At 67.7% G+C, this 114,589-nt stretch carries 95 protein-coding genes and 1 tRNA gene (2 of these 96 cut by a window edge); 52 read left to right on the top strand and 44 right to left on the bottom strand.

Features of this window, described 5'->3' with window-relative positions; all coding sequences use genetic code 11:
• The 6 genes in view from ACSQ9E_RS01030 to ACSQ9E_RS01005 are tightly spaced (at most 51 nt apart) and all read right to left on the bottom strand, a layout consistent with a single transcriptional unit that may run on beyond the window.
• A protein-coding gene (locus ACSQ9E_RS01030; protein ID WP_436216616.1) for an Hpt domain-containing protein crosses the window boundary here: on the bottom strand, positions 1–6,056 show its 5' portion. 205 nt of this gene lie to the left of the window's left edge; 6,056 of the gene's 6,261 nt are visible here — the first part of the coding sequence; its start codon is at positions 6,054–6,056; the stop codon falls past the left edge of the window.
• Positions 6,057–6,107: 51 nt separating this feature from the next.
• Complete coding sequence (locus ACSQ9E_RS01025; protein ID WP_057201747.1) at positions 6,108–8,393, bottom strand: methyl-accepting chemotaxis protein; 2,286 nt, start codon at positions 8,391–8,393, stop codon at positions 6,108–6,110.
• A gap of 21 nt (positions 8,394–8,414) precedes the next feature.
• On the bottom strand, positions 8,415–8,942 hold the full coding sequence (locus ACSQ9E_RS01020; protein WP_057201746.1) for a chemotaxis protein CheW: 528 nt from the start codon (positions 8,940–8,942) through the stop codon (positions 8,415–8,417).
• 15 nt (positions 8,943–8,957) lie between these two features.
• On the bottom strand, positions 8,958–9,323 hold the full coding sequence (locus tag ACSQ9E_RS01015) for a response regulator (protein ID WP_007853160.1): 366 nt from the start codon (positions 9,321–9,323) through the stop codon (positions 8,958–8,960).
• Entirely contained in the window at positions 9,323–9,721 is a 399-nt protein-coding gene (locus tag ACSQ9E_RS01010; RefSeq protein WP_005796099.1) for a response regulator, read from the bottom strand. The genes ACSQ9E_RS01015 and ACSQ9E_RS01010 overlap by 1 nt, the downstream gene beginning before the upstream one ends.
• A gap of 49 nt (positions 9,722–9,770) precedes the next feature.
• Positions 9,771–9,944: a rubredoxin gene (locus ACSQ9E_RS01005; RefSeq protein ID WP_082604130.1), complete on the bottom strand. Its 174-nt coding sequence runs from the start codon at positions 9,942–9,944 to the stop codon at positions 9,771–9,773.
• Between the two features lie 94 nt (positions 9,945–10,038).
• On the opposite strand from ACSQ9E_RS01005, the gene thiD reads away from it, so the two are divergent.
• Together thiD and hemL are read left to right on the top strand one after the other, a co-directional pair.
• Positions 10,039–10,989 carry a bifunctional hydroxymethylpyrimidine kinase/phosphomethylpyrimidine kinase gene (gene thiD / locus ACSQ9E_RS01000; RefSeq protein ID WP_428003546.1) on the top strand — a complete coding sequence of 317 codons (951 nt, stop codon included), beginning with the start codon at positions 10,039–10,041 and terminating at the stop codon, positions 10,987–10,989.
• A complete protein-coding gene (hemL, locus tag ACSQ9E_RS00995; RefSeq protein WP_436216615.1) occupies positions 10,973–12,283 on the top strand; it encodes a glutamate-1-semialdehyde 2,1-aminomutase in 1,311 nt (436 codons plus the stop codon). The genes thiD and hemL overlap by 17 nt, the downstream gene beginning before the upstream one ends.
• Positions 12,284–12,285: 2 nt before the next feature.
• On the opposite strand, the gene ACSQ9E_RS00990 is transcribed toward hemL, so the two are convergent.
• Positions 12,286–13,071 (bottom strand): IclR family transcriptional regulator domain-containing protein, encoded by a 786-nt coding sequence (locus ACSQ9E_RS00990; RefSeq protein WP_436216614.1) that lies wholly within the window; start codon positions 13,069–13,071, stop codon positions 12,286–12,288.
• A 175-nt stretch (positions 13,072–13,246) separates the two neighbouring features.
• Between ACSQ9E_RS00990 and pobA the strand changes: the two genes are divergently transcribed.
• Positions 13,247–14,458: a 4-hydroxybenzoate 3-monooxygenase gene (gene pobA, locus ACSQ9E_RS00985; protein ID WP_436216613.1), complete on the top strand. Its 1,212-nt coding sequence runs from the start codon at positions 13,247–13,249 to the stop codon at positions 14,456–14,458.
• A gap of 74 nt (positions 14,459–14,532) precedes the next feature.
• Positions 14,533–16,311 (top strand): alkaline phosphatase D family protein, encoded by a 1,779-nt coding sequence (locus ACSQ9E_RS00980; RefSeq protein WP_436216612.1) that lies wholly within the window; start codon positions 14,533–14,535, stop codon positions 16,309–16,311.
• Positions 16,312–16,397: 86 nt separating this feature from the next.
• Here ACSQ9E_RS00980 and purH read toward each other — a convergent pair whose 3' ends face one another.
• From purH to ACSQ9E_RS00960, 4 genes are all read right to left on the bottom strand, one after another.
• Positions 16,398–17,999, bottom strand: a complete 1,602-nt coding sequence (gene purH / locus ACSQ9E_RS00975; RefSeq protein WP_436216611.1) for a bifunctional phosphoribosylaminoimidazolecarboxamide formyltransferase/IMP cyclohydrolase — start codon at positions 17,997–17,999, stop codon at positions 16,398–16,400.
• 99 nt (positions 18,000–18,098) lie between these two features.
• A complete protein-coding gene (locus tag ACSQ9E_RS00970) occupies positions 18,099–18,332 on the bottom strand; it encodes a Fis family transcriptional regulator (RefSeq protein WP_057201739.1) in 234 nt (77 codons plus the stop codon).
• Positions 18,329–19,384, bottom strand: a complete 1,056-nt coding sequence (gene dusB / locus ACSQ9E_RS00965) for a tRNA dihydrouridine synthase DusB (protein ID WP_436216610.1) — start codon at positions 19,382–19,384, stop codon at positions 18,329–18,331. The genes ACSQ9E_RS00970 and dusB overlap by 4 nt, the downstream gene beginning before the upstream one ends.
• Before the next feature lie 153 nt (positions 19,385–19,537).
• Positions 19,538–20,077, bottom strand: coding sequence for a D-Ala-D-Ala dipeptidase (locus tag ACSQ9E_RS00960; RefSeq protein ID WP_436216609.1), 540 nt, complete (start codon positions 20,075–20,077; stop codon positions 19,538–19,540).
• 153 nt (positions 20,078–20,230) lie between these two features.
• On the opposite strand from ACSQ9E_RS00960, the gene ACSQ9E_RS00955 reads away from it, so the two are divergent.
• Positions 20,231–20,701: a YqaA family protein gene (locus ACSQ9E_RS00955; protein WP_436216608.1), complete on the top strand. Its 471-nt coding sequence runs from the start codon at positions 20,231–20,233 to the stop codon at positions 20,699–20,701.
• A 12-nt stretch (positions 20,702–20,713) separates the two neighbouring features.
• Here the strand turns inward: ACSQ9E_RS00955 and ACSQ9E_RS00950 are convergent, their stop codons facing one another.
• The 4 genes from ACSQ9E_RS00950 to ACSQ9E_RS00935 all read right to left on the bottom strand — a co-directional run bounded on the left by ACSQ9E_RS00950 (position 20,714) and on the right by ACSQ9E_RS00935 (position 25,243).
• Positions 20,714–22,000 carry a GGDEF domain-containing protein gene (locus ACSQ9E_RS00950; protein ID WP_436216607.1) on the bottom strand — a complete coding sequence of 429 codons (1,287 nt, stop codon included), beginning with the start codon at positions 21,998–22,000 and terminating at the stop codon, positions 20,714–20,716.
• Positions 22,001–22,174: 174 nt separating this feature from the next.
• A complete protein-coding gene (rarD, locus tag ACSQ9E_RS00945; protein ID WP_436216606.1) occupies positions 22,175–23,068 on the bottom strand; it encodes an EamA family transporter RarD in 894 nt (297 codons plus the stop codon).
• 126 nt (positions 23,069–23,194) lie between these two features.
• A complete protein-coding gene (gene ychF / locus ACSQ9E_RS00940) occupies positions 23,195–24,289 on the bottom strand; it encodes a redox-regulated ATPase YchF (protein ID WP_057201733.1) in 1,095 nt (364 codons plus the stop codon).
• Between the two features lie 84 nt (positions 24,290–24,373).
• Positions 24,374–25,243, bottom strand: coding sequence for an MOSC domain-containing protein (locus tag ACSQ9E_RS00935; protein WP_436216605.1), 870 nt, complete (start codon positions 25,241–25,243; stop codon positions 24,374–24,376).
• Positions 25,244–25,334: 91 nt separating this feature from the next.
• Between ACSQ9E_RS00935 and ACSQ9E_RS00930 the strand changes: the two genes are divergently transcribed.
• The 16 genes from ACSQ9E_RS00930 to ACSQ9E_RS00855 all read left to right on the top strand — a co-directional run bounded on the left by ACSQ9E_RS00930 (position 25,335) and on the right by ACSQ9E_RS00855 (position 44,772).
• Positions 25,335–26,468: an FAD-dependent monooxygenase gene (locus ACSQ9E_RS00930; protein WP_436216604.1), complete on the top strand. Its 1,134-nt coding sequence runs from the start codon at positions 25,335–25,337 to the stop codon at positions 26,466–26,468.
• A 73-nt stretch (positions 26,469–26,541) separates the two neighbouring features.
• A complete protein-coding gene (locus tag ACSQ9E_RS00925) occupies positions 26,542–27,273 on the top strand; it encodes a DsbC family protein (RefSeq protein ID WP_057269025.1) in 732 nt (243 codons plus the stop codon).
• 61 nt (positions 27,274–27,334) lie between these two features.
• Complete coding sequence (locus tag ACSQ9E_RS00920) at positions 27,335–29,122, top strand: M61 family metallopeptidase (RefSeq protein WP_436216603.1); 1,788 nt, start codon at positions 27,335–27,337, stop codon at positions 29,120–29,122.
• Positions 29,123–29,205: 83 nt separating this feature from the next.
• Complete coding sequence (locus ACSQ9E_RS00915; RefSeq protein ID WP_436216602.1) at positions 29,206–29,985, top strand: enoyl-CoA hydratase; 780 nt, start codon at positions 29,206–29,208, stop codon at positions 29,983–29,985.
• Between the two features lie 25 nt (positions 29,986–30,010).
• Positions 30,011–30,087: transfer RNA gene (locus ACSQ9E_RS00910), tRNA-Met, on the top strand.
• Between the two features lie 165 nt (positions 30,088–30,252).
• Entirely contained in the window at positions 30,253–30,705 is a 453-nt protein-coding gene (locus ACSQ9E_RS00905) for a hypothetical protein (protein ID WP_057269028.1), read from the top strand.
• 100 nt (positions 30,706–30,805) lie between these two features.
• Positions 30,806–32,146, top strand: coding sequence for a tRNA (N6-isopentenyl adenosine(37)-C2)-methylthiotransferase MiaB (miaB, locus tag ACSQ9E_RS00900; protein ID WP_436216601.1), 1,341 nt, complete (start codon positions 30,806–30,808; stop codon positions 32,144–32,146).
• Between the two features lie 22 nt (positions 32,147–32,168).
• Positions 32,169–33,629, top strand: coding sequence for a sensor histidine kinase (locus tag ACSQ9E_RS00895; RefSeq protein ID WP_436216600.1), 1,461 nt, complete (start codon positions 32,169–32,171; stop codon positions 33,627–33,629).
• Positions 33,619–34,266, top strand: coding sequence for a hypothetical protein (locus ACSQ9E_RS00890; protein WP_436216599.1), 648 nt, complete (start codon positions 33,619–33,621; stop codon positions 34,264–34,266). The genes ACSQ9E_RS00895 and ACSQ9E_RS00890 overlap by 11 nt, the downstream gene beginning before the upstream one ends.
• A gap of 4 nt (positions 34,267–34,270) precedes the next feature.
• Entirely contained in the window at positions 34,271–35,692 is a 1,422-nt protein-coding gene (locus ACSQ9E_RS00885; protein ID WP_057201724.1) for a sigma 54-interacting transcriptional regulator, read from the top strand.
• A 182-nt stretch (positions 35,693–35,874) separates the two neighbouring features.
• Positions 35,875–37,443 carry a glucan biosynthesis protein G gene (locus ACSQ9E_RS00880; protein ID WP_436216598.1) on the top strand — a complete coding sequence of 523 codons (1,569 nt, stop codon included), beginning with the start codon at positions 35,875–35,877 and terminating at the stop codon, positions 37,441–37,443.
• Complete coding sequence (mdoH, locus tag ACSQ9E_RS00875; RefSeq protein WP_436216597.1) at positions 37,416–39,446, top strand: glucans biosynthesis glucosyltransferase MdoH; 2,031 nt, start codon at positions 37,416–37,418, stop codon at positions 39,444–39,446. The genes ACSQ9E_RS00880 and mdoH overlap by 28 nt, the downstream gene beginning before the upstream one ends.
• 245 nt (positions 39,447–39,691) lie before the next feature.
• Positions 39,692–40,543: a C13 family peptidase gene (locus ACSQ9E_RS00870; RefSeq protein WP_436216596.1), complete on the top strand. Its 852-nt coding sequence runs from the start codon at positions 39,692–39,694 to the stop codon at positions 40,541–40,543.
• Positions 40,544–40,613: 70 nt separating this feature from the next.
• On the top strand, positions 40,614–42,932 hold the full coding sequence (locus ACSQ9E_RS00865) for a hypothetical protein (protein WP_436216595.1): 2,319 nt from the start codon (positions 40,614–40,616) through the stop codon (positions 42,930–42,932).
• Complete coding sequence (locus tag ACSQ9E_RS00860; RefSeq protein WP_436216594.1) at positions 42,917–44,074, top strand: hypothetical protein; 1,158 nt, start codon at positions 42,917–42,919, stop codon at positions 44,072–44,074. The genes ACSQ9E_RS00865 and ACSQ9E_RS00860 overlap by 16 nt, the downstream gene beginning before the upstream one ends.
• The gene (locus ACSQ9E_RS00855; protein ID WP_436216593.1) at positions 44,071–44,772 is read left to right on the top strand and encodes a DUF1266 domain-containing protein; all 702 of its coding nucleotides are present in this window, start codon (positions 44,071–44,073) and stop codon (positions 44,770–44,772) included. Before ACSQ9E_RS00860 ends, ACSQ9E_RS00855 begins: the two co-directional genes overlap by 4 nt.
• Positions 44,773–44,821: 49 nt before the next feature.
• Here ACSQ9E_RS00855 and ffh read toward each other — a convergent pair whose 3' ends face one another.
• Positions 44,822–46,201: a signal recognition particle protein gene (gene ffh / locus ACSQ9E_RS00850; RefSeq protein WP_057201719.1), complete on the bottom strand. Its 1,380-nt coding sequence runs from the start codon at positions 46,199–46,201 to the stop codon at positions 44,822–44,824.
• Positions 46,202–46,289: 88 nt separating this feature from the next.
• Between ffh and ACSQ9E_RS00845 the strand changes: the two genes are divergently transcribed.
• The 8 genes from ACSQ9E_RS00845 (at position 46,290) to ACSQ9E_RS00810 (ending at position 56,718) form a co-directional block, all read left to right on the top strand.
• Positions 46,290–47,087, top strand: a complete 798-nt coding sequence (locus tag ACSQ9E_RS00845; protein WP_057201718.1) for a cytochrome C assembly family protein — start codon at positions 46,290–46,292, stop codon at positions 47,085–47,087.
• Positions 47,084–47,311 carry a PP0621 family protein gene (locus ACSQ9E_RS00840; protein ID WP_436216592.1) on the top strand — a complete coding sequence of 76 codons (228 nt, stop codon included), beginning with the start codon at positions 47,084–47,086 and terminating at the stop codon, positions 47,309–47,311. Before ACSQ9E_RS00845 ends, ACSQ9E_RS00840 begins: the two co-directional genes overlap by 4 nt.
• 7 nt (positions 47,312–47,318) lie before the next feature.
• On the top strand, positions 47,319–49,022 hold the full coding sequence (locus tag ACSQ9E_RS00835; RefSeq protein WP_436216591.1) for an ATP-binding protein: 1,704 nt from the start codon (positions 47,319–47,321) through the stop codon (positions 49,020–49,022).
• A 6-nt stretch (positions 49,023–49,028) separates the two neighbouring features.
• Positions 49,029–50,600 (top strand): sigma-54-dependent transcriptional regulator, encoded by a 1,572-nt coding sequence (locus tag ACSQ9E_RS00830; RefSeq protein WP_428003519.1) that lies wholly within the window; start codon positions 49,029–49,031, stop codon positions 50,598–50,600.
• Entirely contained in the window at positions 50,584–51,207 is a 624-nt protein-coding gene (gene ampD, locus ACSQ9E_RS00825) for a 1,6-anhydro-N-acetylmuramyl-L-alanine amidase AmpD (protein WP_428003518.1), read from the top strand. Before ACSQ9E_RS00830 ends, ampD begins: the two co-directional genes overlap by 17 nt.
• 424 nt (positions 51,208–51,631) lie before the next feature.
• Positions 51,632–54,568 carry a ribonucleoside-diphosphate reductase subunit alpha gene (locus ACSQ9E_RS00820; RefSeq protein WP_436216590.1) on the top strand — a complete coding sequence of 979 codons (2,937 nt, stop codon included), beginning with the start codon at positions 51,632–51,634 and terminating at the stop codon, positions 54,566–54,568.
• Positions 54,569–54,703: 135 nt separating this feature from the next.
• Positions 54,704–55,903, top strand: a complete 1,200-nt coding sequence (locus ACSQ9E_RS00815; RefSeq protein WP_179683476.1) for a ribonucleotide-diphosphate reductase subunit beta — start codon at positions 54,704–54,706, stop codon at positions 55,901–55,903.
• A 182-nt stretch (positions 55,904–56,085) separates the two neighbouring features.
• On the top strand, positions 56,086–56,718 hold the full coding sequence (locus tag ACSQ9E_RS00810) for a histone (protein ID WP_436216589.1): 633 nt from the start codon (positions 56,086–56,088) through the stop codon (positions 56,716–56,718).
• A gap of 138 nt (positions 56,719–56,856) precedes the next feature.
• Here ACSQ9E_RS00810 and ACSQ9E_RS00805 read toward each other — a convergent pair whose 3' ends face one another.
• The 7 genes from ACSQ9E_RS00805 to ACSQ9E_RS00775 form a co-directional block, all read right to left on the bottom strand.
• On the bottom strand, positions 56,857–57,753 hold the full coding sequence (locus ACSQ9E_RS00805; RefSeq protein ID WP_179683474.1) for a carbohydrate kinase family protein: 897 nt from the start codon (positions 57,751–57,753) through the stop codon (positions 56,857–56,859).
• 51 nt (positions 57,754–57,804) lie between these two features.
• The gene (locus ACSQ9E_RS00800; RefSeq protein ID WP_436216588.1) at positions 57,805–59,481 is read right to left on the bottom strand and encodes a DUF3426 domain-containing protein; all 1,677 of its coding nucleotides are present in this window, start codon (positions 59,479–59,481) and stop codon (positions 57,805–57,807) included.
• Between the two features lie 46 nt (positions 59,482–59,527).
• Positions 59,528–60,427 carry a 50S ribosomal protein L11 methyltransferase gene (gene prmA / locus ACSQ9E_RS00795; RefSeq protein ID WP_305742470.1) on the bottom strand — a complete coding sequence of 300 codons (900 nt, stop codon included), beginning with the start codon at positions 60,425–60,427 and terminating at the stop codon, positions 59,528–59,530.
• An 80-nt stretch (positions 60,428–60,507) separates the two neighbouring features.
• The gene (gene accC / locus ACSQ9E_RS00790) at positions 60,508–61,857 is read right to left on the bottom strand and encodes an acetyl-CoA carboxylase biotin carboxylase subunit (RefSeq protein WP_057201710.1); all 1,350 of its coding nucleotides are present in this window, start codon (positions 61,855–61,857) and stop codon (positions 60,508–60,510) included.
• 116 nt (positions 61,858–61,973) lie between these two features.
• Positions 61,974–62,426, bottom strand: a complete 453-nt coding sequence (gene accB / locus ACSQ9E_RS00785) for an acetyl-CoA carboxylase biotin carboxyl carrier protein (RefSeq protein WP_057201709.1) — start codon at positions 62,424–62,426, stop codon at positions 61,974–61,976.
• 147 nt (positions 62,427–62,573) lie between these two features.
• Positions 62,574–63,152, bottom strand: a complete 579-nt coding sequence (locus tag ACSQ9E_RS00780) for a TlpA family protein disulfide reductase (protein ID WP_436216587.1) — start codon at positions 63,150–63,152, stop codon at positions 62,574–62,576.
• A complete protein-coding gene (locus ACSQ9E_RS00775) occupies positions 63,149–63,754 on the bottom strand; it encodes a hypothetical protein (RefSeq protein WP_436216586.1) in 606 nt (201 codons plus the stop codon). The genes ACSQ9E_RS00780 and ACSQ9E_RS00775 overlap by 4 nt, the downstream gene beginning before the upstream one ends.
• A gap of 183 nt (positions 63,755–63,937) precedes the next feature.
• Between ACSQ9E_RS00775 and mpl the strand changes: the two genes are divergently transcribed.
• Positions 63,938–65,359, top strand: coding sequence for a UDP-N-acetylmuramate:L-alanyl-gamma-D-glutamyl-meso-diaminopimelate ligase (gene mpl / locus ACSQ9E_RS00770; RefSeq protein WP_436216585.1), 1,422 nt, complete (start codon positions 63,938–63,940; stop codon positions 65,357–65,359).
• Positions 65,360–65,529: 170 nt separating this feature from the next.
• Here mpl and ACSQ9E_RS00765 read toward each other — a convergent pair whose 3' ends face one another.
• From ACSQ9E_RS00765 to ACSQ9E_RS00735, 7 genes are all read right to left on the bottom strand, one after another.
• Positions 65,530–65,841, bottom strand: coding sequence for a hypothetical protein (locus ACSQ9E_RS00765; protein ID WP_057201705.1), 312 nt, complete (start codon positions 65,839–65,841; stop codon positions 65,530–65,532).
• 99 nt (positions 65,842–65,940) lie between these two features.
• Positions 65,941–67,062: a 3-deoxy-7-phosphoheptulonate synthase gene (locus ACSQ9E_RS00760; RefSeq protein ID WP_057201704.1), complete on the bottom strand. Its 1,122-nt coding sequence runs from the start codon at positions 67,060–67,062 to the stop codon at positions 65,941–65,943.
• Between the two features lie 300 nt (positions 67,063–67,362).
• Positions 67,363–67,899 carry a hypothetical protein gene (locus tag ACSQ9E_RS00755; protein WP_057201703.1) on the bottom strand — a complete coding sequence of 179 codons (537 nt, stop codon included), beginning with the start codon at positions 67,897–67,899 and terminating at the stop codon, positions 67,363–67,365.
• A gap of 146 nt (positions 67,900–68,045) precedes the next feature.
• Positions 68,046–69,530, bottom strand: a complete 1,485-nt coding sequence (gene tldD / locus ACSQ9E_RS00750; RefSeq protein WP_436216584.1) for a metalloprotease TldD — start codon at positions 69,528–69,530, stop codon at positions 68,046–68,048.
• A gap of 76 nt (positions 69,531–69,606) precedes the next feature.
• Positions 69,607–69,942 carry a YegP family protein gene (locus tag ACSQ9E_RS00745; protein ID WP_007854175.1) on the bottom strand — a complete coding sequence of 112 codons (336 nt, stop codon included), beginning with the start codon at positions 69,940–69,942 and terminating at the stop codon, positions 69,607–69,609.
• 101 nt (positions 69,943–70,043) lie between these two features.
• The gene (rodA, locus tag ACSQ9E_RS00740; protein ID WP_057201701.1) at positions 70,044–71,222 is read right to left on the bottom strand and encodes a rod shape-determining protein RodA; all 1,179 of its coding nucleotides are present in this window, start codon (positions 71,220–71,222) and stop codon (positions 70,044–70,046) included.
• A gap of 47 nt (positions 71,223–71,269) precedes the next feature.
• Positions 71,270–73,627, bottom strand: a complete 2,358-nt coding sequence (locus tag ACSQ9E_RS00735) for an HDOD domain-containing protein (protein ID WP_436216583.1) — start codon at positions 73,625–73,627, stop codon at positions 71,270–71,272.
• A 140-nt stretch (positions 73,628–73,767) separates the two neighbouring features.
• Between ACSQ9E_RS00735 and ACSQ9E_RS00730 the strand changes: the two genes are divergently transcribed.
• On the top strand, positions 73,768–74,352 hold the full coding sequence (locus ACSQ9E_RS00730; RefSeq protein WP_428003508.1) for a YqiA/YcfP family alpha/beta fold hydrolase: 585 nt from the start codon (positions 73,768–73,770) through the stop codon (positions 74,350–74,352).
• On the opposite strand, the gene ACSQ9E_RS00725 is transcribed toward ACSQ9E_RS00730, so the two are convergent.
• On the bottom strand, positions 74,335–75,912 hold the full coding sequence (locus ACSQ9E_RS00725; protein WP_436216582.1) for a PglL family O-oligosaccharyltransferase: 1,578 nt from the start codon (positions 75,910–75,912) through the stop codon (positions 74,335–74,337). The genes ACSQ9E_RS00730 and ACSQ9E_RS00725 overlap by 18 nt on opposite strands.
• A gap of 198 nt (positions 75,913–76,110) precedes the next feature.
• On the opposite strand from ACSQ9E_RS00725, the gene ACSQ9E_RS00720 reads away from it, so the two are divergent.
• Genes ACSQ9E_RS00720 through mtgA form a run of 5 tightly spaced genes read left to right on the top strand, consistent with a single transcriptional unit; the run spans position 76,111 to position 81,238 of the window.
• A complete protein-coding gene (locus tag ACSQ9E_RS00720) occupies positions 76,111–76,629 on the top strand; it encodes a pilin (RefSeq protein ID WP_436216581.1) in 519 nt (172 codons plus the stop codon).
• Positions 76,630–76,675: 46 nt separating this feature from the next.
• Complete coding sequence (locus ACSQ9E_RS00715; protein ID WP_057269187.1) at positions 76,676–78,748, top strand: ribonuclease catalytic domain-containing protein; 2,073 nt, start codon at positions 76,676–76,678, stop codon at positions 78,746–78,748.
• The gene (locus tag ACSQ9E_RS00710) at positions 78,745–79,605 is read left to right on the top strand and encodes a TonB family protein (RefSeq protein WP_436216580.1); all 861 of its coding nucleotides are present in this window, start codon (positions 78,745–78,747) and stop codon (positions 79,603–79,605) included. Before ACSQ9E_RS00715 ends, ACSQ9E_RS00710 begins: the two co-directional genes overlap by 4 nt.
• Before the next feature lie 12 nt (positions 79,606–79,617).
• Positions 79,618–80,478 carry a shikimate dehydrogenase gene (gene aroE / locus ACSQ9E_RS00705; protein ID WP_436216579.1) on the top strand — a complete coding sequence of 287 codons (861 nt, stop codon included), beginning with the start codon at positions 79,618–79,620 and terminating at the stop codon, positions 80,476–80,478.
• Between the two features lie 25 nt (positions 80,479–80,503).
• Positions 80,504–81,238 carry a monofunctional biosynthetic peptidoglycan transglycosylase gene (gene mtgA, locus ACSQ9E_RS00700; protein WP_057269045.1) on the top strand — a complete coding sequence of 245 codons (735 nt, stop codon included), beginning with the start codon at positions 80,504–80,506 and terminating at the stop codon, positions 81,236–81,238.
• Between the two features lie 15 nt (positions 81,239–81,253).
• On the opposite strand, the gene ACSQ9E_RS00695 is transcribed toward mtgA, so the two are convergent.
• Positions 81,254–82,669 (bottom strand): cytochrome P450, encoded by a 1,416-nt coding sequence (locus ACSQ9E_RS00695; protein ID WP_436216578.1) that lies wholly within the window; start codon positions 82,667–82,669, stop codon positions 81,254–81,256.
• A 75-nt stretch (positions 82,670–82,744) separates the two neighbouring features.
• Between ACSQ9E_RS00695 and ACSQ9E_RS00690 the strand changes: the two genes are divergently transcribed.
• A complete protein-coding gene (locus ACSQ9E_RS00690; RefSeq protein WP_436216577.1) occupies positions 82,745–83,656 on the top strand; it encodes an AraC family transcriptional regulator in 912 nt (303 codons plus the stop codon).
• Here ACSQ9E_RS00690 and ACSQ9E_RS00685 read toward each other — a convergent pair.
• From ACSQ9E_RS00685 to ACSQ9E_RS00675, 3 genes are all read right to left on the bottom strand, one after another.
• Positions 83,638–84,789, bottom strand: a complete 1,152-nt coding sequence (locus ACSQ9E_RS00685) for an AAA family ATPase (protein WP_436216576.1) — start codon at positions 84,787–84,789, stop codon at positions 83,638–83,640. The two genes, ACSQ9E_RS00690 and ACSQ9E_RS00685, sit on opposite strands and share 19 nt — an antisense overlap.
• Positions 84,790–84,833: 44 nt before the next feature.
• Entirely contained in the window at positions 84,834–85,694 is an 861-nt protein-coding gene (locus ACSQ9E_RS00680; RefSeq protein ID WP_436179756.1) for an RNA ligase family protein, read from the bottom strand.
• 427 nt (positions 85,695–86,121) lie between these two features.
• Positions 86,122–87,123, bottom strand: a complete 1,002-nt coding sequence (locus ACSQ9E_RS00675) for a LacI family DNA-binding transcriptional regulator (protein WP_436216575.1) — start codon at positions 87,121–87,123, stop codon at positions 86,122–86,124.
• A gap of 137 nt (positions 87,124–87,260) precedes the next feature.
• Here ACSQ9E_RS00675 and ACSQ9E_RS00670 point away from each other — a divergent pair, with 137 nt between their 5' ends.
• Genes ACSQ9E_RS00670 through ruvC form a run of 3 tightly spaced genes read left to right on the top strand, consistent with a single transcriptional unit; the run spans position 87,261 to position 89,552 of the window.
• Positions 87,261–88,013 carry a lysophospholipid acyltransferase family protein gene (locus ACSQ9E_RS00670; protein ID WP_436216574.1) on the top strand — a complete coding sequence of 251 codons (753 nt, stop codon included), beginning with the start codon at positions 87,261–87,263 and terminating at the stop codon, positions 88,011–88,013.
• A gap of 1 nt (position 88,014) precedes the next feature.
• Positions 88,015–89,007, top strand: coding sequence for a phosphatidate cytidylyltransferase (locus ACSQ9E_RS00665; protein WP_057269050.1), 993 nt, complete (start codon positions 88,015–88,017; stop codon positions 89,005–89,007).
• The gene (ruvC, locus tag ACSQ9E_RS00660; protein ID WP_057201688.1) at positions 89,004–89,552 is read left to right on the top strand and encodes a crossover junction endodeoxyribonuclease RuvC; all 549 of its coding nucleotides are present in this window, start codon (positions 89,004–89,006) and stop codon (positions 89,550–89,552) included. The genes ACSQ9E_RS00665 and ruvC overlap by 4 nt, the downstream gene beginning before the upstream one ends.
• Before the next feature lie 164 nt (positions 89,553–89,716).
• Here the strand turns inward: ruvC and ACSQ9E_RS00655 are convergent, their stop codons facing one another.
• Entirely contained in the window at positions 89,717–90,202 is a 486-nt protein-coding gene (locus tag ACSQ9E_RS00655; protein ID WP_057201687.1) for a CZB domain-containing protein, read from the bottom strand.
• Between the two features lie 202 nt (positions 90,203–90,404).
• Between ACSQ9E_RS00655 and ACSQ9E_RS00650 the strand changes: the two genes are divergently transcribed.
• The 4 genes from ACSQ9E_RS00650 to ACSQ9E_RS00635 all read left to right on the top strand — a co-directional run bounded on the left by ACSQ9E_RS00650 (position 90,405) and on the right by ACSQ9E_RS00635 (position 94,192).
• Positions 90,405–91,433, top strand: a complete 1,029-nt coding sequence (locus ACSQ9E_RS00650; RefSeq protein ID WP_436216573.1) for an LLM class flavin-dependent oxidoreductase — start codon at positions 90,405–90,407, stop codon at positions 91,431–91,433.
• Positions 91,434–91,550: 117 nt separating this feature from the next.
• A complete protein-coding gene (gene gspF / locus ACSQ9E_RS00645; protein ID WP_436216572.1) occupies positions 91,551–92,783 on the top strand; it encodes a type II secretion system inner membrane protein GspF in 1,233 nt (410 codons plus the stop codon).
• A gap of 11 nt (positions 92,784–92,794) precedes the next feature.
• A complete protein-coding gene (locus tag ACSQ9E_RS00640) occupies positions 92,795–93,712 on the top strand; it encodes a 5'-nucleotidase (protein ID WP_057201685.1) in 918 nt (305 codons plus the stop codon).
• 126 nt (positions 93,713–93,838) lie between these two features.
• Positions 93,839–94,192 (top strand): EF-hand domain-containing protein, encoded by a 354-nt coding sequence (locus ACSQ9E_RS00635; protein WP_436216571.1) that lies wholly within the window; start codon positions 93,839–93,841, stop codon positions 94,190–94,192.
• A 78-nt stretch (positions 94,193–94,270) separates the two neighbouring features.
• Here the strand turns inward: ACSQ9E_RS00635 and ACSQ9E_RS00630 are convergent, their stop codons facing one another.
• The 3 genes from ACSQ9E_RS00630 to ACSQ9E_RS00620 all read right to left on the bottom strand — a co-directional run bounded on the left by ACSQ9E_RS00630 (position 94,271) and on the right by ACSQ9E_RS00620 (position 97,727).
• On the bottom strand, positions 94,271–94,702 hold the full coding sequence (locus tag ACSQ9E_RS00630; RefSeq protein ID WP_057269053.1) for a hypothetical protein: 432 nt from the start codon (positions 94,700–94,702) through the stop codon (positions 94,271–94,273).
• 205 nt (positions 94,703–94,907) lie between these two features.
• A complete protein-coding gene (locus ACSQ9E_RS00625; RefSeq protein WP_057202464.1) occupies positions 94,908–95,402 on the bottom strand; it encodes a DUF1854 domain-containing protein in 495 nt (164 codons plus the stop codon).
• A gap of 36 nt (positions 95,403–95,438) precedes the next feature.
• Positions 95,439–97,727 carry an ABC transporter ATP-binding protein gene (locus ACSQ9E_RS00620; protein WP_057202462.1) on the bottom strand — a complete coding sequence of 763 codons (2,289 nt, stop codon included), beginning with the start codon at positions 97,725–97,727 and terminating at the stop codon, positions 95,439–95,441.
• Positions 97,728–97,959: 232 nt separating this feature from the next.
• Between ACSQ9E_RS00620 and ACSQ9E_RS00615 the strand changes: the two genes are divergently transcribed.
• From ACSQ9E_RS00615 to ACSQ9E_RS00605, 3 genes are all read left to right on the top strand, one after another.
• Positions 97,960–100,167, top strand: coding sequence for a cyanophycin synthetase (locus ACSQ9E_RS00615; protein ID WP_057269054.1), 2,208 nt, complete (start codon positions 97,960–97,962; stop codon positions 100,165–100,167).
• A gap of 70 nt (positions 100,168–100,237) precedes the next feature.
• Positions 100,238–102,817: a cyanophycin synthetase gene (gene cphA, locus ACSQ9E_RS00610; RefSeq protein WP_436216570.1), complete on the top strand. Its 2,580-nt coding sequence runs from the start codon at positions 100,238–100,240 to the stop codon at positions 102,815–102,817.
• Positions 102,817–103,299, top strand: coding sequence for a CreA family protein (locus ACSQ9E_RS00605; protein WP_436220169.1), 483 nt, complete (start codon positions 102,817–102,819; stop codon positions 103,297–103,299). Before cphA ends, ACSQ9E_RS00605 begins: the two co-directional genes overlap by 1 nt.
• A gap of 192 nt (positions 103,300–103,491) precedes the next feature.
• Here the strand turns inward: ACSQ9E_RS00605 and ACSQ9E_RS00600 are convergent, their stop codons facing one another.
• Positions 103,492–104,145, bottom strand: a complete 654-nt coding sequence (locus ACSQ9E_RS00600) for a DsbA family oxidoreductase (RefSeq protein ID WP_436216569.1) — start codon at positions 104,143–104,145, stop codon at positions 103,492–103,494.
• Positions 104,146–104,319: 174 nt separating this feature from the next.
• Between ACSQ9E_RS00600 and ACSQ9E_RS00595 the strand changes: the two genes are divergently transcribed.
• From ACSQ9E_RS00595 to ACSQ9E_RS00585, 3 genes are all read left to right on the top strand, one after another.
• Positions 104,320–105,318, top strand: a complete 999-nt coding sequence (locus tag ACSQ9E_RS00595; RefSeq protein ID WP_436216568.1) for a YcjF family protein — start codon at positions 104,320–104,322, stop codon at positions 105,316–105,318.
• A gap of 73 nt (positions 105,319–105,391) precedes the next feature.
• On the top strand, positions 105,392–106,831 hold the full coding sequence (locus tag ACSQ9E_RS00590; protein WP_436216567.1) for an SPOR domain-containing protein: 1,440 nt from the start codon (positions 105,392–105,394) through the stop codon (positions 106,829–106,831).
• 247 nt (positions 106,832–107,078) lie between these two features.
• Entirely contained in the window at positions 107,079–107,852 is a 774-nt protein-coding gene (locus ACSQ9E_RS00585; RefSeq protein WP_057269057.1) for an SGNH/GDSL hydrolase family protein, read from the top strand.
• Between the two features lie 3 nt (positions 107,853–107,855).
• Here the strand turns inward: ACSQ9E_RS00585 and boxA are convergent, their stop codons facing one another.
• The 4 genes from boxA to ACSQ9E_RS00565 all read right to left on the bottom strand — a co-directional run bounded on the left by boxA (position 107,856) and on the right by ACSQ9E_RS00565 (position 113,493).
• A complete protein-coding gene (gene boxA / locus ACSQ9E_RS00580; protein ID WP_428003489.1) occupies positions 107,856–109,130 on the bottom strand; it encodes a benzoyl-CoA 2,3-epoxidase subunit BoxA in 1,275 nt (424 codons plus the stop codon).
• A gap of 111 nt (positions 109,131–109,241) precedes the next feature.
• Positions 109,242–110,669 (bottom strand): benzoyl-CoA 2,3-epoxidase subunit BoxB, encoded by a 1,428-nt coding sequence (gene boxB, locus ACSQ9E_RS00575; protein ID WP_428003488.1) that lies wholly within the window; start codon positions 110,667–110,669, stop codon positions 109,242–109,244.
• A 30-nt stretch (positions 110,670–110,699) separates the two neighbouring features.
• Positions 110,700–112,373, bottom strand: a complete 1,674-nt coding sequence (boxC, locus tag ACSQ9E_RS00570) for a 2,3-epoxybenzoyl-CoA dihydrolase (RefSeq protein ID WP_428003487.1) — start codon at positions 112,371–112,373, stop codon at positions 110,700–110,702.
• Between the two features lie 181 nt (positions 112,374–112,554).
• Positions 112,555–113,493 (bottom strand): helix-turn-helix transcriptional regulator, encoded by a 939-nt coding sequence (locus tag ACSQ9E_RS00565; protein WP_436216566.1) that lies wholly within the window; start codon positions 113,491–113,493, stop codon positions 112,555–112,557.
• Positions 113,494–113,724: 231 nt separating this feature from the next.
• Here ACSQ9E_RS00565 and ACSQ9E_RS00560 point away from each other — a divergent pair, with 231 nt between their 5' ends.
• Positions 113,725–114,198 carry a 4-hydroxylaminobenzoate lyase gene (locus ACSQ9E_RS00560; protein WP_436220168.1) on the top strand — a complete coding sequence of 158 codons (474 nt, stop codon included), beginning with the start codon at positions 113,725–113,727 and terminating at the stop codon, positions 114,196–114,198.
• 31 nt (positions 114,199–114,229) lie between these two features.
• Positions 114,230–114,589: the start of a 3,4-dehydroadipyl-CoA semialdehyde dehydrogenase gene (locus ACSQ9E_RS00555; protein WP_436216565.1), read on the top strand. 1,191 nt of this gene lie beyond the right edge of the window; only the first 360 of its 1,551 coding nucleotides appear in the window; the start codon lies at positions 114,230–114,232; its stop codon lies off the right edge, out of view.

The following is a 114,589-nucleotide window of genomic DNA, read 5'->3' as shown; positions in this document are numbered from 1 at the left end:
CCGTCCATGCGGGGCATTTCGATGTCCGACAGCACCACCGTGGGGCGCTCGTCCTGCAGGCGTTCCAGCGCTTGCAGGCCGTCTGCGGCCAGGGCCACGCGGTAGCCTTCGCGCTGCAGCAGGCGCTGCGTGACGCGGCGCACGGTGATGGAATCGTCTACCACCAGGATCAGCGGCACCTGGCTGATGCCCGATGGCAGCGGCGCAACGGTAGCACCCTTGGCGTCCACCCGGTCGGTGACCATCGGCAGGTCGGCGCTGGCAGCACGCACCTGGTCGCCGTACACGGTGGACAGCGCCACCGGGTTGTAGATCAGCACCACGGCACCCGAAGCCAGCACGGACATGCCGGCCAGGCCAGGCAGGCGCGACAGCTGCGGCCCGAGGTTCTTCACCACCACTTCCTGGTTGCCCAGCACTTCGTCCACGTGCATGGCGATGCGCTGCGAGGCGCTTCGGAAGACCACCACGGGGCGGGTCTTGCCGACCGATTCATGGCTGCGGGCCGAGGCCTGCAGCAGCGCACCGGCCCAGAAGAAGGGCAGTTGCTCCGTGCCGTCATTGAAGTGGCTGGACTTGTAGGCTTCCTGCAGGTCGGCCACCGAGGTACGGCGCACGATTTCCACCAGGTTGGCAGGCACCCCGATGGACAGATCGCCGGCACGCAGCATCACCACCTGCGTGACCGCCGTGGTCAGGGGCAGGATCATGCGAAAGGCAGCGCCCTTGCCGGTTTCGGTCGTAGTCTCGATGCGGCCGCCCAGGGCGTTGATCTCGGAGCGGACCACGTCCATGCCGATGCCCCGTCCGGCCAGGCCCGTGACTTCGCTCGCGGTACTGAAACCGGGCGTGAAGATCAGGTTGGCGGCGTCGGCATCGCTCAGGTCCAGGCCCGGCTCGATGAGCCCCTGGGAGATGGCCTTTTCGCGGATGCGCGGCAGGTTCAGGCCGGCGCCGTCGTCGCGGAACTCCACCGACACGTCGTTGCCTTCGTGGTGCAGGTCCACCGTTATGGTGCCCGATGCCGGCTTGCCGGCGGCCACGCGGGCTTCGGGGTTCTCGATGCCGTGGGCCACGCAGTTGCGCAGCAAGTGCTCGAAGGCGGGGGTCATGCGGTCCAGCACGCCGCGGTCCATTTCGATGGAGCCGCCGGTGATGTCGAGCTTGATCTGCTTGCCGGTTTCCTTGGACGCCTGGCGCACCACGGCGTACAGGCGCTCGGCAATGCCTTCGAACTCCACCATGCGGGTGCGCAGCAGATCGCGCTGCAGCTCACGCGCCTGGCGGCCCTGGGCGATCAGGTCGTCTTCGGCACCTTCCATGGTGCGCTGCAGGTTGCGCTGCACGGTGGCCACGTCGTTGACGGACTCGGCCATCATGCGGGTCAGCTCCTGCACGCGGGTGAAGCGGTCGAACTCCAGCGGGTCGAAGCCAGCAGCCGAGTCCTTGGACAGCGCCAGGCGCGACTGCATCTGCGATTCGGCCTGCACTTCGATGTCGCGCAGTTGCAGGCGCAGGCGGTCCAGGTTGCCCGACAGGTCGGTCAGTGAGGAACGGAACTGCGACAGGCGCACGTCCAGCCGCGAGCGGCTGATCATCACCTCGCCCGCCTGGTTGACCAGGCGGTCCAGCAGCTGGGCACGCACCCGCACCGACTGGTTCGCAGCGACACGCAGCGGTGCCAGTTGCGACGGACCTGCCAGGCGAGCGGCCGGCGCCACGGTGGCAGCGGCAGGCCGTTGTTCCGGGGTACCGGTTGCAGTTCCCGCAGCGGCGGCGGCGGGCTCTGCAGCCTTGGCAACTGGCGCCTGCGCAGCCACCGGCAGGGTGACGACAGCATCGGCCGGGCCCTGGCTGCCAATGGCGCTCAGGGCGGCGAAGTTGGCCTGCAGGCCGTCGAAGCTGGCTTGCAGCGGCTCGATCTCGGCGCTGGTGACGGTGTCCACATCGAGCTGCTCGATGGCGGACTCCAGGCGGTGGGCCATTTCGCCCAGGCGCATGGCACCGGCCAGGCGCGAGCTGCCCTTGAGCGTGTGCAGGGCGCGCAGCACTTCGCTGCGGGCACCCAGGTTGTCGGGGCGCGAGGCCCATTGGCGCAGGGCGCCACCCAACTGGGGCAGCAGCTCCTGGGCTTCTTCCTCGAAAATCGGGAAGAGGTCGGGGTCGATCACGTCGATGACGTCGATGTCATCGTCAAGGTCGGACGACAGCGCCACCGCACGCGCGATGGCGTCGTCCACCTCCTGGTCGTGGTCGCTGTCGTGCACCACTGGCGACAGCGCGGGTGCCACATGCCCGGTAGGGACGACAGAAAGGGCGGGCGCCACCTCAGCCGCTGCCAGTGCTGCCGCAGCGGAATCCTCAGCCTCGGCCTCGGCATCCCGGACTGGCTCATCGTCGATCTCATCCTCGATCGGGGTCAGGGTGTTGTCGACCTCGGTCTGCAGGATCTGGCGCAGCGCTTCCAGCACTTCCTGGCTGGGCTCCTTGAGGAAGCCGGCGGCGAACTGGTGCAGCAGGCGGCGGATGTCTTCCGCCGCATCCATGAAGACTCGGGCCTGCTCTTCGGAGCCGCGCGTCTGCAGTTGTACGTGCTGCAGCGCATGCTCGAGCACACGTGCCATTTCGGACAGCGCATTGAAGCCCACCGTGGCGGAGCTGCCCGCCAGCGAATGCGCGAGGGCCACGGCCGTGTCCGGCAGGGGTTCGTGCAGCTCCAGCGACCATTCCTGCAGGCAGGTAACCAGGCGGCGCGACCATTCGTCGGCTTCGTTCAAGTAGACGTTGTACAGCGGGATGCCGATGCGCAGCGTCTCGATGACCTTGACGGCCTCGTCGAAGGAAGCCTCTTCGGCCACGGGCGCAGCGACCGGTGCCACGGGGGCAGCGGCGGTTTCTGGCAGCACATCGAGGACGGGCTCCAGCACCGCTTCAACAGGTTCGGCCACCACGGCCGGGGCCTGCAGTTCAGGCTCGGGGACAAACTCCAGAACGGCTTCGGGCTCCGGCACGGCCTCGGGCTGTGCGGGGGCGCCGGCTTCCAGCAACTGGTCGTCGAGCGCGAATTCGAACGGAGTGTCGAACACGGCCTGCACCACCGGCTCGGGCACGGGTGCAGGAGCGGGCTCAGCGGCCACCTCGAAGGCATCGAGCAGCGGTAGATCGAAGTCCACCACGGTGGCGGCGACTGGCTCGACCACAACGGGGGGCTCGATGGCGGCCGGTGCGTCGATGCTGTCGGGCACCTGCGCGACGGCTTCGGCGAACACCGCGAAGTCGATCTCTTCGGTGACCGTGGAGCTGGTGTCGGGCACTTCCTTGGGCGCCTCGAGCGCGATGATCTCGGGCTCGACGGCGTCTTCAGGGACTTCGGTGGAGACGAAGTCGGCGTGGACGATTTCTTCGTCTTCGTGCGGCAAGGCTTCGGGCGCTGGCTCCAGGGCGACGGGGGCAGCGACCAGTTCCGGCACGGGCGCGAAGTCTTCCACCGGATGGGGCACGGTTTCAGGCAGCTCGGCGGGTACTTCGGCCACGGTGTTGTCGGCAGGCACCTCGATCAGGGAGGCGACCTCGGCAGGGCCGCCCGTCAATGGCAGCAAGGTGCCATCGTTGCGCATGGCTTCTGCGGCCTTGCGGAAGGCCTCGGGTTGCCAATGGGTCGGGTTGCCCGAGGCCAGGCTGTCGGCCCAGTCGCCAAAGGCGTGCAGCGTATCGGTGGACAGCTGCAGCAAGGGCGCGTGCATGGGCTTTTGTTCAGCCAGCCAGGCGTTGAGCACCTGCTCCATCGACCAGGCGGCTTCGCCGAAGTCGTTGAGGCCCACCATGCGCGAGCTGCCCTTCAAGGTATGGAAGGCACGGCGCAGCGTGGTCTGCTCGCTCAGTTCACCCGGCTCATTGCGCAGGGTGGCGATGGCTGCCAGGCCTGTGGTGACGACTTCGCGCGCTTCCTCCAGGAAGATTTCGAGCAGTTCGTCTTCGACATCCACCGGGGGGCGCACCACGGGGGCCGGCAAGGCGGCGGCTGGCGCAGGGGCTGGCACGGGCGCTACAGGCGATGCAGGCGCAACACCCAGGTGGCCGAAGCCGATGTCGGGAGCCAGTTGCTCGACCGGCGCCGGGGCGGGCGCGGGCTCGGCAAATTCGCCGGGCAGGGGCGAGAAGTCGGTGGGGGCACTTTCGGGCTCCTCGACCGGGAAGCGCGGCACCACATCGGGCAGCGGAATGGCGGCGCGCTCTTCGAGCTTGGCGGGCGTGACTTCCTGGGTGTCGCTGACGCGGGCGCGCGTGCGGCCCGTGAGGATGCGCAACTCGCCCAGTTCCTCGTCATAGACGAAGAGCTTGCGCGCCATGGCGCGCTGGTAGCTGAGCATGTCGATCAGGAAGCCCAGGGCCCCCATGCTGCTGCCCAGCTTCTCGAAGACGGGCTGGCGCTCTTCCTCGGGAATGTCGTTGATCAGCAGGCGGTCCACGGTGTCGCGCATGCGCACCACGGCCAGCGAGGCCTGGTCCAGGCCAAGCACGGACAGCACGCCGCGCATCTGCGCCATGTGCCCGGGCACCGGGGCCAGCACCGTGGGGTCCTTGGGGTCGCGGAAGAACAGGTCCAGCGATTTTTCCGCCTCGGCCAGGGTGGCGCGCAGTTCGTCCACCACGCTGCCCATGGTCTGGTTGTCGCTGACACGGCGGTACAGCTCTTCCATCCAGCCTTCCAGGGGCTCGGGTTCGGCACCGGCGCCCACGGCTTCGAGCCGCTCGGACAGGCGCGCGGCGCGCACGGCCATCTGGTCTTCGGCCGCATCGAGCTCTTCGAACGCAGCCTGCAGGTACAGCACCGAGGTGGCCACTTCCATGGCCAGCGCAGCCGATGGCGGCTCGCCGGACTTGGTGGTGGCATCCATCACGTGCGTGAGCGCCGTGGCCAGCTTCTCGCTGCCAGGGCTGAGCTTGCGCAGCGAATCGCAGACCAGGCTGAACTGGTCTGCAGCGGGCTTGATCTTGTTGCGGTCACCGCCGGCCAGGGCCGACCAGGTTTCGGTGGCGGCGGCAATGCGCTTTCGGGCCTGGGCCAGCACGGCAGGGTCGAAACGGCCAAAGCGCGCGGTGTCGTAGTCCACCGGCTTGAAGCGGTCCAGGCTGAAGGCATGGCGCACGGTCATCAGCGCTGGGAACCTGGCCTCCGCGCCCGCAGGCACCGTGGTCTGCGAGCAGAAGAACAGCAGGTCCTGCACCAGACGGTCGGCAATGGTGTTGTCGCCCTTGGCCAGGGTGGCGTACTGCATGAGCACGCGGGAAGCCACGCGCTTCACATACACGTCCGCCGGCAGCAGGCCGCCGGCAAAGGCTTCGAAGAAGGCGGCGCAGATCTTCCAGAACGCGCGCGACTGGCGGTCCGACTGGGCCGCAACCAGGCCCAGGCAGGTTTCGTACATGCTGCGGGCGGCCTTGAGGTCGCCCGTCTTGACGATGCGCAGCACCGCCGCGTCCAGGTGTGCCCGCGCCTGCGGGCCATAAGGCAGGGGTTCCGCAGGAATGGTGACTTCCGGCTCGCGGAAACGCCGCTCCACAGGCCACAGGTCTGCGGGGTGCACGCGCTCGGCTCCGGCCAGGGCCTGGGCTTCACGGTACTGGGGGAACAGGGCAACCGGCGAGACGGACTTGCCGGACAGCACGCTTTCCAGGTATTCGATCAGGCCGAAGCTGGCTTTTTCGATGGTGCTGGTGGCCTCATCGGTGCACAGCTCAGGGCGTTGCACGAAGCGCTGGACTGCGGACTCCATGGCCCGCAGCACGAGCGCCGGAGGCCCCATGCCAACCATTTCCAGCGCGCCGCTGGCCTGGTGCAGTTGCTGCCTTGCAATGCGCAAGGCGCCGGCGTCGAGCGCCGCGAGGTCCGACTCGGTCGCTGTTTCCACATCGCGCACAAAGCGGCGCATCGATTTGACCGCGCCCCCCAGGGATTTGCGCAGTTCGTCGAGCACCCAAGCCAAAGGACCCAGGTCCTGCTCTCCCTGGGTCCAGTCTGCGGCCGGTGCATTTTTGACATCAATAGATGGCATGGGTTCGTCCCCGGCTGCAATGAGCCAGCTGGTTGATGACTACGGATCGCCTTAAGCGATCTTGAAACGGGCGACAGACTGGCGCAATTCTTCAGCCATGTGCGAGAGTTCGCGCACCTGCTGGGCCGTCGTGCGGGTACCTTCACCGGTCTGTTCCGTCACGGCAAAAATGTGCTGGATGTTGTCGGCCACTTCGTTGGCCAGAACGGCTTCACGGGAGGTCGAGGACGAGATCTGTTCAATCAGGTCGGCCAAGCGGCGCGACACGCGGTCAATTTCCGTCAGTGCGGTACCGGCGCTGTCGGACAGTCGGGCCCCTTCCACCACACCCTGCGTGGAGCGCTCCATAGCGGCCACGGCATCCTGGGTGTCGGTCTGAATGGCCTTCACCAGGGCCGAAATCTGGCGCGTGGCGTCGGCGGAGCGTTCAGCCAGTCGCTGCACTTCTTCGGCCACCACCGAGAAGCCTCGGCCGGCTTCACCGGCGGATGCGGCCTGGATGGCGGCGTTCAGTGCCAGCACGTTCGTCTGCTCGGTAATGTCGGAAATCAGCTCGGTGATTTCACCGATCTCCTGCGACGATTCGCCCAGGCGCTTGATGCGCTTGGAGGTGTCCTGGATCTGGTCGCGGATGGAGTTCATACCGCCGATGGCGTTCTGCACGGCCTGCAGACCGGAGTCGGCGGCTTGCAGCGATTGGCGGGCCACCGTGGCGGACTCTTGCGCCTGTGTGGACACTTCGTTGATTCGGGTCGCCATGTCCAGAACGGAGCGGCCGGTTTCGCGAATTTCGCGCAGCTGCTCGGTCGAGGCGGCGAGCAGTTCGGTCGAGGTGCTGTCCACCTGGGCCGTCGTCTGTGCCACGCGGGTCGCCGTGTTCTGCACGCTGCCCACCAGCTGGCGCAGTTCTTCCACCGTGTAGTTCACCGAGTCGGCGATGGCGCCCGTGATGTCTTCGGTCACGGTGGCTTCCTGGGTCAGATCGCCTTCAGCGACCGACTGCAGTTCGTTCATCAAACGCAAAATGGCGGCCTGGTTGGCGTCGTTGACGCGCTTGGCTTCCTGCTCCTGGCGCTTGGCGTCCTTTTGCTGCGATTCGGCAGCCGTCTGGCGGCCCCGGCTGTCCAGCAGTTGAACGCGCGAGATGCCGATACCGCACAGCAACACGAACAGGCCGGCAAGGGCCAGGGCACCGATCTGCCCGGCGCCAAGGCCGGTCTGTGCGGACAGCTTGCCCTGCAGGTTTTCCAGTTGGCGGCGCAGCGGTTCGCTGTCGGCAATGATGGCGGACTGTGCTTCACGGGCGGACACCAGGCCCTGCAGGTTGCCCAGAATGGCACTGGCCTGCGTGCGGGTCTGCTCGTACAGCTTCACCAGGCCGTCGAGTTGCTCGCGCGTCTGGCCGTCCTTGGTGGCGGACAGGCGCAGCTCGGGGCTGCCGTCCAGCAGGCCCTGTGCGATTTCCTTGAAGGAGTTCAAGTCCTTGCCCAGCAGGAACACGGCCTCTGGGCTCACGCCTTCCATGGTCTGGAATTCGTTGGCGGACTTGCCGATGCGCTGGGTCAACATCACCAGTTGGCCGGCGGCCGAGATTTCGGCGGCGGGGGCGTTCTGCTGCAGCTTGAGCGAAGACACCGTTTCGGCGATTTCGAGCAGGTCGGACGACTGGCGGTTGATGGTGCGCAGAGCGTCACCCACCTGGGTCAGGATCTTTTGCTGGCCCATCACCACGCCGGCGTTGCGCTCGGCGCGCTCCATCAGGGGCGTCACGGCGTCCAGATCGGGCTTGTAGGGCTCGCCCAGCGATTGCACGCCGAGTTCGTTGTCGCCAGCGGTCAGGGCGCGCACGTTGCGCGCCAGCACGCCCGAGCTTTCCACCACGTCGGGGAAGGCCTGGGGGCTACCAACCAGCGCCTGCGACACCGACTTGGCCAGGCGCTGCGACTGCATCAGGGACTGGCCGGTAGCGGCGAGCTGCTGTGCGGAGCGGTCTGCCTGCTGCAGCACCCAGAAAGCGATCGCACCCAGCACCACCACGCCAACGGCCAGCAAGGCCAGCAGGCGGCGCTGGTGGCCGGCCGCCGTGGAGGTGCCCAGCACCGGCAGGGAGATCAGATCTTCATCACTGTCGGGTTCGGTGAGCTCGGGTGCATAGCCGCCCGGGTCGCCCTGCACGCTGTTCATGGCATCGCTCTGGTACTCGCGCAGCGCCGCTGCTTCGAGCGAACCGGTCCCCAGCACGTCCTGACCGTCATCGGCCGCAGCATGGCCTGCTGCGGCGTCCGGCGCTCCGGGTTTCCGGTTGAACAGTTTTCCAAATTGATTGACGACGGACATGGTGCAGCCTTACAGAAAAACTCAAGCACTGATGCTCAGAAAAGCGGGATGTTGGGACAGGATCTGCAGATTGAGCTCCTGCCAGCGCGCGCCACCTGCATCGATGTAGGTGGTGCCGAAAAATGCGGGAGATTCGGGTGCAGGCGGCTCGGAGGACACAAAGGACTCCGTACCCCGCAGGCCGGCCAGCCGGTCCACCAGCAAGGCGGCATTCACTTCAAGCACGGCATTGAAGGCCAGCAGGCTGGACTCGGACAGCGCCTGCTCGGTGCGCGTGACCGTGGTGCCCAGCATGCCGGCGAGGTCGGCCACACCGACCAGCCCGCCGCGCAGGTTGGCGACACCGAGGAACCAGCTTTGCGTGTACGGCACGGGCTGGACGGTGACCCAAGGAAAAATCTCGCCCGACTGGGCGAGAGGTAGAAGGTAGTACTGCCCTGCTGTCTCGACAGCCAGCCAGGACGATACGGACAAGCCTTCCGTCCTGGCGGCCTGAAGACGGCTGGCCAGTCGGACTTGTAGCTCGCGGAGGGCTTCGCGGTTGGCCATGAACGCGCCGCTGCCTCAGTTCAGCGCGTCAATCTTGGCCTGCAGCTCGGCGGGATCCACCGGCTTGGTGATATAGCCGCGCGCGCCCTGGCGCATACCCCAGACCCGGTCGGTCTCCTGGTTCTTGCTGGTGCACATGATGATGGGCACATCGGCGTACAGCGGATCACGGGTGATCGCACGCGTGAGCTGAAAGCCGTTCTGGCCTGGCATCACCACGTCCATGAGGATCAGGTCGGGCTTGTCTTCGGCCAGGCGACGGAAGGCTTCTTCGGCGTTCTCGGCCGTGCGCACCTGCATGCCTTTTTTCTGCAGCAGGTCGGTCAGAAACATCAACTCGGTCTTCGAATCGTCGACGACCAGAACTTTCTGGATGGGCATTACATCGCTCCTTGTTGGGAATTGCCGAATTGCTGCACGGCCTGCAGCAACTGGTCTTTGGTAAACGGTTTGGTGAGATATTCCTGGCAGCCGACCATGCGCCCGCGCGCCTTGTCGAATACGCCGTCCTTGGAGGACAGCATCACCACCGGGGTATCTGCGAAACGGGCGTTGCGCTTGATGATCGCGCAGGTCTGGTACCCGTCGAGCTTGGGCATGAGAATGTCACAGAAAATCAGCTGAGGCTGGTAATCGTTCACTTTCGCCAAAGCATCAAAGCCGTCGTCAGCCAACAAGACTTCGTGCCCCCCCTGCTTGAGAAAAATCTCGGCGCTTCGGCGGATGGTATTGCTGTCATCCACCACGAGCACTTTGAAAGATGCGCCTGTTGTAGTCAATTGCTAATGCTCCCGATGGAAAAACAAACAGCGCGGCCCGAGCCGCGCATCAAATCTGAACCATCTCGAAATCTTCCTTGCGGGCGCCACACTCAGGACAGGTCCAATTCATGGGCACCTGGTCCCATGGCGTGTTGGGGGCGATGCCGTGCTCGGGCGCACCCTCTGCCTCGTCATAAATCCACCCGCAGATCAAACACATCCAAGTTTTAGAGTCGATCACAGCTTAAAGGGCCTTCACATAGAATGCAACGATTGTATCTAGTCATCTCCCCGGGCTGCAGCTTCCGTGCCACCCCCGATGCCGCCACTGGACCATGACCACATCCGCACTCCCCCCTCCCGACACCGAACACGCCGACGACGAATCCGGTGACGAAGCGAGCCCGGCCTGCGTGCTCGTTTTCAACGCCAGCGACCCCAGCGGCGCGGGCGGCCTGACGGCAGACATCACCACAATCGCATCGGTCGGCGGCCACCCCATCGCGGTGGTCACGGGGGCCTACGCGCGTGATACGGCGCAGATATTCGACCATTTCAGCTTCGACGACGAGGCCGTCTCCGAGCAGGCCCGGGCGGTGCTCGAAGACATGCCCGTGCAGGCCATCAAGGTGGGTTTCGTGGGCAGCCCCGAGAACATCAGCGCCATCGCCGAAATAACCACAGACTATGACGAAGTCCCGGTGATAGCGTACATGCCCAACCTGTCCTGGTGGACGGAAGAGCAGATCGACGAGTACCTGGACGCCTTCCGTGAGCTGTTGTTGCCGCAAACCTCAGTGTTGGTAGGAAACCACAGTACGCTGTGGCGCTGGCTGTTGCCGGACTGGAAGAGCGACCGCAGCCCCACCGCGCGCGACATTGCCCGGGCGGCTTCCGAGATGGGCGTGCCCTACACCCTGGTCACCGGCATCCCCCTGCCCGAGCAGTTCGTCGAGAACGTGCTGGCCTCGCCCCAGACGGTGCTGGGCAGCGGCAAGTTCGAGCTGTTCGACGCCACCTTCTCGGGCGCGGGCGACACCCTGTCGGCCGCACTCACGGCCCTGGTGGCCAGCGGCAACGACCTGGGCGAGGCCACCAGCGAAGCGCTGGGCTACCTGGACCGCTGCCTGGACGCCGGTTTCCGCCCCGGAATGGGGCACATCGTGCCCGACCGCATGTTCTGGGCCCAGCCCGACGACGAGGACGGCGAAGACGACGACGCCCCGATTGACGACACCGCAGCCATCGAAGGCTTTGTGATGCCCCCCCATGACACCAAGCACTGATCTCAACATCCCCCTGTTCGAACGCGCCAAGGCGCTCATCCCCGGCGGCGTGAACTCGCCCGTGCGGGCCTTCAAGGCCGTGGGCGGCACGCCGCGCTTCGTCAAGCGCGCCCAGGGTGCCTACTTCTGGGACGCCAACGACCAGCGCTTCATCGACTACATCGGCTCCTGGGGGCCGATGATCCTGGGCCACGGCCACCCGGCGGTGCTCGAAGCGGTGCAGAAGGCGGCGCTCGAAGGTTTCAGCTTTGGCGCGCCGACCGAGCGCGAGGTGGAGCTGGCCGAGGAGATCATCGGCCTGGTGCCCTCGATGGAGATGATCCGGCTGGTCAGCTCGGGCACCGAGGCGGGCATGAGCGCCATCCGCCTGGCGCGCGGCGCCACGGGCCGCAGCAAGATCATCAAGTTCAATGGCTGCTACCACGGCCATGCCGACGCCCTGCTGGTCAAGGCCGGCTCGGGCCTGGCTACCTTCGGCAACGCCACCAGCGCGGGCGTTCCCCCTGAGGTGGTGCAGCACACCCTGGTGCTGGAATACAACGACATTGCCCAGCTCGAAGAAGCCTTTGCCCTGCACGGCAAGGAACTGGCCTGCCTGATGATCGAGCCGATCGCCGGCAACATGAACTTCGTGCGCGCGAGCGTCCCCTTCATGCAGCGCTGCCGCGAGCTGTGTACCGAGTACGGTGCGCTGCTGGTGCTGGACGAGGTGATGACCGGTTTCCGCGTGGGCCTGACCAGTGCGCAAGGCGTGTATGCCAAGAGCATCCCCGGCTTCAAGCCCGACCTGACCGTGCTGGGCAAGGTGATCGGCGGCGGCATGCCGCTGGCCGCCTTCGGCGGGCCGCGCGCCATCATGGAGCACCTGGCGCCCATCGGCGCCGTGTACCAGGCCGGCACGCTGTCGGGCAACCCGGTGGCCACGGCCTGCGGCCTGGCCACGCTGCGCGAGATCACGAAGCCCGGCTTCTTCGAGGCCCTGTCGGCACGCACCCAATCGCTGGTGGATGGCCTCAAGGCCGCCGCCGCCGCCGAAGGCGTGCCCTTCAGCGCCGACTGCGAGGGCGGCATGTTCGGCTTCTTCCTCTTGCCCACCCTGCCCCAGAGCTACCCCGAGGTGCTCACCACCGACAGCGCGCGCTTCAACCAGCTGTTCCATGGGCTGCTGGACCGCAGTATCTATATAGCACCGGCGCTGTACGAAGCCGGTTTCGTGAGCGCGGCCCACAGCGAAGAAGACATCGCTGCCACGGTGGCCGCTGCGCGCGAGGTCTTCAAGAGCCTCGCAAGCTGAAGCTACAAGAGGCCGCGCAGTTCGCGCGCGGCTTCCTGCAGCAAGGGCAACATCTCCCTCTGCAGGCTGCCCTCGTCCAGTTGCCTGGGCGAGGCCACCACGTTGAGTGCTGCCACGGTCTGCCCCTGCAGGTTGCGCAGCGGCACGGCCAGGGCATGCACGCCCAGCTCGTGCTCTTCCACCGCCAGGCAATAGTCGTCGCGCCGCGCACGCGCGATGGCCTGGCGCAACGGCCCCACCTGCGTGAGCGTATGGGGCGTGAGCCGCTGCAGCGCGGCCCCCTTGAGCCAGGTGGTGAGTGCCGCCGCCGGCAGCGCCGCCAGCAGCACCCGCCCGGTGGACGTGGGGTGGGCCGGCAGCCGCGCCCCCAGGTGCAGGCCGTAGGCCAGCACGCGCGAGGGCGCGCCATACACCCCGCTGCGCGCCACGATCACGACCTCGCTGCCGTCGAGCACCACGGCCGAAAAGGACTGCTGGGTCTGCGCGGCCAGCCGGTTCAGCGTGGGCTGCAGCACGCGCGGCAGCCGGGCCGACGCCAGGTAGCTGCCCGAAAAGCGCAGCACCTTGGGCGCCAGCCAGAAGTAGCTGCCATCGCTTTCCAGGTAGCCCAGGTGCGCCAGCGTGAGCAGGTGCCGGCGCGCCGCCGCCCGCGTGAGCCCTGTGCGCTGCGCCGCCAGCGAGGCATTGAGGCGCTGGCGCTCGGTGTCGAAGCTCTCCAGCACAGCCATGCCCTTGGCCATGCCCTCAATGAAGTCGGCCTTGGCGATGGGGGTGGTGCTGGAGGTCATGGTCGGCAGAAAAGATCGGTACATCAAGGATTGCGCGATGATCGCACAAAGCATCTGTACATCGCACGCAACTGGCCAACCGGCACCCCACGTTGACCGGCGTCAACCTACGCTTGGGCCTTGCCTTCGAGCCGGTGCTCGGGGCCTTCCTTCCCCAGCTTTGCGAGGTTCCCCCATGCGTACCCAGGTTGCCATCATCGGCGCCGGCCCGGCCGGTCTGCTGCTCGGCCAGTTGCTGCACACATCCGGCATCGACGCCGTCATCATCGAGCAGCGCAGCGCCGACTACGTGCTCGGCCGCATCCGCGCCGGCGTGCTCGAACAGGTCACCATGGACCTGCTGGAGAAAGCCGGCGTGAGCGCCCGCGCCCATGCACAGGGCCTGCCGCACGACGGCATCGAGCTCTTGTTCAAGGGCCAGCGCCACCGCATCGACCTGCATGCGCTCAGCGGCGGCAGCCGCGTGACGGTGTACGGCCAGACCGAGGTCACGCACGACCTGATGGATGCGCGCTCCGCTGCGGGCCTGGTCACCGTATATGAAGCCGGCAACGTCCGCGTGCACGACTTCGACGGTGGCAAGCCCCGTGTGACCTATGAGAAGGATGGCCAGGCGCACGAGATCACCTGCGACTTCATCGCCGGCTGCGACGGCTACCACGGCGTGTGCCGCGCCAGCGTGCCCGAGGGCGCGCTCAAGACCTATGAACGCGTCTACCCCTTCGGCTGGCTGGGCGTGCTGGCCGATGTGCCGCCGGTTTCGCACGAGCTGATCTACGCCAACACCGAGCGCGGCTTTGCGCTGTGCAGCATGCGCAGCACCACGCGCAGCCGCTACTACCTGCAGGTGCCCGACACCGACAAGCTGGAGAACTGGAGCATCGACCAGTTCTGGGCCGAACTGGGCAATCGGCTGGACCCCGAGGCGCGCGCGAACCTGGTGACCGGCCCGGCGCTGGAGATGAGCATCGCGCCGCTGCGCAGCTTCGTGGCCGAGCCCATGCGCTTTGGCCGCCTGTTCCTGGCCGGCGACGCGGCCCACATCGTGCCGCCCACGGGTGCCAAGGGCCTGAACCTGGCGGCCAGCGACGTGGGTTACCTGTGGAACGCCTTCGCCGATCATTACGGCGACAAGTCGGATGCCGGCATCGATACCTACTCCGACCGCTGCCTGCGCCGCGTGTGGCGCGCCGAACGCTTCTCGTGGTGGTTCACCTCGCTGATGCACCGTTTTCCGGACACCGGCGAGTTCGGCCAGAAGATGCAGGAGGCCGAGCTCGACTACCTGGTCCACTCGCGCGCCGCATCCACCGCGCTGGCCGAGAACTATGTGGGGCTGCCGATGGATTTCGGGGCGCAGGCAACAACGGCGGCACACGGGCGCTGACAGCGGGGTGGCCGTTCATCGGTCCGTCACACCGCCATGCGAGCCTTGGCGGATACACAACGGACCGCTCCACCATGAACCGCCCTCCCCGCACCCCACGCCCGCTGACCAATCTGCTGCAGGGCAATGCACCCGAGAACGATGCCCCAGCCGATCCCGCCCATGCCAGCCGCCGCAGCTTTGTGCGCCAGTTGGCGCTCGGTGCTGCAGCACTGGGCACCCTGCCCCTGGCGGCCTGCGGCGGCAGCGACGATGCACCGGAGGTGCGCTTTGCGCATGGCGTGGCCAGCGGCGATCCCCTGAGCGACCGCGTCATCCTGTGGACGCGCGTCACGCCGCCCGCCAACCACAGCGCCGACATCCCCGTGCGCTGGGAGGTGGCAAGCGACTCCGCTTTTGCCACCCTGGTGGCCCAGGGCACGGCATCCGCCACGGCGGCCCGCGACTTCACGGTGAAGGTTGATGCCACCGGCCTCAGGCCTGCCACCCCGTACTACTACCGCTTCATGGCCTATGCCGCCACCTCGGCCACGGCGCGCACGCGCACCCTGCCGACCGGCAGCGTGTCCCAGGTGCGCCTGGCCGTGTTCTCCTGCGCCAACTACCCTGCCGGCTACTTCAACGTGTATGCAGAGGCGGCACGCCGCAATGACCTGGACGCGACCGTGCACCTGGGCGACTACGTGTACGAATATGCCCGGGGCGGCTACGCGTCCGCCAATGCCGAGCAACTGGGCCGCCTCTCCCAGCCTGTGGGTGAAATCCTGTCACTGGCCGACTACCGCACGCGCCACGCCCAGTACAAGACCGATGCCGATCTGCAGGCCCTGCATGCCGCCGCCCCCATGATCGCCGTGTGGGACGACCACGAGATCGCCAACGACACCTGGGCCAATGGCGCCGAGAACCACCAGAGCGCGACCGAAGGCAGCTTTGCCGCGCGCAAGGCCGTGGCGATGCAGGCCTACCACGAGTGGATGCCCACCCGCAACGCGCAGCCCGAACTGATCTACCGCAGCTTTGCCTTCGGCGACCTGGTGGCCCTGCACATGCTCGACACCCGCGTGATCGGGCGCGACGAGCAGGCCGACTACAGCCGCTTCTTCACGGCCAGCGGCTTCGATGCCGCGGGCTTCACCGCTGCCGTGGGCGCCCCCACGCGCCAGCTCATGGGCAGCACACAGACCCAGTGGCTGCAGCAGCAGATGGCCGCATCGTCCGCCACCTGGCAGGTGCTGGGCCAGCAGGTGCTGATGGGCCGCATGAACATCCCTGCCCCCATCCTCATCGACACCCTGCAGCCTGGGGCCGGGGTGAGCGTGTCCCAGTACGCGGCCATCGTGGCCAAGGCGCAGGCGGCACCCGCCACGCTGACAGCGACCGAAAAGGGCGTGCTGGCCCAGCCCTCCATCCCCTACAACCTCGATGCATGGGACGGCTACCAAGCCGCGCGCGAAACCGTGCTGGGCATGGCGCGCGGCTTGAACAAGAACCTGGTGGTGCTGTCGGGCGACACGCACAACGCCTGGGCCAACGAGCTGGCCGACATGGGCGGCAATGCCGTGGGCGTGGAGTTCGCCACCTCGTCCGTCACCTCTCCTGGGTTCGAGGACTACCTGCCCAAGGAAAACCCGGCCGTGCTGGCCGGCGCACTGCAGCAACTGATCTCGCCGCTCAAATACTGCGACACCTCGCGCCGCGGCTACATGCTGCTTACCGCCACGGCCACCGAGTGCCGCGCCGACTGGGTCTACGTGAACACCATCACCAGCCGCAGCTACATCGCCAGCACGGACAAGTCACTCAAGGTGGTGGCCGGCACCGCCGGGCGCGGCCGCATCGTGGCGGTCTGAACGAACCGGACCAGGAAAGAAAAAGGCGGCCGAGGCCGCCTTTCTTGTGCGCCAATGCCACCGCTGGCGGCGGCATCGCAACCGGATCAATGCCGGAAGTGGCGCACGCCGCTGAACACCATGGACACGCCGCGCTCGTTCGCAGCGTCGATGACTTCGTTGTCGCGCATCGAGCCGCCGGGCTGGATCACGCAGGTGGCACCGGCATCGACCACGACATCCAGGCCATCGCGGAAGGGGAAGAACGCGTCGCTGGCCACCACGGTGCCCTGCAGGCTCAGACTGGCATGGCCGGCCTTGATGCTGGCGATGCGGGCCGAGTCGAGGCGGCTCATCTGGCCGGCCCCCACGCCCATGGTCATGCCACCCTTGCAGAAGACGATGGCATTGCTCTTGACGTACTTGGCCACTTTCCAGGCGAACAGCAGGTCTTCCATCTCTTCGAGCGTGGGCTGCTTCTTGGTCACGACCTTGAGGTCGATCAGCGACAGCTCCTGGTTGTCGGCGGTCTGCAGCAGCAGGCCCGAACCGATGCGCTTGGCATCCATGGCGTTGCGGCCACGCTGCCAGTCGGTGGTGCCGCCGTGGGCGGGCAGTGCGATCTTGAGCAGGCGCACATTGGCCTTGGCCTTGAAGACTTCGAGCGCCTCGGCCGTGAAGTCCGGGGCCATCAGCACTTCGACGAACTGCTTGGAGATCTGCTGCGCTGCCTTGCCGTCCACCGGGCGGTTGAAGGCGATGATGCCGCCGAAGGCGCTGGTGGGGTCCGTCTGGAAGGCCTTGCCGTAGCTGTCCAGCGCGTCCAGGCCCACGGCCACGCCGCAGGGGTTGGCGTGCTTGACGATAACGCAGGCCGGCGCCTCGAAGCTCTTGACGCATTCCCAGGCGGCATCGGCGTCGGCGATGTTGTTGTACGACAGCTCCTTGCCCTGCAGTTGCACCCCGGTGACCAGCGAGCCGGGCGCGGGGTGCAGGTCGCGGTACAGCGCGGCCTGCTGGTGGGCGTTCTCGCCGTAGCGCAGGTCCTGCACCTTGGTGAAGATGCCGTTGCTCTGGCCCGCGAACTGGGCGCGGGTGGGCACGTAGGTTTCGGACAGCTTGTCTTCCTCGAAACTGACGGACGAGAGGTAGTCGCTGATCGCGCCGTCGTACTGGGCGATGCGGTTGAATGCCGCCACCGACAGTGCAAAACGCAGCTTGTCCGAGAGCTTGCCCGAGGCCTTGAGTTCTTCGAGCACGGCGGGGTACTGCGAGGCATCGGTCAGCACGCCCACGTCCTTCCAGTTCTTGGCGGCGCTGCGCACCATGGCGGGGCCGCCGATGTCGATGTTCTCGATGGCGTCGGCCAGCGTGCAACCGGCCTTGGCCACGGTGGACTCGAAGGGGTAGAGGTTGACCACCAGCAGGTCGATGGTGTCGATGCCATGCGCCTTGAGCGCAGCCATGTGCTCGGGCAGCTCGCGGCGCGCCAGCAGGCCACCGTGCACCTTGGGGTGCAGGGTCTTCACGCGGCCGTCGAGCATTTCGGGGAACTGGGTGACCTCGGCCACTTCGGTCACGGGCAGGCCCTTGTCGGCCAGCAGCTTGGCGGTGCCCCCGGTGGACAGCAGCTTGATGCCCAGGGCGTGCAGCGCCTGGGCAAATTCAACGATGCCGGTTTTGTCGGAGACGGAAAGAAGTGCGTTCATGGCGGGTCGGTAAAGGAGTTTGGAATCGGGTGCGGTGCAGTTGCCGGCAACTGCACCGCGGTAGTGGGGAGCGCCAGCACTGCCCGGCGCAACGGGGCATCAGATCAGCTTGTGTTCCACCAGCTTCTTGCGCAGGGTGTTGCGGTTCAGGCCCAGCCATTCAGCAGCGCGCGACTGGTTGTTGTCGGCCTGCTGCATCACGACTTCCAGCAGCGGCCTTTCGACCACGCGCACCAGCATGTCGTACATGCCATCGGGCGTCTCTCCGCCCAGGTCGCGAAAGTAGCCCTGCAGGCTCTCGCGCACGCATTCTTCAATATGTTTCTTGCTCATGCAGCCAATCCCTCTTGTTCTTCGCTGGGGTCTGCGTCGGCAGCCAGTGTGCTGGCGGCGGGAAAGCGGTCCATCTGCTGCGCCAGGGCATCCAGATAGTCCGCCACCGCATGCCACTGGGCCGCGCAGTCCTCTATGGTGTTGATGTGTTGTCGAAAGGCTTCGCCGCCCGGCATGGAGCGCAGGTACCAGGCAATGTGCTTGCGCGCACTGCGCACCCCGGTCAGCTCGCCATACAGGCGGTAGTGGTCGTGCAGATGCTCGAGCAGCAGGCGCCGTACCTCGGCCACCAGCGGTGGCGCCAGGTGTTCGCCTGTGGCGAGAAAATGCCCGATCTCACGGAAGATCCACGGCCGTCCTTGTGCCGCGCGGCCGATCATGATCGCATCGGCCCCCGTGGCGGCCAGCACCTCGCGCGCTTTCTCGGGCGAGGTGATGTCGCCATTGGCCACCACCGGTACGCGCACCGCCGCCTTCACGGCGGCGATGGTGTCGTACTCGGCATGGCCCTTGTAGCCCTGCTCGCGCGTGCGCCCATGCACCGTGAGCATCTGGATGCCCACGGCCTCGAACTGGCGCGCCAGCGCGACGGCGTTCTTGTGCTCCTGGCACCAGCCGGTGCGCATCTTGAGCGTGACGGGCACCTTGTGCGGCGCACAGGCATCGACCACCGCCTGCGCGATGGACACGGCCAGTGCCTCGTCCTGCATCAGGGCCGAGCCGGCCCACTTGTTGCACACCTTCTTGGCCGGGCAGCCCATGTTGATGTCGATGATCTGCGCACCGCGTTCCACGTTGTAGACCGCGGCCTCGGCCATCATCTGCGCCTCGGTGCCGGCGATCTGCACCGCGATCGGCCCCGGCTCCCCTTCGTGGTTGGCCCGGCGCGAGGTCTTGAGGCTGTTCCACAGGTCCTTGCGCGAGGTCACCATTTCACTCACGGCATAGCCCGCCCCCAGTTCCTTGCACAGCTGGCGAAATGGCCGGTCCGTGACGCCCGCCATGGGGGCGACGAACAAGCGGTTCGCCAAAGGAATGTGGCCGATGTGCATGGAAAGGGTGGGGGTGCGCCGAAGCTGCGAATGCTGAAAAAGGAGGCAGGATTGTACCTGCTCAAAATTTCAGCAAATGAAATCTGCGCGACTTTTACAGCCCGTCTGTGCTGCGGCGCAACAATGCCGCTGCGCGCCGTCCGGGATGTCTAGTCAGCGCGCCGCGAGGTCGGTGTCGTCGGCCCCTGCCGGCACGCCGCGCTGGGCATAGTGCCACCAGGCGTCGGGCAGGTTGTCGAACTGGTGGTGCGCCATCAAAGCGCGCAGCCATTGGCGGTTGTGGTGCACGTCCGGCGAAAGGTTCTGCGTGGCAGAGCTCAGCACGCCGGAAGGCGTTCCCATGTCCACCTCGCCTCCATCGGCCAGCGGCCCGCGCACCACCTTGCTGGCGCGCATGCCGTCGACCACGATGACCTGCACCACCCAGGCACCTGTCTGGATATTGCACTGGGCCTTGAGCGCCATCCCTTGGGCCTTGAGGCCGTCTTGCGCAGAGCGCAGGGCCGCCGGTTGGCCATTGGCACCGCAGCCGCGCTCCTGCACCACGCTGATCGCACCCGATGGCAACGCAGCCACTGGCTGGGGCACTGCCGCCTGGGGGCTTTGCACGCATGCAGCCAGCAGCGCAGCCGCTGCCAGCGATAGCCAGGGGCTGCGGTGAGTTGCGGTGATGGTGCGGTGGGTGCTGTGCATGGGGGCCTCCTGCTTGAGCGGTAGCGTCCATGAACGATACAAACACCGCTTGCCACGGGCCATGCGCGGATGGCGCGCGCCGGTGTAGGACGGAACCTTCACCCGGTTTTTCGTGCGCGGGGTGCCCCTAAACTCCGGTGCATGGAAATATGGATGCACCAGCTGATGCAGTGGCTGGCCCTGCCGCAGTTCGGCCTGAGCACCGTCTTCGTGGTCTCGTTCATCTCGGCGACGCTGCTGCCGCTGGGTTCGGAGCCGGCCGTGTTCGGCCTCATCAAGCTCAACCCGGAGATGTACTGGCCCTCCATCCTGGTGGCCACGGTGGGCAACACCCTGGGCGGCGGGGTCAGCTGGTGGATGGGCCTCGGGGCGCACAAGGCCGTGGACAAGGCCCGCGGGCACACGACCAATGTGCGTGCGCTGGCTTGGCTGGAACGCTTTGGCGCCCGCGCCTGCCTGCTCAGCTGGCTGCCCGTGGTGGGCGACCCGCTGTGCGCCGTGGCCGGCTGGCTCAAGCTGCCGTTCTGGCCGTGCCTGGCCTACATGGCGGTGGGCAAGTTCATGCGCTACCTGGTGATGACCACGGTGCTGCTGCACTTCATGCCGGGGCAGATCGGCACCTGATCGAGCGAGCGATCAGGGCGCGGGGGTACCCAGGAAATCCTTCTCGGTGCCCAGGGGCGCGATGGACGAATCACCCTTGGAGACGGGCTCCTCCACCACCACCTGGTTGCGCCCGCCTTCCTTGGCCATGTACATGGCGGTATCGGCGCGCGAGAAGAATTCGAGCACCGACTCGCCCAGGATGTACTGCGTGACACCGATGGACACCGACACGCGGCTCTTGAGCACACCGGTCCAGGGGTGCGATTCGACGTGCGAGCGGATGCGCTCGCAGGTATTGAGCGCGGGCAGCAGCGAGGTGCCCGGGAAGATCAGCAGAAACTCCTCGCCGCCGTAGCGCCCGAAGATGTCGCCCGCGCGCACGTTGTCCTGCGCCACGCGCGAGAACGTGCGCAGCACCTCGTCGCCACCCAGGTGGCCGAGCTCGTCGTTGATGCGCTTGAAATGGTCCAGGTCGATGACCGCCAGGCACAGCGGGATGCCGCTTTCATCGGCGAGCTGCTTTTGCTCTTCGAGAGCCGCCACCGTGTAGCGCCGGTTGAAGCAGCCCACCAGCGTGTCGCGCTGCGCATCCTGCTGGATGTTGCGGATCTTGCGGCTGGCGCGGTGCAGCACACGGTGCAGCTTCTGCACCTTGCCGATCAGCAGGATGACGGCCGGCAGCGCGAACGCCAGCGACAGCCAGTGCGCAAGCTCCAGCCGCAGCAGCGCGTCGTTGGACTGCTCTGCGTAGTGCACCGCGATCACCACCCCATAGCCCAGCAGCAGCAGGGCCGCCAGGGCAATGAGCGCACGGCCCGAGACGCGGTACATGGAATAGGCCACGACGACAAAGGCGAACGGCGCCATCAGGATCTGCATGATGGGGTCGAGGTAGCAGATGAGCAGCAGGCCGCCATAGGCCACAGCGGCAATGGGCAGCTTGAGCTGCTTTTCCTTGGAGCGATGGTGCAGGCCCAGTGCAAAAACCATGGCGAACACCGGCACGAACACGGCCACCAGCGCCAGGGCCACGAACACGGTGCGCGTCTGCACCAGGCCCATCGCATGGAACACCAGCATCGCCACGAAATACAAGGCAATCAGGCCACTGGCGATCCACCAGCGGCGGGCAGTGGCCAGATCGCGTGGCTGGCCGGCCGCATCCATTTCCCTGCGCGAAGGGTGGTGGTGGATCGCCGTCTCGTCGCTGGAGTCATCGAACTCCAGGATGGCGTCCGTCAGCGGAAAGGCGTCCGTGTTGGCAAACAGCGGCTTCTTGCGTCCGAAGAGCGTCGAGAAAGGGGAGGTGGCGCCCATGGTGGTCTGTGCACTTGGTTGGAAACGTTCGTTTTTTCAGTCAATGGACAGCCAGCAGGGCCTCGCCCGCACAAACATGGCGCACACGCCCAGTCGAGGGCCCCGATCATGGGACCCGGTATTTTAGGTACAGCCTATCGCTATTGCCCCCGTGTTTTCCAGTAGCCACCCCCATCAGCGCCCTGCCGCCACGGCGGCGGAGCCTGCCCGCAGTTGCCACCAGCCCTCCAGGCTGTAGACGAGCAATGCAGCCCAGATAAGCACGAAGCCTGCCAGCCGGGACGGCTGCAGGGGCTCATGGAACAGCCAGACGCCCAGCGCGAACTGCAGGCTGGGCGAGATGTACTGCAGGACGCCCAGCGTCGCCAGGGGCAGCCGGCGGGCACCGGCAGCGAACAGCAGCAGCGGGATGGCCGTGAGCGGCCCCGCCAGCGCCAGCCAGCCAACCGAGGCGGCATCGCCCTGCACCAGCACGCCCTGCCCTTGCCAGGCCCACCAGGCCATGGCGCCGAAGGCCAGCGGCGCGAGCATCAGCGTCTCCAGGGTCAGCCCTTCCAGCGCACCCAGGGGCGCCAGCTTGCGCAGCAGGCCATAGACACCAAAAGTGAGCGCCAACACCAGCGCAATCCACGGCAGCCTGCCGGTCTGCACCGTGAGCCACAGCACACCGGCAGCCGCCACGGCCAGCGCCAGCCACTGCCCGCGCCGGGGCCGCTCGTGCAAAAAGAAGAAACCCATGGCCACGTTCACCAGCGGCAGGATGAAGTAGCCCAGGCTGGCGTCCACCACATGCTGGTTCTGCACCGCCCACACATAGGTCAGCCAGTTGGACGAGAGCAGCAGCGCCGACAGCCCGAAGGCCAGCACCACCCGGGGCTGGCGCAGCAGGGCCGGCAGCCAGGCCCACTGCCGGCGCACGCCCAGCACCACCAGCAGGAACAGGAGCGCCCAGGCGGTGCGGTGCACCACCACTTCGAGCGCCGACACATCGGCCACCTGGCGAAAGTACAGGGGCAAGAGGCCCCAGGCGACATAGGCCAGGCTGGCGTAGAGGATTCCGGTGTTCATGGGTCCATCAGGGCATCGGCACACGGCGCATCGCCGGGGGCACATGAAAAAAATCCCTGCACGCACAAGGCACTGCAGGGATGCGGGGCAGGCGCCGGGAGCGTCTGCCGGGGAATCTGCCAGGGGTCAAACGTTGAACAGGAAGTTCAGCACGTCGCCGTCCTTGACGACATATTCCTTGCCTTCGGCGCGCATCTTGCCCGCGTCCTTGGCACCCTGCTCGCCCTTGAGGGCGATGTAGTCGTCGAAGGCGATGGTCTGCGCGCGGATGAAGCCGCGCTCAAAGTCGCCGTGGATCACGCCGGCCGCCTGAGGCGCCGTGTCACCGATGTGGATGGTCCAGGCGCGCACTTCCTTCACGCCGGCGGTGAAGTAGGTCTGCAGGCCCAGCAGCTTGAAGGCGCCGCGGATCAGGCGGGCCAGGCCTGGCTCGGTCTGGCCCATCTCGGCCAGGAACATGTCGCGGTCCTCGTCGCCCATTTCGGCCATCTCGGCTTCCATCTTGGCGCAGATGGCGACCACGGGGGCGTTCTGGCTGGCGGCATATTCCTTGAGGCGGTCGAGGAAGGGGTTGTTCTCGAAGCCGTCCTCGCTCACGTTGCCCACGAACATCGCGGGCTTGGCCGTGATCAGGCACAGGGACTTGAGCAGGGGTTGCTCTTCCTTGGTGATATCGACCGAGCGGGCGGGCTTGCCTTCGTTGAGCGCGGCCTGGATGCGCGTGAGCAGCGTCACCAGCTTGGCGGCGTCCTTGTCGTTGCCTGACTTGGCGGCCTTGCTGTAGCGGTTCAGGGCCTTGTCCACGGTGCCCATGTCGGCCAGGCACAGCTCGGTCTGGATGACCTCGATGTCCGAGATCGGGTCGACGCGGCCGGCCACGTGGATGACGTTGTCATCCTCGAAGCAGCGCACCACGTTGACGATGGCATCGGTCTCGCGGATGTGGGCCAGGAACTGGTTACCGAGGCCTTCGCCCTGGCTGGCACCTGCCACCAGGCCGGCGATGTCAACGAACTCGACGATGGCCGGCACGATGCGCTCGGGCGAAATGATCTGGGCCAGCTGGGCCAGGCGCGGATCGGGCACCTCGACCACGCCCACATTGGGTTCGATGGTGCAGAACGGGTAGTTCTCGGCGGCGATGCCGGCCTTGGTCAGCGCGTTGAAGAGGGTGGACTTGCCGACGTTGGGCAGGCCCACGATGCCGCATTGGAGGCTCATGGCAGGGCTTTCTGGAATTCGGGAGACAAACCCCGATTTTACGGGGCTGCCGCGCACCCTACCTGCAGCACCCCGGACAAGCCCTCAATCGAAGCGCAGATCGGCCGCCACGCGCTGGCCCACGCGCAGCATCTGGCCCGCGCCCTGGCGCACGATGGCATTCATGCCGAAGGTGATGGCGCCATGGAGGCGCTTGTCCTGGCGGTAGGCGCGCAGGGTGTCGCCCACCGCTGGCGTGCTCTCGGCCGTGGCCGGGTCGATGTCGGGGATGGGGCAGCGCGCGCAGGGCTTGACGGGCACGAGCTGCAGCTCGCCGCCTTCGGAGTCGATGCGGATCTGGTCCACGCGGTCTTCGTCGTGCGCCTCCACCCCGGCGAGCACCACGTTGGGGCGAAAGCGTTCGATGCCCACGGGCGCGTGGCCGGCGGCGGCCAGACGCTCATTGAGGCTGTCCATCGACGCCTCGCTGGCCACCAGCACCGGAAAGCCGTCGGCGAACTGGTTCGGCGCCTCCACGCCGCCGGTCCAGTCCATGCTGGACAGGCGGCGCACCTCGGGGTCGAAGCGCACCAGGCGGCAGGGGGTGCCCAGGAAGTCGGTGAACCACTGGGCGGCCACGGCGCCCATGTCCCAGGCGGGCACGGTGTCGCGCCATACCGTCACGGTCATGGGCTCTTCCACCACGTCGATGCCCACGTGCAGGGCCAGCATGCCGGGGGCGCGCAGCACCATCTCCTCGGTCTTGAGCTGGGGGCGGATCAGCGCCATGCGCGGCAGCTCGCGCTGGGTGATGAACTGGCCCTCGGGGTCGACCACCATCCAGGCGCGGTCCAGGTCCAGGCCGGTCTCGGTGAGCAGGGCCTCGCGCACCTCGATGCCGGCGCAGGACTTGATGGGGTAGACAAACAGCCGGGCAATGGTGCCCGACAGGTCGGATTCGGTGCTGAAGCTCACGCGGCGGCGCTCCTGGAAAAGAACGGACAGGGAAAGGCCCCAATTCTGCACTGCCCCTGCAGGCAACGGAGCCGCTCCTACAATGGGCCGCATGGCGCAAACCTTTGATATCTGTATTCGCGGCGCGGGCATCGTGGGCCGCACCCTGGCCCTGCTGCTGGCGCGCGAGCGGCTGCGGGTGGCCCTGGTGGCTGGCCCGGCCCCCGCGGCAGGTGCCACCTCGGACGTGCGGGCCTACGCCCTGAACAGTGCTTCGCGCACCCTGCTGGAGGGCCTGCGCAGTTGGCCCGACGCAACACATGCCACGGCGGTCACGAGCATGCAGGTGGCGGGCGACCAGGGTGGCGCCGTGCGCTTCGATGCCCAGGCCCAGGGGGTGGACGCCCTGGCCTGGATCGTGGACGTGCCGGCCCTGGAGACCCGCCTGGCCGAGGCCGTGCGCTACCAGCCCCAGGTCGAGACGCTCAGCGAGCCGGTGGACGCCGCGCTGACGGTGGTCTGCGAAGGCCGCGCCAGCCAGACACGCGCCGAGTTTGGGGTGGAATTCGAGGTCACCCCCTATGAACAGCACGCCATTGCCACGCGCCTGACCTGCGAGCTGCCGCACGGCCAGGTGGCGCGCCAGTGGTTTTTGCCCGACGGCATCCTGGCCTTTTTGCCCCTGGGCGGGCCCGAAGGGAACTCCGTGGCGGTCGTGTGGTCTGTTCAGAAGGAACAGGTGCCGGGTTTGCTGGCGCTGGCCCCCGAGGAATTCACAGAGCGGCTGGAAGCGGCGAGCCAGCGGGCACTGGGCAGCCTGCAACTGGCGGGCGAGCGCGCCTCCTGGCCGCTGCAGCAGGCCCGGGCCGACCGCTGGTGCGGTGCCCTGGCGCCCAAGGGCAAGCAGCAGCGCAGCTTTGTGCTGGCCGGCGATGCCGCGCACAACGTGCACCCGCTGGCGGGCCAGGGGCTGAACCTGGGGCTGGCCGATGCCCAGGCACTGGCCGGGCTGCTGCACGGACGGGACTACTGGCGCAGCGTGGCCGACACCAAGTTGCTGCGCCGCTATGAAAGGGAACGCAAGGCCGCGCTGCTGCCCATGGGGCTGGCCACCGACGGGCTGCAGCAGCTGTTCGCCCGCCAGGATGGACCCTGGCAGGCGCTGCGCAACTGGGGCATGAAGGGCTTCGAGCGCAGCGGACCGATCAAGAATTTCGTGGCCCGCCAGGCCATGGGCATCCACTGACCCACTTACCGGCAACCAGGGGCTGCGCCCATGTGCAGGCCCGCCAGACCCAATTGAAGCGAGCGAGAACACCATGAAACTGATTTCCACCGTGCTGGCAGGCGCCGCGCTGGCCTTGCTGGGCCTGTCGGCCATGGCCCAGGAAGCGGCCATCCGCAAGGCCCTGGCCGAGCGCATTCCGCAGATGAAGCAGATCGACGAGATCAGCCCCACGGCCATGCAGGGGCTGTACGAGGTGCGCATCGGCACCGACGTGTTCTACACCGATGCCAAGGGCAACTACCTGATCCAGGGCGAGCTGATCGACACCAAGGCGCGCCGCAACCTGACGGAAGACCGCATCGCCAAGATCACGGCCGTGGACTTTTCGGCCCTGCCGATCAAGGACGCCTTCACCATCGTGCGCGGCGACGGCAAGCGCAAGGTGGCGGTGTTCGAGGACCCCAACTGCGGCTACTGCAAACGCTTCGAGCGCGACATGCAGAAGGTGGACAACGTGACGGTGTACCTGTTCCTGTACCCCATCCTGAGCCCCGACTCGGCCGAAAAATCGCGCAACATCTGGTGCTCCAAGGACAAGGTCGCCGCCTGGCAGGACATGATGGTGCGCGACAAGCCCCCCGCGGCCGCCAGCTGCGACACGAACGCGCTGCAGCGCAACCTGGCGTTCGGCAAGAAGCACAAGATCACCGGCACACCGACTTTGATCTTTGCCGATGGCATCCGCGTGCCGGGCGCCATCGGCGCGCAGGACGTGGAAAAGCGGCTGGCAGAAGCCGCCGCCGACACGCCCACCACGAACTGACAGACATCCGCGGGTTTGGTGCCCCGAGGTGCCAGGCCCCACGCCACGCAAAGCACCGCCCATGGCCACCCAGCGCACCGACGACACCCACCCCGCCCCCGTTCACTACCGCGTCGAGCCCGCCGACCTCAACGCCCACCTGTTCTCGGTCACCCTTACAGTGGCCGCGCCGGCCGAGCTGCAGGAGCTGTCGCTGCCGGTCTGGATACCGGGCAGCTACCTGGTGCGCGAATTTTCCAAGAATCTGCAGCAGCTGGGGGCCCGCCAGGGCCGGCGCAGCGTGCCGCTGGCCCAACTGGAAAAGAACCGCTGGCAGGTGGAGTGCCGCCCTGGCCAGGCACTGGTGCTGACCTACCAGGTCTGCGCTTACGACAACTCGGTGCGCACCGCGTGGCTGGATGCCGCGCGCGGCTTTTTCAACGGCACCAGCCTGTGCCTGCGCGTGCACGGCCAGGAGGACGGCGCGCACACGCTGGAGGTGGCCAGCACCGCCGCCACCGCGCACTGGTCCGTCGCCACGGGGCTGGCGGCGCGCGCCACCGACAAGGCGGGTTTCGGCACCTATGCCGCCGCGCACTACGACGAACTGGTGGACTGCCCGGTGGAGATGGGCACCTTCTGGAGCGGGCGTTTCACGGCCGGTGGCGTAGCACACCGTTTCGTCGTCGCGGGCGCCGCGCCCTCGTTCGATGGCAAGCGCCTGCTGGCCGATACGCAGAAGATCTGCGAGACGGCCATGGCCTTCTGGCACGGCGACAAGGGCAAGGCCCCGTTCAAGAGCTACCTGTTCATGCTCAACGCCGTGGGCGACAGCTACGGCGGGCTGGAGCACATCAACTCCACCGCACTGATCTGCGGGCGGCGCGACCTGCCACGCCAGGGCGAAGCGCGCGCAGGCGACGGCTACACCACGCTGCTGGGCCTGATCAGCCACGAGTATTTCCATACCTGGAACGTCAAGCGCCTGCGCCCGGCCGAGCTCACCCGCTACAACTACGACCGCGAGAACTACACCCAGTTGCTGTGGTTCTTCGAAGGCTTCACCAGCTACTACGACGACCTGCTGCTGCGCCGCGCCGGCCTGATCGACGACGCCACTTACCTCAAGCTGATCACCAAGACCATCAACCAGGTGCTGCAGACCCCCGGGCGCCACGTGCAGACGGTGGCCCAGGCCAGCTTCGATGCCTGGGTCAAGTACTACCGCCAGGACGAGAACACCGCCAACGGCACGGTGAGCTACTACACCAAGGGCTCGCTGGTGGGCCTGTGCCTGGACCTGGCCCTGCGCCGCGACGGCAAGACCACGCTGGACGAGGTGATGCGAGCGCTGTGGAAACACTGCAAAGGCGGCCCGATGGCGGAGGCCGACCTGCGCGCGGTGCTGCAGAAACTGGGGCACCGTTCGTTCGACAGCGAGATCGACGCCTGGGTGCACAGCACCGCCGAGCTGCCGCTGGCCGAACTGCTGGCGGCCCACGGGGTGCTGCTCAAGGCCGAGCGCCCACAATTGGCGCAGCGCCTGGGCATGCGCGTGGCAGAAAACCACAGCGTGCAGGTCAAGACCGTGCTGCGCGGTGGTGCCGCCGAAAAGGCCGGGCTTGCCGCCGGCGACGAGTGGCTGGGCGTGCTGGTGGATGGGCAGGGCTGGCGCGTGCAAAAGCTCGACGATGTGGCCTTCTATGCGGGCAGCGAGCACAAGCTGGTGGCCGTGGTGGCGCGCGATGGCCGGCTGCTGCAGCTGCCGCTGACCTTGCCTCCCGATGCCGCCGACCGCAAGGGCGCCCCGCCCGACACCATCAGCCTGGGGGTGACCAACAGTGCCGCCGTGGGCCGCTGGCTCGCGTAGGCAGTGTCCACGGCTTGGGGCTTGGGTATAGTCATCCGGCAGAGACCGAGCAACACACCAACAACCACAGGAGATTCGATTCCATGGCCTACGAAACCATTGAAGTGCGCACCGAAGCCGAGAAGGTCGGCATCGTCACGCTCAACCGCCCCAAGCAGCTCAACGCCCTCAACGACCAGTTGATGGACGAGCTGGGCCAGGCCCTCAAGGCCTTCGATGCCGACGAGAAGATCGGCTGCGTCATCGTCACCGGCAGCGAGCGCGCGTTCGCTGCGGGCGCCGACATCGGCGCCATGGCCAAGTACAGCTTTGCCGACACCTACAAGGGCGACTACATCACGCGCAACTGGGAGACCATCCGCTCCATCCGCAAGCCCGTGATCGCCGCGGTGAGCGGCTTTGCCCTGGGCGGCGGCTGCGAGCTGGCGATGATGTGCGACTTCATCATCGCCGCCGACAACGCCAAGTTCGGCCAGCCCGAGATCAAGCTCGGCGTGATCCCCGGCGCCGGTGGCACGCAGCGCCTGCCGCGCGCGGTGGGCAAGGCCAAGGCCATGGACATGGCCCTCACGGGCCGCATGATGGACGCCACCGAAGCCGAGCGCGCCGGGCTGGTGAGCCGCGTCGTACCCTACGACAAGCTGGCCGACGAAGCCCTGGGCGCTGCCCTCGTCATCGCGGGCTTCTCGCAAATCGCCGTGATGGCCGCCAAGGAATCGGTGAACCGCGCCTTCGAAGGCAGCCTGTCGGACGGCGTGATGTTCGAGCGCCGCCTGTTCCACGCCCTGTTCTCCACCCAGGACCAGAAGGAAGGCATGGACGCTTTCGTGAACAAACGCGCCGCGAACTTTACACACCAATAATTTTTGTTCTATAATTTCTGTCTGCGGTGGTATAGCTCAGTTGGTTAGAGCGCAGCATTCATAATGCTGATGTCGGTGGTTCAAGTCCACCTACCACCACCACATCCAAAAACCCGCTGCGCCCTGGCGCTGCGGGTTTTTTCTTGGGCCAGCGTTGTTTCGGCGCATGGTGTGCACGGTAAGGGCTTGTTCCAAAACGCCTTTGCCAGTGCACCGGCCGGTAAAATCGCCTTCCCCACCTTGCTTCACAGCCTCTGGATACACACCATGAACCGCTGCACCCCTGCCCTGACTTCCCAAGCCCGCAAAGGCCGATCCCCGCTGCGCGCCCTGGCCGCCGCCGGTCTTGCCGCGCTGCTGTGCGCCGCCGCCCCGGTCAAGGCCCAGCAGGTGCCCGGCGGCATGGGCGAGATGCGCAACTTCCCCGATGCCTCGCTGCGCGGCAACCTGACCGTGCTGGCCGGATCCGAGGCCAAGCTCAATGGCAACACCATCCGCATGGCGCCGGGCATGCGCCTGTTCACCCCGCAGAACACGCTGGTGATGCTGCACACCGTGCAGGGCCAGACCTTCAAGGTCAACTACCTGATCGAGAACAGCACGGGCATGCTGCTGTCCGCCTGGATCCTGACCCAGGGCGAGGCGGCCCAGCCACGCAAAGGTCCTGGGGACACGATCCAGTTCAACTTCCGCACCGACTCGGACCCGGTCAAGAAGTAAGCCCGGTCCCGGTGGGCCGCGCGCGCGCCCACCCCCCCACCCAGAGCGGCCGCCCCACGCGTGCCGCCGCATCCCCATTCGGACACGAGAATTGACTGCCATGGCCAAAAAAGTCTTCATCAAAACCTTCGGCTGCCAGATGAACGAGTACGACTCGGACAAGATGGCCGACGTGCTGCACGCCGCACAGGGCTACGAGCCCACGCAGAACGTGGACGAGGCCGACCTGATCCTGTTCAACACCTGCTCGGTGCGCGAGAAGGCACAGGAAAAGGTGTTCAGCGACCTGGGCCGCATCAAGCACCTGAAGGCGCGCGGCGTGAAGATCGGCGTGGGCGGCTGCGTGGCCAGCCAGGAGGGCGCCGAGATCATCAAGCGCGCGCCCTACGTCGATGTGGTGTTCGGCCCCCAGACCCTGCACCGCCTGCCCGAGCTGCTGAACCAGCGCGAGCGCCTGGACCGCCCGCAGGTGGACATCAGCTTCCCCGAGATCGAGAAGTTCGACCACCTGCCCCCGGCGCGGGTCGAGGGCGCGAGTGCCTTCGTCTCCATCATGGAAGGCTGCAGCAAGTACTGCAGCTACTGCGTGGTGCCCTACACGCGTGGCGAGGAGGTCAGCCGCCCGTTCGACGACGTGCTGGTGGAAGTGGCGGGCCTGGCCGACCAGGGCGTGAAAGAGATCACCCTGCTGGGCCAGAACGTGAACGCCTACCTGGGCAAGATGGGCGGCACGGCCGAGATCGCCGACTTCGCGCTGCTGCTGGAGTACGTGTCCGAGATCCCCGGCATCGAGCGCATCCGCTACACCACCAGCCACCCCAACGAGTTCACGCCGCGCCTGATCGCGGCCTACGCCAGCATCCCCAAGCTGGCCAACCACCTGCACCTGCCGGTGCAGCACGGCAGCGACCGCATCCTGATGGCGATGAAGCGCGGCTACACGGCCATGGAATACAAGAGTACGGTGCGCAAGCTGCGCGCCATCCGCCCCGACCTGGCCATGAGCAGCGATTTCATCGTCGGCTTCCCCGGCGAGACCGAGGAAGACTTCGGCAAGATGATGAAGCTGATCGACGACGTCCACTTCGACAACAGCTTCAGCTTCATCTTCAGCCCGCGCCCCGGCACACCCGCCGCCGGCCTGCACGACGACACGCCGCACGAGGTAAAGCTGCGCCGCCTGCAGCACCTGCAGTCGGTGATCAACGCCAATATCAAGTCCATCAGCGAAAGCCGCGTGGGCTCGGTGCAGCGCATTCTGGTGGAAGGCGCCTCCAAGCGCGACGCAACCGAGCTCATGGGCCGCACCGAGTGCAACCGCGTGGTCAACTTCGTGGGCCAGCCGCGCCTGGTCGGCCAGATGGTGGACGTGACCATCACCGAGGCCAAGGCCTACACCTTGCGCGGCGAGGTGGTGGTGCAAGAAATAGCCACGGCCTGAGCTGCGGCCCATTCCACTCTCCATGGCCGAATCGAGCGCTTCACGCGTGGGTGAACCGGGCAGGAACCGCCTGCATGGCCTGTCGTTCCAGCAGTTGCTGCTGCTGGCCTTTTTGCTGATTGCCGGCCTGCTGGGCGCCAGTTCACTGGGGGCCCTGTACTCGCTGGAGCAGCTCATGGTGCAAAGCCGCGAGGGCGCCGTGCAGGCCACGCGCCTGAGCGCCGCTGCGCAGGCCCTGGGCCAGCGCGGCCAGACCATGGAGCGGGCGGCACGGCAATCCCTGGTGCTGGGCGACGCGCAGTTGCGCCGGGGCTTTGACGATATGGCGCGCGACGCCCGGCAGACCTTGCAGCAGCTGCAGGACGGCGGCCTGCCGGCCAGGCACGTGGCCCAGTGGCGCGCCCACCTGGCCACGGTGCAGTCGCTGATGGCGGCACCGGCCGCCGTGTCGCTGGAGAACGAACGCGCCGCAGCCGAGGAGTTCGCCTCGCTCGACACGCTGCACAACGCCATCGTGCAATCGGTGCAGGAGCTCAATGCCGAACGCAACAGCGCCCTGCAGGCCAAGGTCGACGCCAGCCGCCGCGAGGTCACGCACCAGGTGGTGGGCGTGATCGTGCTGGCGCTGGTGCTGGCGCTGTCCTTCGGCATCTGGCTGGCGCGGCCGTTCAAGCGGCTAGAAGGCGCCATCCGCCTCTTGGGCGAGAACGACCTGGAGCAACCCATCCAGATCAATGGCCCGGCCGACGTGCGCCGCGTGGGCCTGCAGCTCGAATGGCTGCGCCTGCGCCTGCTGGAACTCGACTCGGACAAGGCGCGCTTTTTGCGCCATGTATCGCACGAGCTCAAGACCCCGCTGGCCTCCATGCGCGAGGGCGTGGCCCTGCTGCAGGACGGCGTGACGGGCGAGCTCAACCCCGGGCAGCAGGAGGTGGCGCAGATCCTGCACCACAACACGATCGTGCTGCAAAACGAGATCGAGGCGCTGCTGCGCTTCAACGCCGCCGCCTTCGAGGCCCGGCAACTGCACCGGCGCGACACCGACCTGATCGCGCTGCTGGAGGCGCAGGTCGAATCCCAGCGCCTGCAGTGGCAGGCCCGCAGCCTGCGCGTGGTGGTACAGGGCTCGCCCGTTTCGCTGGCCATCGACGGCGACAAGATCGCCTCGGCCATCGGCAACCTGCTGTCCAACGCCATCCGCTTCTCGCCCAAGCAGGGCACGGTGCGCCTGGCAGTGTCCCGGGTGCCGGGCCGGGTGCGCATCGACGTCGTCGACCAGGGCCCTGGCGTGGCCCCCGCCGACCGGCCCCATGTCTTCGAGCCCTTCTACCGCGGCGCCCGCCAGCCCGAGGATGCCGTGCGCGGCACCGGCGTAGGCCTGTCCATCGTTCAGGAATACATCGGCGCCCACGGCGGCCGGGTGGAACTGGTGGAAGATGGCGACCATTCCTTTTTTCGCATCGAATTGCCCCATGCCTCCTAGCCTGTCATCCACCCGTGCTGCGCGCCGCCAGATCGGCGCACTGGTACTGGCGCCCACAGCGCTGCTGGCCGCCTGCATCGGCACTCCGCCCGCAGGCACGCCGCCCGCCCCCGTGGCGGTGGTGGTGCCAGCCCCCCTGCCCCTGGCACCGCCCCCCGCCGAGCCCCCCCGGGAAACCGCGCCGCAGGCCCGCGCGCCTGCACCCGAATCTGCCCAGCTCACCCAGGCGCTGGCCTATGCCGACCGCGTGCAGCGCATGCCGCCTGCCGAGCTGACCCGTGAAATCGCCCGCCTGGGCGAGGCCGAGGACACTCTGGCCGCCAGCCCCCTGCACCTGGCGCTGGCCCTGGCCCAGACCCGCCAGCCCGTGGACACGGCCCGCGCCCTGGCGCAGGTGCAGCGCCTGCTGGGCCACAACGACACCGCCACGCAGCCCCTGCAACCCCTGGCGCGCCTGCTGGAAGCACGGCTGCTGCAGCAGCGCCGGCTGGAAGAGCAACTGGAGCGGCAGGCACAGCAATTGCGCGATGCCCAGCGCCGCAACGACCAGCTCAACGAACGGCTGGAGGCCGTGCGTGCCATCGAGCGCAGCATGACCGCCCGGCCACCCGCCCCCGCAGCCAGCGAGGTCCGCTGAAACCATGCCGCCCACCAGCAAGCCCGCCAGCGGCCGACAACGCATCCTGGTCGTCGATGACGATGCCGACATGCTGCGCCTGCTCTCGCTGCGCCTGAAGGCTGCGGACTACGAGGTGATTGCCGTGGGCTCGGCCGAAGCGGCACTGGCCCAGCTCGAAATGGCCCGGCCCCAGCTGGTGCTCAGCGACGTGCGGCTGCCGGGCAAGGATGGGTTGGCCCTGTTCGACGAGGTGCGCGAGCGCCACCCCTCGCTGCCCGTGATCCTGCTGACCGCGCACGGCACCATCCCCGACGCGGTGGAGGCCACTTCGCGCGGCGTGTTCACCTACCTGACCAAGCCCTACGACGGCAAGGACCTGCTCGAGAAGATTGGGGAGGCCCTGGCGCTGAGCGCCCCGGTCGTGGCCCAGGCCCATGCCAACGAGGCCTGGCGCGCCGAGATCGTGAGCCGCTCCAACCGCATGACCGAGCTGCTGGCCGAGGCCTACATGGTGGCCCAGTCGGACGCCAGCGTGCTGCTGCTGGGCGACAGCGGCGCCGGCAAGGAACTGCTGGCCCAGGCCATCCACCGGGCCAGCCCGCGCGCGGCCAAGCCCTTCGTGGCAGTCAACTGCGGCGCCATCCCCGAGGCCCTGCTCGAATCCGAGCTGTTCGGCCACGTCAAGGGCGCCTTCACCGACGCCACCAGCAACCACAAGGGCCTGTTCCAGGCGGCCGAGGGCGGCACCTTGCTGCTCGACGAGATCGGCGACATGCCGCCGGCCCTGCAGGTCAAGCTGCTGCGCGTGCTGCAGGAGCGGGCCGTGCGGCCTGTGGGGTCAAGCCAGTCCACGCCCATCGACGTGCGCATCATCTCGGCCACCCACCGCGACCTGGAGGCCGCCATGGCCACGGCCCAGTTCCGCGAGGACCTGTACTACCGCCTCAACGTGGTGACGCTGGCACTGCCCACGCTGGCCGAGCGGCGCGAGGACATCGCCCTGCTGGCCAACCACTTCCTGGACCGGCTGGCGCGCAAGTACGACAAGCGCCTGTCGGGCTTTGCGCCCGAGGCGCTCAAGGCCCTGACCACGGCGGCCTGGCCCGGCAATGTGCGCCAGCTGTTCAACGTGGTTGAGCAGGTGTGTGCACTGTCCACCACGCCGCTGGTGCCGCTGACCCTGGTGCAGCGCGCGCTGCGCATCCCCTCGGCCCCGGTGCTGAGCTTTGCCGACGCGCGCCAGCGCTTCGAGCGCGAGTACCTGGTGGGCCTGCTCAAGATGACCGATGGCAACGTGGCCGACGCCGCACGCCTGGCCCAGCGCAACCGCACGGAGTTCTACCGGCTGCTGCAAAAGCATGCGCTGACCCCCGGCCATTTCAAGAGCGACGCCAGCCCGGACGAGGGCCTGGGCGATGACGTCGCCGATGAGCGACAGGAGTAAGTCCTTGATTTCAAAGGGATTGGCGATACACAGCCATCCCCCTGTCGCCATTCGGCGACAAAAACCGGCCTTTTGGGGCCGTTTTGCTGCATTGCACATCTGCTTACAGGCCAACCAGCACCTAAGCTGTTGATATACAAGCTTTTTTTCGAGCTGGCACAGGGTTTGCCCTATATGCCGGCATGGATGCTGTATTTCCCTCCCTTTCACGCCCCCTGCGCCGCAGTGCTGCTGCCGCAGTGGCACTGTCTGCCCTGCTGGCGGCCAGCGTGGCGCAGGCACAGGCGTTCGATTTCGAGAGCCTGACGAAGCTGGCGCGTGAGCGCGCCGACAAGCCTTTCAACGCAGGCAGCGACAAGCTGCCCGCAGACCTGGCCCAGCTCAATTACGACCAGGTGCGTGACATCCGCTACAAGCCCGAGCGTGCCCTGTGGCGCGCAGAGAAGATGCCCTTCGAGGCCATGTTCTTCCACCTGGGCCTGTACCAGACCCAGCCGGTGCGCATCCATGAGGTGATGCCTTCGGGCACGCGCGACATCAGCTACAGCCGCGCCGACTTCGACTACGGCAAGAACACCGTGCAGCCCCAGGCCTGGGGTGACCTCGGTTTTGCGGGCTTTCGCCTGCACAACCACCTCAATTCGCCCGAGTACAAGGACGAGCTGGCGGTGTTCCAGGGCGCGAGCTATTTCCGCGCACTCGGTGCGGGCCAGCAGTACGGCCTGTCGGCGCGCGGCTTGGCGATCGACACCGTGGGCGGCACGGGCGAGGAGTTTCCGCGCTTCACCGACTTCTGGCTGGTCAAGCCCGGGCCCCAAGGCAAGCAAGTCACGGTATTCGCGCTGCTCGACTCGCCCCGCGCCACGGGTGCCTACCGCTTCGACATCACGCCCGGGCCACAGACGCTGACCACCGTGCGCGCCCGGGTCTTCGTGCGCGGCAACGCCGCCAAGCCCATCGGCACGCTGGGCGTGGCGCCGCTGACCAGCATGTTCTTCTTTGGCGAGAACCAGCCGCGCAAGCAGGACTTTCGCCCCGAGGTGCACGACTCCGACGGCCTGATGGTCGCCACGGGCGAGGGTGAATGGCTGTGGCGCCCGCTGCAGAACCCGGGCAGCACGCTGGTGACCTCGTTCACCACCACCAACCCCAAGGGCTTCGGCCTGATGCAACGCGACCGCCAGTGGGCCAGCTACGAGGACGTGGAAGCCCGCTACGAACGCCGCCCCAGCGCCTGGGTGCGCCCCTTGCACGACTGGGGCCCGGGCCGGGTGGAGCTGGTGCAGAACAACACGCCCGACGAAACGCACGACAACATCGTCGCCTACTGGGTGCCGGCCAAGCTGCCCGCCCCGGGCACGCCGCTGGAGTTCTCGTACGAGCTCGGCTGGCAGGGCGATGAACAGCAGCGCCCGCCGGGCAGCTGGGTCACGCAGTCTCGTCGCGGCATGGGCTTTACCCAGCAAAGCGCGCAGGAGTTGCGCCAGCAGGTGCAGTACGTGGTCGATTTCACGGGCCCTGCGCTGGCCGCCCTGCCCGCCGACGCCGCCGTCAAGGCCGTGGTCACCGCCGACGCCAACGGCAAGGTTCTCGAAAACGCGGCCTACCGCAACCCTGCCACCGGGCAGTGGCGCATGACCGTGCGCGTACAGCGCCAGCAGGCCGATCGCCCGATCGAGCTGCGCGCCTTCCTTCAACACGACAACCACGCTGTGAGCGAAACATGGACGCACATCATTCTTCCCGAGTAAGCCCGTCAGAGCCCCTCGCCTCTGAAGACCGTGGTGCCCCTCGCACGCAGCGCAGCACGCTGCGCGAGGAGCGCCACCCCAATTCCGTGACCGCGCCGCCGCTCCACCGCGGCTCCATGGTGCCGCTGCCCTGGCGCGGCTTCTGGAACAGCATCGGCACCGCGCTGCTGCTGCGCCTGACCGGCCGCCCCGGCAGCGCTCCACCGGCCACCCCGGCCGGCATGCAGCACGAGGCCTGGCAGGGCGCCGCCCAGCGCCGCCGCTGGACCTTTGCGCTGCTCACGGTGCTCAGCACCACACTGGCCACCACCCTGTTCGCCGGCGTGCAGCCCGATTACGACAACGCCTGGCTGGGCTATGGCCAGATGGCGCTGTTCGCGCTGCTGTCGGCCTGGGTGGTTACCGGCTTCATGACCGGGATGATGGGTTTCTGGGTCATGCTGCGCGGTGACCGCCATGCACTGTCGGCCAAGAGCGTGGCATCGCACCCGCTCTCGCCCGAGGCGCGCACGGCCATCATCATGCCGATCTGCAACGAGGACGTGGCCACGGTGTTCGCCGGCCTGCGCGCCACCTGCGAATCGGTCGCGGCCACGGGCCACGGCGCCACCTTCGACGTGTTCGTGCTGTCCGACAGCTACGACAAGGACATCGCCAAGGCGGAGCATGCCGCCTGGGAAGACCTGCGCAGCGCCCTGGCCGAGCACGGCCAGCAGCCCCAGGTGCAGGTGTACTACCGCCTGCGCACGCGCCGCAGCCACCGCAAGGCGGGCAACGTGGCCGACTTCTGCCGCCGCTGGGGCAAGGACTACCGCTACATGGTGGTGCTCGACGCCGACAGCGTGATGAGCGGCGACTGCATCGTCTCCATGGCCAAGCTGATGGAAGCCAACCCCAGCGCCGGCATCATCCAGACCGCGACGCAGGCCATCGGCCACGTCACGCTGCACGCCCGCGCGCAGCAGTTCGCCTCGCGCGTCACCGGGCGCCTGTTCACCCTGGGCATGCAGTACTGGCAACTGGGCGAGTCGCACTACTGGGGCCACAACGCCATCATCCGCATGGAGCCGTTCATGCAGCACTGCGCGCTGGCCCCCATCGCAGGCAAGGGCGGCCTGTCGGGCGGCATCATGTCGCACGACTTCGTCGAAGCCGCGCTGATGCGCCGCGCCGGCTACCACGTGTGGCTGGTGTCCGACCTGATCGGCAGCTATGAGCAGCAACCGCCGGACCTGCTGGCCGAGCTGCAGCGTGACCGCCGCTGGTGCCAGGGCAATCTGCAGAACGCCCGCCTGATGGCCGAGCCCGGCATCCATGCCGTGCACCGCTCGATGTTCGTGACCGGCGCCATGGCCTACCTGTCGGCACCGCTGTGGCTGGCCTTCCTGACGCTGGGCACGGCCCTGTGGCTGTCGGGTGCCCCGGTGGTGGCCAACTGGCACATCCTGCCAGCCGAGTTGCTGGGCCTGTGGGGCTGGACGGTGTCCATGCTGTTCCTGCCGCGCATCCTGGGCGTGACCGCCGTGTTCATGCGCAAGGAGCAGTCGCAGTACGGTGGTGGCTGGAGCCTCGTCAAGAGCGCCGTGGTCGAGAGCGTGCTGGCCATTTTGCAGGCGCCCGTGCGCATGCTGGCCCACTCGCTGTTCGTGCTGCTGGCCATCACCGGCCTGGAACTGCAATGGAAGTCGCCACCCCGCGAAGCCAATGCCGTGCCCTGGGGCCAGGCCACGCGCCAGCTCGCCCCGATGACCGCCGTGATCGCCCTCTTGGCCCTGGGCGTGGCCTTCGTCGATGGCAGCGCCCTGCTGTGGCTGATGCCCGTGGGCCTGCCGCTGGCGCTGGCTATTCCACTGGCAGTGCTGACCAGCCAGATCGCCCTGGGCAAGGCGATGCGTGCGCAGCGCCTGCTGCTGATCCCCGAGGAGTCGTGGTCGCCCCCCGTGCTGCGCCGCGCCTGGCTGCATGCCAGCCGCCTGGCACGGCCGGCGCTGCGGGCCGCATGATGAAAGCGTGACATTTGCCACACAAACACGAAGCCGGTGCATGCACCGGCTTTTTGTCGTTTGCTACCCATTCAATAGCATCCAATCCCTGCTGGCAATGGGCGACAACGCAACCCCGGCTGCACCACTCACCCAAACAGGCGCTGGACTCGCCACGGCACTCCCTTACGATACGCACGCTTCGCCACCGCCTGCGCGCCGCGCTCCGGTTGCCCCGATTCTTGCCCTTCTGTGGAACACCATCGATGCCATCGCCTCTTGCCCCCCACGCCGCCACGCGGCGCTTCTTCCACGCCAGCGCCCTGGCATTGGCCCTCGCGGCCGCAGGCTGCGCTGCGCCCCCCGTCCAGGTGGCAGAGCCCTCGGCGCCTGCACCCCAGGCAGCCCCCGAACCCCAGCCGCCTGCCGAACCGCCAGGCCGCATCATCTTTGCCGGCTTTGCGATGCACTCGCAGTCCAAGGCCTTCCGCAACGACGTGCTGCTGGCCGAAAAGCTGGTCAGCGGGATCGACCCCAATGCCCTGATGCTCAAGCTGGCCAACCCGGCCAAGGACCAGAGCGCCGACTGGCCCCAGGCCACAGCCGAGAATTTCGCGCTGGTGATGACCAAGATGGCCGAGGTGGCGCGCCCGCGCGACCGCGTGCTGCTGCTGATCTCCAGCCACGCCAACCCCGGACTGCTCAGCGTCAACGTGGGCGGCAAGAACCAGCAACCCATCACGCCCAAGATCCTGAGCGACGCCCTGGCGCCCCTGGGCAAGGTGCCCACGCTGGTGGTGCTGTCGGCGTGCTACAGCGGCTCGTTCATCGAGCCCCTGAAGGCGCCGAACCGCGTGGTGCTGACCGCGACCGATGTGCGCAGCACCTCGTTCAAGTGCCAGTACGAGGGCAACCACACGCCCTTTGCCGAAGCCCTGTTCGGCCAGGCCGGCCCGGAAGGCCTGTCGGTGACCGACTGGATGGGCGAAGCGAAAAAAACCATCGCCGCACAGGAAAAGCGCCGCAAGCTGCCGGCCTCCAAGCCGCAGGCCTTCGTCGGCGACGAGGCCAAGGCCTGGGCCGGCCAGCCCCTCAAGGAATGGCTGCTGGCGCCCTGAGGACCTGCCGCGATCCTTGCGCCGCGCACTGCCCGGCGCGCCCCTCTGCCTTTGACACCCCCGATACGCCATGCTGACTGACCGCACTGCCGCCCCCCAAGCCACGCCCCTGTCCGGCCCGCTGCTTGACGCCTACCTGGACCAGGCCGAAGCGCTGGTCGAAGGCGAGGAGGATGAGGAGGAAGAGACCCCGCAGCAGGAGGGCGCGGCCGCACAGGCGCAGCGCACCGAGGCGCTGGCGCGGATGCTGGGCCAGCAGGTGCTGCAGCCGGCCTCGCTGGAGGTGCTGTACCGCATCCATTCCCTCTGGATGCAGGCGGGCCAGCCCGCCATGGCGCTGCAGGCCATCGACACCCATGCCGCCGCACTGCTGCAGGACCTGCCACCCGCCGAGCGGCACGACGCACAGGTCGGTACCGGTTTTTCGCGTACCCAGGCCTTGCGCTCCCTGCCGGACCAGGTGCCGCAGCTGCACCAGGCCCTCGAAGGCATGGCCCAGTTGCTGGCACAGCCGCCCCTGCAGCACCAGTCGGACGATGCCTGGGAGCACCTTGCCGGCCAGGCCGAACGCAGCCAGCACTACGGCGTGTGGCGCCGCAGCGTGCAGGCGCGCCACGCGCTGCAGGTGGTGCAGCCGGGGCGGGCGGCCTTTCGCGCCTGGGACGATGCCGTGCTGGCCACGCGCATGGCCGAGGCCAGGGCGGCCGAAGGCGATGCCGCGCAGGCGCAGCAACTGGTACAGCAGGCCATGGACCACCTGCGCCATGCAGCGGACGGACAGGATGTGGACCACAACGACTGGCTCAAGCTGGGCGAGCGGCTGGTGGTGCTGGACCCGTCCAGCATCGACACCATTGCGCAGCAGGTGCCGCAGCGCATGCCGGCCGACCTGTCGCGCCCCCGGCAGCGCGACGTCTCGGTGCGCCGCGCACGCCTGCATGCCAAGGCGCTGCACCGGCAGGGCCAACTCGACGCAGCCATCGCCCAGGGGCTGCAAGGCCGCTTCGGCCTGACCGATGACCAGGACGACAGCTTCAGCGCCCTGGTGCTCGACTGGCTGGTGCAGGCCGGCCGCCTGGATGCGGCAGCCCGGCTGGCGTACGAGTGCATCAGCAGCGAGCGCCCCACCTCCGCCGGGCATGCCTGCAGGGTGGCGCTGGCCCAGCTGGCAGAGCACGGCACGGCGGGCCGGCCATTGCACATCTACTGGCACCTGGCCCTGGCGTCTGCGGCCACCATCGATGGCACCGAGTGGGCCGCCCACCCGCAGGAACCGCAGGCCTTTGCGCAGCACCACCTGCAGGAGGCCTGCAAGATGGACCCCGCCCACCCGGCCATCGCCGCGCAGCAGGGCCTCAAGCGGTTTGAAGACGGTGACCACGCAGGCGCCCTGCCCCTGCTGGAATCCGCCGCGCGCGAGCCCTTCATGGCCGCACCCGACGTGCTGCAGGCGCTGTGGGTCTGCCGCGCCAAGGTGCATGGCATCGCCAAGGCGCTGCAGCGGCCCTTCCCCGCTTCACCGGCAGCGGGCTGGTGCTACAACATCGGCGTGTGGCTCGATTTCAGCTTCCAGGAGGCCTGCGGCATCGACGATGGCGACTGGCCCGAGCGCGACGTGGACGCCCTCAAGGCGCGCTACTACGAGGCGGCCGTGGTGCACTTCGATGGCTTCTTCGCCACGGGCGAAGGCTGGTTCCGCGATGCCGATGTGCACGTCTATTCCATGCTGTGCAACAACCTGGGCATCTACTACCGCTGGGCACTCAAGGACTACGACAAGGCCATCGACCTGCACCACAAGGGCCTGGCCACCAGCCCCTTTGCCGAGCACCACAACGGTCTCATGTCCTGCTACGAGGCGGCCGAGCGCAAACCCGAATTCATTGCCGCCGCCGACAGGCTGTGGCACTACGCGCTCGACCACGGCTACGGGCGCCACGACCCCACGGAATACTTCAAGGGCGTGTGCCACGCGCTGTACGGGCTGGACCGCGACAACGAGATCGCCATCTGGCTTCAGCGCCTGGACGAATGGTGGGTCGGCCTGGACCAGGAGGACCAGGCCGAGAACGAAGAGGACTACCTCTCCACGCTGCTGGTGATGCTGCGCGACCTGGCCTGGTCGCAGCCCGCCGACGCGCTGGCGCGGCTGGAGCGGGACATGCCCCGCACCCTGGCCAGCCCCCTGCCCGGCATGCGGCGCGTGGCAGGCAACGTGCTGGAATATGCCGGCCAGTATGAGCGGGCCATGGCGTTGTACCAGGAGTCACTCAAGAGGGTGCGCCCCGGTGAACCGGACGATCAGGAACAGGCCGGGTACGCGCGCGAGAACATGGACCGCTGCAAAAAGGCCATGCGCGCGAAGAACCCTTGGTGGAAGGTCTGGTAGTGGCCGTGGGGGCTTCGCCGGCACGCAGCATGTACGGTGCGCGCGACGTGGTCAACGCGCCGGCCATCCGCAGCGCCATCGAGCGCCGCAGCCGCGCGCGCAACGACCCCGAGGAGGTGCGCGCCTGGCTGGCCAACCACTTCTACCGCCACGTGGTGGGCAACCTGCCGGCGAGCGCCCCTGCGGTGCAGGCCGTCACGCAGCGCGAGCAGGCGCAGGCCCTGCTCAAACCGGCAGCGGTACCGCCTTGGGCACTGGCCCGTCTGGTGGAGGCCTCGCCACGGCACACGGCCGCTCCCACCACGGCGCTGTGGTGGATCGATCCCGAGGCCGAGGCCGTGCTGGCGCTGGAGTCGCGGCTGGTGGAATTCCTGCTGTCGCGCGAAGGCACTGCACTGCAGGGCAAGCTGCAGCGGGTGACGGCCCCCCAGGCGCTGGCGCAGTGGGACGAGGAGCATGCAGCCTACGAAGCCAAGGCCGCAGCCGGCTGGCGCGAGCACGCGCCCGACGCGGTGGCCCCGGTGTGGCAGGGAGAGCAGGGGCATTTCGTCGAATTGCGGCCGGACAGCACGCACCTGCGCGCTGAGATGGCCTACGAGAGCCAGATGATGCGCCACTGCCTGGGCCAGTTCGCCAACCGCCGCAGCCTCGGTGGCGGCTATGGCGAGCACTACGCCAGCGCCTGCGAAGAGGGCCGGCTGCGCCTGTTCTCCTACCGCACGGCGGGCAACCTGCCGCACATCACCATCAGCGCGCATGTGCGCGAAGGTGGCCGCCTGGCCATCGACCAGATCAAGGGCAAGCAGAACCGCCCGCCCATCGGGCGCTACCAGGGCGAGGTGCTCGCGCTGCTCAACCAGCTCGACACCTGCGGGGATGCACCGCCCGACGCGCTGCAGATGGGCATCGTGCACACCTCCCAGGGCTGGTGCGCCGTGCGCGACGTGGCGCTGGAGGCCGACCAGCTGCGCCTCATCCAGAGCCGCCCGGCGCTGGTGCGCGAGCTGCCCGCGCCCTCGGTGCTGGTGCAGTGGCTGGTGGCCGCGCGCGATCCGGCGCTGCTGCAGGGCCTGCCCCTGGCCGCTTCCGTGGCGGCGGCACTGACTGCTGCAGCGCCGAACGGCACGGAGCGCACGCCATGATCGCCTGGCTGGTGTTCGCGCTGGGGTTCTGCCTTCTGGCCTGGCTGGCCTGGCGGTTGCTGCTGTGGGTGCTGGGGCCGTTTCTGCGCTGGTACGGGCGCCCCCGCCTGCGCCGGCAGTATGTGCTGGACGCGCACTGGAGCTGGACCCTGGCCCTGGCCGACCCCATGGCCTTCGCACGCATCCAGGGCGGCTTCGCCGATGCGCGCATGCCGCGCCTGGCCGATGCGCTGCAGCAGTCCCTGCGCCCGGCCCTGCTGCACCTGCTGGGCCTGCGCAGCGACATGTCGGACGAGCAGGTCCGCGCCGCCCTGCCCGGGCACCTGCGTGAGCGCTGGTTCCGCATGGGCCTGGATACCTTGCGGCCCGACGATGCGCCACGCGACGCCATGGCGCTGGCCTGTGCGCGCGTGGCCTTCGCCACCCGCACCGCAGCTCTGCTGGGCTGGCTGGACGAGGCAACGCAGTGGCAGATCCTGCACCACAACGCGCAGCGCGCGGCCGACTGCTTTCAGGGCTGGCAGGATTTCGGCACCGCCTGCGCACGCGGCCGCCGCCAATGGGTGGCCCATTCGCGCGCCGACAGCCTCGGAGTGGCATTCACCGAAGACGACGTGGCGCAATGGGTGGCCAACCGCGACCACCCCTGGCACTGGCTGCCCTGGCCGCTGCCACCACCGTCATTGAAAAAGCCCTGAAGAGCGCGGCCTGCGCTCATTCAGGGCTGTGGGTGATCGAAGGCCCGGCTCAGAACGGCATCTTGGGCATGCCACCGCCGCCCAGGCCTTTCATGCCACCCATTTTCTTCATCATCTTCATCAGGCCGCCGCCCTTCATCTTCTTCATCATGTCCTGCATCTGCTCGAATTCCTTGAGCAGGCGGTTCACCTCCTGGACATGCACGCCCGCGCCGCCCGCGATGCGCTTCTTGCGCGTGGCCTTGATCAGCTCGGGCTTGCGGCGCTCCAGCGGGGTCATGCTCTGGATGATGCCTTCCTTGCGCTTGATGTCCTTCTCGGCCTTGTCCATGTCCACGGCGCCGGCCTTGGCGGTGAACTGGGCGGGCAGCTTGTCCATGAGGCTGGACAGCCCGCCCATCTGCTTCATCTGCTGAAGCTGCGACAAAAAGTCGTTGAGGTCGAAGCCGTCGCCGCTCTTGACCTTGGCGGCGAGCTTTTGCGCGGCCTCGATGTCCACGCCGGCCGTGACCTGCTCGACCAAAGCCACGATGTCGCCCATGCCCAGGATGCGGCCGGCATGGCGCTCGGCGTCGAAGACCTCCAGGCCGTCGAGCTTTTCGGAGACGCCGGCGAACTTGATCGGCGCGCCGGTGATCTGGCGCACCGACAGCGCGGCACCGCCGCGCGAGTCGCCGTCGAGCTTGGTCAGCACAATGCCGGTGAGCGGCAATGCTTCCTTGAAGGCTTTGGCCGTGTTGATCGCGTCCTGGCCCTGCATGGCATCGACCACGAACAGGGTTTCAACGGGGTTCAGCGCGGCATGCAGGTCCTTGATTTCCTTCATCAGCACTTCGTCGATGGCCAGGCGGCCGGCCGTGTCGACCAGCAGCACGTCGAAGTAGTGCTTCTTGGCGTAATCGAGCGCGGCCAGGCCGATATCCAGCGGCTTCTGGTCGGGGGTGCTCGGGAACCACTCGGCGCCGGCCTGCTTGGTCACCGTCTTGAGCTGCTCGATGGCAGCGGGGCGGTAGACGTCGCCGGAGACGGTAAGCACCTTCTTCTTGCGTTTTTCGATCAGGTGCTTGGCCAGCTTGGCCGTGGTGGTGGTCTTGCCCGCGCCCTGCAGGCCGGCCATCAGGATCACGGCGGGTGGCTGGGCGGCCAGGTTGATGTCGGAAATGCCCTCGCCCATGGTGGCGGCGAGTTCACGGTTGACGATGGAGACCAGGGTCTGGCCCGGCTTGAGCGAGCCCAGCACTTCCTGGCCCAGGGCCTTTTCCTTGACGCGGGCGATGAAATCACGCACGACGGGCAGGGCCACGTCGGCTTCGAGCAGGGCCATGCGCACCTCGCGCAGCATGTCCTGCACATTGGATTCGGTGATGCGGGCCTGGCCGCGCATCTCCTTGACGAGGCGCGTGAGTTTGTCGGTAAGGGCGGAGGCCATAGGGATTGTTCCGGGTTTGCGCGCGGGCAAGCGGCGAGCGCGCCAGGGGGTACTGGCGATGGGGCGAAAGGCTACTAAACTCTGAGGCATGATTTTACCCAGTGCTTCTCCCATGGGTTGGCTGCTCGCGCTTGCCGCAGCGGCAGCCTATGCCATGCCGGCTGCCGCTGCGTCGCGCCTGGGGGCTGCGGGCATGCGCAACGCCCTGCTGGTCGCATGGTTGCTGCATGGCGCCACGCTGGTGCTGGGGCTGTGGAGCGAGGCGCCACGCTTCGGCTTCGCGCCGGCGCTGTCGATGACGGCCTGGCTGGTGCTGACGGTGTACGCGGTCGAAAAGCAGCTGTTTCCGCAGATGCAGGCGCGCTGGGTGCTGGCGGCGCTGGGCGCGGCGGCCATCGTGCTGGCCCTGGTGTTCCCCGGCCAGCCGCTGCATGTCTCGGCATCGGCCTGGCTGCCGCTGCACCTGGCCCTGGGCATCGCCTGCTACGGCCTGTTCGGCGCTGCGGTGGTGCACGCCTGGCTGATGACACGGGCCGAGCGCCACATCCGCCAGGCCGAAGACCCGCACAGCGGCATTCCGCTGCTCACGCTGGAGCGCCTGACCTTCCGCTTCGTGACGGCCGGCTTCGTGCTGCTCACCGCCACGCTGCTGGCCGGCTGGCTGTTTGGCGATGCGCTCTATGGCCGCGCCTGGCGCTGGGACCACAAGGCGATCTTCTCGCTGATGGCCTGGATCACGTTTGCCACGCTCCTGCTGGGCCGTGCACGCTTTGGCTGGCGCGGCCGCACCGCCGTTGGCGTGCTCTATGCCGGTGCGGGGCTGTTGTTGCTGGCCTATGTGGGCTCGCGCTTCGTGCTCGAAGTCATCCTGGGCCGCAGCGCATGAAGTACCTCGTTCTGCTGGTGGTGCTGGTGGTGGCCATCGGCATCTGGCGCAGCAACCGCGCCGCACCCAAGCCCCCCCATCCCGGCAAGTCCCGCCCCCCCGCGCTGCCCCAGGACATGGTCGCCTGCGCGCACTGCGGCGTGCATGTGCCGCGTGCCGACGCGCAGATCCAGGGCGACCTCGCCTACTGCAGCCTGGAGCACCAGCGCCTTGGCAAGCCCTGAGCCAATCATGGCGGACAACGTGTCGGGCAACAACTTGCTGGTGACGGTGGACGCACCGTTCCTGCGCCTGTGGAAGGGCTTCCTGACCGCCCGGGTGATGGTCGCCATCGCCCTGGTGCTGCTGCAGACGCTCGGGCAGGCGGTCAACCAGACGCTGGACCCCGCCGCGCTGTCGGTCTCGGTGGCCTACCTCGTCGCCACCCTCCTGATGCGCATCCTGGCGCGCCACCGGCCGCCATCGCCGGGCACGGGCGTGCACTGGCTGCCGTCCATCGGCGTCGACCTGGCGGTGGTCTGCGCCCTGCAACTGCTGCACTCGGGCGCCCTGAACTACACCCCGCTCTTCGGCCTGCCGATCCTGATGGCGGCGGTGCTGGGCACGCTCACGCTGGCGCTGGGCACCACGGCGGGTGTCACCCTGCTACTGCTGGGCCTGGCGTGGCTGGGCTCGCGCTCCGGCGTCGACGACCCGCAGCGCTACCTGCAGAGCGCCCTTACCGGCACGGGCTACTTCATCGTCTCCTACCTGGTGCACCAGCTTGCCACGCGCCTGGCGCGCGAGCAGGAAGTGGCCCAGCAAAGCCAGATGACGGCGCGCGTGCAGACGCAGGTGAGCGCCCTGGTGATCCAGAACCTCACCGACGGCGTGCTCGTGGTGGACGAGAACGACGTCGTGCGCACGGCCAACCCGGCCGCGCTGCAGTTGCTGGGGCAGCCGCCCCTGCCGCCGCTGCCCTTTTCGCTGACGCATGCTGCCGCATGGGATCCGCTGGTGAAGCTGGCACGCCGCACCTTTCGCCAGGAGCAACCCCAGACCGCCGATGCGGACCTGCTGCACCCCGGCGAGAGCCCGACCGGGCTGCATGTGCGCACCTGGCTGACCTCCTCGCGCACACCGGCCCGCGAGGCCGGCAGCGAGCGGCTGTGCGTGATGTTCCTGCACGACCTGCGCGAGATGCAGGCGCGCCTGCGCACCGAGAAGCTGGCCGCGATGGGCCGCATGTCGGCCGCCGTGGCGCACGAGATCCGCAACCCCCTGGCAGCCATCGTCCAGGCCAATGCCCTGCTGGAAGAAGACCTGACGGACCCCGGCCAGAAGCGCCTGGCGCACATGGTGCAGCAAAACGCCGACCGCCTGGCACGCATTGCCGAGGAGGTGCTGGACATTGCCCGCGTGCAGCACCAGATCAGCCAGTCGCCGGCCTCCACGCTGCACCTGGACAGCGCCGTGGCCCAGATCTGGAGCGACTGGCAGGGGCAGGAGCCGGACAAACGGCGCGGCCTGGTCGCGCTGAGCGCCGGCGATGCGCAAGTGGAATTCGACACCGAGCACCTGCGCCGCGTGCTGGTGAACCTGCTGGACAATGCCCTGCGCTACATGGGCCCGGAGCCGGATTCGCTGTGCATCGCCACGCGCACCACCATCACGGGCCAGGTCAGCCTGCAGGTCTGGAGCGATGGCGCCCCCATGGACAAGTCCGTGGAGCGCCACCTGTTCGAGCCGTTCTTTTCGTCCGAGAGCCGCTCCAGCGGCCTGGGCCTGTACATCTGCCGCGAGCTGTGCCAACGCCATGGCGCCTCCATCGGCTACCAGCGCGTGGTGCGCCTGACCCAGCGCGGCGATACCGGCGGCAATGCTTTTACGGTAGGCTTTCGGCGCACCACCCGGCCCGCCGAGCCCGCCTCCCTGTTCGACACGATTGTTGTCTAAAGCTCCATGAACGCCCCTGCTGCCTCCATCCTTGTCGTGGACGACGAGCCCGACCTGCGCACGCTCTACGAGCTCACGCTGCTGCGCGAGGGCTACCGCGTGGAGACCGCCGCCAGCGTGCAGGAGGCCCGCGAGCAGCTCAAGGCCCACCGCTTCGACGCAGTGATCACCGACATGCGCCTGCCCGACGGCTTTGGCATGGAACTGCTGCAGGACCTGCGCGACCAGCAGCGCAAGGAGCGCTGCGTGGTGATGACGGCCTATGGCTCGGCCGAGAACGCGGTGGAGGCCCTGCGCTCCGGCGCCTTCGACTACCTGACCAAGCCGGTGGACCTGAAACAGTTCCGCTCGGTCGTGGCCTCGGCCATCCAGGGCACGGGCGGTGTGCCTGCACCGCGCGCGGCGCGCACCCCGGGCGGGCGCCAGAGCGGCACGGTCGATGCGCAGGCCTCTTCGTCGGCGCTGGACCGGCTGGTGGGCGAATCGGCCGCCATGCGCAACGTCAAGCAGCGCGTGGCCAAGGTGGCGCGTGGCATGGCGCCGGTGCTGATCCACGGCGAATCGGGCACCGGCAAGGAGCTCGTCGCCCAGGCGCTGCATGCCAGCAGCCAGCGCGCGGACGGCCCCTGGGTGGCCGTGAATTGCGGTGCCATCCCCGAAAACCTGCTCGAGGCCGAGTTCTTCGGCGCGCGCAAGGGCTCCTACACCGGCGCCAGCCAGGACCGGGACGGCTACTTCCAGGCGGCGCGTGGGGGCACCTTGTTCCTCGACGAGATCGGCGACCTGCCGCTGGCCATGCAGTCGAAGCTGCTGCGCGCCATCCAGGAACGCAGCGTACGCGCCCTGGGCTCAACGCAGGAAGAGACGGTGGATGTGCGCATCGTCAGCGCCACGCACCGCGACCTGGCGGCCGACGTGCAGACCGGCCGCTTCCGCCAGGATCTGTACTACCGCCTCAACGTGATCGAGGTCGTGATCCCGCCGCTGCGCGAGCGGCGCGAGGACCTGCCCGCCCTGTGCCGGGCCCTGCTCGCGCGCATCGCGCAGGAGTCGGGCATGCCCGTGCCGGCCCTCACCGAGCACGCCATACAGGCGATTGCCGCCCACCCGCTCACCGGCAACGTGCGCGAACTCGAAAACCTGCTGCACCGCGCCGTGGCCCTGAGCGAGGGGGACGAGCTGCACGTGGACGGCGTGGCACCGCCTGCGGGCGGCTTTCCTGCTGCCTCAAGCAGCGCCAGCCCGCCCCCCGCACAGGCTTCAGACGCTGCGGCTTTCAACCCCGTCGCCTTGCCGGACACGCTGCAGGCGGATGACGCATCGTCACCCCGCCCGGCCCTGGGCGGGGCGCCCGGCTCCCCCATGCCAGGCGCCAGCACGCCCCTGCCCAGCGACCTGCAGGCCTGGCTGGACCAGCAGGAGCGCGACATCCTGGTGCGCGCACTGCGCGAGGCGGGGTTCAACCGCACGGCCACGGCGGCACGCCTGGGCATCAGCCTGCGCCAGATCCGCTACCGCATTGCCCGCCTGAACATCGCCGTGCCCAATGACCAGGATGCCCATGACGACATCGGCTGAGGGGCCGGACGCCGACGGTTCCCCCTGGGACCAGGGCTGGCACCGGTCGGCCGTGCGCCACCCCTCGCCCAACTTCGGTCCGCGCCCGCCCGCCGCGCAGATCGACCTGATCGTGGTGCACTCCATCAGCCTGCCACCGGGCGAGTACGGGGGCCCGGCCGTGCGCCAGCTGTTCACCAACACACTCGACTGGGACGCGCACCCTTATTACCAGGGCATCCGCGGTCTTCAGGTGTCCGCGCACTTCTTCATCGATCGCACGGGAGCGCTCTGGCAGTTCGTGGACTGCGACCAGCGCGCCTGGCATGCGGGGCCCTCGGCCTACCGGGGCCGCGCGCAATGCAACGACGACTCCATCGGCATCGAGCTCGAAGGCCTGGAGGGCGAGCGCTTCGAGACCCCGCAGTACGCCACGCTGACCTGGCTGTGCCGTGACATCGCGCGGCGCTATCCCGTTGCCCACCTGGCTGGCCACGAGCACATTGCCCCGGGGCGCAAGCACGATCCGGGCGCAGGCTTCGACTGGCCGGGACTGCAGCAGTCGCTGGGCTGGCCACCGGAGTGCTTTCCGATCGACACGCAGCCGGCCTCCACTACCGGCGCCTGACCCCGCGCACCGGGCCGGTGCGCGCAGGCTGCAGCACCCGCAGCGGATGTCGCAACAGCACGTCACATCACCGCTGCCGCAAAAATATTTTTTGCTGCGCATGCACAAACCAGCCGCTTCAATCTGCACGCGGCCTGCCATGCAAAACCGGGCCGCATCACGCGCCAATGCGTGGTTTTCACAGCCATCCATCGGACACAAGGCGCGCGCACGGCAGGCCTCATAGGCCGATGCGGCGTGGGGGAAACATGCTGTTTCGGAATTTGGCGTCTCTGGCGGCGGTACACTACCGGTAGCGTATTGAACGCAACTGACACACCATATATAGTGTGCGACAGGCCAGAAACTGGCGCACCACTTCTCCCTCGCGGCGGCACTGCCACCCGCCTGCACATTCCAGACAGCACCCAAAAAGAGGACATCCATGCACGCTGCTTTGAACACGCCTTCATCCACCACCCGCCCCGCATCCCAGGATGCGCCCGAGGCATCTTCTGCTGCACCAGAGGGAGCGAACACGTACTCCCACTACCAGATCATCCGCCGCAATGGCGCCGTGGTCCCGTTCGAGCCGCAGAAGATTGCCGTGGCGATGATGAAGGCGTTTCTGGCAGTGCACGGCACCCAGGGTGCGGCCTCGGCCAGCGTGCGCGAAGTGGTGGACTCGCTGACCCAGAACGTCGCCCGCGCCCTGGCGCGCTCGCGTCCTGGCGGCGGCACCTTCCATATTGAAGACGTGCAGGACCAGGTGGAACTGGTGCTGATGCGCGGCGGCCACCACGAGGTCGCCCGCGCCTACGTGCTGTACCGCGAAAGCCGCACCCAGGAGCGTGCCCGCCACGTCGAACAGGAAACGGCTGCCGCGCCCGCCCCCGCACTGCACGTGCTGGACGGCGATAAGCGCGTGGTGCTGGACCTGGTGCGCCTGCGTGGCCTGATCGAGTCGGCCTGCGTGAACCTGGGCGCGGACATCTCGGCCCAGCCCATCGTGGCCGAGACCATGCGCAACCTGTACGACGGCGTCCCCATGGACGAGGTCTACAAAGCGTCCATCCTGGCAGCCCGCACGCTGATCGAGAAGGACCCCGACTACACCTACGCCACCGCACGCCTCTTGCTGCATACCATCGTGCGCGAAGTGCTGGGCCGTGAAGTCACGCAGGACGACATGGGCCAGAGCTACGTGGACTACTTCCCGCAGTTCATCCAGAAGGGTGTGGACAACGAGCTGCTGGACCCGCGCCTGCTGACGTTCGACCTGGCCCGCCTGGGCGCCGCCCTCAACGCCGACCGCGACCTGCAGTTCGATTACCTGGGCCTGCAGACCCTGTACGACCGCTACTTCCTGCACGTGCGCAAGACCCGCATCGAGCTGCCCCAGTGCTTCTTCATGCGCGTGGCCATGGGCCTGTCGCTCAATGAAGCCGACCGCGAAGCCCGCGCCATCGAGTTCTACGAGATCCTCTCGAGCTTCGATTTCATGTCCAGCACGCCCACGCTGTTCAACAGCGGCACGCTGCGCTCGCAGCTGTCCTCGTGCTACCTGACCACGGTGCCCGACCACCTGGAAGGCATCTACGACTCCATCAAGGAAAACGCCCTGCTGTCCAAGTTTGCCGGCGGCCTGGGCAACGACTGGACCCGCGTGCGCGCCCTGGGCTCGCACATCAAGGGCACGAACGGTGAATCACAGGGCGTGGTGCCCTTCCTCAAGGTGGTCAACGACACGGCCGTGGCCGTGAACCAGGGCGGCAAGCGCAAGGGCGCCGTCTGCACCTACCTGGAAACCTGGCACCTCGACATCGAAGAGTTCCTGGAGCTGCGCAAGAACACCGGCGATGACCGCCGCCGCACGCACGACATGAACACGGCCAACTGGATCCCCGACCTGTTCATGCGCCGCGTGATGGAAAAGGGCACCTGGACCCTGTTCTCGCCCTCCGACGTGCCCGACCTGCACGACCTGTTCGGCGGCGCCTTCGAGAAGGCCTACGTGGCCTACGAAGCAAAGGCCGCGCGCGGCGAGATCAAGCCCTCCAAGACGGTGCAGGCCACCGACATGTGGCGCAAGATGCTGACCATGCTGTTCGAGACCGGCCATCCCTGGATCACCTTCAAGGATGCCTGCAACGTGCGCTCGCCCCAGCAGCACGCTGGCGTGGTGCATTCGTCCAACCTGTGCACCGAGATCACGCTGAACACCAGCGACACCGAGACCGCAGTCTGCAACCTGGGCTCCGTGAACCTGCTGCAGCACTTGAAGGACGGCCAGATCGACCACGCCAAGCTGCGCAAGACCATCACCGTGGCCATGCGCATGCTGGACAACGTGATCGACATCAACTACTACGCGGTCACCAAGGCCCGCGACTCCAACCTGCGCCACCGCCCCGTGGGCCTGGGCCTGATGGCCTTCCAGGACAGCCTGTACGAGCTGCGCATTCCCTACGCCTCGCAAGCGGCCGTGGAATTTGCCGACCGGTCGATGGAAGCCATCTGCTACTACGCCTACTGGGCCTCGACCGAGCTGGCCCGCGAACGCGGCCAGTACGAGAGCTACAAAGGCTCGCTGTGGGACCAGGGCATCCTGCCCCTGGACACGCTGGACATGCTGGCCACGGCACGCGGCGGCTACGTTGAAGTGGACCGTTCGGCCACGCTGGACTGGGATGCCCTGCGCAAGAAGATCGTTCAGGACGGCATGCGCAACTCCAACTGTGTCGCCATCGCCCCCACGGCCACCATCTCCAACATCATCGGCGTGGATGCATCGATCGAGCCTTCGTTCGGCAACCTGTCGGTCAAGTCCAACCTGTCGGGCGAGTTCACCGTGATCAACGGCGGCCTGGTGCGCGACCTCAAGCGCCTGGGCCTGTGGGACGACGTGATGATCATGGACCTCAAGCACTTTAAGGGATCGCTGCACCCCATCGACCGCGTGCCGGCAGACATCAAGGCCCTGTACTCCACGGCCTTCGAAGTCGACTCGCAATGGCTGGTGGAGGCCGCATCGCGCCGCCAGAAGTGGATCGACCAGGCCCAGAGCCTGAACATCTACATGGCCGGTGCATCGGGCAAGAAGCTCGACGACACCTACAAGCTGGCCTGGCTGCGCGGCCTCAAGACCACCTACTACCTGCGCACGCAAAGCGCCACGCACGTGGAGATGAGCACCGTGAACACGCGCCAGCTCAACTCCGTTTCGTCGGGCAACGATGCGGGCGCCGCACAGGCCGCGCCGGCCAAGCCGAGCGCGATGGAAGCGGCCGCTGCAGCCGCTGCCGCGCAGGCCGCTGCGCTGCCTGCCACCGACGTCAAGTTCTGCGCCATCGATGATCCAACCTGCGAGGCCTGCCAGTAAGGTCCCATGAAGCGGCGCGCATGCAGACCCATGCACGCCGCTTCGGTGCTGTGAAGCAACAAAACGTTGCTGCGCAACGCTGCAGTGCTTTCCTTTTTGCAGCACTGCTTTCATAATCCGAACACTGGAAAATCTATGTTGTCCTGGGACGAAGAAGTCAAGCCCTCATCGCAAAATCAACTGGACGGTGGACTGCACAAAAGCCACCCGGCGGAACAGCCGCCTCTGTCTTTCCAGACCCCCTCCCTGCAGGAAGTGCATGCGTCGATGACGGCATCCGCAGCACCGCAAGCCACCCCTGCCGCAGCCCCCGCGCACCGCCGTGTGAACGCTGCCGACAAGCGCATCATCAACGGCCAGACCGACGTCAACCAGCTGGTGCCGTTCAAGTACAAGTGGGCCTGGGAAAAGTACCTCGCCACCTGCGCCAACCACTGGATGCCGCAAGAGGTGAACATGACGCGCGACATCGCGTTGTGGAAGGACCCGAACGGCCTGACCGAAGACGAGCGCCGCATCATCAAGCGCAACCTCGGCTTCTTCGTGACCGCCGACTCGCTGGCCGCCAACAACATCGTGCTGGGCACCTACCGCCACATCACCGCGCCCGAGTGCCGCCAGTTCCTGCTGCGCCAGGCGTTCGAGGAAGCGATCCACACGCACGCCTACCAGTACATCGTGGAGTCGCTCGGCCTGGATGAAGGCGAGATCTTCAACGCCTACCTGGAAGTGCCCTCGATCCGCGACAAGGACCAGTTCCTGATCCCCTTCATCGAGGCGATCATGGACCCCAACTTCCACACCGGCACCTTCGAGACCGACCAGACGCTGCTCAAGTCGCTCATCGTGTTTGCCTGCCTGATGGAAGGCCTGTTCTTCTACGTCGGCTTCACGCAGATCCTGGCGCTGGGCCGCCAGAACAAGATGACCGGCGCGGCCGAGCAGTACCAGTACATCCTGCGCGACGAGTCGATGCACTGCAACTTCGGCATCGACCTGATCAACCAGCTCAAGCTGGAGAACCCGCACCTGTGGACGGCAGAGTTCAAGGCCGAGATCAAGGCCCTGTTCATGCAGGCCGTGGAGCTCGAATACCGCTACGCCGAAGACACCATGCCGCGTGGCGTGCTGGGCATGAACGCCTCGATGTTCAAGGGCTACCTGCGCTACATCGCCAACCGCCGCGCCACCCAGATCGGCCTGGAGACGCTGTTCCCCAACGAAGAAAATCCCTTCCCCTGGATGAGCGAGATGATCGACCTGAAGAAGGAGCGCAACTTCTTCGAGACGCGCGTCATCGAGTACCAGTCGGGTGGCGCATTGTCCTGGGACTAGCCTCGCAGGTGCACGCACGCCATGGATCCCCACACCACGCCCTGCACGGACAACGCCCAAGCGCGTTGCCGTGCAGGGCGTTCCCGTGTTCATGGAGATGGGGTCAACCCCATCTCCATGGATCGCTTCATGTCCACTGTAGACACGAAGTGCTCTTTGCAAATTGACTCAAGGAGAACATGATGGCAACTGCGAAAAAACCCGCTGCAAAGAAGGCAGCTCCCGCGAAGAAGGCTGTAGCTGCAAAGCCAGCGGCCAAGAAGGCCGCTCCTGCCAAGAAGGCAGCAGCACCAGCCAAGAAGGCCGCTCCTGCCAAGAAGGCAGCAGCACCAGCCAAGAAGGCCGCTCCCGCCAAGAAGGCAGCAGCACCAGCCAAGAAGGCCGCTCCCGCCAAGAAGGCAGCAGCACCAGCCAAGAAGGCCGCTCCCGCCAAGAAGGCAGCAGCACCAGCCAAGAAGGCCGCTCCTGCCAAGAAGGCGGCCGCACCAGCCAAGAAGGCCGCTCCTGCCAAGAAGGCGGCTGCACCAGCCAAGAAGGCTGCCGCTCCTGCCAAGAAGGCAGCTGCACCCGCCAAGAAGGCTGCCGCTCCTGCCAAGAAGGCAGCTGCGCCCAGCAAGAAGGCTGCCGCTCCTGCCAAGAAGGCCGTAGCAGCGAAGAAGGCCGCCGCCCCTGCGCCCGCCAAGAAGGCAGCTCCTGCCAAGAAAGCGGCCAAGGCCCCAGCCCCTGCGCCAGCTGCAGCCGCAGCCGCTCCCGCAGCGCAGACCACGCTGAACCCTCAGGCAGCATGGCCCTTCCCCACGGGCACCAAGCCGTAAGTCTTTGCCTTACGCGCTTTGCGCTCAACCCGGTGCTTCGGCACCGGGTTTTTTTATGCCCGAACGTAAAGCACTGGCCAGCGCTCCCGCGCCGTGCGCTGCCCCGGGTGGAGCAAGCGCCACGGCGCCAGGCTCAATTCATGCGGGCTGAAAGTCCAGCGTGTAGCTTTGCGGGCCGCGCTGCGCGATCTTCAGCGCCCCGACACGGTTGCCCAGCTCGGCGCATTGCACCAGCGGCCAGCCACGCTCCAGACCGAAGAGCAGCGCACCACGCCAGGCATCGCCGCAGCCCGTGGGGTCCACGACGGCGGCAGGCACCACGGCAGGCACCAGCGTCTTCTCGCCCTTGACCCAGACTTCGCAGCCCTCGCCACCCAGCGTCACCACCAGGCCGTCCACACGCTGCGAGATCTCGGCCAGGCTCCAGCCCGTACGTTCGCTAAGCATCTTGCCCTCGTAGTCGTTGACCGTGACCCAGGTCGCCTGCTCAATGAAGCGCGACAGCTCGGCACCATTGAACATGGGCAGGCCCTGGCCCGGATCGAAGACAAAGGGAACACCGGCCGCCACCAGTTGCGCAGCATGCTCGATCATGGCGTCGCGGCCATCGGGCGCGATGATGGCCAGGCGGATGCCGTCGCCGGATTCGATGCGATTCGCATGCGCCTGCATCATGGCGCCCGGATGGAAGGCGGTGATCTGGTTGTTGTCACGGTCGGTCATGATCATGGCCTGGGCGGTGTGGACATCCTCCACCTGGCCCACGAAGCGGCGGCTGATGCCCAGGGTGTCCAGGCGCTGCAGGTAGTCCGCAGCATCACTGCCCAGCATGGCCATGGGCAGGGGCTCGCCACCCAGCAGCTTCAGGCTGTAGGCGATGTTGCCGGCGCAGCCACCAAAGTCGCGGCGCAGCGAGGGCACGAGGAACGACACGTTGAGGATGTGCAGTTGCTCGGGCAGGATCTGCTCGGCAAAGCGGCCCTCGAAGGTCATGATGGTGTCGAACGCCAGGGAACCACAGATGAGGGCAGCCATAGGTAGAAATAGGTAAAGGGTTGGAAAGGAAAGCCCCCGGATCCAGCGGGATCAGGGGTAGAAGGTCAGTAACCGGTAGCCCGACACCCGCGAGGCGCCCGTGGTCACCACCACCGAGACCGAGGTGCTCCACTCGCCGCGCGCAGGCAGTTCGACGGGCGCCGCGAGATCGGCCGGCAGCAGCACGCGCCGCAGGACAGGCTGGTCCTGGGCATCGGTGAGGGTCAGCTCCACCGCCGGCATTTCCAGCGGTATCGTGGCGCGGCTCTTGACGGTGAGCGACAGCAGGTAGCCATCGCCACGCGCCTTGTTGAAGGACGAGCTGTCGATCACCACATCGGCAATCTGGCGCTGGGGCGCCAGCGTACAGCCCAGGTGCGCGCACAGCTGCTCCAGCCAGGGGCGCGCCCTGCCGTCCATCGCGGCGATGCGGTTGCGCTCTTGCACGGCAACCTGCACGGCCAGCACCCCGAGCAGCAGCAAGAGCACCAGCGCCAGCAGCGAGCGCACGAGTGGCCGGCGCCAGAAGGCCTTGCGCCGCGCAGCCCGCACGAAGCTCACCTCCTCAGCATCGGGGTGGCCGGCGGGCAGCTCGTCCTCATCGGCATCCAGGGCGGTCGCCGCCGAGCGCCCACGCGCAGCACCGGCGGGCTCGGATCGGGGGAGCGCGGGTGCCGATGCCGGAAACACCGGATCGGGCATCAGCTCGAAATCCGGATCGGGAAATGGCGTGATGGATTCGGAAAACCCGCTGGAGGGTGGTGGCGACGCCACGGGCGTGCGCCGGGGCGCAGATTCGGGCGCGGCCACCGGCAGCATGGGCTGAGGCGCTGCCGCAGCGGGGCCGAACAGCGGCACGCCATCATCGTGGTCGTCGTCCTCATCGTGCGCTGGCAGCGCTGCGCGCCTGGCCGCCGGGGTGGGCAGATCGAGGGCGGGGTAGGCGGCGTCATCACCCGCCCGATCCTCGGGCAAGGACATGATCTCCGTGTCGGGCCCATTGTCGTCATCTTCGCCATCGGGCAGGGAATCGGAAAATTCCGCCACCGGCAGCTCGTAGCCGGCAGGCACGGCCATGCCTTCGGCAGCCGGATCCATCCTCCTGGGCAAGGCCGGACTGGCCACCGGGGCCAGGTCGGCCAGCAGCGAGGCGGCCAGCCCGGGCATCACACGGCTCTCCTCGCGTGGCGGTGGGGGTACGAATGCCACTGGCGGGGGTATGGTCGCAGCAGGGGGCGCAACGGGTGCCGACCGGGGTGGCACCAATGGCGGTACGGACGGCGCCCGCCAGCCAAAGGTCTGCAAGGGCTCCAGGCTCAGATCATCGGCACTGAGTGCAGTGGAAGGCGCGCGCGCAGCCGAGAGGAACGCTGGAACGGTGGGTGCGGGAATATCGAACACCTGGCCAGCCGTGGCTCCGGGACCCGCCGCCGCAGCAGGCGCGGCAGGCTGGGACACGCGGCCCGCCGCCTGGCTCGCCGGCGGGTCGAACACCCCCCAGGCACCACGCGCTTCGGGCTGCCGTGCAACCACCACCGGTGGTGGGCGGGTATCGGTCAGCGAAACGTCGGGCAGCATCGGCGGGGGCGGTGCGGCCACCAGGTGCGCGGCCGCGTCGAACACCTCTTTGCACTGCCCGCAGCGCACCCAGCCCTCGGAAATGCGCAGCTGGTCGGCGACCACCTTGAATTGGGTCGCGCAGGCCGGGCAGCGTGTGATCTGGCTCATCTGCGGTCGATTGTAGGGTGCGGCGCAAGCCGCACCGCGCCATGCTTCAACGCGATGCGGTCATGAGGATCCAACCGTCCTCGGTGTCCGCCACTTCCAGCTTCACCCAGGGTGCGTAGGCCTCCTTGAGCTCCTCGGCCTGGCGCGCCAGGATGCCCGCCAGCACCAGGTGGCCGCCGGGCGCCACATGGTTGCACAGCAGGGGCGCGAGCACGCGCAGTGGCGTGGCCAGGATGTTGGCCAGCACGGTCTGGTACTGGCCGCTGGCCTTGTCGGGCAGGCCGGCACGCAGCTGCACACCGTTGGCCTGGGCGTTCAGTACCGTCGATTCGACGGCCGCCGTGTCGATGTCCACGGCATCGATGTCGGTGGCACCGAACTTGGCCGTGCCAATGGCCAGGATGCCCGAGCCGCAGCCGTAGTCGAGCACGCGGCCGAAGGCAGCCGCGCCTTCGCCGGTGGCGCCCTTGCGGGCGATCCAGCGCAGGCACATGCGCGTGGTGGGGTGGGTGCCGGTGCCAAAGGCCAGGCCCGGGTCCAGCCGAATGCTGCGCACAGCCTCGGCGGGCAACTCGTGCCAGGTGGGCACGATCCAGAAATCGGGCGTGATGTCCACGGGGGTGAACTGCGATTGCGTGAGCCGCACCCAGTCCTGGTCGGCCAACTCGGCCATACCCAGCACCTGGCAGCCCTCGAAGAAGTCCTGCACCGACAGCAGCTGCTGCGCCTCGCTGGCGGCCTCGCGGGTCGGGAACAGGGCCACGACGCGGCTGCGCTGCCAGCCGTCCTTGGGTGGCGGCATGCCGGGCTCACCGAACAGGGCCTGCTCGGCATCGGTCTGCGCATCGGCGTCTTCCACCGAGACGCTCAGCGCATCCAGCGCGTCTAGCGCGTCACTGACCGGCTCGATCCGGTCTTCGGGGCACATCAGCATCAGCTCGAACATGGGCGCAGGCCTCTCAGAAAAAATGAAATGCCGGCCCCCGTTGCCAGGGGCCAGCATATTGAACAACCACCGGTGCTGGCTCAGCGCTTGTGCTGGGACAGCCACTCTTCCAGGTAATGGATGTTGGTGCCGCCAGCCATGAACTTGGCGTCCACCATCAGCTCGCGGTGCAGGGGCACGTTGGTGTTGATGCCTTCGATCACCGTCTCCGACAGCGCGGTGCGCATGCGCGCCAGCGCTTGTTCGCGCGTATCGCCGTGCACGATGATCTTGCCGATCATCGAGTCGTAGTTCGGCGGCACGAAGTAGTTGGTGTAGGCATGCGAGTCCACACGCACGCCCGGCCCGCCCGGTGGGTGCCAGGTGGTGATGCGCCCTGGCGAGGGGGTGAACTTGTAGGCGTCTTCCGCGTTGATGCGGCATTCGATGGCATGGCCCCGGATCTCGATCTGGCGCTGGGTGAAGGGCAGCTTCTCGCCCGCCGCCACCATGATCTGCGTGCGCACGATGTCCACGCCGGTGATCCACTCGGTCACCGGATGCTCGACCTGCACGCGGGTGTTCATCTCGATGAAGTAGAACTCGCCGTTTTCGTAGAGGAACTCGAAGGTGCCCGCACCGCGGTAGCCGATCTTCTTGCAGGCGGCCACACAGCGCTCGCCGATCTTCTCGATCAGCTTGCGCGGGATGCCGGGGGCCGGCGCCTCTTCGATCACCTTCTGGTGGCGCCGCTGCATGGAGCAGTCGCGCTCGCCCAGGTAGACCGCATTGCGGTGCTTGTCCGCCAGGATCTGGATCTCGATGTGGCGCGGGTTCTGGAGGAACTTCTCCATGTACACCGCAGGATTGCCGAACGCAGCGCCGGCCTCGGCCTTGGTCATCTGCACGGCATTGACCAGGGCAGCCTCGGTGTGCACCACGCGCATGCCGCGGCCACCGCCGCCGCCTGCGGCCTTGATGATCACCGGGTAGCCCACGGCCTTGGCAATGCGGCGGATCTGCACCGGGTCATCGGGCAGCTCGCCTTCGGAGCCGGGCACGCAGGGCACGCCGGCACGGATCATGGTCTGCTTGGCCGACACCTTGTCGCCCATGATGCGGATCGACTCGGGCGTGGGACCGATGAACTGGAAGCCGCTCTTTTCCACGCGCTCGGCAAAATCGGCGTTCTCGGACAGGAAGCCGTAGCCGGGGTGGATGGCCTCGGCGTCGGTCACTTCGGCGGCCGAGATGATGGCCGGCATGTTGAGGTAGGACAGCGACGAGGGCGCGGGGCCGATGCACACCGCCTCTTCGGCCAGCTTGACGTACTTGGCGTCGCGGTCGGCCTCGGAGTAGACCATCACGGCCTTCACACCCAGCTCATGGCAGGCGCGCTGGATCCGCAGGGCGATTTCGCCGCGATTGGCGACCAGAATCTTTTTAAACATAGGCTGTCTCGCGGCTCATCGCCCGCACGCTGGCGCGTGCCAGTGCAATTTGCTTCGCCTTGCCTTTGGCAAGAACGCCCCGATTGGCAACAAGAATCGTCTTGAACATGCGCGCCTTATTCGATCACGAACAGCGGTTGCCCGTATTCCACGGCCTGGCCGTTTTCGCCCAGGATGCGGGTGACCGTGCCCGATTTGTCGGCCTCGATCTCATTGAGGATCTTCATGGCCTCGATGATGCAGATGGTCTCGCCTTCCTTGACCTGGCTGCCGACTTCGACAAAGGCCTTGGCGCCGGGGCTGGATGAGCGGTAGAAGGTGCCGACCATGGGCGACTTGACCACATGGCCTGCGGGCGCGGCAGGGGTGGGTGCGGGCAGTTCGGCCACTGGGGCGGCAGCGGCCTGGGCAGGCGCCTGCTGCTGCATGGGCGCTGGTACATACTGCTGCACCACGGCACCGCCGCTCTTGACGATACGGACCTTGCCCTCGGCCTCCGTGATTTCGAGTTCGGACACATTCGACTCGGAAACGAGATCGATGAGGGTTTTGAGTTTTCGCAGATCCATGAAAGCTCCAACGGCTAAAAACTGAACAGGGCGCGAATTTACTCCAAATTCGGCCTATACCCGTCTTTGGGCCACAATTTTGATGAACGCCAGAGCGTCAAAAGGCCATTCAGGCCCGGAATAAAGGGCGCCAATGGCCCGTCCTGCCTAGCGCAGGGCCGCCCACTGCTGCAGATCCTGCGCCGTGACCTGGCCCATTTTACGGTGCAGCACCCGGCCCTCTCCACCCAAGACCACCGTGAAAGGCAGGCCTCCGGTGAGGTTTCCGAGCGAGCGCGCCAGATCCGTGCCCTGCATGCCGGCCAGCCCGACCGGGAATTCCAGCGGCAGCTTGGTGAGAAATTTGCGAACAGAAGACGGCTGATCGATGGCGAGGGCCACCACCTGCCAGCCTTTGGGCGCATGTTCGCGGTAAAAAGCATTGAGCATGGGCAGCTCTTCGACGCAAGGCGCGCACCAGGTCGCCCAGAAGTTGATGAGCAGCGGTTTGCCCAAAAAGCGCTGCAGCGGCAGGGTGGCGCCGTCCGGCGTTTCGAACTCCAGCGCCCACAAGGCCTTCTCCGCCCCGCTTTCCATGGCGTGGGGCTGGAATTTCCACCACGCGACCCCTGCGCCCCCCACGGCGGCTGCGCCGGCGACACCCGCATACAGCCAGCGGCGGCGGACGGGATCGGAGAGGGTGTCAGGGGACGTGGCGGGCGAAATCTCGGGAGCGGGGGTCGTCATGGAGCAGGGGTTTCCGTATCTTGGAGCAGGCGGCGCACGGCCGTGATGTCACCGCGGGGCGAGCGCCCCTTGGCATCGGGCCGCAGCGCACCGCGCAGGTCGTCAAGGTCATAGATCAGCAGATGGACTCCGATCATCTCGCCCAGTTCAGGCGATTTGCTGCCCAGGCTCAAGGCCTCGACCGACTCGCCATGGAAACCGGACACCGTGCGCGGCTCGTAGTCCACATGGTGGTCGATGAGTGCAATTTCTGCGGATTTGGAATCATCGCAGAACAACTGCAGGTAAATGTCGGACAGGCGGGTGGCCGTACCGTGCCACACGGCACCGCCCAGATGCGGGCGAAAGGCCGCCATGCGCTCCATCCAGACCAGGGCCAGTTGGCGCAGCGCGCGCAGTTCGCGCGGCTGGGTGTCGGCGCAAAAGAGGGCGATGTACTCGCGCACGGCCTCCTCCACCTGGTCGTTGCCGGGCAGCGCGGTGCGGGCGGGCAGGCCCATTTCGCGCAGCGCGCGGCGCTTGGCGGGGCCCCACTCCATCCCTTCCTCGACGGCGATGCGGGCGGTGGTATTGGCGATTTCGGCACTCAGAGGTGTGTTCATGGCGCAAACCAGGCAGTGGAGGCTCCATTGTGGCGCGAACGCGCCGTCGGGGTGGCCCGCATGCCCCCACGGCACAGCCGCCCACAGGGCCATGGCGGGCAAAAGACTATCAATTTCATAGCTCCCCAGGCAGGCCAACCCTGCGGCGTGGGACCTTGCGTTTGAAAAGTAGAATCGTCGCCCATGCATATACACATACTGGGCATCTGCGGCACCTTCATGGGCGGCCTTGCGGCCCTGGCCCGCGAGGCGGGGCACCGGGTCACAGGCTGCGACGCGGGTGTCTACCCGCCCATGAGCGACCAGTTGCGCGCCCTGGGGATCGAGCTGATCGAAGGCTTCGGACCTGAGCAACTGGCCCTGAAGCCCGACATGTTCGTGGTCGGCAACGTGGTCAGCCGGGTCCGGCTGGCCGATGGGAGCCCCAAGTTCCCGTTGATGGAAGCCATCCTGGACGCCGGCCTTCCCTACACCAGCGGCCCCCAGTGGCTGGCCGAGCATGTGCTGCAGGGCCGCCATGTGCTGGCCGTGGCCGGCACGCACGGCAAGACCACCACCACCTCGATGCTGGCCTGGATCCTGGAAAGCGCGGGCCAGCAGCCCGGCTTCCTGATCGGCGGCGTGCCGCTGAACTTCGGCGTGTCCGCGCGCCTGGGCGCGGCCGCGCGGCCCCATGCCGGCGATGGCCCGCTGGGTGTCAGCCCGCTGTTCGTGATCGAGGCCGACGAATACGACACCGCCTTCTTCGACAAGCGCAGCAAGTTCGTGCACTACCGCCCACGCACGGCCGTGCTGAACAACCTGGAGTTCGACCACGCCGACATCTTCGACGACCTGGCCGCCATCGAGCGCCAGTTCCACCACCTGGTGCGCACCGTGCCGCCCTCGGGCCGTGTGGTGGTCAACGGGCTGGAAGAAAGCTTGGCGCGCGTGTTGCACGCCGGCTGCTGGAGCAGCGTGAGCAGCTTCGGCACGGCCGTGGGTGATTTTTCTGCCGTGGGCGAGCCCCAGGCTTTCGATGTGGTGCAGCAAGGCCGTACCGTGGCACGGGTGGAGTGGGCGCTGACCGGCGTGCACAACCAGCTCAATGCCCTGGCCGCCATCGCCGCAGCCCACCATGTAGGCGTGGCGCCCGAACAGGCGGCGCGCGCACTGGGCCAGTTCCAGAACGTCAAGCGCCGCATGGAATTGCGCGGCACGGTGAACGGCATCGCGGTGTACGACGATTTCGCCCACCACCCGACCGCGCTGCGCACCACGCTGGATGGCCTGCGCCGCAGCCTGGGCCCCACGGCACGCATCCTGGCAGTGTTCGAGCCGCGCAGCAACACCATGAAGCTCGGCGCCATGAAGAGCCAGCTGCCCTGGGCGCTGGAGTCCGCCGACCTGGCCTTCTGCCACACGGCGGGGCTGGACTGGGACGCCGCCGAAGCGCTGTCCCCCCTGGGCGTGGGCCCCGGTCAGCGCGCGCAGACCGCCCCCGACATCGGCACGCTGGTGGCCCAGGTCAGCGCCGCAGCGCGGCCCGGGGACCACATCGTGTGCATGAGCAATGGCGGTTTTGGCGGCGTGCATGCGCGCCTGCTGCAGGCGCTAGCGCGGTAGTTCCACCGCCTTGATCTCAGTTCTCTGAAGTGCTGTCAGCCTGAAATACTGGCACAGCCCAAGCCAGTGCCCCCGCGCAAGGGCCGCCCCGCCGCGCTGGGGGCGTCCCCCTCCCAGATTGCGAAGCAATATGAGAGAGGGGTGAAGGCGCGAAGCGACTCAGGGGGTGCTTAGAACGTCACGGCCATGGCGGGCACGTCCACCCGCACCACGGGCCTGGCGAGGGCCGCACTGGCGGCACGCGCAAAGTCGCGCGACCACTGCACGTCGCCCATCAGCGGGCTGCCGGCGGCCTGCGCCACGGTGAGCACCTTGTCGGCCAGCAGCACCTTGCCGCTGGCGCGCAGGGGTTCGCAATCGAGGCTGGTGAACTGATCGTCCAGCCAGCGACGCCCTTCCTCATGGGTCATGGGTTCCGCGTTGGCGAGGTCGAAGCGGAATTCCTGGTTGCCCGCCAGGCGGACGGAGACTTCGCTGTGCATGGGGATGCCTTTCTGTAAGCAGGGGTGGCAGGCCCCGCCGCTGCACTCGGGCAGCGGACAGAACCCTCAATGGCCAGAAGCTTACACGCAGGCAGTTGCTCAGGCAGCGCGGCGGGCTTGCACTGCAGCCGACAGGTCTGCCAAAGACTGCAGCGAATCGTCCCAGCCCAGGCAGGCGTCGGTGATGCTCAGGCCGTAGGTCAGCGCAGCAGCGTCGTCCTTGCCGGGCGTGAACTTCTGGGCGCCGGCCGTGAGATGGCTTTCGATCATCAGACCGAAGACGCTGCGCGAGCCGCCGGCGATCTGGCCGGCCACGTCGCGTGCCACGTCCATCTGCTTTTGGTGCTGCTTGCTGCTGTTGGCATGGCTGCAGTCCACCATCAGGGTGGCGGGCAGCTTGGCGGCTTCCAGGTCCTTGCAGGCGGCGGCCACGCTCTCGGCGTCGTAGTTGGGGGCCTTGCCGCCGCGCAGGATGACGTGGCAGTCCTTGTTGCCGTTGGTGTTGACGATGGCGACCTGGCCATTCTTGTGCACCGACAGGAAGTGGTGGCCGCGGCTGGCGGACTGGATGGCATCGGTGGCGATGCGGATGTTGCCGTCCGTGCCGTTCTTGAAGCCGATGGGCGCCGACAGGCCCGAGGCCAGCTCGCGGTGCACCTGGCTTTCGGTGGTGCGTGCGCCAATGGCGCCCCAGGAGATCAGGTCGCCGATGTACTGGGGCGAGATCACGTCCAGGAACTCGCTGCCTGCGGGCACGCCCAGGCGGTTGATGTCGATCAGCAACTGGCGTGCAATGCGCAGGCCTTCGTCGATGCGGTAGGTCTCATCGAGGTAGGGGTCGTTGATCAGCCCCTTCCAGCCCACCGTGGTGCGGGGCTTTTCGAAGTACACGCGCATCACGATCTCCAGCGTGTCCTTGTACTGCTCGCGGACCGCCTTGAGGCGGCGCGCGTATTCGATCGCGGCGGCCGGGTCGTGGATGGAGCAGGGGCCGATGATCACCAGCAGGCGGTCGTCCTCGCCGGCCATGATGTTCTGGATGTTCTTGCGGGTCTGGGTGATCAGCGTTTCCACCGGCGTACCGCTGATGGGGAAAAAGCGGATCAGATGCTCTGGAGGAGGCAACACGGTGATGTCCTTGATACGTTCGTCGTCGGTCTGGCTGGTTTTCTCGACGCTGCGGTACCAGGAATCGCTGGTGGGGTTGGTGTGGGCCGTCATGTTGTCTTCCTCGTGGGCTGGATGGATGGAAATGGGGAGGGCAGAAAAACAAAAACCGCCGGGCTTTGCAGCGTCGGCGGTTGGTATGGGGAGGTTGTGTGTGCTTGCGCGTTCGCCTCTCATCCGCCGGGGACTGAGATAAAAAACCAAAAATAAAACGCGCTGCGAACTTGCATGGGATTCAATGTAGCACAGTCTTGCCGCATTGCAGCAACCCCTGTGCGTTGCGAAGCTGCAACGCCACGGCGGCCTGCAGGGCGATGCGGGACGACGCGAGGGGCTGAAATATCCAGCCGGAGATCAACTTCTCCAGCGCCGCAGCCAGGCGGCCGCACGCTGCAATGCCGAGCGCGGTGGCGGCTCGTCGCCGGGCAGCTCGCTCACCGGCTCGCTCTGGTGCTCATACATGTCCACCAGCAGCAAGGCCTCGCCCAGCGTGCGCCAGGCGAGCAGCTCGAATTGGTCGAAGCAGGCACTTTCGCGGGTATTGCGCTGCTCCAGCGCCTGCTGCCATGCGGTGACGGCATTGCGCAGCTCGCGCAGGGCGCGCTGGTAGGCGCCGAACTCGTAGAGCGCATGCCAGGCCGAGCCCAGGCCCGTGAGGAACAGCTGGTGCTCGCGCGCACAGTGCGACAGGCTCACCACCCGGCGCGTGATGGCCGCCGTATCGGTGCTGGTGCGGCGCGTGCGCACCGCCTCGTCGATGTGGTTGGACAGGCCACTCAGGCTGTCGCGCAACTGGCGCGAATCCTCGTCGGCCACGCTCTCGCGCAGAAACCGGCTGATGTCGCCAAACGACTGGAGTGTGTGCTGCAGACTGGGGCGCGTGGCAGGCATGGAGAGATTGTGCGCCGCGCAGGCCCTGCGCGGCTAAGTGCAAGCCCCAGGCATGCGATTTGGCGGGTGAAGACCGGCCAATTGCGGGCCATGGAGGGCGCGGATGGTGTAGCCGCGCAACAGCGGCCCACGCTCCCGCGCCGCAATCAAGCCGTGCCGCCGACCGTCAGGCCTTCGATGCGCAGCGTGGGCTGGCCCACGCCCACGGGCACGCTCTGGCCCTCCTTGCCGCAGGTGCCCACGCCGCTATCGAGGCGCATGTCGTTGCCGATCATGGTCACCTTCTTGAGCGATTCTGGGCCGCTGCCGATGATGGTCGCGCCCTTGACGGGGTACTGGATCTTGCCGTTCTCGACCCAGTAGGCTTCGCTGGCCGAGAACACGAACTTGCCCGAGGTGATGTCCACCTGGCCGCCGCCGAAGTTGGAGGCATACAGCCCCTTCTTGATGCTGGCGATGACCTCGGCCGGCTCCTTGTCGCCGCCCAGCATGTAGGTGTTGGTCATGCGCGGCATGGGGATATGGGCATAGCTCTCGCGCCGGCCGTTGCCGGTGGGCGCAACGCCCATCAAGCGCGCGTTGAGCGAGTCCTGGATGTAGCCCTTAAGGATGCCGTCCTCGATCAGCACGTTGCGCTGGCTGGCATTGCCCTCGTCGTCCACGTTGAGCGAACCGCGGCGGTCGGCAATGGTGCCGTCGTCCAGCACCGTGACGCCCTTGGCCGCCACGCGCTGGCCGATCCGGCCGCTGAACGCGGAAGAGCCCTTGCGGTTGAAGTCACCCTCCAGCCCGTGGCCGATGGCCTCGTGCAGCAGGATGCCGGGCCAGCCCGAGCCCAGCACCACGGTCATCTCACCCGCCGGGGCCGGGCGCGATTCGAGGTTGACCAGGGCCGCGTTCACGGCCTCGTCCACATACTGGCCCATCTGCTCGTCGTCGAAATAGGCCAGGCCGAAGCGGCCACCGCCGCCGGCCGAACCCATTTCACGGCGGCCGTTCTGCTCGGCGATCACCGTGACCGACAGGCGCACCAGCGGGCGCACGTCGGCAGCCAGGGTGCCGTCGGCACGCGCCACCAGCACCACGTCGTATTCGCTGGCCAGGCCGGCCATGACCTGGGCCACGCGCGGGTCCTTGGCACGGGCGCGCTTTTCCAGGCGCTCGAGCAGGGCCACCTTGGCCGTGCTGTCAAGCGTGGCGATCGGGTCCACGCCAGGGTAAAGGCTGCGGCTGGTGGCGATCTTCTGCGACGCCACCTTCACCCGGCCGGCCTGCGATGCCGCGCCGATGGTGCGCACGGTGCGCGCGGCGTCGAGCAGCGAGGCCTCGGAAATATCGTCGGAATAGGCAAACGCCGTCTTCTCGCCGCTCACGGCACGCACACCCACGCCCTGGTCGATGCTGAAGGAGCCGGTCTTGACGATGCCCTCCTCCAGGCTCCAGCCTTCGCTGCGCGTGTACTGGAAGTACAGGTCCGCATCGTCCACCTGGTGCGTGCGGATCTCGGCCAGCGCGCGCGCCAGATGGCTTTCATCCAGGCCAAAGGGTGCCAGAAGCAGTTGCCGGGCAACGTCGATGCGCTGGGTGGTGGACGCACGCTGGGGCGCGGCAGTATAGGAGCTGAAGGTCATGCAGGCATTTTAGGCGCGCGGGCAGGCCCCGTGCGGTGCAGGGGCACCGACCATCCCTGCAAGGCAGCGGGTGGGGTCAGGCGCTCTGGTCGTCGGCCACGGCATCGGGGGCATGGGCCTTCACCGATTCGATCCCCGCTTCGCGCGCTTTTTCGCCCGAGTAGCGCTGGCTCTGGCCGATGACCTGGCCGTTGCCGGCCTTGAGGGTGAAGTAGGGCGAGCCGTCCTTGGCGCACAGGCGGCCGTAGCGGCCATCGTCGGCCGCATTCTTGCGCACGGATTCGATGCCGTTCAGAGCGCTGGCCCGGGATTCGTACAACTCGCTCGTAAGGATCACCTGGCCATTGGAGGCCAGCAGGTTGAAGACGAACTTGTCGTTCCTGGACTTCTTGAGCTCGAACTTGGACGCCATGGGAGCACCTCCGTGGGATTGTCGAAAAGCCGCTGTAGCCAACAGTTGTAACCCCAAGCGCCCGCCGTGGCAATGGCGCAAGCCCCCGCTCCCGTCCCCCGCTATGCCTGCATGGCGGGCGGTGCGTCCTTGGGGTCCGCGCGCTGCGAGCGCGCCACCGACATCAGAATGCCCAGTGCCAACCCCAGCGTGACCATGGCCGTGCCGCCATAGCTGATGAAGGGCAGCGGCACACCCACCACCGGCAGGATGCCGCTGACCATGCCCATGTTCACGAAGGCGTAGGTGAAGAAGATCATGGACACGGCTCCCGCCATCAGGCGCCCGAACAGGCTGGTGGCGCCCATGGCAATGGCCAGCCCGCGCCAGACCAGCAGCAGGAAGCAGGTGATGATGAAGAGGTTACCCGCCAGGCCGAATTCCTCGGAGAAGGCGGCAAAGATGAAGTCGGTGGTGCGCTCGGGAATGAACTCCAGGTGGGTCTGCGTGCCGGCCATGAAGCCCTTGCCGAATACGCCGCCCGAGCCGATGGCGATCATGCCCTGGATGATGTGAAAGCCCTTGCCCAGCGGGTCGCGCGTGGGGTCCAGCAGGGTGCAGATGCGCTGCTGCTGGTAGTCGTGCAGCACCACCCAGCGCACCCCGTCGGCACACAGCTGGTCGCCCAGCAGCACCAGGACGGCGATGCCGGCACCGCCGATCAGTACCGGCGGCAGCACCAGCTTCCAGGGCAGGCCGGCAAAGAAGATCACCGACAGCCCCGCCGCCAGCACCAGCAGCGAGGTGCCCAGGTCGGGCTGCTTCATGATCAGCCCCACGGGAATGGCCAGCAGCAGCCCCGCTGCCGCGAAGTCCAGTGGCCGCAAGGTGCCTTCGCGTTTCTGGAACCACCAGGCCAGCATCAGCGGCATGGCGATCTTGAGGATTTCGCTGGGCTGGATGACGATGCCCAGGTTCACCCAGCGCTGCGCGCCCTTCTTGGTGATACCGAACAGCGCCACCGCGATCAGCAGCGCCACCCCCGCCGCATAGAGCGGAACGGCAAACACCATGATCTTCTGGGGCGGCACCTGGGCCACCATGAACAGGATGGCGCTGGCGATGAGCATGTTGCGCCCATGGTCCATGAACCGGGTTCCATGGTCGTAGCCCGAGGAATACATGGCCAGCAGGCCCGCACCCGCGAGCAGCATGATGATCAGCACCAACGGCAGATCGAACCCGCGGAACAGGGGCGTGAAGCGCTGGGCAAGGGAGGGCTTTTCAAAAACGGCGGCCATCCCCCGATTATCGGGTGCCGGCCAGCCGCCGGGCGGGCAACCCCGCCTCAACCCGCCTGCCGAAAGGCCATCACCGCCTGGTTGCGCAGGGTGCGCAGCAGCCCCAGGGCCTTGTCGTCCACCACGATGCCGCCGGCCACCGACTGGTCCGCATAGATCAGTGCGAAGGTCTGGCCCTTCAATTGCAGGGGCAGCAGCAGGAAGGACGGCGCGTTGAGCCCCGTGCGGTACCACTCGGGCAGGCGCGCGTGGATGCGCGGGTCGGTGGCATCGTTGATCAGCGTGTCCGCAGCGCGCAGGCAGACGGCAGCGAACAGGTCGCCCGGCACCTTGAGTGGCACCCGCATCGCGCGCACCGCGGCATCGCTGCCCTCGCCCAGGCCAAACCGACCCACCAGCACCTCGGTACGGGCGTCGCGCAGGCAGAACACCATGCGCCGAAAGCCCAGCGCGCGGAACATGGTCTCCAGGATCATGCGCAGCACGTCGTTGAGCGCAAAGGTGTCCACCATGGCATTGGTCACGTCCTGCACGCCGGCGGACAACAGCTCGTTGACCTGGGCCACCGACACCGCCCCGCCGGCCTGCGAGGCCAGCACGGCGGGCAGGGGCTGCAGCTCGCCGACGCCGAGTTCATGGGGCGCCAGGGCATCCTCCGGCACGGCCGCGTCGCCATCCGCCGGGGGCGGCAGCTGGAGCAGGCGGGCGGCGGGCGTGCCCGGTGGCACGCGCAGCTCCAGGGTTTCGGCCAGCGACACCAGCTTGTGGCGCGCGCGCAAGGCGGCCTCGGCAATCGCGGAAGGAGACAGGGCCAGGGTGCGACTGTAGCGCGTGCCCACACCCTGCATGCGCTCTTCGAGCCGAGCGGGGTCGCTGTGCAGCAGGATGTCGGCCACCTCGTTGGCCGCCAGCGCCACCCAGCGCAGGCGCTCCACGCCCTGCTCGGGCGGGCGCTGGGCGGGCGAGCCCAGGGGCTTGCGCATGCAGCGCTGCAGGCTCTCGGGCAGGCCCCAGACGCGCGCCACCCCGGTGCCCAGGTCCTCGAAACCCAGGCCCAGCACCTGCACGGCGGCGGCTTCCTCCCCGCCGTCGAGCCGGCCGCCGGCCAGGATGCGGCGCACCTCCTGCGCCTCCTCCGGGAAGTAGAAGCTGCACAGCATGCGCCCCAGGTTCTGGAACATGGCGCCGATGAAGGCCTCCTCGGCCCCCTGCCCGGGGCCACACAGCTCGGCCGCCACCGAGCCGGCCATCATGGAGCGCAGGAATTCCTCGCGCATCTGCTCGGCATGGGCCTTGTCCTGCATGTGGTCGAGCAGCACCAGGCTCATGGCCATGTTGCGCACGGCATTGAAGCCCACCAGGCTCACGGCGCGCGATACCGTGCTGATGGTGCCCCGCCCCGCATGGGCGTAGTGCACGCTGTTGACCAGGCGCAGCAGCTTGTGGGTCAGCGCCACGTCCTTGAGGATCTCGTGCGTGAGGTCGCTGATGCTGTCGTCCTCGGAATGCGCCACGCGCTGGATGCGCGTCACCGAGTCGGACAGGGCCGGAAAATCGCTTTTGTGGCGCATGCGCCGCAGCAGGAAATCGAGCGTGGCATTGCTGGCCGCCGTGGGCGCGCTGGCGGGCGCCGCCCAGGCGCGCAGGGCATCGCGCAATTCGGTGGCACCCGCGAATGGCGCGGCGCCATCCAGGCCCAGGGCGCGCTGCAGCAGGGTGCGCAAGCCCTCGTCCAGGGCGTCGATCAGCACGGCGGGCAGGGCGCGCCCCGCCTCGGCGGCGCCCACCCAGGGGCTGCCGGTGAGCAGGTGCACCAGCACCCGGGCGGCCGAGCGCACGTCGTCCGCCGCGCTGGCCGATGCCTCCCCGGCAGCCAACGCCGGGGCATGCCAGCCAAGGCCCAGCAGCCGCGCGTGGCGCTGTGGGTCCATGGCGACATGGTCCAGGTCCACCCGGCCGTGCACCACGCCCGCCCCATGTGCGGCCTCCAGCGCATCGAGCAGGTCCACCACCAGCGCGACGGCATCGTGCGGCGTGCAGCGGCCCTGGCGCGCCAGGTGCTCGGCCAGCGTAGGGCCCAGCATCTGCTCGTGCACGATGTGGGGCTGGCGCGCGAGGACGTCGGCCTCCAGCACGGGCACGATGAAGGCATGGTTCAGGTGGGTGGCCCGTTCGGCGGCCTCAAGCCAGCGCTCGAGCGCGGCCGCCGCTGGTGGCGGCGCCACCGCCCACTGCCGGATGGTGACCGGGCGCTGCCCGCGCCGGTCCAGCGCCCGCCACTGGGTGAATTGCCGGTTGGCCACCAGCACCTGCTGCAGCTCGAACCGCCCCTGGGGCGGCGGCACCCGGTCGCCGACCACCCAGGCGGAACGGCGGGCGGGGGAAAGCGGCGCAAAATCGGTCATGGTCGGGAGAATCAGGGCGGGGCGCGGTATCGCAGGCTGCGGCATACACTTTGCAACATCTTATGCCCGTGCAAGGGGTCCCAACGCAGTGATTCCCCTGCCCTGAGCGCTTGTTACACGCTTTTCGGCTGCCTCCATCCATGAACCGCACCACCCACCTTCTCTATCTGCACGGTTTCCGTTCCTCCCCGCAATCGGCCAAGGCGCGGCAGATGGCCACCCATGTGGCAAGCCGGCACCCTGGCGTGCATTTCTGGTGCCCGCAACTGCCGCCCTCACCCCGCCAGGCCATGGACCTGGTGGAGCAGACCGTGGCCCATTGGCCCCGCGCCTCCAGTGCGGTGGTCGGCTCCTCCCTGGGCGGTTTTTATGCCAGTTGGGTGGCGCAGCACCTCTCCTGTCCGAGCGTGATGCTCAACCCTGCGGTGGACCCGGCGCGCGACCTGGCACGCTACATCGGCGAGCAGACCAGTTGGCACGATCCGGCCGAGCGCTTCTTCTTTTTGCCCGGGTACATCGGCGAGCTGCAGGCCCTGGATGTGCGCGGCAAACCACCCGCAGGCCCCGAACTGGCCATCGTCGCCAAGGGCGACGAGGTGCTGGACTGGCGCGAAATGGTGGCACGCTACCCGGCGGCGCAATTGCAACTGCTCGACGGCGGCGACCATGCACTCAGCGGTTTCGAGGTGCACCTGCCTCTGGTGGACTCATTCCTGCAGCTTTGAATTCGACGCGCGCGAGGCCGGCGTCTCCTTGTTCAGCCAGCGCGCATGGTCCTTGGGGTAGGCGATGCGGTAGCGGCGCAGGTGGTAGGCCGCCTCGTCGTCGCGGCCGAGCATGAGCGCGCTTTCGATGCGCTTCTCGATGACGCGGGGCTCGGGCGAGTAGTGCAGCAGTTCGCCCGAGAGCGCGTACACCTCCTGGGCCGTGGCCGGTGTGAGGGCCATGGCCGGTAGCCGGGCGAAATCCACCTGGTCCGAGAACAGCAGCGTGGGGGCCGTGGTCGCCGGGGTCATGTCACGGTAGGCCGGATCGCGCCGCTCAGGCACCTTGTAGAGCTGGCTGATGCGATGGTAGTCGTGCGCCACCCAGGCGGTCAGCAGGGCACCCGCCACCAGAACCACGGCAGTGGCGCCCAGCACTGCCGGCGAAGGGGGCGCGGGCGGGCGGCGGCGCGGCCACAGCAGCACCAGCGCCAGCAGGGCCGCCAGCTGGAAGGGCCCGTACCACAGCGGAAACTCCAGCATGCTGTGCGCGCCGATGATGGCCAGGATGCCCCAGGCCAGTTGGCGCAGCGGATCCGTCTCGCTCCAGGGCCGTGCCTTCACGATGAAGGCCAGCGCAGCGCCGCACAGCAACACGGCGGCCGGCAGACCCAGCTCCACAGCCAGGTGCAGGGGCAGGTTATGGGCATTGTCCAGCAGCACACAAAAGCGCTCCCCGGGGAACAAGGTGATGTAGTGCGCGTAGTCGAGTTCGTTCCAGCCCCAGCCTGTCCAGGGCTTCTGCGCGATCAGGGTGAGCACGTTGGACCAGAGCACGCGCCGGCTGGTGCATTGGTGGCTGTCACCCGAGAAGCGGTTGAACAGGTCCTCGGCCTGCACCCCGCTCCAGGTGTGCAGCAGCACGGGCAGCAGCCATGCTGCCGCGATGTACAGCGCCAGCCCGCCCAGTGCCACCCCCAGTGCCAGCCGGCCGGTCGAGCGGCGCCACCACAGGAGCAGGGCCACGACGATCAGCCACTGCACGGCCCCGGTACGCGAGACCGTGGCGGCGCTGGCCAGTGCCAAGATGGGCAGGGCCCAGCCGATGCCCACCCCCATCAGCCAGTCTGGCGCGGCCCGCACCCGTCCTTCTTGGCTGCGCGCATGCCACTGCGCCACCAGCCACACCAGCGCCCACACGCCCAGTGCCACCAGAGAGGCCTGCTGGTTGCGCTGGCGCAGGTTGCCCACCGCCTGGCCCGGGGTGGAGGCATTGATCCAGGGCGCCATGCCCACATCGCCCCCGAAATACTGCACCAGGCAGATCACGCCCCCGACGACCGCAGCCAGCAGCAGCCCCAGCGCCAGTTGGTTCGCCGCCGTGGCGCCGCCATCGCACAGGCCTGGGTGGCGGCGCGAGCGCAGCGCCCGCTGCCATGCCAGCGCCACCAGCAGCACGATGCACGACCACGAGGCCAACAGCGGCCAGACATTGGTGGACGGCGGGGTGGTGATGGAAAACAGGAAGGGCAGGGCCACTGCCAGCAAAGTCAGCGGTGCGGCAATGGCATCGATCAGCATCAGGAAGGCGGGGGAAGGCGGGTTGCGCAGGGAAAGGGAAGCCGCGAATCATAGAGCCCCGGCGCTGCGGCGATCCGGCCATGCAGACCATGCAATCCCCTGCGGCACCGGCCTTCCTCACCCCGGCAGCTCCCACAAGCCCTTATATTTGCACCCATCCCGCCCCATCGTCCCCTGACCGGGTCTTGCACCACCGCCATGAACCACCCGCAGCACTCCTGTTCCCTGTATCGCCCGCAGGGCTTCACGATGATCGAGATGATGATGGTCGTCGCCGTCGTGGCCGTGCTGGCCCTGATGGCCTTGCCCTCGTACCAGGACCGGATGCTGCGCACCCAGGTCAAGGAGGGCCAGGCCATGGTCGAGTTCGTCAAGCAGGCCGTGGCCGTGCACTACGCACTCAAGAAGACCATGCCCGCCGACAATGCCGCCGCCGGCCTGCCGCCCGAGGACCGCATCGTCAGCACCAATGTGGCCAAGGTCACCGTGGCCGGCGGGGCGGTGAACATCGTCTATGGCAACAAGGCCAACAAGGCCATCGCAGGCAAGACCCTGACCCTGCGACCAGCCATCGTCCCGGATTTCCCGCAGGTGCCCATTGCCTGGGTCTGCGGCAAGGCCAAGGTGCCGGACAAGATGACCGCGCAGGGGACGAACGCCACGAACATCCCGGCCATTGCCACCCCCCTGGATTGCATGGGTCCGGCGGGATCCTGACCCGTCTCGCCAGAGATGGGGGGCGCCCCATGGGAGAATGCCGCCCATGCATGCATTGTTTGAAGAAGCCGGCAAGTTCATGGCCGGCCGTATCCTGTCCGAAGCCGAGAGCTCGGCCCAAGTCGAGCTCGATTCGGGCAAGCGGGTCAAGGTCAAGGCCGCCAACGTTCTGTTGAAGTTCGAAAAACCCGCCCCATCCGAGTTGGTGGCCCAGGCGCAGGCCGTGGCCGAGACCATCGAGCTGGACCTGGCCTGGGAGTTCGCGCCCGAGGACGATTTCGGCTTTGCCGACCTGGCGCGCGACTATTTCTCCGAAAACGCCACTCTGGTCCAGCAGGCCGGCGCGCTGTTTCGTCTGTACGAGGCACCGCATTACTTTCGGCGCGCGGGCAAGGGCCGTTTCAAGAAGGCACCGGCCGAGATCCTGCAGCAGGCGCTGGCCGCCATCGAGAAGAAAAAGGCCGTGCTGGCGCAGATCGACGAATGGGCCGCAGCCCTGGGCCGGGGCGAATGCCCGCAGCCCATCCGCGACCAGCTCTACAAGATCTTGTTCAAGCCGGACAAGAACGCGCCGGAGTACAAGGCCGTGGTCGACGCCAGCCGCGCCACGCACACCGCGCCCCTGGACCTGCTGCAAAAGGCCGGCGCCATCGACTCGGCCTACCAGTTCCACTGGAAGCGCTTTTTGTTCGAGAACTTCCCCAAGGGCACGGGCTTCCCGGCCCTGACCGCCCCCCAGCCGCCGGACGACCTGCCGCTGGCCAGCGTGCAGGCCTATTCCATCGACGATTCGCAGACCACGGAAATCGACGATGCGCTGTCAGTACAAGGCCTGGGCACGGGCACCGTGGTGCTGGGCATCCACATCGCCGCGCCTGGCCTGGCCGTGCAGCCGGGCAGTGCCATCGACCAATTGGGGCGCGCGCGCCTGTCCACCGTGTACATGCCGGGCTACAAGATCACCATGCTGCCCGACGAGGTGGTGCAGATCTACACGCTGGACGAAGGCCGGGCCAACCCCGCCGTGTCGCTGTACGTCACCGTCAACGAGACCACGCTGGAGATCCTCTCCACCGAAACCCGCCTGGAGCGGGTGCCGGTGCTGGCCAACCTGCGCCACGACCAGCTCGACCACATCGTGACCGAGGCCTGGCTGACCGACCCCGCCGTGCAGGTCGAGGGCACGCCAGCGCGCGTATCGGAGCTGCGCGAGCAACTGTCCTTCCTGTTCCGCTTGGCCAAGAGCCTCAAAGCGCAGCGCGAGGTGGTGCGCGGCAAGCCCGAGAACTTCAACCGGCCGGACTACAACTTCCGCCTGGTGGGCAACGACCGCGGCGAGCCCAACGGCTCGGAGACGGTGCAGATCACCACGCGCCAGCGCGGGGCGCCGCTGGACCTGATCGTGGCCGAGGCCGCCATCGTGGCCAACAGCACCTGGGGCAGCTGGATGGCCGAGCTGGGTGTGCCCGGCATCTACCGCAGCCAGGCCAGCATGGCGCCGGGCGTGAAGGTGCGCATGGGCACCAAGGCCCTGCCGCATGCGGGCATCGGCGTGAAAAGCTATTCCTGGGCCACCTCGCCGCTGCGCCGCTACACCGACCTCGTAAACCAGTGGCAGATCATTGCCTGCGCGCGCCACGGCAAGACGGCGGCGCTGGCCGCACCGTTCAAGCCCAAGGACGCCGACCTGTTCTCCATCATCAGCAGCTTCGACGGCGCCTACAGCGCCTACAACGGCTACCAAGCCGGCATGGAGCGCTTCTGGACGCTCAAGTACGTGCAGCAGAACGGGCTGACGGAGCTGACCGCCACCGTCTTCAAGGAAGGCCCGGGCGGCAGCTTCCTGGTGCGGGCCGACGATATCCCGCTGGTGTTCCCGGTGCTGGGTGCCCAGAACCTGCCGCGCGGCGCACGCCTCTTGGTGAAGCTCGGCGAGATCGACGAGATCACGCTGGACATCCACGGCACGGTGCTGGAGCGCCTGGACAGCGACGAACCCGAAGCCGGTGCCGACGAGGCGGCGGAGGAGGACGACGAGACCGTGGCCGGCCCGATCGCCATTGCCGTGGACATGAACGAAGCCGAAGCGCCCGCCAGCGCTGATAATCTGACGCCGTGAAATTGCCTGCCTTCTTCCGCACCTTCAGCACGCTGCAGCTTGCGCTCGGCGTATCGATCGCCGTGCATGCGGCGCTCATCACCGTACGCTTCATCGACCCGGAGGGCTTCAACCGCGTGTTCCAGGACACACCGCTCGAAGTCATCCTGGTCAATGCCAAGTCCAACGAGCGCCCCGAGAAGGCCCAGGCCATCGCCCAGTCCAACCTGGCAGGCGGCGGCGATGCGGAAAAAGGCCGGGCCACCAGCCCCCTGCCGTACTCGGCCCTGACGGCCATGGGCGACGATTTCGAAGAAGCCCAGCGCAAGATGGACGCGATGCAGGAGCAGCAGACCCAGTTGCTCACGCAGTTGCGCAAGCAGCTGGCCGCCATGCCGCCCCCCGATCCGCGCAAGCCCAGCCAGAGCGCCGAGCAGTCGTCGCAGGACGAAAAGCGCCGCCAGTTAGTCAAGTTGCTGGCCGAGATCGAAAAGCGCATCAACGAAGAGAATTCGCGCCCCAAGAAGCGCTACATCAGCCCGGCCACGCGCGAAGAGGCCTATGCGATCTACTACGACGCGCTGCGCCGCAAGGTCGAGGACAAGGGCACCGAGAACTTCCCCGAGCAGGGCGGCAAGAAGCTCTATGGCGAGCTGACGATGATCGTCACCGTGAACCACGACGGCCGCGTTCTGGAGACCGAGATCGTGCAGGGTTCGGGCAATGCCACGCTGGACCGCCGGGCCGAGGCCATTGCCCGCGCCGCCGGCCCGTTCGGCGCCTTCAACCAGGAAATGCGCGCCAAGGCCGATCAGATCGCCATGGTGGCGCGCTTTCGCTTCACCCGCGACCAAACGCTGGAAACCACTGTTCGCTGAACCCCCTTCGAGATGAGCCAAGCCACCGTCGACCTGTATTGCGTGATGGGCAACCCGGTGGCGCACAGCCGCTCGCCGGCCATCCACGCCCGTTTTGCCGAACTGACCGGCGAGCGCCTGGCCTATGAGCGGCGCCTGGTGGCGCTGGACGGCTTTGCCGAGGGTGTGCGCGCGTTCGCAGCCCAGGGCGGGCGCGGCTGCAACGTCACCGTGCCGTTCAAGATCGAAGCACCGCGGCTGGCCACGCAGTGCAGCGAGCGCGTGCAACTGGCCGGCGCGGCCAACACCCTGGCGTTTCGCCCGGACGGCAGCATCCACGCCGACAACACCGATGGCCTGGGCCTGGTGGCCGACATCACGCGCAATGCCGGCGTGGCCCTGCAGGGCCGCTATGTGCTGCTGGTGGGTGCCGGCGGCGCGGCGGCCGGCGTGCTCGGCCCGCTGCTGCAGGCCGGTGCGCGCCGCATCGCCATTGCCAACCGCACCCTGGCCAAGGCCCAGGCGCTGGTGCATTCACACCATGCCCTGGCCACAGAGCTCGGCGCGCAGCTCGCGGCCAGCACGCTGGATGCCGTGGCCGGCGACTTCGACGTGGTCATCAACGCCACGGCCAGCAGCCTGGCGGGCGAGGCCGTGCCCGTGGCGGCGAGTGTGCTGCGGCCCGGTGGTCTGGCCTACGACATGATGTACGGCCCTGCGGCCCAGGAGTTCCTGGACTGGGCTGCCGCCCATGGCGCGGTGCCGCGCGACGGCCTGGGCATGCTGGTGGAGCAGGCGGCCGAGGCCTTTGCCTTCTGGCGCGGCGTGCGTCCCCCGTCATCCCAGGTGCTGGCCGAGTTGCAGGCGCAACTGGCGCTGCAGCCCCAGCACTGAACCTGGCAAGAAAAAGAACCCGCATATGAAAGCCGTGCTGCGCTGGCTGGGCCTGGTGGTGTTCGCCGCGCTGGCGCTGCAGCTGTTCTTCGTGCTGCGCATCGCAGCCATGGTGGTCGTCAACCCCGAATCCACCAGCTTCCAGCGCTCCGAGGCCTGGGTGCAACTGGCCAGCAGCGGCCAGGTGCGCTGGCGCCAGCAATGGATGCCCTACGGCGAGATATCGGACCACTTGAAGCGCGCAGTGATCGCCTCGGAGGACGACGGCTTCGCCAACCACGACGGCGTGGACTGGGCTGCCATCGAGAAGGCCTGGGAGCGCAACGCCAAGGCCGAAGCCCAGGCCGCCAAGGCCCAGAACCGAGCCCCGGAAAAACCCCAGCGCGCGCCCAAAATCCGTGGCGGCTCCACCATCACCCAGCAACTGGCCAAGAACCTGCTGCTCTCGGGCGAGCGCACCCTGCTGCGCAAGGGGCAGGAGTTCGTGCTCACGCTGCTGCTGGAGCAGCTGCTGAGCAAGGAGCGCATCCTGGAGATCTACCTCAACAGCGTGGAATGGGGCGAGGGCGTGTTCGGCGCCGAGGCCGCCGCCCAGCACTACTTTCGCAAAAGCGCCAACCGCCTGGCCCCCAGCGAAGCGGCCCGCCTGGCCGTGATGCTGCCGGCCCCCAAACGCTTTGAGAAGACGCCGGGATCGGCCTATCTGGCAGGGCGCACGCGCACCATCCTGGCGCGGATGAACAGCGCTGAATTGCCCTGAGAACCCAACGAAACCTCAGGCGCGCCGGCTGAGCAGCAGCTGCACCGGGTGCTGCGGCCGCAGGGTCACATGCAGCCGTGGCTGCGGGGGCGGCGCCCCCTCTGGCACCCGCAGGGTATAGCGCTGCAGCAGCATGGCCGCCAGCAGCACCATCTCCAGCATTGCAAAGTGCTGGCCGATGCACACGCGCGGCCCCAGGCCGAAGGGAATCCACGCCCCCCGGGGTATCTCGGGCGCGCCCTCCAGAAAGCGCTCGGGCAGGAAGCGCTCGGGCTGCGCGAACCAACGCCCGTCCCGGTGCAGCACCCAGGGCGTGATGCGCAGGATCGACCCCTGGGGCACGGCTACACCGCCCAGCGTGAGGGGGGCCGTGGTGCGCCGGCTCATCACCGCAGCGACGGGCGGGTACAGGCGCATGGCCTCCTTCAGGGTGGCCGCCAGCCAGGGCAACTGCGTGATGTGCTCCGGGCCTGGCACATGGCCCTGCAGCACCGCGTCCACTTCGGCCTGGGCGCGTTGTGCCGCCTCGGGATGTTCGGCCATCAGCCGGCTCCACCACAAAAGGGCGGTGGCGCTGGTCTCGTGCCCTGCCTGGAAGCTGACCATGCACTGGTCGAACACCTCCTGAGGCGAAAGGGCCTCGCCCGTGGCCTCGTCGCGCAGGGTCAGCAGCATCTGCAGCAGGTCGCTGCGGTTCGCCGTGGGCGCCAGCCCTTGCTGGGCGTGCCGCTGGTCGATGTGGCGCTGCACCAGAGCGCGCAGCAGGCGCAGCGCCCGGCGCTTGGCCGCCTTGCCGGGCAGGGGCAGCCAGTCGGGCAGGGTGAAGGGCATGAACATCTCCGAGAACGCAGCGGCCGACAGCGTCTGGGTGGCCCAGGCAGCATCGCGCGCGTCTTCCTTGGCCGACTCGCCGAACAGGGTGCGCAGGATCACATCCATGGCCACACCGGTCCACAGCCCTTCCATGCCGACCAGGGCCTCGGCCTGGCCTGCCGGCACGGCCGCGTCCAGTGCGGCCTGCGCGGCACCGGTCATCAACTGCGCATAGCCTGCCACCCGCTTGGGCGCGAAGGCAGGCACCAGCATGCGCCGCTGGCGCTGCCAGGTGGCGTGCTCGGTCACCAGCACGCTCTGGCCAAACACCTGCTCGAACACCTCGATGCCGCGCTCCCAGCGCACCAGGTGCTCGGCATGGGTGACCAGGGCCTCGCGCACGAGTTCGGGGGACATGAGATCCCAGGCCTCCTCATTGACCAGCCGCATGCGCGTGAGATCGCCATGCTCGCGCTGCAGCCGGGTGACGAAGCCCAGGTAGTCGGCACGCATGGCACGCAGCAGCGGCAAGCCCCACCAACGCCGCGATGGGCCTGATGCCTGCAGGGCGGGTGGGGCTGCGGCATGCGCAAGGTCGTCGGAAAGGGTTGTGTTCATGCCGGCATGGTGGTGCGCCCCGCCACCGGCGTATTGAACGATTGCGACATCGTCGCTCCCCTACACTTGCCCACCATGGCCATACAGGCACCCCTCTCCGCCCGGCACCCCGATGGGCTCATTCCTTCGGGCCAGCTGTGGCTACCGCATGCCGGCCTGTCGGCCTGCGTGCGCGGCACCATCGTGCGCAGCACGCTGGGCCATGCGCTCAGCGATGCAGCGCGCATCAACCGCTTTCCCGCGACGCCGCTGTGCAGCCTGAGCTGGTGGTTCACGGGCCGCAGCGAATGCCTGGTCCCCGAGCGGCCCGGCAGCATGCCGGACCTGGACAGCCCGCGCGAGCCCTTCGCGGGGTGCTGGGTGCTGGCAGGCCCGCAGACCCGGCCCTCGACCAGCTGGTGCGCCGAGCCCACGCACGCCATGATGGTGATGTTCATGCCCGATGCGCTGCACCTGCTCACCGGCCTGGCGCCCGAGGACCTGACCGACCGCACGGTGGATGCCGCCACGCTGCTGCCGCGCGACTGGCTGGCCCTGTGCGAGGCGGTGCAGCACCAGCCCGACGACGCGGCCCGCATGGAATGCCTGGAGCAGTTTCTGCTGCCGCGCTGGCAGGCCTGCAGGCCCGGGGCCGCCACGGCTACGCAGCGCTATGCCGACTGGGCCACGCACCTGGCGCAGCGCGCCGCGCACTCGGCGCCCGGCCGCAGCCTGCGCCAGTTGGAGCGGCGCGTCAAGCGCTGGGCCGGCCTGCCGCTGCGCGAGCTGCGTGGCTTCGGCAAAGCCGAGCAGGCATTCTTCGACACCCTCGCCGCAGACGCGGCCGAGTCCCCAGTGCGCTGGGCCGAGGTGGCTGCAGGCGCCGGCTTTTCGGACCAGTCGCACCTGTGCCGCGTCACGCGGCGCATCACAGGCTATGCGCCCCAGGCGCTGTACGACGGCATTCGCCGCGACGAGGCCTTCTGGGTCTATCGCCTCTGGACATAGCTCACCCGGTGCGCCTCGGTAGGCAGCGGCACCTCCCAGCGCAGCAGCATCTCCAGCAGCCGCTTGTTGGACAGCGAGGTGTCGCGCCGCTGGTTGCGGGCCAGCAGTTCTGCGCGCGGCTGCTCCAGATACATGATCTCCACCTCGGCATGGTAGGCCAGGCACAGGTCCAGGGTCTTGGCCCGCATCTGGTCCGACAGATGGGTGGCGTTCCAAACGAAGGGTTCGTGCGCCCGCAACAGGGCCTTGGCCTGTTCCACCGCGTGGTGGGCCACCATGCCCTCGTTCTTGCCATGGCGCAGGCCCAACTGAGCACGCGCATCGTCGAACGACACCACGGGCAGCCGGGGGTGGTGGGTGGCAACCCAGGTGTCCTTGCCTGAAGCCGGCAGGCCCGACATCACCACCACCCGTGAGCCGGGCTCCTGGTGCAGCGCATAGTCCGGGTGCACGTTGGCCCCGCGAAAGTAGCTGAGCGCGGTGTGCGCATCGGCAAAGGCGCGCGGCTGGCCGTAACAGGCTTCCTCGCGCGCGAGTTCGCGGAACAGCTCGATGGCATCGAGCGTGCGCTGCAGGTCGGGGCAGACGCGCCCGCGCATGTCCGCCTCGGCCAGCAGGGCCAGTAGGTGCAGGTCCACCTGCCAGGACAGCTGGCGCACGGTGAACTCTGGCGATGTGCCCTTGCGCGAGGTCTCCAGCGCGAAGAACGGCACCTGATGCACGGCGATCAGCCGGCAGATGGCCTCGCGCACGGCCAGCGGCGCACCGGCGTGCCACAGCGCGATGCGCGCGTCGATGGCGCCTTTGCGCGAGTGGCCGGGCTGCGATATGCGGCCCGTGGCCTCGTCCACCACCGTGGTGCTGCACTTGGCCACGTCGTGCAGTAGCGCGGCGAGGAACACGACCTCCTGGTCGGCACGCTCCAGCGCGGCGTAATTGGCACTGTCAAGCAGCGCGCGCAGCACCATGGCGGTGTGGGTCCATACATCGCCTTCTGCGTGGAACACGGGGTCCTGCGGCGTCGTGGCGGCCAGCCGCAGTTGCGGGAAGGCCTCCAGGCAGGCGCCCAGATCAGGCGCGCCGCCCGCGGCAGGGACCAGGCCCTGCACGTCTTTCCATTGAAATATCGTCATTGCATTCTCCTGGGCGGGTGGGCTCGCCGTGGGGGTTGTTGCGCTCAGAGGCGGCCGTCGCCAGCCAAGGGCCAGCGCTTGTCGACCTCGGGACCGAACAGGTCCACGCCCGAACGCAGGCGGTTGGGGATGACCGGGCGCTCGCTGTGGTGCGACTGCGAATCCAGGATGGTCTGGATGAAGTCCGGCCGCACGAGCTTGAAGCGCCCCACGGTCCGGCCGCCCTCCTCCACCTTGATGTACAGGCCCTCGGCCAGCTCGGACCGATCCGTCTGCTGCCAGCACAGGGCCAGGTCGAGCCCCTGGCGCGCCACCTCGTCCTCGAACGCGGCACGCCACTGCCCCGTGCGCGCCAGCGATGGCGCCAGCAGTGCCTGCAGCGCCTGCATGCGCGGCGGCGCAAGGCCGGCGTAGAGCACCGGCACCGAGACTACGGGCACGCCGGCCAGCAGGGCATGCCGGGCGGGTGTGTCGAGAAAGTCACCGGTGCGGCGGTCCCGGATGTCGAACTCGCAGAACAGGTGCGGCAGCGCGTCGTAGTAGACCGAGTGCTTGGCGTGCATGAACTCGCCGTACAGCACGTAACGGTCTTCCAGCACGTCGAGCAGCCGGCCCTCGTGCGCCCGGGCCCATTGCTTGAACAGGTTGAATTGGCGCTCGCGGCCGCCCAGGCGGTCCACGTCGAGGTAGTGGCCGCGCGACTGCAGCAGCAACTGGCCCGCGGCGTCGAAGCTCAGGCCAGCGTTGGCGGCGTCGAGCTTTTCCTCCACCACGATGGTCTTGCCCAGCAGCTCGGCATAGGGAACGGGGTCGCCCTTGTCGCCTGGCTGGTAGCGGGAGCCCTGCAGATGGGGCGTACGGGGGTATTTTGCGAGTTCGCGGTTGTGCAGAAAGGTGTGCGTCATGGAAGTCTCCGGCAGGCAGGGAACCAGGCAGCAAGCAAGGCCTGGGACAGGGGCCGAAGACGACGCAGAAGGTCAGCAGGTGACCATGGGTGGCTGGCTCAAGGCAGGCAGTTCAGGGGCCGGGCGCACGGTGTGCGACCAGGGAACTGGCTGGCTTGCCCGCATGCCCACACGAATGGCATGACCCGGGGCTTGAGGCCGCGGGCTTCGTGTGGCGTGTCGTTCAGCAGGAACGGGGGATGCGGGGCATGTCGGTCTCGAAGGTGAGGATTTTTGAAAGAGGGCGAATGCTACGGGCGAGCGCCGGTGTTTTCAAGAACAGCGCGCAACTCTGGTGTTTTATTGCCACAGCCAGGCGCTGTCTGTGCGCCTCCCGCACCGCTTCTGGCCGTGTGCACACAGGGTGGCGCAGGGATGCGCCAGGGCATCATGCGCTCGCGCGCGAGACGATCTCGAAGCCGATGTCGACGATGGGCTGATCGACCGTACGGCCCTCCGCGCGGTCGTCGATGAACTGCGCTGCCGTGCGGCCGATGCGCGTGCCATCGATGCGCACCGTGGTCAGGGCCGGCTGCAGGCTGGCGGCGAACTCCAGGTCGCCCAGGCCCACGACGGCCAGTTGCCCGGGCACCGACAGGCCGCGCGCCTGGGCTTCGATCAGCACCCCCAGGGCCAGCATGTCGGAGCTGCAGAACACCGCATCGGTGTCGGGGTGGTCGGCCAGCGCTGCCACCAGCCCGCTGCGCCCCGACCCCAGGGTGGTGGGTGCTGGCACCAGCACCGCAGGCACCTCGGCCGCCAGGCCCAGTGCCCGGGCCGCGCGCCGAAACCCGCCCATGCGCAGGCGCGCCCGGTCATCGTTGGCGCCGAGCAGCAAGGGCTGCTGGTAGCCGCGCTGGTGCAGGAAATGGCAGACGGCCTCGCCAATGCCTTCGTGGGAGAAACCCACCAGCATGTCGATGGGGGTGGGTGTCAGGTCCCAGGTTTCGACCACCGGGATGCCGGCGGCCAGCAACTGGCGCCGGCCTTCCACCGAATGCATGATGCCGGTCAGCACGATGCCATCGGGCCGGCGCCGGATGATGGCGTCGAGCAGCGCGTCCTCGCGCGAGGCGTCGTAGCCACTCTGGCCGATCATCAATTGGTAGCCGCGTTCGTCCAGCGCCTGGTTCAGCGAGCGCACGGTTTCCTGGAACACCGGCCCCGTCAGCGTGGGCAGCACCGCGGCCACCAGCCGGGCGCGCGAGGAGCGCAGGCCACCGGCCATGCCGTTGGGGACGAAGCCGGTCTGGCTGACCACTTCGCGCACCTTGAGCAAGGTGGCGGGCGCAACCCGCTCCGGGGTGTTCAGCGCACGCGACACCGTCATGGCGGACACACCGGCCATGCGGGCGATGTCGTGAACGGTGAAGACTTGGGGCTTTTTCATGGGGCGGCGCAAAAGCCAGACAGTATGCGCGGGAACGCGCGCCCCCATGCGCCCGCCGGCAGCCCCCCGCACCCCAGGGCAGGTGCCTCCTGCGCTGCTCAGCAAGGTCACGCGGGTTCGCCCGTATCATCCGCGCCATGCTTGCCAAGTTGATGAGTCTCCTCCTTCTGGGAATAGTGCGGTTCCTGACCGGCTCCCAGGCCCGCTGGTATGGTTGCCCCCCGAAGGCGGAGCAGCGCATCTACTTCGCCAACCACCAGAGCCATGCCGACATGGTGCTGATCTGGGCGGCCCTGCCCGAGGAACTGCGCAGCATCACCCGCCCCATCGCCGCCAAGGACTACTGGACCAAGACGCCGTTTCGCCAGTGGATCACCACCGCCGTGTTCAACGCCGTGTACGTGGACCGGCAGGCCACGCCGGCACCCCCGGCCCCTGTGGAGCCCGTAGTTGCCGGCGTGGCCCTGCCCGAGTCGGAAACGGCCTCTGCCGGCGGGCCCGACCCGGCGCCCGAGGCGCCGCCCAAGCCCCCCACGCCTGAGGCCTTGCGCGCGGCATTGCCCGAGGGCGACCCGCTGGCGCCTCTGGTGAAGGCGCTGGAGAGCGGTGACTCCATCGTGATCTTTCCCGAGGGCACGCGGGGCCATGGCGAAGAGCCCCAGCCCTTCAAGTCGGGCCTGTTCAAGCTGGCCCAGATGTTCCCGCAGGTGGTACTGGTGCCGGCCTGGATCAACAACGTGCAGCGCGTGATGCCCAAGGGTGAAGTGGTGCCCGTGCCCATCCTGTGCTCGGTGACCTTCGGGGCCCCGATCCAGTTGGAGCCCGACGAGGAACGCCGCCCTTTTCTCGACCGCGCACGCCGTGCGGTTATCGCATTGAGGGAAGTGTGAGATGAACGCCTTCCTTCGCAACCTGACGGCCACCCAGCAGATCGGTGCCTTGTTCCTCGTGGTGTTCGGCCTGCTGTCCATCGTCACCATCTGGGCCTACGTGCGCATGCTGCGCGAGCAGTCCAGCGACGACCCCCAGGCCGAAGCCGATGCGCTCGAAGCCAAGCGCTTTTGGGGCCTGCTCAAGACCTCGTGGGCCATGGCCACCGTGTTCTGGATCGGCTGGGCGCTGGGCGATGCCGTGGCCACCGTGCTGTTCGCCATCGTCGGCTTTTTTGCGCTGCGCGAGTTCATCACGCTCTCGCCCACGCGCCGGGGCGACCACCGCAGCCTGGTGCTGGCCTTCTTCGTGGTGCTGCCGCTGCAGTTCTGGATCGTGGGCAGCCGGCACTTCGACCTGTTCACGGTGTTCATCCCGGTCTACGTGTTTCTGGCGCTGCCCGTGGTGAGCGCACTGGCCAACGACCCGCAGCGCTTCCTGGAGCGCAATGCCAAGCTGCAGTGGGGCATCATGGTATGTGTGTACGGTATGAGCCATGTGCCGGCGTTGCTGCTGCTCGACTTTCCGGGCTACAAGGAAAAAGGTGCCTTCCTGGTGTTCTTCCTGGTGTTCGTGGTGCAGACCTGCATGGTGGTGCAGCACCTGCTGGGCCGGCGCTTTCCGCACAAGCCCGTGGCACCGCAGGTGAGCCAGAGCTTTCAGTGGGTGAGCTGGCTCGCCGGCGTGGCCGTGGGTGGCCTGGTGGGCGGCCTGCTCACCTTCATCACCCCCTTCAAGCCCGGCCAGGCACTGGGCATGGCCCTGCTGGCCTGCGTGGCCGGCAGCCTCGGGCACCTGGTGATGAAGGCGCTCAAGCGCGACCGCGGCATCACCAGTTGGGGCATGCAGGGCATGTCGGTCACTGGCGCAGGCGGGCTGCTCGACCGGGTGGACGCGCTGTGCTTTGCAGCCCCGGTGTTCTTCCACTCGGTGCGCTGGTACTTCGGGCTATGAGGATCCTGGGCATCGACCCCGGCCTGCAGACCACCGGCTTCGGCGTGGTGGACATGGATGGCCACCAGCTGAGCTACGTGGCCAGCGGCACCATCCGCACCACCACGCTGGCCCTGGGCGACCTGCCCGGGCGCCTGAAGATCCTGTTCGACGGCATCACCGAGGTGGTGGCGCGCTACCAGCCCGACACCTCATCGGTCGAGATCGTCTTCGTGAACGTGAACCCCCAGTCCACCCTGCTGCTGGGCCAGGCGCGCGGCGCCTGCATCACCGCCCTGGTGGCCAGCAACCTGCCCGTGGCCGAGTACACCGCGCTGCAGATGAAGAAAGCCGTGGTCGGCCATGGCCGCGCCGCCAAGAGCCAGGTGCAGGAGATGGTGCGCCGCCTGCTGAGCCTACCCGGCCTGCCCGGCACCGACGCCGCCGACGGCCTGGGCATGGCCATCACCCACGCCCACGCAGGCGCCGCCATGGCCCGCCTGGGAGAAGCAGGCACGCTGCAGCGGCGCCAGCACGCCATGTACAAGGGCGGCAGGAGTTACTGACCCCCCCTGAGTCGCTTCGCGCCTTTCCCCTGAGGGGGACGCCACCAGTGGCCTGGCAAAGCCAGTTTCACGGTGGCGCTGGTCTACGTGTGCGTCCATTTCGGAAGCTGCCACCAGCAATCGACGGAGTGAAAGCCCGTTGTGCAACAACCTGCCTGAGGCATTTACCGCCCCACACCCCGCTTGAGCTCCTTGAGCAATAGCAGCACCTGGTTGGACGCATGGCGGCAGCTGCTGTTGAGCAATTGCACCGACTGCTGCTGCTCTCCCGCCTGGAACAGCATGACCACGGCAGCCGCCTGCTGGTGAAAATACTTGTGCCGCGCCACCAGCATGCTGAATGCGGGGTAGTGGCCCAGCCGCACCCGGCCGGTGCCGTTGAGCCAGCGGCCCAGGTCGCAGCGGTCGTCCTGGCAGATGCGCTCGGGGCGCATGACCTCGTTGGAGCGGCCATTGACCATGTCCTGCAGCTGCAGGCGCCAGCCTTCATGGCTGGCGATGGCCGCGTCGATATCGATCTCGGTCATGAGCATGGTGGCGTACTCGGCATCCAGCACGAGTTCGCTGCCGTTGTCTTCCATGGCCCAGGTCGTGTCGGGACTGGTCGGGTCTTGCTCCCGCATCTTGAACAGTCGGCTGAAAAAACCCATGTGCAACCCCGTGTTGGTATGCAGGCGAGGCCTCTGGTACCAGAGCTGCCACACCCATTTGAAACATTTTGTGTAGCGTTTTGTGTTTTGGCTACCAAAAAATGGCATATCCCTGCCGGCGTGTGCACTGCGGCCCTGCTGCCAGCCTCGGCTCTTGGCCCGGGCACAAGCGCCCCCGGCCGGACCGGACCACAATGCGCGTATGACTGAACCTGTTTTCCCCCGCACCGCCCTGTCCATGCTGGACCTGGTGGCCGTTCGCGACGGCGGCACCGTGGCTGAAGCCTTGCAGATCGCCCTGCGCACCGCCCAGCATGCTGAAAAGCTCGGTTTCGCCCGCTACTGGCTGGCCGAGCACCACAACATGGCCGGTATCGCCAGCTCGGCCACGGCCGTGCTGGTGGGGCATATCGCGGGTGGTACCTCGCGCATTCGCGTGGGTTCGGGCGGCGTGATGCTGCCCAACCATGCGCCGCTGGTGGTGGCCGAAGCCTTCGGAACCCTGGCCGAGCTGTACCCCGGCCGCATCGACCTGGGCCTGGGCCGCGCGCCCGGCACCGATCAGGCGACCATGCGTGCCCTGCGCCGCAGCCGCGTGGAGACGGCCGACGACTTTCCGCAAGACGTTGCCGAGCTGCAGCGCCTGCTCGGCCCGGTCGAACCCGGCCAGCGCTTGGTGGCGACGCCCGGGGCCGGCACGAATGTGCCCATCTGGCTGCTGGGTTCGAGCCTGTTCTCGGCGCAACTGGCGGCCGAGCGCGGCCTGCCCTATGCCTTTGCCTCGCACTTCGCGCCGCGCCTGCTGCACCAGGCCATCGACCTGTACCGCAACCTGTACCGCCCCTCGGCCGCCTGGCCCAAGCCCTACCTGGCCATCGGCGTGCCGCTGATCGCCGCGCCGACCGACGAGGAAGCCGAGTTCCTGGCCAGCAGCACTTACCAGCGCGTGCTGGGCATCCTCACCGGCGACCGGCGCCTGCTGCTGCCGCCCGTGGAGAACTTCGCGTCGCGCCTGCAGCCCCAGGAGCGCGCCGCCATCGGCGACTTCCTGGCGGCGGCCGTGATCGGCGGGCCCGAGACGGTACAGGCCGGCCTGGCCGACCTGGTGCGCGAAACCGGTGCCAACGAGCTGATGCTGGTGAGCGACGTGTACGACCCGGCCCTGCGGCTGCGTTCGCTGGAGATTGCGGCGCAGGCACATGCGTCCCTGGGCATGGCGGTGCCCGCCTGAGACCCGACTTGTAACCGGTGGGAGCGTAGCGTCACGGCCAGGACGGTCCGTTGCCGCTACCATCGTAGGCTGATGACGGTGCATTTGTGCACGTCGCTACCGCCCACCCCCACCTGCATGCCCGCTTTTTCCTTTGAAGCCCTGGACGCCCAGGGCCAGACCCGCAAAGGCCTGATGGAGGCCGACACCGCCAAGGCCGCCCGCGGGCAGCTGCGCGCCCAGGCCCTGGTGCCGATCGCGGTGGAACTGGTGCAGACCGGGCAGCGGCTCGATGGCTCCGCCGTCGGCTGGAACCGCAGCCTGTTCACGCGCCCGGTGTTCAACGCCACCGGGCTGGCCATCTGGACACGCCAGATCGCCGGGCTGGTGAGTTCAGGCCTGCCGCTGGAACGCGCCCTGAGCGCCCTCTCGGACGAGGCCGACGACGAACGGCAGCGCCACCTGGTGGCGGCCCTGCGCGCCGAGGTGAACGCCGGCTCCACCTTTGCCCGCGCGCTGGGCCAGCACCGGCGCGAGTTCTCGGACATCTACTGCGCCGTGATCGGTGCCGGCGAGCACAGCGGCAACCTGGGCCTGGTGCTCGAACGCCTGGCCGACGACCTCGAAGACCGCCAGGCGCTCAAGGCCAAGCTGATAGGCGCCGCACTGTACCCGGCCATCGTGACCCTGGTGGCGATTGCCATCGTGATGTTCCTGCTGGGCTATGTGGTGCCCCAGGTGGCCAGCGTGTTCGCGGGCTCCAAGCGGGCCCTGCCATTCATCACCACCCTCATGCTGGGCATCAGCGCCCTGGTGCGCAACTACGGACTGGCCCTGTTCGGCGTGCTGGTCGTCGGGGCACTGGGGATGCGCTGGTCGCTCAAGTCCGAGAGCGTGCGCGAGCGCTTCGACGCTGCCTGGCTCAACCTGCCGCTGGTGGGCAAGCTGGCCCGCGGCTACAACGCGGCACGCTTTGCCAGCACGCTGGCCATGCTGGCCAGTGCCGGCGTGCCCATCCTGCGCGCCCTGCAGGCCGCTGCCGAAACCCTCAACAACCGCGCCCTGCGCGCCGACGCGCTCGACGCCCTGGTGCTGGTGCGCGAGGGTGCGCCGCTGGCATCGGCCCTGGCGCAGAAGAAGCGCTTTCCGGGCCTCTTGTCGATGTTTGCGCGCCTGGGCGAACAGACGGGCCAGCTGCCGCTGATGCTGCAGCGCGCCGCTACCCAGTTGTCGGTGGAGGTGCAGCGCCGCGCCATGCAGCTGGCGACCATCCTCGAACCCCTGCTGATCGTGGCCATGGGCCTGGTGGTGATGGCCATCGTGCTGGCGGTCATGCTGCCCATCATTCAGCTCAACCAGTTCGTCAAGTAGATCGACACGACATGGCCGTAACCCTGGACGACAAGCTGGTGGTCGCGATCTCCTCGCGGGCGCTGTTCAATTTCGAGGAAGAGAACCGCCTCTTCGACGACACGGACGACCACGCCTACGTGGAGATGCAGCGCCAGCGCATCGACATTCCGGCGGCGCCCGGGGTGGCTTTTTCGCTGGTGCGCAAGCTGCTGGCCTTCAACACCACCGAGCACCAGCGGGTGGAGGTCGTGCTGCTCTCGCGCAATGACCCGGTGAGCGGCATGCGCGTGTTCCGCTCCTGCCTGGCCCACGGGCTGCCCATGGTGCAGCGCGGGGTGTTCACCCAGGGGCGGGACCCGTTTCGCTACCTGCGCCCGCTGGGCGCGCACCTGTTCCTTTCGGCCAACGAGGCCGACGTGCGCCAGGCGCTGCACCTGGGCTACCCGGCAGCGCGGGTACTGACCGAATCCGTGCGGGCCGGCGACTCCAACCCGAACGAGGTGCGCATCGCCTTCGACGGAGACGCCGTGCTGTTCTCGGACGAAGCCGAGCGCGTCTACCAGGCAGAGGGGCTGGCCGCCTTCCAGCGGCACGAGAGCGACAAGGCGGCGCAGCCGCTGCCCGATGGCCCCTTCAAGCCCCTGCTGGCAGCCCTGCACCGGCTGCAGCATGCGGGCGGCACGGGCATGCGCATCCGCACCGCGCTGGTCACGGCGCGCAGCGCTCCTGCGCACGAGCGCGCCATCCGCACGCTGATGGACTGGGACATCGCGGTGGACGAGGCCATGTTCCTCGGTGGCCTGCCCAAGGGGGAGTTCCTGCGCGAGTTCGAGCCGGACTTCTTCTTCGACGACCAGACCGGTCACGTCACCTCGGCCTCGCTGCATGTGCCGGCGGGGCATGTGAACAGCGGGGTGTCCAATCCGGTCACGCTGCTGGCCGATTGATGGGGACAGCGCGCAAAGTTGTTCAATGGGTTGCAACTTGTGGTCAAAGAGATCCTCTGACGGGTTGCAGGTGGCGCCAGGTGGCCGTACCTGTTCGACCATGACCCATTACAAGGAACAGAGCGCATGAAGACGATTTTGCTGGCCTGGGGTACCGCCGCCCTGATGGGCTGTGGCCTGGCATCTGCACAGGCACCGGTCACCCCGCCACCTCCTGCCGAGGCCGAAGGCCCGTCCAAGGGCGAGGCCAAGGCGATGCGCGAGTTCAAGATGCTGGACTTCAACGGCGATGGCAAGCTCAGCCGCTCCGAGGTCAAGCTCTTCCCGCGCCTGGCCAATGCCTTTGACGAGGCCGACACCGACCACGATGGATTTGTCTCTTACGAAGAAGTGCGCGCCTTTGCGGTGAAATACCGCGCCGAGCGGGATCGCGCGAAGCAGGCACCCGCTGCTCCCGCTCCTGCAGCCAGCGCTCCCTGACCCAACCGCTACCGTTTCGGTAGCAAAAATACCCAATGACCCCTGGCGCCGTCGCTACGCCTCAGCCTGCCACCCGGTTCACAGCCCTGCCGTGCGCTTGACCTTGGGGTCCGAATAGGTCAGCGGTTCGTTCTTGACCTGCTGGGCCAGGCGCTCCTGCAGGGTCACCTTGTTGATGTCCTGCGCCATTTCCACGGCGCTGCCGCTGGCACGCCACATGGACTGGATGAATTCCAGCAGTTGCTTGTAGATGGGCTCCGGCGGCGGTTCGGGCGGCTCTTCCACCGTGTCCTTCTTCTTCACTTCGGTCCAGTCGCGGTTCGGCGCCTCGGGCGCCGACGGCTTGTCGGGCTCGCGCACGATGGCCCCTTCCCCGAGCCGGTCCATGGACTCGACGGGCAGCGGCGCATTGACAGGACGTATCGGCGGCGCCCCCGAGGCGCCGGTGGAATACAAATCGGCGCCCGCAGGACGCCAGGTCGGCGATCGATCGACAGGTGGCATTTGCATGGCATGGCCCCAGGTTGTGAAAGGAACGAACAGAGGCACTTCCGGGCTCTTCGTACATTCATAACGGCAAACAAAAGGGGAAATTGAGGTCTTTTTTGCCTTTAAGCCCAAAAACAAGGGTTTACCCCTACATTTTAAGTCGATTGAAGGCAAAAGAAAGCCCGCCGCCTGCAGGGCGCAGGCGGCGGGCTGGTGCGGCGCGGGCTCAGAGGAAACGTTCGAGGAAGCGGCGAGACTGGCGGTCGAGCAGCGCAGTGTCGGGCACCTTGAATTGCACACCCTCGCCTGCAGCGATGAGCAGGCGGGTGCGCCCGCCGAGCCGGCGGATATCTTCCTCGGCCTTGAGCACCAGGCGCGCAGAACCCCGGTCGGTCTCCACATCCCAGGTGCTTGGGGTCGAAAAACTCGATACGGCGACTATTTTTTCGATAGTGGGCACAAACTCACGCACCGCGAGCTCCTCCTCCACCAGGGTGCGTACTGCCGCAGGCAACTGGTCGAAGCGGTCCAGCCACACCAGTTCATGGCCATCGCTGCCCACCAGCGACAGGCCTTCGGCAGGGGCCGCGATGGGAAAGGCCCGCACCGGCACCACGCCTTCGTGCAGCGTGCCGTCGGGCAGGGTGAGCACCAGGCGCCCGTGGGCGTTGCGGTGCAGTTGCAGCGAGGCGGGCGGGAATGTAGTCATCAGGTCGTTCATGGCAATGTCATCCATCGGTGGGGCCGAGCGGCGTGCTCAGGCACTGCCCGCCGGGTGGGCCGGGTGCAGCAGGCTGCTGTCGATGATCACGCCGGCAGCCTGGGCGTCCTCCTCGGCGCGGCGGGCCTGGGCCTCGTACAGCCGCCAGTAGGCGCCCTGTTTTTCCATGAGTTCGTCGTGCGGCCCCACTTCCACCACCTCGCCGCGGTCCATCACCACCAGGCGGTCGGCCTTGCGCAGGGTGGACAGGCGGTGGGCGATGGCGATGGTGGTACGGCCCTGCACCAGGTTGTCCAGGGCTTTCTGGATTTCCTTCTCGGTCTCGGTGTCCACGGCCGAGGTGGCTTCGTCCAGGATCAGGATGCGCGGATCGATCAGCAGCGCGCGCGCAATGCTGATGCGCTGGCGCTCGCCGCCCGACAGGCCCTGGCCGCGCTCGCCCACCAGCGAGTCGTAGCCATGGGGCAGCCGCAGGATGAATTCGTGCGCGTGGGCTGCGCGGGCGGCCGCCACGATCTCCTCGCGCGTGGCCTCGGGCTTGCCGTAGGCGATGTTCTCGGCAATGGTGCCGAAGAACAGGAAGGGCTCCTGCAGCACCAGGCCGATGTGGCGACGGTAGTCGGCCACGGCAAAGCGGCGGATGTCCACGCCATCGACCTGGATGGAGCCGTCGCTCACGTCGTAGAAGCGGCTGATCAGGTTCACCAGGGTGCTCTTGCCCGAGCCGCTGTGGCCCACCAGGCCGATCATCTCGCCGGGGCGGATGTCCAACTCCAACCCCTTGATGACCGAGCGGCTGCCGTAGCGGAAACCCACGTTGCGCATGGCGATGGCGCCCTGCACCTTGTCCACCTTGACCGGCTGGGCCGGGTCGGGCACGTTGCTCACGTGGTCCAGGATGTCGAAAATGCGCTTGGCACCGGCTGCCGCCTTCTGCGTGACCGAGACGATGCGACTCATGGAGTCGAGCCGGCTGTAGAAGCGCCCGATGTAGGCGATGAAGGCGGTGAGCACCCCCACCGTGATCTGGTTGCGCGAGACCAGCCAGATGCCGAAGCCCCAGACCACAAGCAGGCCGATCTCGGTGAGCAGCGACACCGTGGGAGTGAACAGCGACCAGGTCTTGTTGAGCTTGTCGTTGACCTCCAGGTTGTGCTGGTTGGCATCGCGAAAGCGCTGGGCCTCGCGCTTTTCCTGGGCGAAGGCCTTGACCACGCGGATGCCGGGGATGGTGTCGGCCAGCACGTTGGTCACCTCGGACCAGACGCGGTCGATCTTCTCGAAACCGGTGCGCAGGCGGTCGCGCACGGTGTGGATCATCCAGGCGATGAAGGGCAGCGGCACCAGGGTGACCAGCGCCAGCCAGGGGTTGATGGAGAACAGGATGGCCGCCGTCATCATGATCATGAGCACGTCGGTCACGAAATCCAGGGCGTGCAACGAAAGGAACACGTTGATGCGGTCCGTCTCCGAGCCGATGCGCGCCATCAGGTCGCCGGTGCGCTTGCCGCCGAAATAGTCGAGCGACAGGCGCAGCAGGTGCTCATAGGTGGTGGTGCGCAAGTCGGCGCCGATGCGCTCGGACACCAGCGCCAGGATGTAGGTGCGCGCCCAGGAGAGGCCCCAGGCGGCCAGGGCCGACGCCAGAAGCCCGCTCAGGTACAGCAGCACCAGGCTGGGCTCGATCTTCTGCCCGTTCTGGAACGGGATCAGGATGTCGTCCATCAGCGGAATGGTGAGGTAGGGCGGCACCAGTGTGGCCGCCGTGGAGGCCAGTGTCAGGCAAAAGCCCGCTGCCAGTTGCTTGCGGTAGGGCCGGGCAAAACGCCACAGGCGCAGCAGCACCCAGGTGGAGGTCTGCGGCGGCTGGGCGCGTGCGCAGGCGGGGCACTCTTCGGTATCCGGGGGCAGTGGCGCGTGGCACTGGGGACAACTGGCCTCGTCCGCTTCGCCGGAGCCTGCGGCCTGCTCGAAGCGCTGCACCAGGCGCAGCGCCTGGGCATGCTGGCCCAGCGTGAAGCGCCACAGCGCCAGGCGCGCATCGGCATCGTGCAATTCCAGGGCGCCGATGCCCCCGTGGTCGTGCATGCGCAGCGCCAGGCCCGGGGCGCGCGTCCAGGCCCGCCAGGCGCTGGTCCCGGGATCGCAGGCCAGCAGGCGCTCGGAAGTCACCACCACCCAGCCCGTGGCGAAGCGCAATTCGGCACTCAGGTCAACCTGTAACGTGGCCAGCACGTTCTCTTGGGAAGCGAGCATGGCCCGCAGATCGGCCCCCTGGGGGCCGGAAAAGACACCGGAGGCGTCCACAGAATGGTGATGTTGCATGTTGGATTGGTATTTGCGCCCCTGGCAGCCAGCGGTCACCGATTGCGCCACAGCGCGAATTCTCCCCGATACTGCACGCAAGGACGCCAAGGCATCCACCTGTAACGTCTGCGACTGCCCCTTGGCTGACAGCCGCTGCTGCCATCCGAGTGGAGCACAATGTTCCCCCATATTCTCGTTGTCCTCCCCCGCACAGCCCCGAAAGGCCGGAACCCCCTACCCGCTGCAATCCATGGCGAAATTCAACGACATCCAACTGCTTCGCATCAACTACCTGCGTGGACCCAATATCTGGACCTACCGGCCCGTGCTGGAGGTCTGGCTGGACCTGGACGTGCTGGAAGACCACCCCTCCCACACCCTGCCCGGCCTGAACGACCGCCTGACGGCCTGGCTGCCGGCCCTCATCGAGCACCACTGCGGCGTGGGCGAGCGCGGCGGCTTCCTGCAGCGCCTGCAGGAAGGCACCTGGTGCGGCCACGTGCTGGAACACATCGTGATCGAGCTGCTCAACCTGGCCGGCATGCCCACGGGCTTTGGCCAGACGCGCAGCACCTCGCAGCGCGGCGTGTACCGCATGGTGTTCCGGGCGCGTGACGAGCAGGTGGCGCGCATCGCACTGGCCCAGGGCCACCGGCTGCTGATGTCGGCCATCAACGACGAGCCCTTCGACGTGGCTGCCGCCGTGGCGCGCGTGCGCACCGAGGTGGACGACCAGTACCTGGGCCCCAGCACGGCCTGCATCGTCACGGCCGCCACCGACCGCAGCATCCCTCACATCCGCCTGAACGACGGCAACCTGGTGCAGCTGGGCTACGGCGCCAGCCAGCGCCGCATCTGGACGGCGGAGACCGAATTCACCAGCGCCATCGCCGAAGGCATCGCCAGCGACAAGGACCTGACCAAGGGCCTGCTCAAGGCCTGCGGCGTGCCCATCCCCGATGGCCAGGTGGTCAACAGCCCCGCAGAAGCCTGGGAAGCGGCGCAGGACATCGGCCTGCCCGTCGTGGTCAAGCCCTCGGACGGCAACCATGGCCGCGGCGTGACGCTGGACCTGAGCAAGCAGGCAGACATCGAGGCGGCCTACCACGTGGCCTACCCCGAGGGCAGCGACGTGATGGTCGAAAGCTTCATCCCCGGCGACGAGCACCGCCTGCTGGTGGTGGGTGGCAAGGTGGTGGCCGCCGCGCGCGGCGAGGTGGTCAGCATCACCGGCAACGGCCGCTCCACGGTCAAGGAGCTGATCGACACCCAGCTCAACTCCGACCCGCGCCGCGGCTACGAGGAGGAGTACCCGCTCGAGATCATCGACCTGGCCACCGACACCAAGGTGCAGCTGGAACTCAAGCGCCAGGACCTGGACGCGGGCTCCGTGCCTGCTGCGGGCCGGACCATCGTGGTGCAACGCAATGGCAACGTGGCCGTGGACTGCACCGACGACGTACACCCCGAGGTCGCCTACATCGCCCAGCTCGCCGCCAAGGTGGTGGGCCTGGATATCGCGGGCATCGACATGGTGGCGCTCGACATCTCCAAGCCGCTGCACGCGCAGGGTGGCGCCATCGTCGAAGTGAACGCCGGCCCCGGCCTGCTGATGCACCTCAAACCCGCCGTGGGCGCCCCCCGCCCCGTGGGCCAGGCCATCGTGGAGCACCTGTTCCCGGCCGAGGACCATGCCGAAGGAACGGCCGGCCGCATCCCCGTGGTGGGCGTGGCCGGTACGCGCAACACCGCCACCATCGCCCGCCTCGTGGCCTGGCTGCTGCACCTGGGCGGCCGCCACACCGGCGTGGCCTGCCGCGACGGCCTGTTCCTGGACCGCCGCCACGTGGACACCACCGACAGCGCCCACTGGGAGGCCGCCCACCGCCTGCTGATGAACCAGATGGTGCAGGCTGCCGTGATCGAGAACGACGCGCGCACCATCCTGCGCGACGGCCTGGCCTACGACCGCTGCAAGGTGGGCGTGGTCACCGACATGGACGGCGTGGCCACCCTGGCCGAGTTCGACGTGCACGAGCAGGACCAGATGACCAAGGTGCTGCGCACCCAGGTGGACGTGGTGCTCGCCGACGGTGCCGCCGTGCTCAACGCCGCCGAGGCCCAGGTGGTGGACATGGCCCGTCTGTGCGACGGCGACGTAGTGCTGTATGCGCAGGACCACGCGCTGCCCGCGATCACCGAGCACCGCGCCAAGGACAACGGCCGCGCCGTAGTGGTGAAGAACGGCCGCGTGGTGCTGGCCACCGGCAGCGCCGAGCATGTGCTGGGCACCCTGGCCGAGCTGACCTTCGGCCGCAACGGCGTAGTGCCCGATACCGAAGCCCTGCTGGCTGCCGTGGGCGCCGCCTGGGCCCTGGACATCGCCCCCGACCTGATCGGCGCCGGCATCAAGACCTTCGAGCCAGACCTGCCGCCGCCACCCGGTCTGCGCAGCTGACTTCACCACCGAACACCGCGATGACACCGGGGCCCGCCCGCCCCGACGGACACTGAGAAAGAGAATTTCCATGGATGTATCCCGCACCCGGGCCCTGCGTGGCCCCAACCTCTGGAGCCGCCATATGGCCATCGAGGCCGTGGTGGCCTGCGACGAGAGCGAGCGCGCCATCCGCCGGATGGACGGGTTCGAAGCGCGACTGCGCGCCCTCTTCCCCGCCATCGGTGCATTGCACCCCGAGGGCGGCGATGGCGACATCTCGTTGGCCCACGTGCTGCAGATCGCGGCGCTGGCCCTGCAGGCCCAGGCTGGCTGCCCCGTGACCTTTGCGCGCACCACGGCCACCACCGATGCCGGTGTCTACCAGGTGGTGGTGGAGTACAGCGAGGAGGCCGTGGGCCGCCAGGCCTTCGAGGACGCGCAGAAACTGATCCAGGCCGCACTGGGCCAGGGCACGTTCGATGCCGACAAGACCGTGGCCGCCCTGCGCGAGCTCGACGAGGACGAGCGCCTGGGCCCGAGTACGGGATCCATCGTGGACGCAGCCGTCGCACGCGGCATTCCCTACCGGCGCCTCACCCGCGGCAGCCTGGTGCAGTTCGGCTGGGGTTCCAAGCAGCGCCGCATCCAGGCCGCCGAGATCGACTCCACCAGCGCCGTGGCCGAATCCATCGGCCAGGACAAGGACCTGACCAAGCGCCTGCTGCATGCTGCCGGCGTGCCCGTGCCCCTGGGCAAGCCCGTCGAAAGCCTGGACGAGGCCTGGGAAGTGGCCCAGAAGGTGGGCCTGCCCGTGGTGGTCAAGCCGCAGGACGGCAACCAGGGCAAGGGTGTGACGGTGAACATCACCGACCGTGCCCAGCTCGATGCGGCCTACCGCAACGCGGCCGAGTACGGCACGGTGATGGTTGAGCGCTTTCTGCCGGGCCACGACTTTCGCCTGCTGGTGGTGGGCGACCAGCTCGTCGCTGCCGCGCGCCGCGAGCCGCCCCAGGTACTGGGCGATGGCCAGCACTCGGTGCGCGAGTTGGTCGAGCAGGTCAACCTCGACCCGCGCCGTGGCGAAGGCCATGCCACCTCACTTACCAAGATCCGCCTGGACGAGATCGCCGTGGCCCGTCTGGCGGCCCAGGACCTCACACCCGACTCGGTGCCGCCCAAGGGCCAGCGCGTGATCCTGCGCAACAACGCCAACCTGTCCACCGGCGGCACCGCCACCGATGTGACCGACGACGTGCACCCCGAGGTGGCCGCGCGCGCCATTGCCGCGGCCCAGATGGTGGGCCTGCACATCTGCGGCGTGGACATGGTGGCCGAGACCGTGCTGCGCCCTCTGGAAGAGCAGGGCGGCGGCTTCGTGGAGGTGAACGCCGCCCCCGGCCTGCGCATGCACCTGGCCCCGTCGTACGGCAAACCCCGCAACGTGGGCCAGGCCATGGTGGACCGGCTCTACGCCCATGGCGATGACGGCCGCATCCCCACCGTGGCCGTCACCGGCACCAACGGCAAGACCACCACGGCGCGCCTGATCGCCCACCTGTTCACGGCGCAGGGCCTGCGCGTGGGCATGACCAACACCGACGGCGTGTACGTCAACGGCCGCCAGATCGACAGCGGCGACTGCAGCGGCCCCAAGAGCGCGCGCAACGTGCTGCTGCACCCCGAGGTGGATGCGGCCGTGTTCGAGACTGCGCGCGGTGGCATCCTGCGCGAAGGCCTGGGCTTCGACCGCTGCCAGGTGGCCGTGGTTACCAACATCGGCGCGGGCGACCACCTGGGGCTGAACTACATCACCACGGTGGAAGACCTGGCCGTGCTCAAGCGCGTGATCGTGCAGAACGTGGCCACCGACGGCTATGGCGTGCTCAATGCCGCCGACCCCATCGTGGCGGCCATGGCGCCGGCCTGCCCGGGCAAGATCATCTTCTTTGCGGCCGACCGCCACCACCCCGTGATGGCCACGCACCGCGCCCAGGGCAACCGCACCGTGTACGTGGACGGGGACTCCATCGTCGCCTCCGAAGGCTCGTGGCGCGAGACCATCCACCTGCGCGACGTGCCCATCACGCGCAACGGCCGCATCGGCTTCCAGGTCGAGAACGTCATGGCCTCGGTGGCCGCCGCCTGGGGCGCGGGCCTGCCGTGGCAGACCATCCGCCGCGGCCTGTCAGGCTTCGTCAACGACAGCGACAACGCGCCGGGCCGCTTCAACATCATGGACCACAACGGCGCCACGGTGATCGCCGACTACGGCCACAACCCCGACGCCATGCGCGCCCTGGTGGCCGCGGTGGACGCCCTGCCCGGCAAGCGCCGCAGCGTGGTCATCAGCGGTGCCGGCGACCGGCGCGACGAGGACATCCGCGAGCAGACCGTGATCCTCGGCGCCGCCTTCGATGACGTGATCCTGTACCAGGACGCGGCCCAGCGCGGCCGGGGCGATGGCGAGGTGATGGCCCTGCTGCGCGAAGGCCTGGCCGGCGCGGCACGCACCACGCATGTGGAAGAGATCCGCGGTGAGTTCATCGCCATCGACACGGCCCTGGGCCGCCTGCAGCCCGGCGACCTGTGCCTGGTGCTGGTCGACCAGGTCGAAGAAGCCCTGGCCCACCTGGCCAAGCGCTGCGCCGACGCCGGGGCCACGGCATGATGCGCTCTACCCTGCGCATGGCGGCCCTGGCCACCCTCACGCTGCTGGCAGGCGCCGCCATGGCGGCGCCCGACAAGATCGGCACAGTGGACACGGCCTTCAAGCTGCTGGGCCGCGACCACGACATCATCGTCGAGGCCTACGACGACCCGGCCGTGGCGGGCGTGACCTGCTACGTTTCGCGCGCCCGCACGGGCGGCATCAAGGGATCGCTGGGCCTGGCCGAGGACCGCTCGGAAGCCTCGATCGCCTGCCGCCAGACAGGGCCGGTGAGCTTCCCCGCGCCGTTGCGCAAGCAGGAAGAGGTGTTCAGCGAGCGCCTGTCCATCCTGTTCAAGCGCCTGCGCGTGGTGCGCATGGTGGACCCGGCGCGCAACACGCTGGTCTACCTGACCTACTCAGAAAAGCTGGTCGACGGCTCGCCGCAGAACAGCGTGACGGCCGTGCCGGTGGACCGGGCGATGCCGATCCCGCTGAAATGACAAAGGGCGCCGCGGCGCCCTTTGCTTCAAGGCAACGCAAAATCAAGTCTTCGCGATGGCGCGTGCCCTGATTTGGGATGGGCTGCTAGGCGCAAAGCGCAGCCATAGCCCATGCTATGGCGAGCATTTGCAACGACGCAGACCGCCCAAAGCGGGGCGCGCGGCGCGCGAGGGACTTGGTTTTGCGTTGCCTCAGGCCTTGCCAGAAGCTATTTGCCGCAGGGCCTGCTCGAACACCTCGGGCGGCTGGCCGCCAGAGATCAGGTGGCGGTCGTTGATGATGATGGCCGGCACCGAGTGGATGCCCTGCTGCAGGTAGAACTGCTCGCGCTCGCGCACCTCGTCGGCAAACCGGTCCGACGCCAGGATGGCACGGGCCTCGGCTTCGTCCAGGCCCACCCCGGCGGCCACGCGGGCCAGCACCTCGTGGTCGCCCGGGCTCTGGCCATCGGTGAAGTAGGCCTTGAACAAGGCGTTTTTCAGGGCGGGCTGCTTGTCGCCCTCTTCCTCGGCCCAGTGCAGCAGGCGGTGGGCGTCGAAGGTGTTGTAGATGCGGCTGCGCTGCGCCATGTTGAAGGTGAAGCCCAGCGCTGCACCGCGCGCGGCGATGGCGTCGCGGTTCTTCTGGCTCTGCTCGGGCGTGGCGCCGTACTTTTCGTGCAGGTGCTCGGCGATGTCCTGGCCCTCGGGCGCCATCTGGGGGTTGAGCTCGAAGGGCTGGAAGTGCAGGTCGAGCGCGACTTCGCCTTTCAGGCGCTCGGCCGCCTGCTCCAGCGACTTCAGGCCGATGATGCACCAGGGGCAGGAAACGTCGGAGACGAAATCGATCTTGAGGGCTGTGGTCATGCGGTCACCGGAACGTCAAATGGGATGGCCGACATCCTAGGACGATTGGCGCGCCCTTGCAGCGGTACGGCCATTGGCCACCCCGCAAGCCCCCACCGGCGCGATGGAAAAGCCCTTGTTTGCCACACTGCACACCTGTCCCGCCACCTATGGCGCCCTCGGCGCCACGCCACCATGCAACTCGACCAGCAACAAGCCATTCTCACCATCGCCCTGTTCGCCGCCTTCGCCGATGGCCACAAGGGCGACAGCGAGCGCGAGGAGATCCGGCGCATCGCCCAATCGCTGGCGCAGGACGCACCGGCCATCGACCTGCCGCGCCTCTACCAGGACGTGCTGCTGCAGCGCACCAGCGCCGAGGTTGCCGCCACTGCGCTGACCGAGCCGGGCCTGCGCCAGCTGGCCTACGAGATGGCGGTCTGCGTCTGCGACGTGGACGGGCGCCAGACCGAGACCGAGCACGCCTTCCTGGCGCAGCTCAAGGGCTGGTTGCAGCTGGGCGAGGGCGACACCGCCGCCTTCGAGCAGCAGGCCGATGCCCTGGTGGAAGTGGCCGAGCGCGCAGCACCCATCGCGCGCGGCATGGCACCGATGGCTGCAGGCGCGGCGGCCGCAGCGGCTGCGGCCCTGCCGGTGCGCAACGTGGCGGAAGTCTCTGGCGCCGAACTGGACAAGAGCATCCTGAACTACGCGTTGGTGTGCGGCGCGCTGGAGCTGCTGCCGCAGTCCTGGGCGTCGATGGCCATCATCCCCATGCAGGTGAAGATGGTCTACGCCGTCGGCAAGGCCCATGGCGTGGAGCTGGACCAAGGCCACATCAAGGACTTCATCGCCGCGGCCGGCGTGGGCATGGCCTCGCAGTACATCGAGCAGTTCGGCCGCAAGCTGCTCGGCGGCCTGCTGGGCAAGGTGGCGGGCCGCACCATTGGCGGCATCGGCCAAGCGGCCACGGGCATGGCCTTTTCGTTCGCCACCACCTACGCCCTGGGCCAGGTGGCCAAACGCTACTATGCGGGCGGCCGGGTGATGAGCACGGCCGTGCTGCGCGAGAGCTTCCAGAGCATGCTGGGCCCGGCCAAGGACCTGCAGACCCAGTACCTGCCGCAGATCCGCGAAAAGGCAGCGACCCTGGACGCCGCCAAGGTCATGTCCATGGTGCGCGGAGGCGCCTGATCGGCACCCGTGAGGTGATTCCGGTAGCCACTTCCCCCTTTTGCGCAGCCTGCAGCCCGTGCCAGAATCGGGCATGCCCCTGACACTGGACCCTGCCAACGCCATCGCACCCATGTCGCTGGACTCCCCTTCGGACAACGCCATGACCGCGCTGTACCGGGTGGCCCTGGGCCCGGTGAATGCCGAGCACTACCTGCCGGTCTTTGCGCGCTTCGACGACGCGGGGCGCACCACCACCACCTGGAACTGGCCAGCGGCGCTGTTCACGCTGAGCTGGCTGGTGTTTCGCCAGCTCTGGGGCGCGGCTCTGGTCTACGTGGCCGCGGCCGAGGGCCTGGCGCTGCTGGTGTTCGGACTGGGCCGGCAGTTCCTCAACTGGCCCCAGCCGGTCGAGTGGGGCATCCTGGCCGCCATCGCGCTGTTCAGCTGCGCGCTGCCAGGCCTGTTCGCCAACGCCGTGCTGCACACCGAGATCCGCAAGCGCATCGCCCGTGCCCTTTCGGTCTCGCGCACGGTGCCGGAGGCCGCCGCCTTGCTGGAGCGGCAGGCCAGCTCGCGCCAGCGGCTGAGCGGGGTGATCATTGCGCACGTGGTCCTGGTGGCCACGGCCGTGCTGGCCTACATGCTTTTCCCTCCCGGTACAGCGCCGGAACAGGGCAGCACCGCGGCCGCGAATACCTCGCCCCCTGCAGCCCCGGCATCCAACCCAACGTCCGGGCTGGCAGCCGTTTCGGTAGCGCGTGCGGCATCCACCGCAGCCTCGGCGGTGGCATCGGATACGGTATCGCCCCCCCGCGCTGCAGCGCCCACCCCGGCAGAAGAAGCCACCGCCCCAGTGGCCGTGGTGACGGCCCCCGCCGCAGCAACGCCCCCTTCCGCCCCGCGCGTTGCGGCCGCCCCCCCCACGCCGGCCCCGACGAAGACACCGGCACCGGTGTCGGCAGCCAGCCCGGCCAGCAGCACGGCCAAGGCTCCGACGGCGTCCGCAGCGCCAGCCCCGGCGGCTTCGAAGGCGGCCACACCTGCTGCGGCGCCTTTGCCCCCCAAGGCCATAGCCCCTGCGGCCACGGCCAGCAAGCCCGCGCCGGCAGTGGCCGCTTCGGCCGCCAAGGCCCGCGCCAGTGCCCCGGTGGCACCCGCTCCGCAGGCTGCTCCCGTGGCAGCAACGGCTGCCAGCAAGGCCTCCAGACCGGTACCGGCAGCGAAGGCCAGGCCGGCAGCAGCAGCAGCATCGGAGCCAGCCTCGGCCGCCAGTGGCGCAGAGCCGCCCCTGGTGGGCAGTGCGCCGGGCTTTTACATCAACGTGGGCCTGTTCGCCGAAGAGGCCAATGCGCGCAAGACGCAGTCCCGCCTGCTCAACGAAGGCCTGCCGGCCTTTCGCCAGCCGCTGGAAAGCGCCAAAGGCTCTCGCATCCGCGTGCGCGTGGGCCCCTTCGACACCAAGGCCGAGGCCGACGCAGCGGCGCAGAACATCCGGGGCATGGGCCTGGACGCCGTGGTGTTCAAGAAGTAATACGGATTTGCCTTCAACCGTATAACGTCGTTGGTTCGCCTTGCCGTGCTACAGCACTGCCTGCGGCTCCCGCCTAGTTCTACGATCAAATGCAAATCCGTATAAGACCCTCAGGCCCAGCGGACGGGGCAAGGACAACCGGGCGTGGCCCCGCGTCCTACGCGCAAGCCTTCAGGCAGCCGACATCCAGGAATGGTTTCGGCACGTACTCTGCAGTATCGACCCGTGTCTTCTGCAAAGTCTCTTTATGCCCATACCTTCGCCGACCACTGCGCACCAGCCCCCCTGTCACGGCCTGCGGCCCCGCTGGTGGACCCTTGCCGCCGTGGCGGCGGGCGCCCTGCTGCTCACGGGCTGCGCGCCCTGGCGCCTGATGACGGCGTCGGACCTGGCCAAGGCATCGCGTTCCTACACCGCCCAGCCGTCCCAGCCCGAGCGGCGCATCCTGGTGGTCGGCGACAGCACGGCGGTGGGGACTGGTGCGGCCCGCCCCGAGGACAGCCTGGCGGGGCGCATCGGCGCGGCGCACCCGCGCTGGCAGATCGACAACCTGGCCGCCAACGGCGCCAAGTTCGAGGATGTGCAGGCGCAACTGGAGCGTGCCAGTACGGGCTACGATCTGGTGCTGGTGCTGGCCGGTGGCAACGACGTGATCCGGCTGACTTCGGAGCAGGAGCTGCATGCCCACATGGAGCAGGTGATCCGCACCGCGAAGGCGCGCGGCAAGCAGGTGGTGCTGATGCCTTGCGGCAATGTGGGCCACGCGCCCCTCTTCATACCGCCGGTCTCGTGGTTCATGGACAGCCGCTCCAAGCGCCTGCATGCCACCGCGCAGGCGGTGGCGCTGGAAAGCGGTGTGCGCTACATCCGCCTGCTCAAGCCGCGCGCTCAGGACCCCTTCGTGCAGCGCGCCGACGAACTCAATGCCGCCGACGGCCTGCACCCGAGCAGCGCGGGCTACCAGCAGTGGTATGAGGAGCTGGTGCGGCAGGAAGGCTTGGCCAGCTTGACAGGCACGTAGGCCTCAATAGGTCTCCAGGTGCAGGCGCCCTTCGCGCGCCAGGGTGGCTGCCAGGGCCTCCCAGTCCAGACCTGCGTCAGCCGCCACGTCGCGCAGGGCCAGCACCACGCCCTCCTCCATGCTCTTCAAGCCGCAGACGTAGAAGTGGCTGTTGCTGTCCTTGAGCAGTTCTGCCAGGTCGGCAGCGCGCTCGCGCATCAGGTCCTGCACATAGCGCCGGGGCTGGCCCGGGGTGCGCGAAAACGCCAGGTTGATGTCGATGAAATCCTTGGGCAGGCTTTGCAGAGGGCCGAAGTACGGCAGTTCCTGCTGCGTGCGCGCGCCGAAGAACAGCATCAGCTTGCCGCCCTCGAACTTGCCGCTCTTGCGCAGGCGGCGCCGCCATTCGGTCATGGCGCGCATGGGCGCGCTGCCGGTGCCGGTGCAGATCATCACCACGTGCGACTTCGGGTGGTTGGGCATCAGGAAGGAATGGCCGAACGGGCCCACCACCTCCACCTTGTCGCCCACCTGGAGGTCGCAGACATAGTTCGACGCCACGCCGCGCACGGGGTTGCCGTCGTGGTCGGAGGTGACGCGCTTCACGGTGAGTGCCAGGTTGTTGTAGCCCGGCCGCTCGCCATTGCGCGCACTGGCTATCGAATACTGGCGCGCATGGTGGCGCTTGCCCAGGGCATCGGTGCCAGGCGGCACGATGCCGATGGACTGGCCCTCCAGCACCGGGAAGGGCAGGCTGCCGAAGTCGAGCACCACGTGGTGGGTTTCGCTCTCGAACCCGGCCTCGGTGCAGTTGAAGTTGCCGACCACCGTGGCCGTCGTCGGGGTCTTGGGCGGGTAGAGGTTGGTGTAGGCGTGCGCCGCCGACCAGGGTGGCACCGTGGCGCCCCGGTGCAGGGATGGCTGGGTTTGCACGCCGGGCTCCGCCGTGGCCACGGCGGCGGGCGCAGCAGCAGGTGCATCCGTGGTGTCGGCACCACCCCCCGCGGCCGCCAGCTCTTCGGGCGTGAGTTCGCCGGGCAGCGACTCCCAGGTCAGTTGCTCCTCGATCGAATAGGCACGCACCAGGGGCATGGTGCGCCAGTTGTCGATGGAACCCGTGGGGCATGGCGAGATGCAGGCCATGCAGCCATTGCAGATGTCGGCGCGCACGACGTAGTTGTTGTCATCGTGCGTGATCGCATTGACGGGGCAGGTGGCCTCGCAGGTATTGCAGCGGATGCAGATTTCCGGGTCGATCAAATGCTGCTTGATGACCCCGGCTTCAACGGCCATGTCCATATGGTTCTCCTTTTTCACCCCAACCAGGGGGTCGGGATGGGGCGGCTGGTCTTCGTGGGGCCTGCCCTCATCCCTGCCCTCGTTCGTACGCCGAGGGCGCTTCTTTGTCCATCAGCCGAAACGCACGTACTCGAAATCGACCGGCTGGCGGTTGATGCCCATCACCGGTGGCGCGATCCAGCCGGCGAACTGGCCTGGCTCGACCACGCGGCCCATGAGCGAGGCCACGAAGGCGAAGTCTTCGGGGCTGGGCAGCCATTCGTCCTTCTTGGCGGCCCACTCCATCTCGTTGACCACGCGGCCCTCGGGCGACATCTTGATGCCCGCGAGCGCACCGATCTGGCGGTTGAAGGCCTTGTGCGGCACCACCAGGCGGGTGGGGATGCCGGCCTTTTCGAGCACCTTGTTCCAGCGGCCCACGCCGGCGACGGAGTCCTTGATGAAGTCGTCGCGCAGCACTTCGTTGAGCGCATTGAGCATGGGCACGTCCTTCTCGACGAGCTGGCCGTCCTTGACCTCCAGCACCTTGTAGGTCTGGCCCTTGAGCACGTGGTCATCGGTGCGCTTGCCTTCTTCGTAGCGGCCCTTGAGGCCCGAGCTGTAGAAGATGGCGGCGTTGCTGGACTGGTCGGCACCGAACAGGTCGATGGTGACGCTGTAGTGGAAGTTCAGGTAGCGCTGCACCGTACCGAGATCGATGGCGCCGGCGGCACGCACCTTCTGCGGGTCGTCGGTCTTGAGCTCGTTCATCACCTGGGCGGTGCGGGCCAGCACGCGCGAGACACCGCTCTCGCCCACGAACATGTGGTGCGCTTCTTCGGTCAGCATGAACTTGGTGGTGCGCGCCAGCGGGTCGAACGCGCTCTCCGCCAGGGCCGAGAGCTGGAACTTGCCGTCGCGGTCGGTGAAGTAGGTGAACATGAAGAACGCCAGCCAGTCGGGCGTGGCCTCGTTGAAGGCACCCAGGATGCGCGGATTGTTCTCGTCGCCCGAGGTGCGCTGCAGCAGGGCGTCGGCTTCTTCGCGGCCATCGCGGCCGAAGTGCTTGTGCAGCAGGTAGACCATGGCCCACAGGTGGCGGCCCTCCTCCACGTTGATCTGGAACAGGTTGCGCAGGTCGTACATGCTGGGCGCCGTGAGGCCCAGGTGGCGCTGCTGCTCGACCGAGGCCGGCTCGGTGTCGCCCTGCGTGACGATGATGCGGCGCAGGTTGGCGCGGTGCTCGCCGGGCACGTCTTGCCAGGCCTTCTCGCCCTTGTGGTCGCCGAAGTGGATCTCGCGGTTGGCATCGCCCGGGTTCAAAAAGATGCCCCAGCGGTAGTCGCGCATCTTCACATGGCCGAACTGGGCCCAGCCCTGCGGGTCCACGCTCACGGCCGTGCGCAGATAGACCTCGTGGTTGGTCGAGCCATCGGGGCCCACGTCGTCCCACCAGTTGATGAAGTTGGGCTGCCAGCCTTCGAGCGCACGCTGCAGGGTGCGGTCTTCGCCGAGGTTGACGTTGTTGGGGATCTTCTCGCTGTAGTTGATCGTGCTCATCGTTGCTCCTTGGATGGTTGGGGCTGCGGTTCAGACGCGGTTGAGATCAAAGCCGGCCTTCTCGCCGGTGCCGTAGACCTTGAGCGCACCCTTGTCGCCCACGGCGTTGGGGCGGTTGAAGATCCAGTTCTGCCAGGCGGTAAGCCGGCCGAAGATGCGCGTGGCCATGTTCTCCTTGCTGGCAAAGCGCAGGTTGGCTTCCAGGCCGGTCAGGGCGTCGGGCGACATGGCGGCGCGCTCCTCGATGGCCATGCGCAGCTCGTCGTCCCAGTCGATGTCGTCGGGCGCGGCGGTCACCAAGCCCAGGACCAGGGCCTCGTCGGCGTCGAGCGGCTTGCCAGCTGCGGCGCGCGCGGCGTCCAGCGGTGCCGCTTCTTCATAGAAGCGGCGCTGCAGCCGGCTCTGGTCGTTGACCATGGGGAAGAAGCCGAAGTTGAATTCGTTGAGCGTGAGCCGGGGTGCCCGCTCGGCATCGTCGGGCAGGGCCAGCATGTAGCTGCGGTCGGCGGCAAAGGCCAGCTCGGCCAGCGTGCCGGCGAAGCAGGAGCCCTCCTGCACCACCGCGAACAAGGTGCGCGAGGACACGTCCAGGCGCGCCATCGCGCGGCGCAGCGCTCCGATGGTCTCGCGCACCAACCAGTGGTCCTGGTGGGCCAGCATCACCGCATCGGACGCTAGCACAGCCTTCGCATCGCCTTCGGTCTTGAGCAGCCAGGTGCCGATATCGAGTTCATTGGTGCGCAGGTTGAGGATGGCGTCGTCGAGCTCGCGCGCCAGGGCCAGCGGCCACCAGGCCGTGCCGGCCGCCTCGATGGCGGCGATGTCGGCAGGCTGCGCGCCCGCGGGTGCCTTCAACGTGAGAGTCGCCGTGCGCTTGGCGCGGTCGATCTGCACCTCGACATGCGAGTAGCGCAGGCTGTCGGCGCCGTCCTCGCGCTCCAGTCGGGTCAGGGCCACGCCCTTGGCGCCGGCCGGGCGGTCACTGCCCGCGGCGAGCTGGACGGCACGGTCCTGCACGGCGGCGGCGAACTGGGCGGGCTTGGCCACGGCATCCACCAGGCGCCATTCCACCGCGCGCTGGCCGCGCACGCCTTCCACGCTGGTGCAAAAGATGTCGGCCAGGTCGTGGCGGACATGGCGCTTGTCGGTGACGCGGGTCAGGCCACCGGTGCCGGGCAGCACGCCCAAGAGCGGCACCTCGGGCAGCGAGACGGCCGACGAGCGGTCATCCACCAGCAGGATCTCGTCGCACGCCAGGGCCAGCTCGTAGCCGCCGCCGGCGCAGGCGCCGTTGACGGCGGCCAGAAATTTCAGGCCGGAGTGCTTCGACGAATCTTCCAGGCCATTGCGCGTCTCGTTGGTGAACTTGCAGAAGTTCACCTTCCAGGCGTGGCTGGAGACGCCCAGCATGAAGATGTTGGCGCCCGAGCAGAAGATGCGGTCCTTGCCGCTGGTGACGACCACGGTGCGCACTTCGGGGTGCTCGAAGCGCACGCGGTTGACCGCATCGTTGAGCTCGATGTCCACGCCGAGGTCGTAGCTGTTGAGCTTGAGCTTGTAGCCGGGGCGGATGCCGCCGTCTTCGGCGATGTTGAGCGACAGGCGGGCGATGGCGCCTTCGACGCTGAGCGACCAGTGGCGGTACTGGCCGGGCTCGGTGCGGTAGTCGACGCGCGCCGGGGCGCTGGTGGTGGTGGCAGTCATGGATGTCTCCTGTGGGGCCGGTAGTAGCGGCTGCAAACCTCGGAACAAGAAAAATAATGCAGCTTTTGATTTCGATGACATGCATCATGATGCATGTTTACGGACGCGTCAATGCCTGAAATGTTTTTTTCGTTCTGAAAGCTGGTGCTGATCTCGCGCACCCCGTGGCGAGATCAGGCGCTCAGGAGGCGCTTATCGATTGCCTGGCGGCGGAGCGCAGGCCCTGGAAGGCTTGGGCCAGGCTCTTGCCACTGGTGTCTACCGACAGGTCGGCCTTGGAATAGAAGGCCGCACGCCCGCTCAGGATGCGGCGCAGGTCGTCCATGGCCTCCTTGCTGGCAGCCATGGGGCGGGTGTCGCCCTGCGCGGCCACGCGACCCATGTGCTCTTCGGGCGCGGCCTGCAGCCACACCGTGGTGCAGTGGGCCAGCAGCTCGTTCAAGGTGGCGGGGTCGGACACGATGCCGCCCGGGGTGGCGATGACCACCTCGCTGTAGATCTGGATGGTTTCCTCCAGCGCGCGGCGCTCGTAGCGGCGGTAGGCATTGGTGCCGTAGAGGTCGTGGATCTCGCGCACGCTGCAGCCGGCGAGCTTCTCGATCTCGCGGCTCAGCTCCACGAAGGGCAGCTCCAGGTCGTCCGCCAGCATCTGGCCCAGCGTGGACTTGCCTGCACCGCGCAGGCCCACCAGGGCGATGCGGCTGTGCCGGGCGGGGTCGACCGAGGCCGTGCCCAGCAGCTCGCCCAGCGCCAGGCGCACACGGCGCAGGTCGGCCTCGCTGCGGTTTTCGAGCAACTCGCGGATCAGCAGCCACTCGGGCGAACTGGTCGTGACATCGCCCACCAGCTCGGCCAGCGAGCAGTGCAGTGCACCCGCCACCTGCTGCAGCACCAGGATGGAGGCATTGCCCGTGCCGTATTCGAGGTTGGCCAGGTGGCGCTCGGACACGTCGGCCGCAATGGCCACGGCCTTGCGCGTGAGCCCGCGCTGCGCGCGCAGGTTGCGCACGCGCTCGCCCAGCGCCGCCAGCAGGGGGTTGCGGGCCTCGCCGCCGGGCGCGGTGGCGCCATTGCCGTCGGTGGGCGCAGTGGCCAGCACTGCGTCGTCTTGCTCATTCATGCGCGTCCTCGTTCACTCCATGGGATTGTGCGCCCTGGTTCAGGCCCTCAAAATATGCATTATATTGCTTGACGAAGATCATTCCAAGGACTATCGTTGCGATGCAAGCAAGATACTGCACGTCTCGCAATCCTGCAAGGCAATCATTTTCCTTGGCAAGTGGTGCTTAGGCGCCCTGCCCAGCCAGCCTTCCCGTGAAAGCCCGCCACCATGATGAAGCCTACGCCCCCCTTGTCCAGCAAGGACGCCTTCCATACCCTGCTCGCCGACCTCACCGCGCAGATCGATGGCCGCCCGCTTGACGCGGCGCTGGACCAGTGGCTCAACACCGCGCACGGCGCCGGCAGCCCCGCCTATGAGCAGTTGCGCAGCGCCTGCATCACCGGCGTGGCCGAAGGCTGGCTGTGCGAGCGTGAGGGCGGCGGTATCAAGTATGGCCGAGTGTTCAAGGCCGAGGACGCGCTGCACCGCTTTTCGGTGGACGTGGTCGACATGCAGGACCTGGCCGGCCCGCACCACACGCACCCGAACGGCGAGATCGACCTGATCATGCCCATCGAGGGCAGTGCCGCGACCTTCGACGGCCGGCCTGCGGGCTGGTGCGTCTATGGCCCCGGCACCGCCCACCGCCCCACCGTAGCCCGGGGGCGCGCACTGGTGCTCTATCTCTTGCCCGAAGGCCAAATTCAGTTCACGCGCACCTGAAATCCGCACGCCCATCTTCTTCCATATGTCCATGACCGAACTTCTCTACAACTACGCTGCCGGCCGCTGGCAGGCAGGCACCGGCAACGGCACGCCGCTGTTCGACCCTGTGCTGGGCAACGAACTGGTGCGCGTGGACGCCACCGGGCTCGACCTGGCCGAGTCCTTTGCCTTTGCCCGCCAGCAAGGCGGAGCGGCCCTGCGCGCACTGACCTACCGTGAGCGCGCCGCGCTGCTGGCCGCCATCGTCAAGGTGCTGCTCGCCAACCGGGATGCTTACTACGAGATCGCCACTGCCAATGCCGGCACGGTGAAGAACGATTCGGGTGTGGACATTGACGGCGCCATCTTCACCCTGGGCCAGTACGCCAAATGGGGCGACGCCCTAGGC

It is taken from the genome of Acidovorax sp. LjRoot118 (assembly GCF_964253575.1).
GTDB lineage: Bacteria > Pseudomonadota > Gammaproteobacteria > Burkholderiales > Burkholderiaceae_C > Acidovorax.
Note: the sequence above shows the minus strand (reverse complement) of the source record. Positions and strands in the feature narration are given on the sequence as shown.

Bases quoted from the DNA above. Each gene is read 5' to 3' on its own strand.
- ACSQ9E_RS00840 (WP_436216592.1), top strand. From the start codon at position 47,084: ATGAAGTACCTCGTTCTGCTGGTGGTGCTGGTGGTGGCCATCGGCATC.
- ACSQ9E_RS00690 (WP_436216577.1), top strand. From the start codon at position 82,745: ATGGCCATACAGGCACCCCTCTCCGCCCGGCACCCCGATGGGCTCATT.
- accB (WP_057201709.1), bottom strand. From the start codon at position 62,426: ATGGATCTGCGAAAACTCAAAACCCTCATCGATCTCGTTTCCGAGTCG.
- gspF (WP_436216572.1), top strand. From the start codon at position 91,551: ATGCCCGCTTTTTCCTTTGAAGCCCTGGACGCCCAGGGCCAGACCCGC.
- ACSQ9E_RS00595 (WP_436216568.1), top strand. From the start codon at position 104,320: ATGCAACTCGACCAGCAACAAGCCATTCTCACCATCGCCCTGTTCGCC.
- ACSQ9E_RS00685 (WP_436216576.1), bottom strand. From the start codon at position 84,789: ATGACGATATTTCAATGGAAAGACGTGCAGGGCCTGGTCCCTGCCGCG.
- ACSQ9E_RS00735 (WP_436216583.1), bottom strand. From the start codon at position 73,627: ATGACCGATTTTGCGCCGCTTTCCCCCGCCCGCCGTTCCGCCTGGGTG.
- dusB (WP_436216610.1), bottom strand. From the start codon at position 19,384: ATGCACATCGGCCACATTCCTTTGGCGAACCGCTTGTTCGTCGCCCCC.
- ampD (WP_428003518.1), top strand. From the start codon at position 50,584: ATGACGACATCGGCTGAGGGGCCGGACGCCGACGGTTCCCCCTGGGAC.
- ACSQ9E_RS00950 (WP_436216607.1), bottom strand. From the start codon at position 22,000: ATGGGCGCCACCTCCCCTTTCTCGACGCTCTTCGGACGCAAGAAGCCG.
- ACSQ9E_RS00845 (WP_057201718.1), top strand. From the start codon at position 46,290: ATGATTTTACCCAGTGCTTCTCCCATGGGTTGGCTGCTCGCGCTTGCC.
- ACSQ9E_RS00585 (WP_057269057.1), top strand. From the start codon at position 107,079: ATGCCCATACCTTCGCCGACCACTGCGCACCAGCCCCCCTGTCACGGC.
- ACSQ9E_RS01015 (WP_007853160.1), bottom strand. From the start codon at position 9,323: ATGCCCATCCAGAAAGTTCTGGTCGTCGACGATTCGAAGACCGAGTTG.
- ACSQ9E_RS00960 (WP_436216609.1), bottom strand. From the start codon at position 20,077: ATGCACAGCACCCACCGCACCATCACCGCAACTCACCGCAGCCCCTGG.
- ACSQ9E_RS00755 (WP_057201703.1), bottom strand. From the start codon at position 67,899: ATGCCTGCCACGCGCCCCAGTCTGCAGCACACACTCCAGTCGTTTGGC.
- ACSQ9E_RS00745 (WP_007854175.1), bottom strand. From the start codon at position 69,942: ATGGCGTCCAAGTTCGAGCTCAAGAAGTCCAGGAACGACAAGTTCGTC.
- ACSQ9E_RS00650 (WP_436216573.1), top strand. From the start codon at position 90,405: ATGACTGAACCTGTTTTCCCCCGCACCGCCCTGTCCATGCTGGACCTG.
- purH (WP_436216611.1), bottom strand. From the start codon at position 17,999: ATGAACGCACTTCTTTCCGTCTCCGACAAAACCGGCATCGTTGAATTT.
- hemL (WP_436216615.1), top strand. From the start codon at position 10,973: ATGACACCAAGCACTGATCTCAACATCCCCCTGTTCGAACGCGCCAAG.
- ACSQ9E_RS00655 (WP_057201687.1), bottom strand. From the start codon at position 90,202: ATGGGTTTTTTCAGCCGACTGTTCAAGATGCGGGAGCAAGACCCGACC.
- ACSQ9E_RS00630 (WP_057269053.1), bottom strand. From the start codon at position 94,702: ATGCAAATGCCACCTGTCGATCGATCGCCGACCTGGCGTCCTGCGGGC.
- ACSQ9E_RS00765 (WP_057201705.1), bottom strand. From the start codon at position 65,841: ATGCACAGCGAAGTCTCCGTCCGCCTGGCGGGCAACCAGGAATTCCGC.
- rodA (WP_057201701.1), bottom strand. From the start codon at position 71,222: ATGGCCGCCGTTTTTGAAAAGCCCTCCCTTGCCCAGCGCTTCACGCCC.
- boxC (WP_428003487.1), bottom strand. From the start codon at position 112,373: ATGACTGCCACCACCACCAGCGCCCCGGCGCGCGTCGACTACCGCACC.
- pobA (WP_436216613.1), top strand. From the start codon at position 13,247: ATGCGTACCCAGGTTGCCATCATCGGCGCCGGCCCGGCCGGTCTGCTG.
- ACSQ9E_RS00980 (WP_436216612.1), top strand. From the start codon at position 14,533: ATGAACCGCCCTCCCCGCACCCCACGCCCGCTGACCAATCTGCTGCAG.
- ffh (WP_057201719.1), bottom strand. From the start codon at position 46,201: ATGGCCTCCGCCCTTACCGACAAACTCACGCGCCTCGTCAAGGAGATG.
- prmA (WP_305742470.1), bottom strand. From the start codon at position 60,427: ATGTTCGAGCTGATGCTGATGTGCCCCGAAGACCGGATCGAGCCGGTC.
- ACSQ9E_RS00955 (WP_436216608.1), top strand. From the start codon at position 20,231: ATGCACCAGCTGATGCAGTGGCTGGCCCTGCCGCAGTTCGGCCTGAGC.
- ACSQ9E_RS00615 (WP_057269054.1), top strand. From the start codon at position 97,960: ATGGCGAAATTCAACGACATCCAACTGCTTCGCATCAACTACCTGCGT.
- mdoH (WP_436216597.1), top strand. From the start codon at position 37,416: ATGGACGCACATCATTCTTCCCGAGTAAGCCCGTCAGAGCCCCTCGCC.
- ACSQ9E_RS00670 (WP_436216574.1), top strand. From the start codon at position 87,261: ATGCTTGCCAAGTTGATGAGTCTCCTCCTTCTGGGAATAGTGCGGTTC.
- ACSQ9E_RS00805 (WP_179683474.1), bottom strand. From the start codon at position 57,753: ATGGCTGCCCTCATCTGTGGTTCCCTGGCGTTCGACACCATCATGACC.
- ACSQ9E_RS00675 (WP_436216575.1), bottom strand. From the start codon at position 87,123: ATGAAAAAGCCCCAAGTCTTCACCGTTCACGACATCGCCCGCATGGCC.
- tldD (WP_436216584.1), bottom strand. From the start codon at position 69,530: ATGACCTTCAGCTCCTATACTGCCGCGCCCCAGCGTGCGTCCACCACC.
- ACSQ9E_RS00905 (WP_057269028.1), top strand. From the start codon at position 30,253: ATGAACCGCTGCACCCCTGCCCTGACTTCCCAAGCCCGCAAAGGCCGA.
- ACSQ9E_RS00665 (WP_057269050.1), top strand. From the start codon at position 88,015: ATGAACGCCTTCCTTCGCAACCTGACGGCCACCCAGCAGATCGGTGCC.
- ACSQ9E_RS00695 (WP_436216578.1), bottom strand. From the start codon at position 82,669: ATGAACACAACCCTTTCCGACGACCTTGCGCATGCCGCAGCCCCACCC.
- miaB (WP_436216601.1), top strand. From the start codon at position 30,806: ATGGCCAAAAAAGTCTTCATCAAAACCTTCGGCTGCCAGATGAACGAG.
- thiD (WP_428003546.1), top strand. From the start codon at position 10,039: ATGACCACATCCGCACTCCCCCCTCCCGACACCGAACACGCCGACGAC.
- ACSQ9E_RS00800 (WP_436216588.1), bottom strand. From the start codon at position 59,481: ATGAGCCAGATCACACGCTGCCCGGCCTGCGCGACCCAATTCAAGGTG.
- mtgA (WP_057269045.1), top strand. From the start codon at position 80,504: ATGAAAGCCGTGCTGCGCTGGCTGGGCCTGGTGGTGTTCGCCGCGCTG.
- ACSQ9E_RS00990 (WP_436216614.1), bottom strand. From the start codon at position 13,071: ATGACCTCCAGCACCACCCCCATCGCCAAGGCCGACTTCATTGAGGGC.
- rarD (WP_436216606.1), bottom strand. From the start codon at position 23,068: ATGAACACCGGAATCCTCTACGCCAGCCTGGCCTATGTCGCCTGGGGC.
- ychF (WP_057201733.1), bottom strand. From the start codon at position 24,289: ATGAGCCTCCAATGCGGCATCGTGGGCCTGCCCAACGTCGGCAAGTCC.
- ACSQ9E_RS00880 (WP_436216598.1), top strand. From the start codon at position 35,875: ATGGATGCTGTATTTCCCTCCCTTTCACGCCCCCTGCGCCGCAGTGCT.
- ACSQ9E_RS00760 (WP_057201704.1), bottom strand. From the start codon at position 67,062: ATGACGGCCCACACCAACCCCACCAGCGATTCCTGGTACCGCAGCGTC.
- ACSQ9E_RS00870 (WP_436216596.1), top strand. From the start codon at position 39,692: ATGCCATCGCCTCTTGCCCCCCACGCCGCCACGCGGCGCTTCTTCCAC.
- ACSQ9E_RS00780 (WP_436216587.1), bottom strand. From the start codon at position 63,152: ATGACGACCCCCGCTCCCGAGATTTCGCCCGCCACGTCCCCTGACACC.
- aroE (WP_436216579.1), top strand. From the start codon at position 79,618: ATGAGCCAAGCCACCGTCGACCTGTATTGCGTGATGGGCAACCCGGTG.
- ACSQ9E_RS00565 (WP_436216566.1), bottom strand. From the start codon at position 113,493: ATGAATGAGCAAGACGACGCAGTGCTGGCCACTGCGCCCACCGACGGC.
- boxB (WP_428003488.1), bottom strand. From the start codon at position 110,669: ATGAGCACGATCAACTACAGCGAGAAGATCCCCAACAACGTCAACCTC.
- ACSQ9E_RS00835 (WP_436216591.1), top strand. From the start codon at position 47,319: ATGGCGGACAACGTGTCGGGCAACAACTTGCTGGTGACGGTGGACGCA.
- ACSQ9E_RS00590 (WP_436216567.1), top strand. From the start codon at position 105,392: ATGCCCCTGACACTGGACCCTGCCAACGCCATCGCACCCATGTCGCTG.
- ACSQ9E_RS00855 (WP_436216593.1), top strand. From the start codon at position 44,071: ATGATCGCCTGGCTGGTGTTCGCGCTGGGGTTCTGCCTTCTGGCCTGG.
- ACSQ9E_RS00680 (WP_436179756.1), bottom strand. From the start codon at position 85,694: ATGACGCACACCTTTCTGCACAACCGCGAACTCGCAAAATACCCCCGT.
- ACSQ9E_RS00600 (WP_436216569.1), bottom strand. From the start codon at position 104,145: ATGACCACAGCCCTCAAGATCGATTTCGTCTCCGACGTTTCCTGCCCC.
- ACSQ9E_RS00775 (WP_436216586.1), bottom strand. From the start codon at position 63,754: ATGAACACACCTCTGAGTGCCGAAATCGCCAATACCACCGCCCGCATC.
- ACSQ9E_RS01025 (WP_057201747.1), bottom strand. From the start codon at position 8,393: ATGTCCGTCGTCAATCAATTTGGAAAACTGTTCAACCGGAAACCCGGA.
- mpl (WP_436216585.1), top strand. From the start codon at position 63,938: ATGCATATACACATACTGGGCATCTGCGGCACCTTCATGGGCGGCCTT.
- ACSQ9E_RS00865 (WP_436216595.1), top strand. From the start codon at position 40,614: ATGCTGACTGACCGCACTGCCGCCCCCCAAGCCACGCCCCTGTCCGGC.
- ACSQ9E_RS00915 (WP_436216602.1), top strand. From the start codon at position 29,206: ATGGCCTACGAAACCATTGAAGTGCGCACCGAAGCCGAGAAGGTCGGC.
- ACSQ9E_RS00925 (WP_057269025.1), top strand. From the start codon at position 26,542: ATGAAACTGATTTCCACCGTGCTGGCAGGCGCCGCGCTGGCCTTGCTG.
- ACSQ9E_RS00930 (WP_436216604.1), top strand. From the start codon at position 25,335: ATGGCGCAAACCTTTGATATCTGTATTCGCGGCGCGGGCATCGTGGGC.
- ACSQ9E_RS00820 (WP_436216590.1), top strand. From the start codon at position 51,632: ATGCACGCTGCTTTGAACACGCCTTCATCCACCACCCGCCCCGCATCC.
- ACSQ9E_RS00885 (WP_057201724.1), top strand. From the start codon at position 34,271: ATGCCGCCCACCAGCAAGCCCGCCAGCGGCCGACAACGCATCCTGGTC.
- ACSQ9E_RS00830 (WP_428003519.1), top strand. From the start codon at position 49,029: ATGAACGCCCCTGCTGCCTCCATCCTTGTCGTGGACGACGAGCCCGAC.
- ACSQ9E_RS00920 (WP_436216603.1), top strand. From the start codon at position 27,335: ATGGCCACCCAGCGCACCGACGACACCCACCCCGCCCCCGTTCACTAC.
- ACSQ9E_RS00815 (WP_179683476.1), top strand. From the start codon at position 54,704: ATGTTGTCCTGGGACGAAGAAGTCAAGCCCTCATCGCAAAATCAACTG.
- ACSQ9E_RS00620 (WP_057202462.1), bottom strand. From the start codon at position 97,727: ATGCAACATCACCATTCTGTGGACGCCTCCGGTGTCTTTTCCGGCCCC.
- ACSQ9E_RS00810 (WP_436216589.1), top strand. From the start codon at position 56,086: ATGGCAACTGCGAAAAAACCCGCTGCAAAGAAGGCAGCTCCCGCGAAG.
- ACSQ9E_RS00625 (WP_057202464.1), bottom strand. From the start codon at position 95,402: ATGAACGACCTGATGACTACATTCCCGCCCGCCTCGCTGCAACTGCAC.
- ruvC (WP_057201688.1), top strand. From the start codon at position 89,004: ATGAGGATCCTGGGCATCGACCCCGGCCTGCAGACCACCGGCTTCGGC.
- cphA (WP_436216570.1), top strand. From the start codon at position 100,238: ATGGATGTATCCCGCACCCGGGCCCTGCGTGGCCCCAACCTCTGGAGC.
- ACSQ9E_RS00605 (WP_436220169.1), top strand. From the start codon at position 102,817: ATGCGCTCTACCCTGCGCATGGCGGCCCTGGCCACCCTCACGCTGCTG.
- ACSQ9E_RS00890 (WP_436216599.1), top strand. From the start codon at position 33,619: ATGCCTCCTAGCCTGTCATCCACCCGTGCTGCGCGCCGCCAGATCGGC.
- ACSQ9E_RS01020 (WP_057201746.1), bottom strand. From the start codon at position 8,942: ATGGCCAACCGCGAAGCCCTCCGCGAGCTACAAGTCCGACTGGCCAGC.
- ACSQ9E_RS00635 (WP_436216571.1), top strand. From the start codon at position 93,839: ATGAAGACGATTTTGCTGGCCTGGGGTACCGCCGCCCTGATGGGCTGT.
- ACSQ9E_RS00720 (WP_436216581.1), top strand. From the start codon at position 76,111: ATGAACCACCCGCAGCACTCCTGTTCCCTGTATCGCCCGCAGGGCTTC.
- boxA (WP_428003489.1), bottom strand. From the start codon at position 109,130: ATGGACATGGCCGTTGAAGCCGGGGTCATCAAGCAGCATTTGATCGAC.
- ACSQ9E_RS00640 (WP_057201685.1), top strand. From the start codon at position 92,795: ATGGCCGTAACCCTGGACGACAAGCTGGTGGTCGCGATCTCCTCGCGG.
- ACSQ9E_RS00725 (WP_436216582.1), bottom strand. From the start codon at position 75,912: ATGCTGATCGATGCCATTGCCGCACCGCTGACTTTGCTGGCAGTGGCC.
- accC (WP_057201710.1), bottom strand. From the start codon at position 61,857: ATGTTTAAAAAGATTCTGGTCGCCAATCGCGGCGAAATCGCCCTGCGG.
- ACSQ9E_RS00970 (WP_057201739.1), bottom strand. From the start codon at position 18,332: ATGAGCAAGAAACATATTGAAGAATGCGTGCGCGAGAGCCTGCAGGGC.
- ACSQ9E_RS00730 (WP_428003508.1), top strand. From the start codon at position 73,768: ATGAACCGCACCACCCACCTTCTCTATCTGCACGGTTTCCGTTCCTCC.
- ACSQ9E_RS00715 (WP_057269187.1), top strand. From the start codon at position 76,676: ATGCATGCATTGTTTGAAGAAGCCGGCAAGTTCATGGCCGGCCGTATC.
- ACSQ9E_RS00895 (WP_436216600.1), top strand. From the start codon at position 32,169: ATGGCCGAATCGAGCGCTTCACGCGTGGGTGAACCGGGCAGGAACCGC.